This window comes from Gordonia sp. Swx-4, from assembly GCF_030316175.1.
Lineage (GTDB): Bacteria > Actinomycetota > Actinomycetes > Mycobacteriales > Mycobacteriaceae > Gordonia > Gordonia alkanivorans.
In genome coordinates this window covers 4,711,035-4,826,377 of record NZ_CP128197.1, presented here as the reverse complement: position 1 = coordinate 4,826,377, position 115,343 = coordinate 4,711,035, and the positions used below count along the sequence as shown (strand labels likewise).

Genomic DNA, 115,343 nt, shown 5'->3' with positions numbered 1-115,343 from the left:
GAGCCGAGGGCCTTCGCGGTGGTCAGCGACAACGCGAGATCCGTCTGGGGAGTGGTGAACCCGATCCGCATCCACCGGCCGACAGCCCCTTCGAGTCCGCCGCTGACCCAGGCCGTCTGGGGGTTGCCGTCGAAGGCCGCGGCGGGGGAGTTCGCCGGCGAGGTCTGTCCCGGTTGCACCGCGTCCGATGCCGAGCCCGACGTCGTGACCTCGATCTCGCCACTCCGGTTGTCCAGCAGCCATTCCCCGCGGACGAGCGGCTGATCGTCGACCGGGTAGTCGGCGGCCGCGTTCTGCGTGCGCCGCGGGTCGTCGGCCGACCGGATGGCGGAGCTGTGGTCGTCGACCCGTCCGAAGTCGGTTTCGCGGTCGCTCGGGGTGTCGGTGACGATGAGTGGGCCGTCGGCGATCCCGGCGCGTCGGGCATCGGCGTCGAGCAGGACCGGTCCGAGAGGCGGAAGGCCTTGTCGTGCACGTACTTCGGCGAGCGCCGCGATGGCCTCCGGGCCGCCGGCCACGCGCGGGATGCCCCGCTCGTCGACGAGGAGGGGGCCGGTGCCGTCGAATCCCGTCGCCTCGACCGCATAGATCTGGACGGCGGGCATGGTGGGTCGCAAACCGTTGTCGCGCATCACGCCCCGGACGCTCGGCGGTCCGACCTGGGGACCGAACTGTGCCACCCGCGTCAAGCCGGGGGAGGTGTCGAGTGCCTGCTGCGCGAGGAGGGGTCGCGCGGACCGGGAGGTCTCGGGGTCGAGATCTGCGCGCAGCACGACGAAGCCCACGCCCTGCTGGGCGAGGGTCTCGGCCAGGCCGGGTGACCCCCGGCCGGCGGCGATCTCGCGTTGCACGGAGTCGAGTGCGCGGATGGCTCCGGGCGGGGTCAGCGGGATGGCGTCGCGCACGGCCCACGGGGCGTCGGCGAGCGGTTGCAGGGGTTCGTCGCGGGTGAGACCCCACAGCTGATCGGCGAACGGCGCGCCCGGGACGACGAGGGCGCGCGCTGGTGGCGAGTCGTCGGGGCGAGCGCTGTGTTCGGACAACCAGTCCGCGGTCTGCTTCCAGTGGTTCGGGATCGCGGTGTAGGTGCCGGCGGGAGCGAGCTGACCGGTCCAGATGAGCGACCCGGCGCCGATGACCGCCACCAGCAGCACGATGGCCGCGGCCACCGGGCGGGATCGCTGGGGATGTGCGAAGGCCGAGAGTGTCTCCCGAACGGAGACGGTGCCGGGCAACGGGACCCGTGCCAGCAGGTGCGCGACACCGAGTACCAGCGGGATGCGGATGAAGGGTTCGAACTTGTGGATGTTGCGCAGCGGCGCACCCGAACCGTCGAGGAACACCCGGACCTGCTCGGCGATCGGCGACCCGAGACCCCCGGCGAAGCCGACACACATGACCACCAGGCCCACGCCCAGGATCGCCACGAGGCGACCGCGGAACGGCATGTGCCGCATGCACAGACCGGCGAGTCCCGCAGCGGCGATCGTGCCGGTGGCCAGTACCGCGGCCGGTTGGGTGACGAGGACCGCGCCGGCGACACGCTCGGTCGACACGAACGGGGTCCACGAGCTCGCGCCGCGCATGACCTCGGTCAGCGACGTCCACTGCGTCGTGACGCGGGCGGACTCGATGTAATCCAGGAAGGGCGGGCTGACGCGGGACAAGATGAGCAGCGGGACGATCCACCACGCGCACGCCAGGAACAGGCCCAGGGCGGTCCAGGCACCGAAGCGCCACCAGCGGCGGTCTCGTGGCCGGTGCAGAAGCCACCACATGGCCGCGACGCCGAGCGCGGCGGCCGTGGCGACCGCGTTCACCGCACCCATCAGGGCGACGGCAGCCGCTGACCGTGCGGCCTCCCGCCAGAGCGGCCGACCATCGGAGGCAGAGGCGTCGAGCGCCCGGATCACCGGCAGCAGGACCCAGGGCGCCAGCATCATCGGCAGCGTCTCCGACGAGATCGAGCCGAGGGTGGTGAGGACGCGCGGACTCAGGACGAAGACGACGCCCGCGATGATCCGCGACGCGGGTGAGCCCAGTCGCAACGCCTCCGCGACACGCACGATGCCGACGAAGCCGACGGTGAGGAGCAACGCCCACCACAACCGCTGGACGATCCAGGGCGGGACCGACAGCAGATCACCGAGGGCGAAGAAGGCGCCGTGCGGGAAGAAGTATCCGTACGCCTGGTTCTGGACCTGCCCCATCGGGGCATTCGGGGTCCACAGGTGCGCCGCCCGCGCGAGGAACCCGAGCGGGTTCGCCGTCAGGTCGAGCTTGGTGTCGGCGGCGATCTGGCCCGGGGACTGCAGCAGGCAGACGATCAGCGCGATCGCGGCAGCCACACCGATCCCACGTGCCGACAGGACACCTGTGGAAGCGGTGGTCGATGTACTACTCAGTTGCTGCTGCCGTCAGAACGGCCCCGACGCCGAGCATCGGGGGCGGGCGTCAGTTGGTCTCGCCCGCGCCGCCGCGCGATCCGTAGTCGACCGAACCCTGGACGAATCCGCTGTTCGGATTGATGTTGTTCAGGTCCGTCGACGGGCTGTTCTCGGAGGCGAGGAACCCGCCGAGGAACACCGCGCCGAGTCCCACCAGGATGCCGGCCACTCCGGCGACAGCGCCGGCCACAAGGCGGTTGTTGGTCATGGCGAAGAAACTACCATCGCGCGGTGTCTCACCTCGGTGTCACCCGCGCATGTCCGGCGGTTCGGGCACGGGTTTCGACATCAGCGGCGCGAGCGGACCTTCGCCAGCGTGCGATCCCACAGCAGTTGGGTGCTCAGTTTCAGCACCTCTGGCTTGTGGACATCGCGGCTGAGCAGCAGCGTCGACGCCGTGATCGTGCCGGCCGACGCCTTCGACCGGTGGCCGGAGTCCAGATGCGGTTGCGGGTCGTATTCGATGGCGAGCTGGATCGCCTCGGCCTTCTTCGTCCCGGCGATCTCGTCGGCGAGCCACAGCGCGAGGTCGATGCCGGCGGAGACACCGGCCGCGTCACGATGCGTTCGTCGGGGCCGGCGCGCACGATGCGCTCGTCCGGCACCGCGGTCACGCCGTAGAGGGACAGCGCGGCCAACGACGACCAGTGGGTGGTCGCGCGGAGACCGTCCAGCAGCCCGGCGGCAGCCAGGACCACCGAGCCGGTGCAGACCGACGTCGTCCATTGCGCGCCCGGGCTGACAGCACGCAGCCAGTCCAGGAGCTTCTCGTCCTTCGCCGCGCCGAAACACCCCGGGCCGCCGGGGACGAGGATCAGATCGGGTGACGGCGTCTCGTCGAACGAATGCGTCGCACCGATGAGGAGAACACCGGAATCGGCGACGACCGGTCCGGCCTCGTGCGTGACGAACCGGACCTCCGCGTCGGGAAGCATGCGCAGCACCTCGTAGGGGCCGATGAGGTCGAGGGCGGTGAACCGCGGGTAGAGGACGATCGCGATCTGCGTCATGGGTGTGCCTGTCTGTTCGGTGATGGTGGTGCGGTGGTCAGCGAAAGGTCTTGCGATAGTGGTCGGGGGAGACGCCGAGGCGTCGGATGAACGTGCGGCGCAACGACTCCGAGGAGCCGAATCCGCAGCGCGCGGCGATCACCGGCATGGTGTCGGAGGATTCGGTCAATGCACGGCGAGCCGCGTCGGTGCGGACCCGCTCGATGTAGTCGCTGGGCGGTTCGCCGGTCTCCTCGGTGAAGACGCGGGAGAAATGGCGAGGACTCATCGCGGCTTCCCGCGCGAGGTCGTGAAGCCGGTGGGGCAGTCCGGGTTCGGCCTCGATGCGTTGCTGCGCGTCGCGGATCACGTCGCGGCGCGCCCGTGGCATCCACACCGGCGGAGCGAACTGGCTCTGCCCGCCGGGGCGCCGCATGTAGAGGACCAGCCAGCGGGCGACCAGCTGGGCGAGCTCGGTGCCATGGTCCTCTTCGACGACGGCGAGGGCAAGGTCGATGCCCGCGGTGACGCCGGCCGACGTCCAGACGTGATCGGAGCTGCGGACGAACAGCGCCTCGGCGTCGACCTGCACCGTCGGGTATCGCTCGGCGAGGTGCTCGGCCATGGCCCAGTGCGTCGCCGCGCGCCGGCCGTCGAGGAGACCGGCCTCGGCGGCCAGGAAGGCGCCGTTGCAGACGCTGATGACGCGCCGCGCCCGGGTGGCCGCCTCCCGAATCCACTCGATGAGTTCGGCGTCGTCGACGGCCCGGTGGACGCCCATGCCGCCGGGCAGCAGCAGGGTGTCGACGAGTTCGGCGGGGTCTGGCAGTACGTGGGCGACGAACTGCAGTCCGACGCCGGTGTCGATCGGCTGCCCGTGCTGCGACACCAACCGCAGGTCATAGGTGACGGGCGACCCCTGATCACGCAGGGCGATCGACGCGGTCGTGAAGACGTCGGCCGGTCCCGTCACGTCGAGCGACTGCACCCCGGGGAACCCGAGAACCAGCACGGTTCGTGTCATGAGCTCATCCTGGCCGACACGGCTCACGTCGTCCAGGTCATGCATCCCACACTTGAGGACATCGGGACTAGAGCGTCAGCTCTGGTTCCCGCTCGCACTTGGCCGGGACGATGAACACCGGTCGATGGCAGTGTTTGAGGACGCGTTCGGCGACGCTGGACCGCAGCAATGCCTTGAGGCCCGACGCCCCGCGGGTCCCGGTGACGAGCAGATCGACGTCGAGTGCCTCGGCGGCGGCGACGAGAGCGCCCCACACCGTCGACTCGACCTCGACGAGCGTGCCCTTCGTCGACAGGCCGCATTCGCGGGCCAGAGCCACGCCGCGTTCGTTGATCTTCGCGGCCTCGTCCTCGAGGGCGCGGTCGACCCCGGCGTCGAGTTGCGTGTCGACGAACGGCTGCATGCCGCCGGCGAGGGTGGACATCCGGGCGGGTGTCATGCCGCCGGGTTGCCAGGCGGTGACGACGACGGCGGATTCGGCGCGCAGGAAGTGTCCGGCATAACGGATCGCACGATCGGCGTTCGGTGAGCCGTCGTAGGCGATCATCAACGTCTGTCCGGCGCGATTGGCACCGCGACCGCTGGGGGCGGTCGCGGACCCGGCCGAGATGGACCCCACGTCCATTTGCTCAGGTTACATGCCAGACTCGAGCCATGGGCCCAACTCGACGACCTCGCTGGATTCGGAACGCGCTGACGACTGCGACGGTCGCGGCATTGGGTCTCGGTCTCGTCGCCTGTGATTCGTCGACGCCCGAATCCGCGCCGCCCACACCGTCCGCGTACAGCTCGCCCACGGCGTCCCCGTCGTCGGTGGCCGCGACGACCACTCCTGTCGCAAACGCTTGTGGCGCGGAACAGCTCGCGAAGCTCACGCTGCGGCAGAAGCTGGCCCAGCTGATCGTCGTGGGTGTCACGGGCGCCGGCGACGCGCAGCAGATCGTGGAGGACGAGCAGATCGGCGGGATCTTCGTCGGGAGCTGGACCGACAAGGCGATCCTGACGAGTGGTGCGGCATCACGGATCTCGCAGAACTCGTCTATCCCGCTGATGGTCACCGTCGACCAGGAGGGCGGTCGGGTGTCGCGGCTGTCGGCGCTCGGCATCGACCACGCCTCGCCGCGTGAACTGGCGCAGACCAAGACGCCCGCCCAGGTGAAGGAGATCGCCGCCGGCGTCGGTCGCAAACTCAAGAACCTCGGCGTCACCGTCGACTTCGCGCCCGTGGCCGACGTCAGCGACGAATCCGACAACGAGGTGATCGGCGACCGTTCCTTCAGCAACGACCCGGCCGTCGTCACCGAGTACGCGGCCGCCTACGCCGCCGGCCTCGCCGAGGCCGGAATCACGCCGGTGTACAAGCACTTTCCCGGACACGGCCACGGTTCGGGCGATTCGCACCTCGGTGTGGTGACCGTCCCGTCGCTGGCCGAACTGCAGAACAGCGATCTGGTGCCCTTCCGCAATCTGCTGCGTGACCCGGGCATTGCGGGCGCCATGGTCGGTCATCTCATCGTGCCCGGCCTGACCGACGGATTGCCGGCGTCCATCAGCCGGCCGGCCATCCAGATGCTGCGGACGGGCGTGGGCTACAACGGGCCGCGGTACAACGGCGTGATCTTCTCCGACGACCTGTCGGGCATGGCGGCGATCAGTCAGCGCTACCCGATCGAGCAGGCGGTCGAGAAGTTCATCCTCGCGGGTGGCGACGTCGCGCTGTGGCTGTCCACCGACCGCGTCCCGTCGGTCCTCGACAACCTCGAGACCGCGGTGAAACGCGGACGCCTCGCACCCGCGCGCCTCGATGCGAAGGTGACACGCATCCTCCGGTCGAAAGGCGTCATCACCTGCTGAGTAATCTGTCGTGGGCGGCCCGAGCGAACGTTAAACTTACCGATTGGTAAGTTTATTGGGTATGGTCCTTCGGACACGACAGTGAGGATGGAGGCGGCCATGTCGGGCGGAACCAAGCGCCTGCCGCGTGCAGTGCGGGAGCAGCAGATGCTCGACGCCGCCGTGAAGGTGTTCTCGCAGAACGGTTTCCGTGAGACCTCGATGGACGCCATCGCGTCTGAGGCGCAGATCTCCAAGCCGATGCTGTACCTGTACTACGGCTCCAAGGAGGAGCTGTTCAGCGCCTGCATCGCCCGTGAGTCCGGACTGTTCATCGACGCGATGAGCGTCGGTTTCGACCCGTCACTCACCCAGCGCGAGCAGGCCGTCACCGTCATCCGCGAGTTCCTGCGCTTCGTGCACGAGAACCGAGAGTCGTGGCGCGTGCTGTACCGCGTCGCGATCGGGACCGCGAGCTTCGCCGGCATCGTCTCCGACAGTCGCCAGCGGGTGACCGAGATGGTCGCGGCGCTCATCAAGGCCGGCACGACCGTCGAGACCGCCGGCGACATCGACTTCGAACTCACCGCCGTCGCCATCGTCGGCGCCTGCGAGGCGGTCGCCGACCGCATCACCGAGGGCGACGTCGACCTCGACAAGGCCACCAACATGCTCGTCGGCATCGCCTGGCGCGGCCTGAAGGGTGTCGGTACCGACATCTGAGCAGCGAGCTCGCGAGCGTATCGAAGGGTCGCTCACTCGATCCGTTCCCGCTCACGCGATCCGTTCCCGCTCACGCGAATGGTGTGAGCGGGAACGGAAACGGTGAGCGAAAAGCCCTCAGCCCTTCCGCGTCGTCGCGGTGAGGTGCGGGAATCCCTTGCGACGGTCGCGGATCGCGATGTCGAAGTTGCCCTCGCCGTCGATGCGGCGGGTGTAGAGGTTCACCTTGGCGGGCAGCAGGATCGGCTTGCCGAACTTGACGTCGTAGGTGACCGCGCCGGGCAGCTGGGCCTCGACGTTTGCGATTGCCGCTGCGGCGCTCCACATCCCGTGGGCGATCGCCTTGGGGAAGCCGAAGGCCTTGGCGGTCAGGTTCGCCATGTGGATCGGGTTGCGGTCGCCCGATGCGGCGGCGTACTCGCGGATGCGTCCCAGGTCCACGGACAGAACCGAATCCGGCGGCGGCGGGGTCTTCGACTTCGGTTCGGGACCGCGCGGCTCGTCGGACAGGCTGGTCCGCTGCTGCTTGAGGAAAGTCGCGGTCTGTGTGGTCACCAGTTCGGTGCCGACGCTGATCTCGCTGATGACGTCGACGAGGATGCCCTTGCGGTGCTCCCGCAGGTTCTCCGCGTGGGTCTCGATGGACAGCGGCTCGCCGACCTCGATCGGACGCTTCCGCTCGATCTTGTTCGTCATGTGGACCGAACCGATTGCACCGAACGGGAACTCGTCCGACGTCAGCAGCTTCATGACCACCGGGAACTGCAGCACGAACGGGTACGTCACCGGCAGAGTGGCGCCGAAGCGCTGACCGGTTGCATGGCAGTACGCCTGCAGCGCAGCGGGATCGACGCGGACGCCCTCGAGCCGGTAGTGAGTGTCGGGCAGCGGCGCGTCGGCCGGGACGCGGGCCGGCTTGCCGACGCCCGGCAGCATCCCGGTGACGGCCTTGCCGTACAGCTCGCCGGTGCCGGGGGCGCCGGGAAGAGTGATCGTCTTACCCATCACGCACCCAGGAATCCCTGGCCGCAGACGCGGACCACGTTGCCGGTGATGGCGCTGCTCGCCGGGTTGGCGAAGTAGGCGACGGTCTCGGCGACGTCGACGGTCTGGCCGCCCTGCTGCAGCGAGCTCATCAGGCGACCGGCCTCGCGGGTGGCCAGCGGGATCGCCGCGGTCATCTTGGTCTCGATGAAGCCGGGGGCGACGGCGTTGATGGTGATGCCCTTCTCGCCCAGGATCGGCGCGTAGGCGTCGACCAGGCCGATGACACCGGCCTTCGATGCGCCGTAGTTGGTCTGGCCGCGGTTACCGGCGATCCCGGCGATCGACGAGACGTCGATGACCGCGCCGCCCTCATGGAGCGCACCCTTGTCCAGCAGCTTCTCGACGAGGGTCTGCGGAGCGATGAGGTTCACCGCGATGACGGCGTCCCAGCGGGCGTCGTCCATGTTGGCGAGCAGCTTGTCGCGGGTGATGCCGGCGTTGTTGACGATGATGTCGATGCCGCCGTGCCGCTCGAGGGCGTGCTCGGCGAGCTTGTCGCCGGCGTCGGGTGCGGTCACGTCCAGCGGGAAGGCGGTGCCGCCGACCTTGTTGGCCGTCTCCGACAACGCGTCACCGGCCTGCGGGACGTCGGCGGCGATGACGTGGGCGCCGTCGCGCGCGAGCACCTCGGCGATGGTGGCGCCGATGCCGCGGGCGGCACCGGTCACCACGGCGACCTTGCCCTCGAGCGGACGATCCCAGTCCTTCGGCGCGATCGCGTCGGCCGACCCGACGCGGATGACCTGTGCGTCGACGAAAGCGGACTTGGCCGACAGCACGAAGCGTACGGTCGATTCCAGGCCGCTCAGACCGGTCTTGGCGTCGGGCGAGACGTACACGAGCTGGACGGTGGAGCCCTTGAGTAGCTCTTTACCGAGCGAGCGGGTGAAGCCCTCGAGAGCACGCTGTGCGACGCGCTCGGACGGGTCGGTCACCAGCTCCGGCGTGGTGCCGATGACGAGGAAGCGAGCGCACGGCGCGGTCGAGCGCATGGCCGGCTGGAAGAACTCGAACAACTGACGCAACTCGGCCGGGGAGGTGATGCCGGTGGCGTCGAAGACCAGGCCGCCGTACTTGTCGGCGCTGCGGCCGGTCAGGGCGTTCTGGATGAGGTCGTAGTCGTCGCCCGAGAGCATCTCCCGGAGCGGTTCGACGAGGCGTCCCGAACCTCCGAGCAGCACCGGACCCGGCAGCGGCGGCTCCGACGCCTTGTAACGCCGCAGGGGCGGCGGGACGGGGAGCCCGGCCTGCTTGGCGATGAATGCGCCCGGGCCGGAATGGACGAAGCTCGAGTACAGGCCAGTTGTTCCGTTGGCGGCCATGTTGGATCTCCTCTGACTGTCGTTCGACAAGGAACTTACTCTTGAGTAAGAATACGCTATAGATACCGCACACGACCCTGGAGATCGACGTGGCAGAGAACAGCACCACCCCGAAGAAGCCCGAGACCCGCACCGAGCGCCCGGTGGCGATCCTCGGCGGCAACCGCATTCCGTTTGCCCGCCAGGACAAGGCATATGCCAAGGTCAGCAATCAGGAGATGTTCACCGCCGCTCTCGACGGCCTGGTGAGTCGCTTCAACCTGCAGGGTGAGCAGCTCGGCATGGTCGCCGGCGGCGCCGTGCTCAAGCACGCCCGTGACTTCAATCTCATCCGCGAATCGGTGCTGGGCTCGGCCCTGTCGCCCTACACCCCCGCCTTCGACATCCAGCAGGCGTGCGGCACCGGTCTGCAGGCCATCACGACCGTCGCCGACGGCATCGCACGGGGCCGCTACGACGCCGCGATCGGTGGCGGCGTCGACACCACCTCCGACGCCCCGATCGCCGTGGGCGAGGGCCTGCGTCGCCAGCTGCTCGAGGTCAACCGCGCCCGCTCCACCAAGGACCAGATCCTCGGCGCCGCGAAGCTGCTCACCAAGCTCGGGATCGAGATCCCGCAGAACGGCGAGCCGCGCACCGGGATGTCGATGGGCGAGCACGCCGCCATCACCGCCAAGGAATTCGGCATCAAGCGCGCCGACCAGGACGAGCTCGCCGCACGCAGCCACCAGAACATGGCGGCCGCCTACGACGACGGCTTCTTCGACGACCTGATCACCCCGTTCATGGGTCTGACGCGCGACCAGAACCTGCGCGGCGATTCGACCGCGGAGAAGCTCGCCAAGCTCAAGCCCGTCTTCGGTGTCTCCCTCGGCGACGCGACCATGACCGCGGGCAACTCGACCCCGCTCACCGACGGTGCGTCGACCGTGCTGCTGGGCAGCGACGAGTGGGCCGCCGAGCGCGGTCTTCCGGTGCTCGCGTACTTCGTCGACAGCGAGACCGCTGCAGTCGACTACGTGAACGGACCCGACGGCCTGCTCATGGCCCCGACCTACGCCGTGCCGCGCCTGCTGGCCCGCAACGGTCTCACCCTGCAGGACTTCGACTTCTACGAGATCCACGAGGCGTTCGCGTCGGTGGTGCTCGCGACGCTGCAGGCGTGGGAGTCCGAGGAGTACTGCAAGGAGCGACTGGGCCTCGACTCGGCGCTCGGACCCATCGACCGGTCCAAGCTCAACGTCAACGGCTCCTCGCTCGCCGCGGGTCACCCGTTCGCCGCGACCGGCGGCCGCATCGTCGCGCAGGCGGCGAAGCAGATCAAGGAGAACGGCGGCGGTCGCGCGCTGATCTCGATCTGTGCCGCCGGCGGCCAGGGCGTCACCGCGATCATCGAGGGCTGATCCCTCGTCCGGCACGGTCCGGACCGAGCAGAGGGGACGGATCGAGCGACGAATCGCTCGATCCGTCTCCTTTTGGCACCCCGAATGGGGTCCTTCGTCACATGTTTGGACGAAACGTGGCCCCGAACGTGTCATCGGCCGAAAAGTAGCGTAAACATGAAGACAGCTCGGCAGAGCTGTCAGACCCCCGACCCGACAGCTCAGCCGGGGCACCTACATTTCTGGGGTATGAGTTCTGCGGCCACCACCCCGACTGGCCCAGGTAGTCAGCCGTGATGGATGGAGTTGTGACCACGAGCGCCCGGCGAGCACGCCACGCGGTACGCGCTGCGGTCGTCGTCGTCATCATTTTGGCGCTCGCCCTCTCCATCGACTTCGTCGCCACCCGCGATCACTCCGCACGCGGAGCCGTCGTCGGCGGGATCTCGGCGGGCAACCGCCACGCCGCCAAGCTGAACCCCGTCATCGACGAGCTGACCGCCCGCTCCACGCAGCCGGTCGTCCTGCGCACCCCCGAGGGCTCGGCCGAGGTCGCGCCGACCGAACTGGGGCTGACCTTCGACGCGGACGCGACCCGCGCACGTCTTCTCGAACAGCCGCGCAACCCGCTCACGCGCTTCCTGTCGCTCTTCGGTCGTGACCTCGACGTCGAGCCCGTCGTGACGATCGATCCCGCCGCCATGAACAAGGCCCTCGACGCCCACCGCAGGTCGCTGGAGAAGGCCGCGGTCGAGGGTGGAGTCCACTACGACGGCGCCACGCCGGTCGGCGACGAGCCGGCACCGGGTGAGCGCGTCGCCCGCCAGGCCGCCGCCGTCGTGCTCGTCGACCACTGGCTCGACGGCACGCCGATCGACATGCCGATGGAACCGTTCTCGCCGACCGTGACCTCGGAGGTCGTCGCCGCCACCGTGGCCGGCCCCGCCGACCGCGCGACGTCGGGGTCGGTGAAGCTCATCGACCGGCGCAAGCGCACGGTCGAGGTTCCGGCAGGCGACATCGGGGCGATGCTGACCTTCGTGCCCGACGGAAAGGGCGGTCTCACCCCGCACGTCGACGTCAAGAAAGCGCGCGAGTCTCTCGGCCCCGATCTCGATCCGTCCCAACGCCCCGCCGTCAGTGCGACATTCAGCCTCGCCAGTGGCCGCCCGACCGTCGTGCCCGCGATCACCGGTTCGAAGATCAACTGGGACAAGACACTTCAGGCGCTCGCCACGACGGCGACCGCAGCCGGTGGCAACCGTACCGCCGATGTCGTCTACGACGATGTCGACCCCAAGCTCACCACCGACGCCGCCCGCAAACTCGGTGTGCGCGAACTGATCAGCGAGTACACCACCGACGGCTTCTCGAGTGCCTCCGGTGAGAACATCCGCCTCGTCGCGGCCGAGGTCGACGGCGCGTTGGTCCTGCCCGGCAAGGTCTTCTCGCTCAACGGCCACACGGGTCCGCGAGGCACGGCCGAGGGTTACGTCGACTCGACGATCATCAACAACGGCCGCGCCGCGACGGCCGTCGGCGGCGGCATCTCCCAGTTCGCGACCACCCTCTACAACGCCGCGTACTTCGCGGGTCTCGAGGACGTCGACCACACCGAGCACGCGTATTACATCTCGCGCTATCCGGAGGCCCGGGAGGCCACCGTCTTCGAAGGCGCCATCGACCTGAAGTTCCGCAACAACACCCGGCACGGGGTGCTCATCGAGACCGGTTGGTCGCCGTCCGCGGTGACCGTGAGGTTGTGGGGCACCAAGGCATTCGAGGTCGAGTCGATCACCGGCGAGCGGACCGACCCCACCGAACCGGAACGGATCAAGCTCCCCAAGGGCGACGACTGCATTGCGAGCAGCGGCAGCAAGGGCTTCACGACGTCGAACACGCGGATCATCCGCGACGCGAGGACCGGCCGTGAGATCAACCGGTACACCCGCACCGTGCGGTACGCACCCGAGCCGAACGTGAAGTGCGTGTAGACCGATCGGAGTGTTTCGCGCGGGGTCTTTACCGAGCGATAGAACGCTCGATAGGCTCCGAGTCGTGGATATCAATGGAGCTAGTGCAATCGTCACGGGTGGGGCGTCGGGGATCGGCGCAGCTGCGGCTCGCCAGCTGGCGGCCAAGGGTGCGAAGGTCGTCGTCGCCGACCTGAACGCCGACAAGGGGGAGGAGCTTGCCAAGGAGATCGGCGGTGTCTTCGTCAGCGTCGACGTCACCTCGACCGAACAGATCGAAGCCGCCATCAACGCGGCCACCGAACTCGGCCCGCTGCGTGCCCTGGTCAACTCGGCCGGCATCGGCTGGGCACAGCGCACCATCGGCCGCGACGGGGAGTTCGGTTCGGCGCACAACCTGGACGCCTACAAGAAGGTCATCGCGATCAACCTGATCGGCACCTTCGACTTCATCCGTCTCGCCGCCACCGCGATGAGCCGCAACGAGCCGCTCGACGCCCACGGCGAGCGCGGCGCGATCGTCAACATGGCCAGCGTCGCCGCCTTCGACGGCCAGATCGGTCAGGCGTCGTACTCCTCGTCCAAGGGCGGCGTCGTCGGCATGACCCTGCCGGTCGCGCGTGACCTGGCGGCGGTCGGCATCCGCGTCAACACCATCGCCCCCGGCCTGATCGACACCCCGATCTACGGCGAGGGCGAGGCCGCCGAGGCGTTCAAGGCGAAGCTGGGCGAGTCGGTCCTGTTCCCGCACCGTCTGGGTGCTCCCGACGAGCTGGCCTCGATGGTCGTCGAGCTGGTCACCAACAGCTACATGAACGCTGAAGTGATCCGCGTCGACGGCGGCATCCGGATGCCTCCGAAGTAGTCACCAGCACACATCACCACTCGCCGAACCCACTGCCCCGCGGGGTGGTGGGTTCGGCCGTTCGTGGGTTACTCAGGCCTGTAGGACCACCTTGAGTGCCTTGGTCTCCGCGGCCCGGCCGAAGACGTCGTAGGCCTCCATGATGTCGCCGAGGGCGAAACGGTGGCTGATGAACAGGTCGGGGTCGATCCGACGCTGCGCGACCAGCTTGAGCAGGACGCCGAGCGTGTCGGTGTTCACCAGGCCCATCGAGACGTTGATGTTGGAGATCCACAGATCCTGGAGAGCGAACTCCACCGGGGCGCCGTGCACGCCGACGTTGGCGACATGACCCGCGGGCCGGACGACATCCAGACACATCTGGAAGGTCTGCGGGATGCCCACCGCCTCGATCGCGACGTCGACGCCGAGCCCGTCCGTCATCGCGAGGACCTGGTCCTTCCAATCGGCATCCGACGACACGACGCCGTCGGTCGCGCCGAAGGACTTGGCCTGCTCGATGCGGTTGGGGTCGATGTCGATCGCGATCACGCGGCTCGGTCCGTAGAGTCCCGACGTCGCGATCGTCGCGAGACCCACCGGTCCGGCTCCGACGACGGCCACCACGTCACCGGGTTTGACGTTGCCGTAACGGATACCGATCTCATGCCCGGTCGGCAGGATGTCGCTGAGGACGACGCCCTGCTCGGGCGTGACGCCCGACGGCAGTTTGTAGACCGAGGTCTCGGCGTAGGGGACTCGTACGAGCTCGGCCTGGGTGCCGTCGATGAGGTGTCCGAAGATCCAGCCGATACCCGACGCCCCCTCGTCACCGAGGCAGTGTGAGTGCACTCCCTGCTTACAGAAGTCGCACTTGCCGCAGGCCGATATGCACGACAGGATCACCTGGTCGCCGACTGCGAGAGTGGTTACCGCAGGGCCGATCTCGGTGATCGTCCCGACGCCCTCGTGGCCGAGGATTCGCCCCTTCTCGACCGCGGGGACATCACCTTTGAGGATGTGCAGATCGGTGCCGCAGATGGTGGTGGCGTCCATCTTCACGATGACGTCGGTGGGTTGGAGGATCTTGGGATCGGGTACGTCGTCCCAGCTCTTCTTGCCCGGTCCGTGAAAGACGAGTGCCTTCATGGCTCTCCCTCGAGTTGTCCCCGACTGCCTGTGGTTCCCTTCCCGAGGCTAGGAAACATCGACGGGACTCGCCCGGAGCATCTCGTATTGAGATGCGACCGCAACCGGAAACCCACCACAGATCAGTAAACCCACCGCCTCGCAAGGCGGTGGGTTTACCGATCAAGGGTGGGTGTGCTGTCAGAAGGCCGCTTCGTCGAGCTCCATGATGTCGTTGTCGACGTTCTCGACGGTGACACGGACGGCGGTGAGAAGCGGCAGCATGTTCTTGGCGAAGAAGCTCGCCACGGCGACCTTGCCCTCGTAGAAGGCCTTGTCGCTGTCCGATGCGCCGTTGTCGAGTGCGGCGAGGGCGATCTCGGCCTGGCGCAGGAGCAGCCAGCCGATCATCAGGTCGCCGACGGACATCAGGAAGCGGACCGAACCGAGGCCGACCTTGTACAGCTCGGCCGAGTTCTCCTGGGCGGCCATGAGGCTGCCGGTCAGGGAGGCGGCCATTGCCTGCACGTCTTCGAGGGCGGTCTTCAGCAGGGCGCGCTCGGACTTCAGGCGACCGTTGCCGGCCTCGGAGTCGATGAAGCTCTGGATCTGGCCGGCGACGTGTGCCAGCGCCTGGCCCTTGTCGCGGATGATCTTGCGGAAGAAGAAGTCCTGCGCCTGGATGGCAGTGGTGCCCTCGTAGAGCGAGTCGATCTTCGAGTCACGGATGTACTGCTCGATCGGGTAGTCCTGCAGGAAGCCGGAACCACCGAGGGTCTGCAGGGACTCGTGGCCGAGGGTGCCGTAGGCGCGCTCGGAACCGACACCCTTGACGATCGGGAGCAGCAGATCGTTGACGCGAGCGGCCATCTCGGCGTCGGCGCCGGAGACGATCTTCGCGGCGGCGACGTCCTGGTGCGACGCGGTGTAGAGGTAGACCGCACGCAGGCCCTCGGCGTAGGCCTTCTGGGTCATGAGCGAACGACGCACGTCCGGGTGGTGGGTGATCGACACGCGCGGTGCGGCCTTGTCGGTCATCTGGGTCATGTCGGCACCCTGGATGCGCTCCTTGGCGTACTCGAGCGCGTTCAGGTAGCCGGTCGACAGGGTCGAGATGGCCTTGGTGCCCACCATCATTCGAGCGTGCTCGATGACCTCGAACATCTGGGCGATGCCCTTGTGGACCTCGCCGACGAGCCAGCCCTTGGCGGGGATGCCGTGCTGACCGAAGGTGACCTCACAGGTGGCCGACGCCTTGATGCCCATCTTGTGCTCGACGTTGGTGACGAAGACGCCGTTGCGCTCGCCGAGTTCACCGGTCTCGAAGTCGAAGTGGAACTTCGGCACGAAGAACAGCGACAGGCCCTTGGTGCCCGGGCCGGCGCCCTCGGGGCGGGCGAGCACCAGGTGGAAGATGTTCTCGGTCATGTCCTGGTCGGCCGAGGTGATGAAGCGCTTCACACCGTCGATGTGCCAGGAGCCGTCCTCCTGCTGGGTGGCCTTGGTGCGGCCGGCGCCCACGTCCGAACCGGCGTCCGGCTCGGTGAGGACCATGGTGGCGCCCCAGCCGCGCTCGGCGCAGATGGTGGCCCACTTCTTCTGCTCGTCGGTGCCGTTGTTGTAGAAGATCTCGGAGAACCCGGCGCCGGCGGCGTACATGAACACCGGCGGGTTGGCCCCGAGGATCATCTCGCCGATGGCCCAGTACAGCGAACGCGGGGCGGGGAGGCCACCGAGCTCCTCATGGATGCCGATCTTGTCCCAGCCGCCTTCGACGAGGGCGTTGTAGGACTTCTTGAAGCTCTCCGGGATGGTGACACTGTGGGTCTCCGGGTCGAAGACCGGCGGGTTGCGGTCGGCGTCGACGAAGGATTCGGCGATGGGGCCCTCGGCGAGTGCCTTGACCTCGCGGAGCATGTCGACGGCGGTCTCGTGGTCGAGATCGCCGAAGTCGCCCGACTCCAGCACCTTGTCGAGCTCGAACAGCTCGAACAGGTTGAACTGCAGGTCGCGGATGTTGCTCTTGTAATGGCCCATGGTGAATTCCTTCTCTGGTGTGGCCGTATGCGTGATGACGGTGTTGTCTTCCAGGTCCCGGTCCGACCCCAACTCGGTTGAAGTGGGTACCGGCCGGGCGTGGTGTAGCTGTCTCGGTTCGAGCTAAGTTACTCGCCGGTAACCCCCAATATAGACCCATATCGCCAGGGGATCAATCGCCGTTTATGTGATCTCCTCCGGCGGCAGGACGGACTAAGTCCCACGACAATTCCGACAACCGCTGCAGGTGAGGGCCGGATGCGGTCCAATCGGACATGCGCACACGACGCGGGACCAGAATTCGGATCATGACCTTCGTGGCAGCGGTCGTCGCTGTCGGACTGGCACCGATGGTGAGCGCCGCTCCGGCGCACGCCGCCGATCCCGCGTGGAACGGGGTGTACTCGCTCAAGCGGTTCGCGGCGTCGAAGACGGGCACCAGCCTCGCGGCGAGGCAGGCGGAGCCGGACTTCTCCGACGACTACACCTTCACGACCTCATGCGACGGCGGTACGTGCGTGGCGACGGTGATCGACGGGCCGAAACCCGCGAACCCGACGCTCCCGCAACCGCCTCGCTACACCTGGGAGGCGGGATCGTGGGTGCACCGCTACGACTGGCAATGGGATTGCTGGCAGGGCGCGGGTGTGCCCAAGGTGTGGCGACCGGCGACGTCGGTCGCCACGTACGCCCCACAGGGCGACGGCACGCTGAAAGGCGTGTGGCGAACCACGATCGACGGCGGGCCCTGCGACGGGACGGTGGTCATGAACGTCGCCGCGTATCCGGTGACTCCGCCGGCTCCCGGCTGGAACCTGTCGTGACAGACGCCCTACAGCGCTGAGCGCAGGTACTCGAGGTCTTCGGGGATGCCCTCGGCGGGTGTCTCCAGGATCACCGGTGCGTCGGCGGCCTTGGCCACGGCGGCGAGTATCTCGGGGTCGATCTGACCCGACGCCAGGTTGGCGTGACGGTCGCGGCCGGAGTCGAACTCGTCGCGAGAGTTGTTGAGGTGCACCAGGTCGATGCGTCCGGTGATCTCCTTGACGCGCTCGACCAGTCCGACGAGATCCTCCCCGCCGGCCCAGGCGTGGCAGGTGTCGAGACAGAAGCCGGCCTGCTCGAAGTCGCCGACTGCTTCCCACAGCCGGTCGATGGACTCGAGGGTGCGTGCCATCGCGTGGTCGCCGCCGGCGGTGTTCTCGATCAGGATCGGCACCCCGAAGCCGCCCTTGTCGACCTGGCGGTCGAAGAGCTTGCGCCAGTTGGCGAATCCCTCGGCCGACGCCTCGCCGTCACGCAGATGACCACCGTGTACGACGAGGCCGAAGGCGCCGAGTTCGGCGGCCGCGGCGGCCTGCTGTTCGACGGCCTTGCGCGACGGCATGCGCAGCCGGTTGTTCAGGCTCGCGACGTTGATCTGATAGCTGGAGTGCACGACGACGTCGATGTCGGATTCGCGGATCGCGGCCGCATGAGGATTCGGTTGCGGCTTCTTCCAGCTCTGCGGATCGGTGACGAACATCTGGAAGACGTCGATGCCGAGTTCGGCGGCGGTGACCAGTGGGTCGGTGTCCTCGCGAAGGTGTGCTCCGATGCGCATGGGTCAACGATAGTGGCCGCCTCCGGGCGGCACCGCCGATGCCCGGGGTCGGCTCGCTCGGCGCGTCGGGTCACTCGCCAGGCGCCGGCTCCGTCTCGATCGTGATCGGCACACCGGCTGCGATCAGCAGACGGCAGGGGGCCGCGCTGTCGTGATACAGATTCAGCCACTCATGGCCGCGGGTCCCGTCGGAGTACACCGCATCGAGGGTGCGATTCAGTCGAGCCTCCGCCTCCTTGGTGATGATGTAGCGCTGGTCGCCGTAGCGCAGGTAGCGATTGGGCACCGAGACCTCCTCTGGGATGGGGCATTGCAGGTCTTCAGTGTGATCCACGACACGCCCAGTGGACGTGAATCCGTCGAAACGGGTCGTCGGCGCGGGTGATCACGGTGGTCGCGACGACCAGCCCGCACGTGCTGTGCAGCGGTGGCTCACCAATCGGACATGGCCACTACACTGACGGCAGGTTACGAGCGTGGGTGCCCTGAGGGGCGTGACGGGCGGGATTGTGTCGGGTGAGTGTTGACGAGTCGGTGGGCTTCCCGCGGCCGGGTAAGTCCTCGGAGCGCGGTGAGGGCCAGGAGCCTGATGACACGACCTCGGCGGAGGTGACGCTGTCGAAGTCTGACCGGTCGAGCGCAGGATCAGACGTCGACCCGCCCGAGATGGCGCCGGTCTTCGACGACCTGGCCGCTGCCGCCGAGATGGAAGCCCACCCGGAGAACCGTCGCGACCTGACCATGGTCCGGCGCATCGCGGTCACGGCTTGGTTCCTGGTGATGGCAGTGCACATCTACCTCGAGGGTCTGGCGTGGGACCGCACGCGGCTCATCATCCTGCTCTGCCTCGGACTGGCTGCGGCGAGCATCGGGCGCCGCAAGTTCATCACGATCATCCTCGACTGGGCGCCGTTCGCGCTGATCCTGATCCTCTACGACTGGACGCGCAACATCGCCCAGATCGTCGGCATGCCGACTCACTGGCACCTGGCGATCGATTTCGACAAATGGCTCATGGGTGGCGACATCACCCCGACCGCGTGGCTGCAGGAGCAGCTCAAGCAGGCGAGTCCTCCGTGGTGGGAGGTCATCGTCAGCATCGTCTACATGTCGTACTTCATCGTCCCGTACGCGGTGGCGGCCTGGCTGTGGCTCAAGGACCGCACGGCCTGGCGCCGTTACGCGGCCTGCTTCGTGGCGACCACATTTCTCGCGCTGGTCGGCTACACCCTCGTCCCCGGCGCACCGCCGTGGGCGGCGGCGCGGTGCACCGCGGTCGAGGTGCAGGACTACCCCCGCGATCCGATCTGCATGTACTCGACGGAGGCCGACGATCAGGGAGGTCTCCTCGGACCCCTGGACAATGCGTACCCCGACGCCGAGCCGTACGTCGAGCGGATCTCCGCGCGTGGCTGGAACTACCTGAACATCAGCATGGCGTCGCAGCTCGTCACGCTCGGACAGGGCAAGTCCAATCTCGTCGCCGCCATCCCGTCCCTGCATGCCGGTCTCACCATGTTGCTGGCACTCTTCATGTGGCCACGGGTCAAGGCGCTCGGAAAAACGCTCTTCATGGGCTACGCGCTCGCGATGGCCTTCGCCCTCATCTACACCGCCGAGCACTACATCTTCGACATCCTGCTCGGGTGGGGTCTCGCCGCGGGCGTGATCGCGGCGTACCGGATCATCGACCGGAAGTACCTGATCCCGCGGCAGAAGCGTCTGGCCGCCGAGGCGGAAGCCGAAGCCGCCGAGGTCGAATCCGACAGCGAGGACCCGGACGCGGAGAAGGTCTCGACGCCCGCGTCATGACCTCGCTAGCCTGGGAGAGGTGAGCCGGCCTGGGCCCCGGGCCGCCATCTGGTTCCGGGGGCTGATAGTTCCTCTCGCGCTCGCGGTGATGCTCATGCACACCGTGATCGCGGGTCCGGCCACGGCGTCCAGCCATCCCGACGCCCACTTCGACCCTGCCGGTCACCACTCGCCGTCGACGGGTTCGGCGATGACACCAGCCGCAGTGATGGGCGAACACCCGGCGATGTCCGGTGAGGACTGCGGCGACCATGACCACGCGTGTGTGTTCACCCGCGCCGCCGGCATCGACATCCCGCCCGTGGTCCTCGTACTACTGATCTGGGCATTCCTGTCCTTGTCGGTGGCCGGGCTGTACCGTCCGGCTCGCCGGGGCATCGTCGTCCTGGGGCGTCCGCCCCCGTGGGCGATCCGAACCCACCTGCAGTTGCAGGTGGTCCGCTGCTGAGGAGACGTCTGCGGACCTTTCGGGTCCGCCATGTCGTCGTATCCGAAAACCCTCAGCAGCAAGGAAATCCAATGTCTGTACAGCACAATGCCAATATTCGACGCCGCGTTGCGGTCGGAACCGCCGTCGGCGCCGCGCTCGCCCTGGCCCTCGCCGGGTGTTCATCCGACGAGTCGCCTTCCGGAACCACCACCGCAGACCGCCCCGCGACCTCGTCCCCGGCGGACGCGTCTGCGCCGGGCCAGTCGCCCGCCGCGAAGCACAACGACGCGGACGTCGAGTTCACCACCGAGATGATCCCCCACCACCGGCAGGCGGTGATGATGGCCGACCTCGTCGAAGGCCGGACGCAGAACCGCGAACTGATCACTCTCGCCGACACCATCGAGGACGCACAGGACGACGAGATCGACCAGATGACAGCGCGTTTGAAGTCGTGGGGGGTGCCGGTGGCCGGACACATGGACGACGACGGGGACATGGGCCACGGGAACATGGGCCACGGGAACATGGGTCACGGGGACATGCCGGGAATGATGTCCGCCGAGCAGATGGCGGCGCTCCGTCAGGCCAGCGGTGGCGAGTTCGACCGACTGTGGCTCGAGGGCATGATCCGGCACCACGAGGGTGCCATCGCGATGGCCGACGAGGTGCTGGCCAAGGGCACCGACCCGGCGACCAGAGCCCTTGCCACACAGGTCGCGACGACGCAGCAGGCCGAGATCGACCAGATGCGGGCGATGCTGGGCCAGAACTGACGGCATGAAAGCGAGGTGGGGCGGTTCGGAGGAGATCTCCGAACCGCCCCACATCTCTCGAGCGTCATCGCTTGAGCGGCAACCTCATCAGGTAGACCTGGTAGCCGATCGAGATCGAGTACGTGAAGTACAGGGTGCTGCCCTTCGACCACGGGTGGATGTACGGCGCATAGCCGGTGTACGGGTCGGCGGACGGCGCCACGAGCTCACCCGAAGTCCACGGACCCCAGGGCTTGTCGGCGGTCCGGAGGGTCACGCCGATGTCCTGGCTGGCCAGCGAGATGTACTTGCCGAGATAGTCGTTCCAGGCGACCGACATCTCGCCGGTCGGCGCGCCCATCACCGGGGTGGCGGCGCCGGGGTTGTTGCGGACCCAGCGGCCGTAGGAGAAGTAGTCCCACTTGCCGAGGTTCTCGATGTCCTTCTCGTCGACCCGGGCCAGGTACACGCCGCCCCAGCGGCCGTCGGGGGTGCCGTAGTGGTAGACGGTCTTGCCGACCTTCAGGAAGGCGCCCATCTGGAACTTCTTGTTGCCACCGCCGTTGGGGCGGAAGGCGTCGAGCGCACGCCAGTTCTCGCCGTTGTCGTCGGACACCACCAGGCCCGACCAGTTGGTCGTCCAGATGCCCGGCGAATCCCACCGTTTGACCGACATGACGGTCATGTACTGCTTGCCGTTGGCGGCGACACCCGCGGTCGGGATGATGGTGACCTCGCGACGGACGTTCGGCTTCAGTAGCCGCTTGGCGTGCCCGGGACGGCCGGCGTGCGAGGTGAACGTCATGCCGTCGGCCAGGTTGCGGTCGGTGCTGCGCAACAGGACGTTGGACCGCCAGTAGTACAGCTCGCCGTACAGCAGTGACCAGCCGTTGAACGACTGGGTGTCGCCGAAGGCGGTGAGAATCTCGCCACGTCCGTTGTCCCACATGACGCCCAGATCGGTGCCCACGATATTGTGGCGGCCGACGGTGTCGTTCATGGCGAACGGGCCGGTGAGGCGGTTGACGATGGTCGCCGGGCCCGCGGCGTTCGTGGCCTGCGCCGGCGAGGCCAGCGTGGACGTCAGGGCAAGCGCGAGGGTCGAGACGACGAGACCCAGGAGAAGCCGATGAAGGCGTCGTGTCATGGGCGTGACCATATCAAGACCTGAGAGCCCTGTGGGAAGTAATTTGCCTGGTTAAATACAGGTTCTTCCTCATGCTTCGCGGTAGCGCTCGGAGGTGTCCACAGTGGTGAAGTCGATCTGGGCGGCGGCGTTGTTGACCGCCGTGACGAGGGCCGTCCCGAACATGCCGTCGGCGTCGTAGAGACCGGCGTTGCTGACCGAGACCCCGTCGTCCTCGATGTGGATGTCCGCCTCGACACCGATCCGCTCACCGTGGGGCAGGCGGCTCAGCGCAACGGTGAGATCGCAGTTGATGAAGCCGATCCCGGTACTACCCCAGTTCGAGATGAGGCTCGCCGACTCGGCGCTGACCACCGCACGCTGGAACGGCGTCGGCTCCTCGCCCGGCACGATCGGGGCCGCGCGGGTCCAGATCCGCTTGCGGTGACCGTTCTGGTGACCCGACATGTCCCGCTGCCACTCGCCGAGGCCGCCGTCCGGCGCGTCGGAGGCGAATCGCGGTGCGAGGTCATCGCCGGTGGTCGCCGGCGGATGAAAGGTGACCATCTCCGGCGGCCGGTGCCACCGCTCACCCGGAGGGTTGGTCGACGTTCGCAGGAACACCGTCGTCCCGCGTGCCACCACCACCTCGTCGGCGCCGTCGGGATGCTGGACGATTTCCACGTCGACGACGCGGATTCGCCCGCCGGAACGGATGAGCCGCGTCCGGGTCGAGGTGAGAACGTCTCGGGCGGCCTTGAACAGATCGATCGTGCACCGGGCGGGCAGGAACTCTTCCGTGCCGAATTCCACCTCGACCGCCCGAGCGGCGAGCGCGCACACCGCCGGACCGTTGAGGGTTCCCGGGGCCCAGAGACTCGCGGCGAAGGCGGTCGGACGGTACCTGATCTCGCCGGACGGGTCGCCGGCCCTCTCGAAGAACGCGATGGAGGTCATTCGATACTTACTACCGGTACGAGTATCAGTTTGTGCCACGGGCCCTCAAGGACAGCGTGTCACGGCCCTCCGGGCGATAACCTTCGACCATGACTTTCGCGACGGCGTACACGAAGCATTTCCCTGATGAACTGATCGGCGCCGTCCGGACGGCCCTGATCATCACCTCGATCGTCGGCATCGTGCTCGGCATCGTTGCCATCATCTGGCCCGGCCCGACCATCGTCGTGGTCGCGATCCTGTTCGCGATCTCGCTGATCATCGCCGGCATCTTCCGCATCTACCAGGCCTTCGCGGCGTCGTTCCTGAGTACGGGCGTCCGTGCCCTGCTCGGTGTGGTCGGCGTGATCGTGCTGCTCGCGGGCATCATCGCGCTCTTCAGCCCCGGTGACGCGGTCTGGCTGCTCGCGGTCTTCATCGGCATCGGCTGGATCTTCCAGGGCGTCGCCGACCTCTACGGCGCGGTCACCAAGTCCGGCCACAGCCCGACCTGGTTCCTGATCCTCTCCGGCATCATCTCGGTGATCGCCGGCATCGTGATGATCATCCTGCCGGTCTTCTCGCTCCAGGTCCTGGCCTGGGTCGGCGGCATCATGCTTGTCGCACTGTCCATCGCGACGCTGCTGACGCTCCCGAAGAAGGTCGAGGCCCCGGCCGAGCCCGCGGTCTGACCGCAGCGGCGAGACCTATCTCGCCGTCGGCCATGGGGCGATGGGGTTGCCCTGCCAGCGGGTGTGCGCGGGTACGACGTCGCCGCGCATGACCAGCGATGCCGGTCCGACCGTTGCCGATTCGCCCAGCCCCGACGCCGGGAGCGCGACGCAGTGCGGCCCCAACGTCGCGCCGGCGTCGAGGGTGACACGGTCGATGGCCATGACGCGGTCGTGGAACAGATGGGTCTGGACGACGCAGCCGCGCTGGACGGTCGCGCCGTCGCCGAGGCTGACGAGGTCGGCCTCGGGGAGCCAGTAGGTCTCGCACCACACGCCACGTCCGATGCGGGCGCCGAGCAGGCGCAGCCACAGGTTGAGGATCGGTGTCCCGGTGGCGGCGTTGGCGAACCACGGTGCGGCCACGGTCTCGACGAAGGCGTCGGACAGTTCGTTGCGCCAGACGAAGGAGCTCCACAGCGGGTGCTCGCTGACGGTGATGCGGCCGACGACAAGCCATTTCGCGGCGGCCGCGGTGCCACACGCGACGGCGCCGACCCCGAGCAGCAGTAGTCCGCTGACCAGCGCGGTGACGCCGTAGTGCACGTGGACGGCGACGTACTGCAATGCGATCAGCATGCCGACGCCGAGCCCGAAGGACACCATCACCGGGATGAGGCGGAGGGTCTCGATGACCGAACGTGCCACCTTCAGCTTCGTCGGCGGATCGAAGGTGCGGGAGGTGTCGGTCTCGGCGGCGGTGCGGCGCAGGCGGACCGGGGGACTGCCGAGCCAGCTCGACCCCGACTTCGCTCGGTTCGGCGTCGCCGACAGCACGGCGACCAGGCCGTTCTTGGGCACCTTGCGGCCCGGGCCGGTCATCCCCGAATTGCCGAGGAACGAGCGTTTGCCGATCTTCGCCTCGTCGATGTGCAACCAGCCGCCCCCGAGCTCGTACGACGCGACCATCGTGTCGTCGGCGAGGAAGGCGCCGTCGCCGATGGTGGTGAAGCGCGGCAGCACCAGTGCCGTCGAGATCTCGGTGCCCTTGCCGACCTTGGCGCCCAACACGCGGAACCAGACCGGCGTGAGCAGGCTCGCGTAGAGCGGGAACAGGTAGGTGCGGGCGGCGTCGAGGAGGCGTTCGGTCAGCCAGACCTGCCAGCCGACGCGTGACCGCACCGGGTGGTAGCCGGTGCTCAGGCCCAGGGATGCCAGCCGCACCAGCACCGCGGTGATCGCGGCGAAGACGGCCAGACTGGTGAGGGTCGCCGCCGGCAGGAGGATCACGGCGCGGATCGCGACGTCGCGCAACCGGTCGGCGGAGAGGGCCCACAGGCCGATGACGGCGAGTCCCGCGGCCAGTGAGATCAGCGGGATCGCGGCCAGCACCAGCGACGACAACCCGTATATCGGCACCCAGGCGCGGGCGCGTGGCGGCCGATGATCGGGCCATGGGTGCATGGCCTTGCCGACCTTGACCGCGGGTGAACCGGCCCAGTGCTGGCGCGCCTTCACCCGGCCGAACACCGCCGACCCGGGTGCGACGACGGCGTCGCGTCCGACGACGGCCCCCGGCATGAGCGTCGAGCGCGCACCGATCGACGCCCCGCGCTTGATGGCGATCTCCCCGATGTGGACCACATCGCCGTCGATCCACCAGCCGGCGAGGTCGACCTCCGGCTCCACCGACGCGCCCTCACCGACCGTCAGCAGACCGGTGACCGGCGGGATCGTATGCAGGTCGACGTCGCCACCGATCCGCGCCCCGAGTGCCCGGGCGAGGTAGATCATCCACGGCGCACCGGACAGGTTCGCCGCGCCGCTCGCGTCGAGGAGCCGTTCGGCCACCCACAGACGCACATGCACGTTGCCGCCGCGCGGGTACTCACCCGGTGTGACCCCGGCGAGGAGCAGGCGGGAGCCCAACGCCGCGATGCACATCCGGCCGGGCGGGGTGATGAAGAGCAGGAAGGCCGCGAGCAGGACCCACCAGTTCACCTCGACCAGCCACGGGACCGAACGATCCAGCCGGTCGGCCACGACGGCGCCCAGGTTGTTCACCACGCCGAGCCAGGTCGCCCACTGCAGACCGGTCAGGGTAGTCAGCGGAACGGTCAGCGCGAGCTGGGCGAGACCCGTCGCGCGTGGCGTGGGTGCGACATCGCGTTCGACGATGCTGGTCGCCGGTCGGCGCGCGTCGAGCATCTCCGCCATCGATCCCAGTCGCGGATGGTCGTAGAGGTCGGCCACCGAGATGTCGGGGTGGCGCCCACGGATCGCGGTCACCAGCTGCGCGGCCGCGAGCGAACCACCGCCCTCCGCGAAGAAGTCCACGTCGGGATGGGTGATCCGGATGCCGAGCACATCGGTCCACAACTGGGCCAGCCACAGCTCGGTCTCGCCGAGTTCGACGTCGTCATCCACTGGTCTGCTGCTGCCCGGCAGAGGCCAGGGCAGCGCATCACGATCAACCTTTCCCGAAGTGCGCGTGGGCAGTTCGTCGACGACGGCGAGGGTTGGGACCATCGCGGCGGGCAGATGGCGGGTGAGCTCGGCGTGTGCTGCCGAAGCGTCGAAGTCGGGGTCGGTGGAGACCAGATAGCCGACGAGCAGGCTGTTGCCCGCCGCGGACTTGCGGACTGCGGCGGCAGCTCCGCTCACGCCGGGCAGATTCTGCAGGGCGTTGTCGATCTCGCCGAGTTCTATGCGTCGACCGCCGACCTTCACCTGGTCGTCGGCGCGGCCCATGAAGATCAGGCCCGTGGGGTCGAGCCGCACGAGATCTCCGCTGCGATAGGCGCGTTCCCAGCCCAGGGCCGGCATCGGTGCGTACTTCTCGGCGTCCTTGGCCGGGTCGAGGTAGCGGGCCAGGCCGACGCCGCCGATGACCAACTCGCCGACCTCGCCCTCGGCGACGGGGTTGCCGTCCGCGTCGACGACCGCGAGATCCCAACCCTGCAAGGGCAATCCGATGCGCACCGGCCCGGGGCCGCCCAGTGGGGCGGCGCAGGCGACGACCGTCGCCTCGGTGGGGCCGTAGGTGTTCCAGACCTCGCGACCGGGTACGGCGAGGCGGTCGGCGAGTTCCGGCGGGCAGGCCTCGCCGCCGAAGATCAACAGCCGCACGGCTTCCAGGGCCTCCGGTGGCCACAGCGAGGCCAGGGTCGGCACGGTGGAGACGACGGTGATGTCGCGGGCCACCAGCCACGGCCCCAGGTCCATGCCGCTGCGCACCAGCGATCGGGGCGCCGGGACGAGGCAGGCGCCGTTGCGCCAGGCCAGCCACATCTCCTCGCACGAGGCGTCGAAGGCGACCGAGAGCCCGGCCAGGACCCGGTCACCGGGTCCGATCGGCTCGTCGGGGAGGAACATGTGTGCCTCGGCGTCGACGAAGGCTGCCGCATTGCGGTGCGTGACCGCCACGCCCTTCGGCGTTCCCGTGGAGCCCGAGGTGAAGATGATCCACGCGTCGTCGGCAGGGGTCGGCCGTGCCGGGGCCGTGCTCGTCCCGGCGGCGGGTTTCGTCGGGCGAGGGCCGTCGGCGTCGACGATCGCATCGACACCGGCCTCGCCGAAGACGAGTTCGGCGCGCTCATCGGGGTCGTCGGCGTCGACGGGGACGTAGGCGGCGCCGGCGTAGAGGGTGGCCAGGATGGCGACGTAGAGGTCACGCGACCCGGAGGGCATCCGGATGCCGACGCGGCTGCCGTGTCCGACGCCGACCTCGGCGAAACGCGCGACGGTGCGGCGGATCAGGGCCAGCAGCTGGCCGTAGGTGAGGGTGACGTCGCCGTCGTCGATCGCGGGCGCATCGGGGTGCGCACGCGCGGTCGCGGTGAGGACATCGCACAGGGTTCGCGGATCGCCTGCCTGCGCGGACCGCAGGAACTGCGGAAGGATCTGTACCTGCGTCACGGCCACCGTCTTGTCACGAGTTCGAGAATATAGCGGACCCAGGTGGCCGGCAGGCCAAGGCTTGGTGAATGTTTTTGCTCGGCGTTTACCGGTTATACGGAGGCGCCGAGGGTGTAGCTTCGGCTCAGACCAGGAGGAGTCCCATGCCCATCGTTCACCACCGGCGGCCGAGCCTCCTGTCGTATCCCCTCTGGTTCGGCTCCCGCGTGTTCCTGAAGCCGCTGCTCACGCTGTGGCCGATCAACAAGGCGGGCATGGCCGGACTGTTCCTCATCGACCGGGTCGTCGCCGTGGGGCCCAAGCCCCGGGGGGTGGTCCGTGAACAGCTGACCCTCGCCGGGCGCTCGACGGAGCTGGCGATGCCGGCCGGCCCGTCACGCCGCGACAGCGACACGGCGATGCTGTACCTCCACGGTGGTGCCTTCGTCGTCTGCGGTATCGGCACCCATCGCTCGATCGCCGCGCGGCTGGCCCGGGCCTGCGAGGTCCCGGTCTTCTCGCTCGAGTACCGGCAGCTGCCGGAGGCCGGGGTGGGCGCGTCGGTGGCCGACGCCGTCGCCGCCTACGCCGAGCTCATCAACGAACGCCACTATCGACGGGTCATCGTCGCCGGCGACTCGGCCGGCGGGTTCCTGGCGGCGAAGGTCGTGGAGGCCGCCGTCGAACGCGGACTCCCCGCCCCGGCCGCACTCGTCGGCTTTTCCCCGCTGCTCGACGTCGACCTGGGCACCAACCCGGACCGGTCCAGCCGCTCCGACGCCTACATTCCGAAGTCGAAGATGGCGAAGCTGGCACCGCAGTTCGATCGCGGTCCCGTGCCGCTGACCGGGGTGCGCCGTATCGCCGACCTCGACCCGGTCGAGTTCCCGCCGACGGTCATGGTCACCGCAGAGGGGGAGATGCTCGAACCGGACGTCATCGGCCTGATCGAGATTCTCGACGAGGCCGGGGTCGAGGCCCTCGCCCACAGTTACGCTTGGCAGGTACACGCGTTCCCGGTGCTCGCCTCGCATCACCCGGAGACGATCCACGCGATCGAGGCGACCGCGGCCTTCGCGAAAGAGGCGATACGAGAGGGCAAGAGCGCTGACGACCGAGAGGACCAACGGGCCGGCTGACGGAGTGGGCGCCGGACCCGGCGAGGGCGCGACTCCGACCCCCGCGCCACCTGGTGCGATCGACGCGCGCTTCACCCTCGCCGCCGAACGCACACTCCTCGCGTGGGTTCGCACCGCCCTCGGGTTCATGGCCGCCGGGATGGCGATCGTCTACCTGGCCCCGGACATCGACAATCCGGTCCTCGAACTGATCCTGGGGCTCATCCTCGTCGCTCTGGGCTGCTCCCTGGCGGTGATCGGTGCGTGGCGCTGGCGTCGAACGATGCGCGTCCTCCAGCGCGGTGGGCAGATGCCGGGCCCGGCCCAGATCCTGTTCGTCGTCACTGCGATAGTGGTGGTGGCCATCCTGATCGCGGTCGTCGTCGTAATCCAGACGTGATCGGGTCCAGACCTGATCGCCAGCAACCGTTCTATCCAGGAGTTCCCGTGAGTACCGGCCCCGACTTCTCCCGCGGCGCGCAGACGCTGTCGACGACGATGACCAGCATCGGAGCGGCCATCCTCATCGTCTGCATCGGCTGGCTGACCGTCGGCTGGTGGCAGGACGGCCGCTGGTTCTGGGTGGCCGTCGGCATCGCCGTCATCGTGGTCAACATCGTGCTGATCGGCATGCAGCTGCGCCGCCGCCTGAGCGAGCGCGTCAACGATCCCCGGAAACCCCGCCGCCCGCTGATCGACACCTTCGACGACCTCGAAGACGAGCAGTGAGCCCTGCGTCCCCTGTCGCCTGAGGTGCGAGGAGCGCAGCGACGAGCCTCGAAGGCCTAGGCGCTCAGCGTGCCGTCGTCGTCCTCGTCCCCACCGTCGGCGAACTGCGTGCGGTAGAGCTCGGCGTAGCGACCGTTTCGTGCGAGGAGCGTCGGATGATCGCCGCGTTCGACGACGCGTCCCGCTTCGAGCACCACGATCTGATCGGCCGCGCGGATCGTCGAGAGCCGGTGCGCGATCACGATCGAGGTACGACCTTCGAGGGCCTCGCCCAAGGCCTCCTGAACTGCCGCCTCCGAGGTCGAATCCAAGTGTGCGGTCGCCTCGTCGAGGATCACCACCGACGGCTGTGCCAGCAGCAGGCGTGCGATCGTCATCCGCTGACGCTCACCGCCGGAGAGCCGGTAGCCGCGTTCGCCGACGATGGTGTCGAGTCCGTCGGGCAACGATGCCACGAGCTCCTCGAGGCGTGCTCGGCGTAGCGCGTCCCAGATCTCCTCATCGGACGTGTCGGGCCGTGCGAGAACGAGATTGGCGCGGATGGTGTCGTGGAAGAGGTGGCCGTCCTGGGTGACCAGGCCGACCGTACGATGAACCGACGCGATCTGCAGGTCACGGATGTCGACGCCGGCGAGCTGGACCGAGCCCTCGTCGACGTCGTACAGCCTCGTGGCGAGACTCGCGATGGTCGACTTGCCGGCACCCGAACTGCCCACGAGCGCCACCATGCTACCCGCGGGAACATCGAGGTCCACGTGGTGCAGGACGGTCTGTCCGGCCCGGTTGTCCAGCTGCGCAACCTCTTCCAGCGACGCCAGCGAGACCTTGTCGGCCGACGGGTAGGCGAAGGAGACGTCGTCGAAGCGCACCGACACCGGCACCGGCCGGCCGCTCTCGGTGCCGGGCACCGGGCGAGCGTCCGGGGCGTCGACGATCAGCGGTGTCAGGTCGAGGACCTCGAAGACGCGCTCGAAACTCACCAGCGCGCTCATGATCTCGACGCGGGCGTTCGCCAGGGCGGTGAGCGGCGCGTACATCCGGGTCAGCAGCAGTGCGAGGGACACGACCGCGCCCGCCGACAGATGTTCGTGCACGGCGAGCCATCCGCCGAGCCCGTAGACCAGTGCGAGCGCGAGTGCCGACACGAGAGTCAGAGCGGTGAAGAAGTAGGCCTGCAGCATGGCGCGCCGGACGCCGATGTCGCGCACGCGATCTGCGCGGTCGGCGAACTCGCGGGATTCCAGGTCGGGCCGTCCGAACAGCTTGACCAGGGTGGCACCGGGAGCGGAGAACCGCTCGGTCATCTGCGTCGACATGCGCGCGTTGTGCTCGGCTGCTTCACGTGACAGGGCAGCCATCCGGCCTCCCATCCGACGTGCCGGGATCACGAACACCGGGAGCAGCACCAGGGCGAGAATCGTGATCTGCCAACTGATGTAGATCATCACGCCCAGAGTCAGGGTGAGCGTCACGATGTTCGACACGACACCGGAGAGGGTGTCGCTGAAGGCGCGCTGGGCGCCGATCACGTCGTTGTTGAGCCGGCTCACGAGCGCGCCGGTCCGGGTTCGGGTGAAGAAGGCGACCGGCATGCGCTGGACATGGTCGAAGACCGCGCGACGCAGATCGAGGATGAGACCCTCGCCGATGTTCGACGACAGCCACCGCACTCCGATTCCGGCCGCCGCTTCGGCGACGGCGATCAGGGCGATCGCCACCGCGAGCCCGACGATCATCGCCTCGGCCCCGTTGTCGGTGATGAGGTTGACGACGCGTCCGGCGAGGAGCGGGGTCACCACGGTCAGGACCGCGGTGAACACCGACAGCACCAGGAACAGCGCGATCCGCCGTCGGTGGGGGCTCGCGAACCCACCGATCCGACGCAGCGTCGCGCGCCGATCCCCCCGCAGTCGCTTACCGTCCGGCGAGGTCGACGACTTGTACATCATGTCCCAGGCGACCGACTCCATGCTCATGTCGCCCAGGGTAGAACTTAAAGTTGACTTGAGGTCCAATCCGGGGGGTGGGCGCTCGAATCGGACGGGAAGAGTCGCGCTCTCGCCGATGCTCTAGGTTGGTAATCGAGGTCACAACAGCGATCACGATCAGCGGATCGACCAGGGAAAGGTCGGCACGGCCGACGGTTAGGGGCGAGGCTCATGGCAGAACTCAAGCTCGGTTTCAAGGCGTCAGCGGAGCAGTTCGATCCGCGCGAGCTGGTGGAGATCGCGGTCGCGGCCGAAGAGCACGGGCTGGATTCGGTCGCGGTCAGTGACCACTTCCAGCCGTGGCGGCACAACGGCGGCCACGCTCCCTTCTCGCTCGCGTGGATGGCGGCCGTCGGCGAGCGCACCAAGCGCGTCCAGATCGGCACATCGGTCATGACCCCGACCTTCCGTTACAACCCCGCCGTCATCGCCCAGGCCTTCGCGTCGATGGGGTGCATGTACCCGGGCCGCATCATGCTCGGCGTCGGCACCGGCGAGGCACTCAACGAGTACGCCACCGGGTTCCAGGGGGAGTGGCCCGAGTTCAAGGAGCGCTTCGCCCGCCTGCGCGAGTCGATCAAGCTCATGCGCGAACTGTGGACCGGCGAAGAGGTCAACTTCGACGGCGAGTACTACCACACGCAGGGCGCCTACATGTATGACGTTCCGGAACAACCGATCCCGGTGTACGTCGCCGCCGGCGGGCCGGTCGTGGCACGCTATGCGGGACGCGCCGGTGACGGCTTCATCTGCACCTCCGGCAAGGGCGCCGAGCTCTACACCGAGAAGCTGCTGCCCGCGGTGAAGGAAGGCGCGGAGAAGGCCGAACGCGACTTCGACGCCATCGACAAGATGATCGAGATCAAGATCTCCTACGATCCCGATCCCGAACTGGCGCTGGAGAACACGCGCTTCTGGGCACCCCTGTCGCTGACCCCGGAGCAGAAGCACAGCGTCAACAGCTCCACCGAGATGGAACGTCTCGCCGACGAGCTGCCCATCGAGCAGGTCGCCAAGCGCTGGATCGTCGCCTCCGACCCCGACGAGGCCGTCGAGAAGGTCAAGTTCTACACCGACGCCGGACTCAACCACCTCGTCTTCCACGCGCCGGGGCACGATCAGCGTCGCTTCCTGGAGAACTTCCGGCGCGATCTGGAACCGCGCCTGCGCAAGCTGGGCTAGTCGCAGTTTCATAGCTCGAAACCGCGCTCAGCGCGGCTTCGAGCTATGAAATCGCTTGTCCGCGTCGGCGACCGCCGCGGTGATCTATCTCGGCGTCGGGCCCACTGCGATCGCCTTCTCCACGTGGGCCTATGCCCTCGCGCGCACCGATGCCGGCGCAATGGCGGCGACGACGCTCGTGGTTCCGGCGATCGTCATCGTGATGTCCTGGGCGCTTCTCGACGAACTGCCGACCGGCGTCGGGATCGTCGGCGGCGTGCTGTGCATCGGCGGGGTGGCGGTCGCTCGTCGGTTGCTGCCGCTGACCCGCCGGGTCGTGAGCGTCCCGCCGGAGGACGCCGCCGACGATGCGGGGGCCACTGTGGTGCCGGGGCCCGGAGTGCGATAATCGCGGTTCGGACCGACCGTCGAGACCTGGGCGCCGCGGTCTGCCGGCGGTCATCGGGAAGGAACCATGAAGGCGAAGAATGCGCGGTCCGAAGCGACGCGCGCCGCTCTCATGGAAGCGGCCCTGCAGGTGATCACCGAGAGCGGCGTCAAGAGCGTCACCCACCGCAAGGTGTGCAGTGCCGCCGGCCTCGCGTTGGGCACGGTGAACTACCACTACGCGGACCTCGACGAACTGCTTCTCGATGCGTTCGCCTACTACGTCGACCGGAGTTCGGAGAAGTACGAGAGCAGCTTCTCTTACGTCCGCAGCGACGACGACTTGGCCGATGCGGTCGTCGACATGACCCGAAAGCTCTCGGAGGACACGCAATCGGTGGTCCTCATGTGGGAGATGTACGCGCAGGGCGTTCGCGAGAAGGCCTACCGGCAGCTCATCCGAAAGTGGTCCAAGCGTGCCAAATCGGGTGTCGAGATGTACTGCTCCCCTCGGGTGGCGACGATCCTCGAAGCGGTCTGGGACGGTTCCACCGTCCAGCGGAACGTCGGTGATGCATCCCTGTCCGACGCGGATCTGCGCGAGGTCGTGCTCGGGATCATCCGCTCGGACGAGTCCCGGGAGTACCCGCAGGTGAGGGCTCGTACCGCGGGCGCGCGGGCCTCTTCCTGACGCATTCTGTCCGGCGCTGCCGAGTGCTCTGACGTGTTGCGCTCACTGCCCAACAAATGTTCAGTTGTGTCTCAATTTTTCACCCTCGGACGGCCCTCTGTCTGGCTAGAATCCGGCTCCGTTAACACGGACGTAACTGGTCAGTTCTCTTGTTACAGCACGGAAAACTTGGGAACTACCCGTTGACAGCGGGTTCCCAACCGCTTTAGGTTTACGTCCATCAAAGTTTCAACAAATGTTCAGAACTGTTGAAGGGGCGCTAGATGACAACCCGAGCGTTCGACCACTCGGCCTTCAAGAAGGCGGTAGGCCAGTTCCCCAGCGGACTCACCATCGTCACCGGTGTCCGTGATGGACAGCCGCACGGAATGACCCTCCAGTCGTTCATGTCCCTGTCCCTCGATCCTGCGCTGATCGCCATCGCGCCGGCCCGGACGTCGACCACGTGGCCGGTCATCGCCGAGACGGGATCGTTCGCGGTCAACATCCTCTCGGAAGAGCACTCCGAGCTGGCCCGCAAGTTCGCGTCGAGCGGCGGCGATCGTTTCGAATCACTCGACTACACAACCACTTCCACCGGCAACCCGATCCTGGGCGAGACGGTGACCTGGTTCGACTGCCGTATCGCCGACATCCTCGACGGCGGCGACCATGTGATCGTGATCGGTGAGGTCCTCGAACTCGGTCAGTCCGACGAGTCGGTAGTACGCGAGCCGATCATCTTCCATCGCAGCGGATTCCGTCGGCTCGCCGAGCCGGCGCCCGCGTAGGACGTTCCCCGGCCTCGACGACGCGGCTTCCAAACTCCCAGATCCCAAGCAGCAGAACGCAACCGACGGCGCACCGCGCCGGACGGCCATCCCGCCCTACCCGCCGGCATCCGCCGGCCCATCGAGAAAGAGGAAACCAATGAAGTTCGGAATCTTCAGCGCCCCGTACTCGCACGACTACGCTCACGGCAACCGCGCCGCCAAAGAGGTCATCGACTGGGACCTCACGATGGTGAAGTGGGCCGAGGAATACGGTTGGGACGAGGCGTTCTTCGCCGAGCACTACACCCTGGGTGGTGAGCCCTCGCCGGCCCCCGACGCGATGATCGCGGCCGCCTCGCAGGTCACCGAGCGTCTCACCCTGGGTGCCGCCGCCCACCTGCTGCCGTACCACAACCCGATCGCCCTGGCGCACCGCATGATGTGGCTCGACCACATGACCGGCGGCCGCTACGTCGCCGGTGTCGCTCCGGGCGCGTACCCGTCGGACGCCCAGCTGTTCGGCACCGGTAAGAACAACCAGAAGATGATGGTCGAGGCCCTCGACATCATCGAGGCGATCACCGGGCGCGAAGGCCCGTTCAAGATCGAGGGCGAGTACTTCTCCGTCGACATGCCTGCTTACGACGAGGAGATCGCGGGTCCGCACCTCAAGCCTCATGGTGCGAAGCTCCCGCTGATGATCACCGGTATGTCGGAGAACTCTTCCACCATCAAGTTCGCCGGCAGCCGCGGTGCCTACCTGCTCAGCCAGCAGACCCACGAGAAGACCTGGCTGAACCACTGGGAGACCTATTCGACAGCCGCGGCGGAAGCCGGTCACAACCCGAGCAAGGCCGACTGGCGCGTCTGCCGCGACATCTTCGTCGCCGACACCGACGCCGAAGCCATCGACCTGGTCCGCAACGGCGCCATGGGCAAGATGTGGGCCGAGTACAACATCCCCAACTTCGTGCGACTCGGCCTGGGCCCGCTGCTGACCGGCGGTCAGATCTCCGTCGACGAACTCAGCCTCGACTGGATGATCGACAACTTCTTCATCATCGGCTCGCCCGACACCGTCGCCGCCCGCATCGAGGAGCTGTACAACGCCGTCGACGGCTTCGGCACGCTGGTGTCCTTCGTCTACGAGTACACCGATACGCCTGAGGTGTACCGCCGCAGCTTCGAGCTCCTCGGCCAGAAGGTCGCCCCGCAGCTCGCGCACCTCAACGGCTGACACCTCCGCTCCGCAACAACCCCGCCTCTGGGTCGGTCCGCCGGACATCGGCGTCCGGCGGACCGACCCATCCCCCGAAAGGACCCCACGCCTTGGCCAACATCGTCACCTCCCGGCACCTCAACATCAGCGAGGCCGACCTCGACGAGCGGGAGAAGACCGACCCGGAGACCGGGACCATCAGCTCGCGCGTGCTGTGGGCCGACGGCGGTCAGTCGCACGGCCTCTGGCAGATGACGCCCGGCGTGCTGCGCAACGTCCACGGGCCGGAGTCGGTCGCCATCGTGGCCGGCCGGGCCAAGGTCACCGTCCATCCCTCCGACGAGGTCTTCGAGATCGCGGCCGGCGACACCTTCGTCATCGACGCGGGCGAAACGGCCACCTGGGAGGTCCTCGAGACCGTCCGCAAGTTCTACGTCATCAACCGCTAGCAGTTCCCCGTCTGCGCGAGCGGACAGAAGTATCCGTCTGCGAGAGCAGACCACATCTGCCTGGTCAAGACCGGGATGACGCTTTTCACCCGTGAACTCCCAGTGCCGTGAGATTCACGCCTCCCGTCAGGCCGCGTCGGCCACCGCACCCATAAGATTCACGAACGCTTGAAAGGTATTCATCATGAGCAGCACCGCACCTGCCATCACCCGCCTGAAGGGCCGCGTCGCCCTCGTCACCGGTGGCGCCGGCGGCCAGGGACTCGAGCACACCCGCCGCCTCGCGCAGGAAGGTGCCGTCGTCCACTTCGCCGACATCAACGCCGAGGTCGGTGCAGAGGCCGAGCGCACGCTCAAGGCGGAGGGCCTGCAGGTCGTCTTCCATCAGCTGGACGTCAGCAGCATCGATCAGTGGAAGGCACTGGCCGCCGAGCTGGAGACCACCGTCGGCTACCTCGACATCCTGGTCAACAACGCCGGCATCCTCGCCGACATCCACCCGGCCGAGCTCTCCACCGAGGCCGCGTGGGAGAAGACGACCAACGTCAACCAGAAGTCCATCTTCCTGTCGTTCCACACGATGATCCCGCTGCTCAAGAAGAGCAAGCACGCTGCGGTGATCAACACCTCCAGCATCTTCGGTCTCGTCGGTGCGGACGGTTACCTCTCCTACGTCGCCTCCAAGGGTGCGGTGACGCTGATGACGAAGTCCGCCGCCTTCAGCTATGGCAAGTTCGGCATCCGCGTCAACAGCATCCACCCGGGCTACATCGACACCCAGATGCTGCGCGACGAGTTCGCACAGCTCGGTGAGGGTGCCGAAGAGGCCACCCTGGCCACCATCCCGATGGGTCGCCTGGCCGGACCGGAGGAGATCTCTCCGACGGTGGCATTCCTGGCCTCCGATGATGCCTCGTACATCACCGGCGCCGAGGTGCTCATCGACGGCGGCCTGCTCGCGGGTCGCTGAGGCGGCGGGACAAGGGGCCAGCGAAATGTACTCGCAACTGGATTCACGTGAAGGGAGGTCGGCCTGATGGAACTGTTCGGCCAGATCATCATCTACATCATGATGGCGTTCCTGCTCCTCGGGGCCGGCGCCTATATCTTCAAACCGGGTTCACCGCTGGGCGAGGAGTTCCGCGAGGGACTCATGTCGATCGGCCCGATCTTCATCCCGGTCGGCGGCATGATGGCGATCATCCCGTTTCTCGCGGACGCGATCGACAAGTGGATCGCTCCCGCCTACCGATGGATGCACTCCGATGCGTCGATCGCGGTCAGTTCGTTCATCCCGGCGGATCAGGGCGCCTACCAGCTGTCCCTCGAGGTCGCCGGAAGCCACAACGCGTGGATCCTCGCCTTCGCGGTCGCGATGACCGCCGGGTCGACGATCACCTTCAGCGTTCCGGTCGGCCTGGCAATGCTGCCCAAGAAGGACCACAAGTTCATGGCGCTGGGTGTGATGGCCGGCTTGCTCGCCATTCCGTTCACCGCCTTCTTCATGACCCTCATCCTGGCGCAGACGGGTGTGTTGCTCCGTGAGGACGTCTCGGTGGATTCGCCGAGCACCAAGCCCTTCGACCTCCCGGTCGGCGACATCCTGCTGAATCTCATTCCGCTGGTGGTGCTGATGGTCGTGCTGGCCCTGATGCTGAAGTTCTTCCCCCGGCAGGCGATCACCGGATTCATGGCCTTCGGACAGTTGATCCGTGGCGTCACCGCGGCCGCGCTCGCGCTCTCCATCGTCGAGTACTTCACCGGGGTCTTCTCCTGGATGTTCGGCTCGTGGGGTCTTGCGCCCTTCATCGCCGACGAGGAGAACCAGTTCCGGGCGCTGGAAACCGCAGGCTACATCGGCGTCATGCTCGCGGGTGCGTTCCCGATGGTCTATGCCATCCGGACGTGGCTGGAGAAGCCGCTGGCCCTGCTGGGCAAGCGCGTCGGTGTCTCCGAGGCCGGTATGGCCGGCTTCTTCGCCGGTGCCGCGAACGTCCTGGCCCTGTTCCGGGTGGTTCCGCTGATGCCGCCGCGTGACAAGGTGCTGACCATCGCCTTCGCGGTCTGTGCTGCCTTCGCCATCGGCGACTTCATCGCCTTTACGGCGAACTTCCAGCCGAACATGATCGGCGCGATGCTCATCGGCAAGCTCCTCGGTGGGATCGTCGCGATCTTCATCGCACTGTGGCTCGCGGTTCCGCACGCCGAGCGACTGGGCAAGGAAGACGAGGCCGCCGAAGCCCGCGCCCGGGCAGCGGATTCCGTCGAACCCGACGCCGGAGATCTCGCCGAGCGCGTCTGAAAGACCCTGCCTCACGGTAGGTGTTCCACCTGAACCCGGCCGCCGATCGATCGTGATGGGTCCGATCGGTCGGCGGCCGCTCCAATCTTCCTCCGAGAGGACTCGCGATGACCGTGATGCTGGAACGTGCAATCTCTCAGCAGGATTCGACGCACATATCACCTGAGGTGTTCGACGATCTGCGTGCCGGACGTCCCGTCGTCGTGTTCGACGTCGAATCCGGGCGCGTGGTCCTCGCCCTCGCCGCCGAACCCGCGACGACTGAGCAGATGGCCTTCGTCATCCAATTCGGTTCGGGTCTGGTGACGGTGTCGCTCCCCGCCGACCGGTGCCGGGTCCTGGGCCTGCCCCCGATGCTCACGGCAGGTGACGTGACGCCGGGCGCACCAACAGATTTCGCGGTGTCGGTGGATGCGGTTGCCGGTGTCGGCACCGGTATCTCGGCTGCTGACCGCGCCCGTACCGTTCGGGCGCTGGCCGACGATGCGCTGGGCCACGCCGACTTCACCCGGCCGGGTCACGTCCTGGTCGTCGGGGTCACCGACGGCGCCGGGGCGTCGTACGGTTGTGCACGCGAACTGGGCGAACTCGTCCGTCGCGCGGGACTTTCCGGTGTCGTCGCCTTCGCCGACCTGGTGTCGGTGCGCGACGAGACCCAGATGGCCGACGCCGGTGAGGCATTCGAGTTCGCCGCCGAGCACGGGCTCCGCGTCGTGTCGGTGCAGCAGATCCGGGAGTTGTGAATCCCCTTCACAACTCCCACCCGGAACGAAGTCGCGTGCGACATCAATTCGGCCACACGACCTCGATCGAAGTCGTTGAGCCGGATTGATATCGCGCGCGACTTCATTCTGTGTCAGCGGCTGCGTTCGGTCTCCGGCCGGCTGTCGAGGATGAGCAGCGCCGCATGCAGGGACGTCCGGGATTCGGCATCGTCGAGTTCGACGCCGAGGATGCGTTCGATTCGTGCGAGGCGGGCGTAGACCGTCGGGCGGGCGAGGTTCATGGCCTTGGCGAGTTCGGCCTTGTTGCCGCCGACCCCGATGAAGCGACGCAGTGTCTCGAGCAGATTGTCGTCGTGTCGCGCATGGTGTTCGAGGAGCCCTCGCAGCTCCGTCTCGGCGAACGCCTGAACACGCGCGTCGGATCGGATGACCGCGATCAGCCCCCGCAGCCGGACGTCGGTCGTCCGGTGAAACACCTTGTCGCTCTTCGGCAAGGACAACGCCGCCTCGGCGACATGTGCCGATTCCGCGAGTCCGCGCGCGGCATCGACGAGTCGCGTCGAATCCGGTGCGACGCCGATCGTCACGCTCACGACGCCGTCGAGCCGCATGAGCGAAGTCCGGATGGCCGTGCAGACCTCGGTCATCATGTCGGTGTTCCGGGAGGCCGACAGCGACAGGATGAGGTCGATCTGCCCGGATGGGCGCAACGCGGTCAGCGCGGTGCGTCCCACACCCCGTACCGAGTGCCGCACCGCGTCGAGCGCTCGCGTCAACCGTCCCTGTGCCAGTACCTGGTCGGCGCTGACGGATTCCACCACGCGAATCGTCAACGGCGCATAGGTGAGTCCCGGCTGGAGACCCAGCGCGTGCGCGCGGGCGGTGGCCTCGGCCTCGTCGGGGATCCGGCCCAGCCGCAGGTCGTCGACCAGACCGTTCTGGGCACGGATCTCCAGCTCGGTCCAGTTCTGTTCGATCATCCGATGCAGGGCGAGAGCCTGCGCCGCGCGCTCCACGGGCATGCGTGCGCGTTCGCCCAGGTCGCCTGGGTGCGGGACCACGAGCCGGCCCCACTCCTGACGGTGCGCCCCCACCGGCGCGGTCAGCCATCCCTCCGGTCCGGAGGTCGACGTCTCCCGCCCGCCGGGGGTGAGGCGGGAGCGTCTCTCCCAGTCGCGCAACAGATCCTTGGCCGAGGTGCCCCGCGCGGAGAACGCCAGCACCTGCCGGGTCAGATCCTCCAGGACGACCGCCGAGTCGATGAGTTCGGCTGCGGCGTCGACGATCTCCGTGACACCCGCGCGTCGCATGCCGAGCCCGGTGAACACCTCGTGGACATGTCGCGAGAAGACGACCTCCTCGTACTGGTCGGCGACGATGGCGCTGTGGACCTCTTCGGTCACGTCCACGAAGCGGATCGCGCGTTCGAGCACCATGACGGGCAGGTCGAGCCGATCCGCGTTCGCGGCAACGGAATCCGGTATATCGGCGTCGAGGAGCTCGGCGATCACGCCGACCGCGCCCGCAGCCGCCAGCCCCTCGAGATAGCCGGCCGGGTCCGCGAGAAGCGCCGGGCCGGTGGTCAGGACGATCTCGCCTCCCTGAAGCAGATCGGTGAGGTCGGCCAGGTCGCTGACGTGAGCCCACCGGACCTCGCGGTCGAGCCGCCCGCCACCGACCTGCCGCGGTAGTCCGTTCTGCACCACGGGAAGCGAGAGGATGTCGGCAATGGTCGGCTTCACGTAACAAAGTGTAAAGGATCGGGCCTCGAAACTTACACAGTGTCGGTCCCATGGGCGCTCCGGAGGCTGCATTCTGTAATCACCGCAGCGCACCGATTCTCCGCGCGGCTCCGGATTTCCCCTGGTTCCGGATGTCCCCTAGTACCGCCGCCTCGTATCCCACCCAGCAGTGATTCCACCCGGCAGTGCTCCCCACCAGCAAAGGACGCGATTCATGACCGCCACGCTCGCCACCAAGACGATCTCGCACTGGTTCGACAACAAGGAGTTCTCCGGCGCAAGTGACCGTTTCGCGCCGGTGACCAATCCGGCGACCGGTCAGGTCACCGGTCAGGTCGCACTGGCCGACACCGCCGACGCGCAGCGCGTGATCGAGGCCGCCGCAGCGGCTTTCCCGGCCTGGCGCGACACCTCGATCGCCAAGCGCACTTCGATCCTCTTCGCCTTCCGCGAACTGCTCAACGCTCGCAAGGCGGAGCTGGCCGAGATCATCACCTCCGAGCACGGCAAGGTGCTCTCCGACGCCCTCGGTGAGATCTCCCGCGGCCAGGAAGTCGTCGAATTCGCCTGCGGCATCGCGCATCTGCTCAAGGGCGGGATGACCGAGAACGCCTCGACCAAGGTCGACGTCGCCTCCCTCCGCCAGCCGCTCGGCCCGGTGGGCATCATCTCCCCGTTCAACTTCCCCGCGATGGTCCCGATGTGGTTCTTCCCGATCGCCATCGCCACCGGCAACACCGTGATCCTCAAGCCGTCGGAGAAGGTCCCCACCGCCGCCATCTGGATCGCCGAACTGTGGGCCGAGGCAGGCCTGCCCGCCGGCGTCTTCAACGTGTTGCAGGGTGACAAGACCGCCGTCGACGAGCTCCTGACCAACCGCGCCGTGAAGTCCATCTCCTTCGTCGGCTCGACCCCGATCGCGCAGTACGTCTACTCGACCGGCACCGCACACGGTAAGCGCGTGCAGGCCCTCGGCGGCGCCAAGAACCACGCCATCGTCCTCCCCGACGCCGACCTCGACCTCGCCGCCGACGCGATGGTCAACGCCGGCTTCGGCTCGGCCGGTGAACGCTGCATGGCCATCTCGGCGCTGGTCGCCGTCGGTGACATCGCCGACGAGCTGGTCGCGAAGATCTCCGAGCGCACCGTCGGCCTGGTGACCGGCGACGGCACCCGCAACTCCGACATGGGACCGCTGGTCACCAAGGCACACCGCGATCGCGTTGCCTCCTACGTCGACGCCGGTGAGGCTGCCGGCGCGACCATCGTCGTCGACGGTCGTGGCGTCCAGGCCGACGGCGAGGAGAACGGCTTCTGGCTGGGCCCGACCCTGATCGACAACGTCACCACCGACATGAGCGTCTACACCGACGAGATCTTCGGCCCGGTCCTCTCGGTCGTGCGCGTCGAGACCTACGACGAGGCGCTCGAACTGATCAACTCCAACCCGTACGGCAACGGCACCGCGATCTTCACCAACGACGGTGGCGCGGCACGTCGGTTCCAGAACGAGGTCGAGGTCGGCATGGTCGGCATCAACGTCCCGATCCCGGTTCCCACCGCCTACTACAGCTTCGGCGGCTGGAAGAACTCGCTGTTCGGCGATACCCACGCCCACGGCACCGAGGGTGTGCACTTCTTCACCCGCGGCAAGGTCGTCACCAGCCGCTGGCTCGACCCGAGTCACGGTGGCATCAACCTCGGTTTCCCGCAGAACAACTGACCTCGAGAGACCTGAGCAGAAAGGACATCTGACATGACCACCACAGAACATGTCATCCTGCCGACCGGGGAAGACCTCGAGTCCGCACGCGAGCGTGGCGTGCGCGCCCACGCCCTTGACCGCGCCCACGTGTTCCACTCCTGGTCGGCCCAGGAGCAGATCAATCCGATGACGATCCTCGCCGCCGAGGGCTCCTACGTCTGGGACGGCGAGGGAAATCGCCTGCTGGACTTCTCGTCCCAGCTGGTCAACACCAACATCGGGCATCAGCACCCGGCCGTGGTCAAGGCGATCCAGGAGCAGGCCGCGAAGCTGTGCACCATCGCCCCGCAGCACGCCAACGACGCCCGCTCCGAGGCTGCCCGCCTGATCGCCGAGCGCACCCCGGGCGATCTGAACAAGGTCTTCTTCACCAACGGTGGAGCAGACGCCAACGAGCATGCGGTCCGCATGGCGCGCCTGCACACGGGCCGGTACAAGGTGCTCACCCGCTACCGCTCGTACCACGGCGGCACCGACACCGCGATCAACATGACCGGTGACCCGCGTCGGTGGCCCAACGACTACGGCAACAGCGGAGTCGTCCACTTCCACGGACCGTTCCTCTACCGCTCACAGTTCCACGCCCAGGACGAGCAGCAGGAAACCGAGCGCGCCCTGGCCTCGCTCGACCAGCTGATCCGCCTCGAGGGACCCGACTCCATCGCAGCACTCGTGCTGGAGTCGGTCCCGGGCACCGCCGGCATCATGGTCCCGCCGCCCGGCTACATGGCCGGCGTCCGCGAGATCTGTGACCGCTACGGCATCGTATTCATCGCCGACGAGGTGATGGCCGGCTTCGGCCGTACCGGAAAGTGGTTCGCCATCGAGCATTTCGACGGCGTCGTGCCGGACCTGATCACCTTCGCCAAGGGCGTGAACTCGGGCTACGTGCCGCTCGGCGGCGTCGCGATCAGCGGCGAGATCGCCGCGACCTTCGCGCAGCGCCCGTACCCGGGTGGCCTGACCTACTCGGGTCACCCGCTCGCCACCGCCGCGGCCGTCGCGACGATCAACGCGATGACCGACGAGAAGATCGTCGAGAACGCCGCTCGCATCGGCAACGAGGTACTCGGTCCCGGACTGCGTGCGCTCGCCGACAAGCACCCGTCGGTGGGTGAGGTCCGCGGCCTCGGTGTCTTCTGGGCCATCGAGCTCGTCGCCGACCGGGCGACCCGGGAACCCCTGGCCCCGTACGGCGGAAGCAGCCCGGCCATGAACGAGGTGATCGCGTCGCTGAAGTCCAACGGACTGCTGCCGTTCGCAAACTTCAACCGCATCCACGCGGTGCCCCCGTGCACCGCCTCCGACGACGAGGTGCGCGAGGGTCTGGCGATCCTCGACACCGCACTCGACGTCGCGGATGCACACGTGAAGTCCTGATCACTCAGGACTGACAGGACACGCGTCCTGCACTCCCGGCCCACCCATGGCCAACGGTGTCCATGGGTGGGCCGCGTGCATTCCACTGCACGCCAACAGCTCTCCCGAACCACCTCCGATCACCAACCCCGCCACCTGAACCCCCGGAGTCCAGCGATGACCAGCACGTTGCCCCCTCGCCACGATCTCCTGCCGACCGGCTACGTCGAAGAGCAGGCGCACACCGCGGCCCCCGAGGTCGCGATCCTCGAAGCGCTCACGCCCGACACCGTGGAGGTCGGGACGGAGACGACCGCGGACGGTCACCTGCAGGTGACCCTGTACAGCGGCGGCCCCGAGGTGTCCTTCGAGAAGGTCATCCTGTTGCTGCGCAGCCTCGACCTGGAACTCGTGGATCACGCCACCACGGTGGTCCGACGCCCCGACGGATTACGGTGCCGTCTGCACGCTTTCGTCGCGTCCCACGGCCGCGTCGCCGGCCCGGACCCGGACGGTGCGGCGGTGCTCGACGTGTTCAAGGCGATGTGGTCGGGCCGTACCGAACCCGATCGGTTCGGACACCTGGTCCTCACCGCCGGCCTGGGCTGGCGCGAGGTGGTCGTCCTGCGTGCCTACGCCCGCTACCTGCAACAGACGGCACTGCCGTACGGGCAGCGCACGATCGAATCGGTGGTGACCGGCAACCCGGCCGTCGCATCGGCGATCGTGGCGCTCTTCGACGCCCAGTTCGATCCGGGAATCGAATCCGACTCAGCGCGTGATGATCTCGTCGCCGACCGGCTTACCGCGCTCGACGCGCTGATCGACGGGGTCCAGGGGCTCGACGCCGACCGGATCTTCCGCGCCTACCGATCTCTCGTCGTCGCCACGAGCCGCACCAACTTCTACCGACCCGACGCGCTGGGCCCGGAACGCCCGCAGCTGGCCGTCAAACTCCGACCTCGCGACATCGACATCCTCCCGCAGCCGCGACCCCTGCACGAGATCTTCGTGTACTCACCGGATGTCGAGGGTGTCCACCTCCGCTTCGGCGCCGTCGCCCGCGGTGGACTCCGATGGTCGGACCGGCGCGACGACTACCGGACCGAGATCCTCGGACTCGCGAAGGCCCAGACGGTGAAGAACTCGGTGATCGTGCCCGCGGGCGCGAAAGGCGGCTTCGTCGTGAAGAATCCGACGATGTCGGGGGAGGACGGTTACCGCCAGTTCATCTCGGGTCTGCTCGACCTCACCGACAACCGTTCTGCCGACGGACGATCGATACACCCCGACGCGACGGTCTGCCGCGACGGCGAGGACTCATACCTCGTCGTCGCCGCGGACAAGGGGACCGCACGGTTCTCCGATGTGGCCAACGGGATCGCCATCGACCGCGGCTTCTGGCTCGGCGATGCCTTCGCCTCGGGTGGCTCGGTCGGTTACGACCACAAGGCGATGGGGATCACGGCGCGGGGCGCCTGGCTGAGCGTGACCCGGCATCTCGCCGAGCTCGGCATCGACGTCGACCGCGACACCTTCACGGTGGCGGGCATCGGTGACATGAGCGGTGACGTCTTCGGCAACGGCATGCTCTCGACCCCGCGTATCCGGCTGGTTGCGGCCTTCGACCACCGGCACATCTTCATCGACCCGAACCCGGACGCCGAAAGCTCGTTCGAGGAACGCCGACGACTCTTCCGGCTCCCGAGCTCCTCCTGGGCCGACTACCGCCGCGATCTCATCAGCGCCGGCGGCGGGGTCTTCGACCGGACGGCGAAGTCGATCGCGGTGTCGCCCGAGGCGGCCGAGGTGCTCGGACTGGCGCGCGGCACGACCAGCGCCACCCCGCAGGAGCTGATCTCGGCGATCCTGGCTGCGCCGGTCGACCTGCTCTGGAACGGCGGCGTCGGGACATACATCAAGAGCGAGAACGAGACCCACGATCAGGTCGGCGATCGGACCAACGATGTCGTCCGGGTCGACGCCACCCGGGTGCGGGCGCGAGTCGTCGGCGAGGGCGGAAACCTGGGCGTCACCCCGGCCGGCCGGATCGAGTTCGCACGCAACGGCGGACGGATAAACACCGATGCGCTGGACAACTCGGCGGGCGTCGACTGCTCGGATCACGAGGTCAACATCAAGATCTTCCTCGACGCCATGTCGGGAGCCGCGGTGTCGGGGGAGCGGCGCGGTGAGGTCCTCGCCGAGCTGACCGACGAGGTTGCCGACCTCGTGTTGCGGAACAACTGGTCGCAGAACCGGGTTCTCGGCGAGGCGCGCGCTCATGCGGCCCAGATGGTCGACGTGCACGCCCGCATGGTCGAGGATCTGGAGCGGCGCCGGGGGCTGGACCGGGCACTCGAGACCCTGCCCACCGCCGAGGGATTCGCGGCCCTGGCCCGACGTGGCGAGGGATTGTCGTCGCCGGAACTCGCCACCCTCATGGGCCACGCGAAGCTCGATGTGAAGACCGAACTCCGCGTCGCGACAGATGCTTTCGACGATCCGTACTTCTCCGACCGGCTGGCGCAATACTTCCCGCAAGCTCTGACGGAACTGGGTGACGTCGACGGCTTCCCGTTGCGAACCGAGGTCATCGCGACCGAACTCGTCAACGATCTCTTCGCATTCGGCGGCCTGACGTATGCGTTCCGGTTACGGGAGGAGACCGGTGCGCAGGCCGCCGACATCGTGCGGGCATTCGTTGTCGCCGTGGAGGTCCTGGGGTTGGCCGAGCTGCAGGCCGACATCGAGACGGCCGGCCTGCGGCCCGAGGTGGAGTACGAGATCATCGCCGAGGCGCGCCGGCTCCTCGACCGTGCGTCGCGCTGGTTGCTGACCCGCCGTCCGCAGCCGATCCCGGTGACCGAGACGATCAGGCGTTTGCGGATCGTCCGGGATTCCGCGCCGCAGGTCTCGATCTGGCTCCGCGGTGACGAGGCAGCCCGGATCGAGTCGGCGGTGACGGAGTACACCGAGGCCGGCGTTCCGCCCGCGATCGCACGGCGGGTGGCCGAGGGCCTGTATCGCTACAGCGTGCTCGACATCGCGGAGGTGGCCGAGGAGACGGGATGCGACATCGCGACCGTCGGGGCCGTCTACTTCACCCTGTCCGACCACATCGACGTCGACCGCTGGCTGATCCGGCTGTCGGCGCTGCCCCGCGGTGACCGCTGGCATGCGCTGGCGCGCTCCGCTCTGCGGGACGACCTGTACCGCGCACTCCGCGACCTCACCCGCAACGTCGTGGAGACCCTGGCCGACGACCCGGTCCAGGCGGCGGCGGTATCGTACTGGCCGACCGAGGCCATCGAGGCCTGGGAACGGTCCAACCAGACGGCCCTGCAGCGCGTCACGGTCACCCTCGGCGAGATCGAGGCCGCCGAACGCTTCGACCTGGCGACGCTCGCGGTGGCGGCTCAACACATCCGGCTGGTGGCCGATGGGCGGTAGCCTTGGCGGAGGTGCCCGCGCGTGCAGGCACCCCGATTCGATAGATTTTTCGCATGGATCGTGACCGCATGGTGGATGTCGGAGTGGGACTCGTCTCCCGCTTCGGCGCCAAGACGTTGAGTCTTACGTCCGTGGCGCGTCACGCAGGTGTCGCCCGGGCCACCGCTTACCGCATGTTCGGCGGACGGAATGCGCTGGTCGCGGCGATCGTCGACCGCGAGGTGTCACTTCTGCGCGTGAAGCTGCGGGAGTGGTCGGCCTCCGCGCCCGACGCCGCGGGCAAGGTCCGCGCGCAGGTCGTGAACGTGCTGCCCTACATCCGTGAGCACGAGGCGCTGCAGTACGTGCTGCGCAAGGAACCCGAGGAGATCGTGCGGGCGCTCGTCGCGACGAGCGATTCCTCTGGTTCCACCCTCATCCACCAGATCGTCGACCAGACGCTGCCCGATCTCGATCCGCTGATCCAGGACCAGCTCGTCCCGGACCCGCGTGGGGCCGCGGAGTTCCTGGTGCGGACGATCTACTCGCTGATGCTCATCCCGGACAGTTCGCTCACCGACGAGCAGATCGCCGATCTCGTCGTGCGGGCGGTCGTCAAGAACGAGGAGTGATCGCAGGATGACCGGGAAACAGGGGTCCACCGCGGACGAGACCGCGATCCCGGTCGTCGACATGCGCCGGCCGCGTTGGGGCGACCCGGCGCGCGTCACCGAACTGCCCGCCGCCGCGGCCGCGCTGGCCGGCGACGCCACCGAGGATCGCGGTGTCGCTCCCGAGGCGGTCACCCCGCCCGCGCAAACCGTGCCGTCGGCCGTGCGTGCCGATCTCGAAGCCCTCGTCGGCTCCGAGCACGTCGTCGGCTCCGACGACGCACGCGTGCAGCACACCCGGGGCTACTCGACGCCCGATCTGCTGCGGCTGCGCATCGGCGACGCCTCCGACGCTCCGGACCTGGTGGTCTATCCCGCCGATCACGACGAGGTCGTGCGGATCCTGCAGATCTGCGCCGCGGCGAAGGTCGCGGTCGTGCCGTTCACCGGCGGGACCTCGGTCGTGGGCGGGCTCGCCCCCGACCGTGCCGGGTTCGACGGTGTCGTCAGCCTCGACCTCCGCCGCCTCGACCGTCTCGTCGAGATCGACGAGATCTCTCGTGTCGCCACCCTCGAGGCCGGGCTTCGCGGGAGCGCCGCCGAAGCACTTCTGCGTGAGCGGGGATGGACACTCGGACACTTCCCGCAGTCCTACGAGGGCGCCGGGATCGGCGGCTACGCGGCGACCCGGTCGGCGGGGCAGTCGTCGGCCGGCTACGGACGCTTCGACGAGATGGTCGAGGGACTCGTGCTCGCCACCCCGCGTGGCACCGTCGAACTCGGGACTGCACCCCGGTCGGCGGCCGGACCCGACCTCCGCCAGCTGATTCTCGGCTCCGAGGGCGCCTTCGGTGTCATCACCAGCGTCCGCCTCCGCGTCCGTCCGGCCCCGGCCACCCGGCTCTTCGACGGCTGGCGGTTCGACTCCTTCGCCGACGGCGCCACCGCACTGCGTCGCCTCGCCCAGGACGGCCCCCTGCCCACCGTCATCCGCCTGTCCGACGAGGTCGAGACCGCGATCAATCTCGCCGATCCCGCACAGCTCGGCGGTGAGTCGACGGGATGTCTCGTCGTCACCGGATACGAGGGTGAGGAGCGCGAGGTCCTCCGACGCCGCGACGCCGCGTCGGAGGTGCTCGTCGACGCCGGTGGCACGGCGCTCGGGACCGGCCCCGGAGAGTCTTGGCGCACAGGACGTTTCGCCGGGCCCTACCTACGCGATCCGTTGCTCGACGCCGGTGTGCTCGTCGAGACCCTGGAGACCGTCACCTACTGGTCGAAGCTGCACGAGCTGCGGGCCTCGGTCACCGCCGCGATCACTGACACGCTCACCGGCGCCGGAAGCGGAGCGAGCGGGCCGAATGTCACCGCATCGGGCACACCGCCGTTGGTCATGTGTCACATCAGCCACGTCTACTCCTCCGGTGCCTCGCTGTACTTCACCGTGGTCGCGCCGTTCGGCGCCGACCCGATCGCGGAGTGGGCGGCGGCGAAAACCGCGGCGAACGCCGCGATCCGGGCCACCGGCGCGAGCATCACCCACCATCACGCCATCGGCCGCGACCACCGCGACGCCTACCACGACGAGATCGGTCCGCTGGCGCTCGAGGCTCTGCGGGCGGTGAAGGCGACCGTCGATCCCGACGGCGTCTGCAATCCCGGCATCCTGATCTGAACCCCGGGGCGCCACTATGCTGGGGCGCATGGCCACCGACGCTGCCGTTACCGACCCCGCCGCTGGAGATCGAACCGCAAGGGATGGAGGTGCTGCGGGCGAGTCGACGACCAGCATCTATCTCGCGTCGGCGGAGGGGGAGACCGGGAAATCCGTCGTGGCGCTGGGCCTGCTGGCACTGCTCGCGGCGACCGGCGGCCGGGTCGGCGTCTTCCGCCCGATCATCCGTGCCAACGGCGACACGCGGGACCCGTTGCTCGACCTCCTGATCGACTACGACTCGGTGGACGTGCCCTACGAGGACTGCCTGGGCGTGACCTACGAGGAGGTTCACGAGGATCCCGACGCCGCGATCGGCGAGATCGTCGCCCGATTCCATGCGCTGGCAACGCACTGCGACCGCGTCGTGATCGTCGGGTCGGACTACACCGACGTCGGAACCCCGTCGGAGCTGAGCTTCAATGCCCGCATCGCTGCCAACCTGTCGGCCCCGATGGTGATCGCGCTGAAGGCCGACGACCGGTCTCCCGCCGAGATCGCCGATCTCGCCGCGGGGTTGGTGTCCGAGGTCGGCGCGGCCCATGCCACGCCGATTGCGATTGTCGCGAACCGCTGCGACCCGGACCGACTCGACGAGATCCGGACGACGCTGCGCCGCACCGGGGTACCGAGTCTGTGTCTGCCCGAGGAGCCGATCCTGTTCGCGCCCACCATGGCCGAACTCAAAGAGGCGCTCGGCGCCACCATGTACAGCGGTGACGAGGAACTCCTCGACCACGAGGCCTTGCGGGTGATGGTGGGCGGCATGACCGTCGAACACATCCTGGAACGCCTCACCGACGGCACGGTCGTGATCACCCCTGCCGACCGCTCCGACGTCCTCCTGGCCCTCGTGAATGCCAATACGGCGCACGGATTCCCGAGACTGTCGGGCATCATCCTCAACGGTGGACTCAAACCGCACCCGATGATCGAGGCGCTGGTGAGCGGGCTCAAGCCGACGCTGCCGATCATCAGTTGCCCGCACGGCACCTACGACACCGCGCGGACCGCGGCCCACACCCGGGGCCGGCTCAACGCCGGATCGGCCCGCAAGATCGAGGCGGCGCTGTCGCTGATGGAGACCTACGTCGATCCCGACGTCGTCATGCGCAACCTCAACGTCGACGTCCCGTCGGTCGTCACCCCGCAGATGTTCGAGTACCGGCTGATCTCCCGGGCGCGGGCACAGCGCAAGCACATCGTGCTGCCCGAGGGCGGCGACGATCGCATCCTGCGGGCGGCGAGCAGGCTCCTCCGTCGCGGCGTCGCCGACCTGACACTGCTCGGCGACCCGGAAGCCGTGCAGGCGAGGGCGATCGAACTCGGCCTCGACCTCTCGGAGGCCATCGTCATCAACCCGGCCACCTCGGAGTACCTGGACGAGTTCGCCCGGATCTACACCGACCTTCGCAAGCACAAGGGCATGGATCTGGAACGCGCACAGGAGAAGATGCTCGACGTCTCCTACTTCGGCACCATGATGGTGCACACCGGGCGCGCCGACGGGATGGTGTCGGGAGCGGCTCACACGACCGCCCACACCATCCGACCGGCCTTCGAGATCATCAAGACCAAGCCGGGCGTCTCCACGGTGTCGAGCGTGTTCTTCATGTGCCTGGCGGACACCGTGCTCGCCTACGGTGACTGCGCGATCGTCCCCGATCCCACGGACGAACAGCTCGCCGACATCGCCATCTCGTCGGCGGAGACGTCGGCGGCCTTCGGCATCGACCCGCGCGTGGCGCTGCTGTCGTACTCCACCGGGACGTCCGGCTCGGGTGTCGACGTCGAAAAGGTCAAGACCGCAACAGAACTCGTTCGGAAGCGCGCTCCCGAGCTGCTCGTCGAGGGGCCGATCCAATACGACGCGGCGGTCGAACCGTCGGTCGCGGCGACCAAGATGCCCGACTCCCCGGTCGCCGGTCGGGCGACCGTGCTGATCTTCCCGGATCTCAACACCGGCAACAACACCTACAAGGCGGTGCAGCGCAGCGCCGGTGCCGTCGCGATCGGTCCGGTCCTGCAGGGCCTGAACAAGCCGATCAACGACCTGAGCCGTGGCGCGCTGGTGTCCGACATCGTGAACACGGTTGCCATCACCGCGATCCAGGCGCAGCAGGTCGACGCCGACACGGTCGCCGGAGACGCGCGTTGAGCGCCGACACCGCCGGGGCGGTCCTGGTCTTCAACGCCGGCTCCTCGTCGCTGAAATATCAACTGGTACAACCCGACACCGGGGTGGTCATCGCGGACGGAATCGCCGAACGCATCGGTGACGCCGGATCGTCGATGACGCACGAACAGAACGGGGAGACGGTCACCGAGTCGGTGCCGCTGCCCGATCACCTGACGGCGGTTCGGCGGGCCGAACAGTTCTTCGCCGACAACGGCACCGATCTGGTGCACGCCGGGCTCGCCGCGGTCGGGCACCGCGTGGTGCACGGAGGCCGGTCGTTCTACGAGCCGACCCTCGTCGACGACTGGGTCATCTCGGAGATCAAGCGGATCTCCACCCTTGCGCCGCTGCACAATCCGGCCAACCTGGTGGGCATCGAGGCGGCCCGGACCCTGCTCCCCGACGTGCCGTCGGTCGCCGTGTTCGACACGGCCTTCTTCCACGGCCTGCCCCCGGCGGCCGCGACCTACGCGATCGACCGCGCGGTGGCGGCCGAACATGCCATCCGGCGGTACGGATTCCACGGCACCAGCCACGAGTACGTGTCGGGCCGCGTCGCCGAGTTTCTCGGGAAGGACCCCGCCGGCCTGGACCAGATCGTGCTGCACCTCGGCAACGGCGCGTCGGCGTCGGCCATCTCGGGCGGACAACCCGTCGACACCAGTATGGGCATGACCCCGCTGGAGGGGCTGGTCATGGGAACCCGCAGCGGCGACATCGATCCCGGCCTGGTGCTGCATCTCAACCGCGTGGCCCATCTGTCCGTCGACGAGATCGACACCCTGCTCAACCAGCGGTCGGGACTCCGAGGCCTGTGCGGCGAGAACGACTTCCGTTCCATCGCCGCACTGGTCGACGCCGGTGACGAGGACGCTCGGCGCGCCTACGACGTCTATATCCACCGGCTGCGGCACTACCTCGGCGCGTACACCTTCGGGCTCGCCAAGCTCGACGCGATCACCTTCACCGCCGGCGTCGGCGAGAACTCGGCCCGCGTCCGGGCGGATGCGCTCGAGGGGCTGCAGCGTTTCGGGATCGTCCTCGACCCGGACCGCAACGCCGCCGCGGGCCGGTCGGCGCGTCGGATCTCCGCCGACGACAGTGCGGTCGAGGTCCTGGTGGTCCCGACGAACGAGGAGCTCGCCATCGCGCGGCAGTCGGCGGCGCTTGTCGCGGACTCGGCCGGCGGGCAGCCCTAGAACAGCGTGTTCGGCCGCACATAGTTCGCGAGATCGACCAGCATGAACCGATGCTCGCGGTTGTTGCGGGTCTGACGTGCGAGCTGGCGCAGGGATCTCTCGGTGCCGGTGCGGATTCCGTACTCGGTGAAGGGGAAGCCGAGCAGGGTGGAGGGTTCCTTGTCCGAATCCTCCTCCTCGGGGTTGTCGTGGATCCAGCCGAGCGCGGTGCCGAGCACGATCAGCAGCATCCGCGACTTGCGGGGTTCGGTGTCGGGGATCTGTTCGAGTCGTCGTGCGGCCTCGACGATCTGGTTGCGGGTGACCTGCGAGGTGGGCCGGCCGTGTACCAGGGCGATGATCGCCGTCGCCCGGGCGGTGTTGAAATGCCTACTGGTGGCGGGCACTTCGTCGAGGGGGCGGATCGCGCCGTCGTAGTCGCCGGCCGCCACGGCGAGGCGGGCCAGCCCGAAGGCGGCGGTCACGATGCTGTGATCGGTGAGCCACAGGTCGTGATAGTGGTGTTGCGCGACATCGTAGAGCCGGGAGACCTTGTCGGCCGACTTCGACGACCCGTTCTCGTCGGCGAGCCAGCGTCCGATCAGTTCGGCGGTCCCGGCGACCGCGAGTTTCGGCGCCACCTCGCCGGGCATCGCGCCCAGCACCTCGTCGAAGCGTTCGTAGGCCAACTCGGGCTCGTCGTTCATCAGCGCGCAGATGCCCATGTACCACTCCACCCGCCACGAATCACCGTGGTGCTCACGGACATCGCGGAGCAGCGCCAGAGCGGTGTCGACGTCGTCGAGCTGCAGGTGGGCGCGCGCCTCGGCCAGGTCGATCTCCAGCGACGGATGGGCGTTCTTCACCGGCCGGCCGCCGAACAGCGACGCGAACCCTTCGGCGCGTGCGGTGTTGATCGAGTCGAGAGTCTGCCGCGGGTCCGACAGGGCCGCCGACGTCAACAGGCTCGCGGCCGGATCCAGCGGATTCACCAGGGGCAGGGGGAGTGCGGTGGCGATGTCGACCGGATCGTAGAACGCGGCCTGGTCGGGGTCGAAGAAGCCGTCGACCGGGGCGAGCATCAGGTCGGTGCCGAACGTCGACCGCTGCGGGGTGAAGACCGTGGACAGCGAGGGCCGGGGGACGCCGGTGTGTACGGCGACCGTCTCGCGCAGCACGTTGAGCACCTGGGTGCTCATCTCCTCCGCGGAGGCGAACCGGTCGGCCGGATCGGGGGCGGTGGCACGTTGCAGCAGAAGGTAGAACGACGGATTGTCGCGGAAGACGGCAGTCTCGTCGGGGGCCGGCAGACCGTCGACGTAGCGGCCGTTGCGCATCTCCATCGGCACGGTCAGCACCGCGAGGGTGCGTCCGACGCTGTAGATGTCGGTGGCCACCTGGGGCCCGGTCTTGACGATCTCGGGGGCCTGGAAACCCGGTGTGCCGTAGAGATGGCCGTAGCCGTTGATCGGTGAGACCGCCCCGAGGTCGATCAGCTTGACCTCGTCGCTGCCGACCATGATGTTCTCGGGTTTGACGTCGTTGTAGACCAGGCCCACCGAGTGGAGATAGCCGACGGCCAGCAACACCTCGAGGATGTAGGCGAGGCCCTGTTCGACTGACAGCAGCGACTTCTCCGGATCACCCGAGGTGATCTGTTTGAGCGTCTGACCGCCGATGTACTCCATGACGATGTAACCGAAACGCTCACCGTCGTCGCTGATGTGTTCGACGAAGTTGTAGATCTTGACGATGCCCGGATGGTTCACCGACGCCAGGAACTGCCGCTCGGCCACGGCGACGCGTTGGGCCTCCGAATCAGAGGAATTCAGAAGTCCTTTCAGAACGACGGGCCGGTCGCTGACGTTGCGGTCGATGGCCAGGTAGATCCATCCGAGGCCGCCGTGGGCGATGGCGCCGGCGATCTCGTACTGGTCCGCGACCAGTGTCCCCTGGGCGAGTCCCGGCACGAACGAGTACCGCGCACCGCAGTTGGCGCAGTCGCCGGTGGGTGGGCCCTCGCCTTCGCCCTCGAGTCGCCCGACGGGTTTGCCGCAGCGCCAACAGAATCGCTTGCCCTCGGCGATCACCGGATCGTCGATGACCGCGTCCTCGGGTTCGATGTCGGTGATCTTCGGCATCTCGACCAGGCCGCTGCCCAGACGGCGCTCGTGGACCGGCGGGCGACGCCGTGGGACGAGTCGCCGCCCGAGCGGACCCGAATCCGGTTCCGGTGTCGCCCGGGTACGGACGACCCGGTCGGTCCGGCCGTCGAAGCGATCCTGCGGCGCGATGCCGACGGTGAATGCGGGTGCGGCCGCCTGTGTCCCGACATCGGGGTCGGTCACCGCGCGGGGTCTGGTGGTGTCGTCGGCGGTGTTGTCGCCCTCGGCCATGAGTGCGTCGAGATCGACCTTCTGCGTGCCGACTTCGACGACCTGGTCGGTGGTGCCCTCGTCGGGGGAACGGACGTCGGTCGTGTGGTCGTCGGTCGTGTGGTCGTCGGGGGTGTGCCGGTCGGTGTCCGTCGCGTCGTCACCCATCAGGTCGGCGAGCGAGACGCGCTGGGTACCGACCTCCTCCGGGGTGTCGGGGGTGGGTGCGTCCGGACCCTCGGGTCCGTGAGGGTCTGCCTGGGATGGTTCGCCGGCGTAGTCCATGGGCATCAGTCCCGGTAGTACGGCTGCGGAGCGCCGAATCCACTGTCGAGGATGGTGAGCCAGCGATCGCGGATCTGTTGCCAGCGCCCGGTCGCGCGGGCGCGTTCGAGGACCCCGTTGACGAAGCGGACCATGTCGTCCTCGCCCTTCGGGATGCCCACGCCGTAGAACTCCTCACCGAGGCTGGGGCCGACGACCCGGACCCACGGGTCCTGCGCGGCGAGCCCGGCGAGGATGGCGTCGTCGCTGGTGACCGCGTCGACCTGACCCTGCTGCATGAGCACGAGGCAGTCGGCCCAGGTGGTGGTGCTGACGATCCGCACCCGCGGCTGGATGGACTGCATCCGGCCGATCGAGGTGGTGCCGCGTGCGGCGCAGACCCGCTTGTCGGCGAGCTGGGACGGTCCGACGATGTTCGAGTTACGGAACGACAGGATACGTTGCGACGCCACGTAATACGGGGCCGAGAACGAGATGTCGCGGAGGCGGTCGCAGGTGATGCTCATCGTCTTGATGACGACGTCGACGGTCTTGTCCCGCAACGCGTCGATGCGTTGCGCGGAGCTGAGCACCTGGAATTCGACGCGGTTCGGGTCGCCGAAGATCGCACCCGCGATCTCGCGGGCGATGTCGACGTCGAAGCCCTCGATGTCGCCGGAGATGGGGTCCCGGAAGCTGAACAGGTTGGACCCGATGTCGAGTCCGACGATGAGCCGCCCGCGTTCGAAGATGCCGGCCATCGTCGAGTTCGGCGGCATGCGTCCGGGCGCCGGCATCTGGGCGGGTGGGCGCAGGGTGAGGGTCGCGTTGCACGCCTCCGAACTCGGCGGCGGCTCGACCGGCACGTCGGTCTGGACGCCGGGCAACACCAGCGGTCCGGCGGTCGCGGTCGGAGGCGGTGCGTCCGGGGCGGGAAACCGGACACAGCCCGTGGCGACCAGAGCCACGAGCAGGAGGACCGCAACGACCAGCGGTCGCCGCGAGCGGGCGGGGCCGGACAGATGGAATCGGGGGCGGGTCATCGGTACTCCCGTATTCGGGGGACGAGTCCGCCGACGATCGCGACGGCGGCGAGGACCGCGAGCAGGAGTATCCCGGTCCCGGTGAAGCCGAGTACGCGCTGAGCGGTGTTGATGTCGTCGCGGAACGACGTTCGCGCGGTGGTGATCGCGTCGACGAGTGCACTGTCCACGGCTGTATACGCGCGGGCCGAGCTGTTCAGCCCGTCCCCGACGGTGAGTTGCCGGGCGCGGTCGAAGTTGCCGGTCTGGATGTACCGCCGGACGCCGGCATCGGTGCGTCTCCACTCCGCCAGCGCCGAGCTCACCGTGTCGAGCTGCTCCGCCGACACCGATCCGGTCTCCTTGGATGTGCGGACGTCGTCGACGATGCCGCCGATCTTGGCGGTCGTCGCGGCGAAGGTGCGTTCCAGCCCACCCTGATCGCCGCGGCGGATGAGGGACAGGGTCTCGGCCGATCGCGCCTGCTGGGTCAGGATGCGCGCGGCGGTGAGTTCGCGGAGCGGGTCGGCGCCGTCGGTCCGGGCGTTGCTGGTCGCGGCGACCGACATCAGGCCGGACGCGAGCAGCCACACCGTCCCCAGGAAGAGCGCGCCGATCGCGGCGACCAGTCCGATGTTGAATCGGCGGCGGGTCCTGCGTGCCAGGTAGCGGGACGTCAGCACCATGGCCGTGAGCAGCAGCAGCAGGGGGATGTAGACCGTCCACGGCGGGCGGGTCAGCGAATGCTGCGGATCGGCGATCGCCATCGAACGTCGCTCGTAGAGGCGCTGGGCGGCCGGCAGGATCTTGTCCTGCATCAACGACGACGCCTGGCCCAGGTACGCCGACCCGACTGGATTGCCCAACCGGTTGTTGGTACGGGCCGTCTCGATGAGCCCGCTGTAGACCGGGATCGACGTCGACAGGGTGTCGAGGTCCGACGACAGGGCCCGCTCGGTGGCGTCCTCCGTCATCCCCGGTCCCGGTTCGCTCGAGGTTCCGGTCGCGAGAATCAACGACGACGCTGCCGTCGCCAGCGCGTCGGAGTAGCGTTGCCGCAGCTCCGGCGTCTCCAGGCCGCCCGAGATGAACGCGGCGTTCGCGGACGCGTCGGCGATCGACAGGGAGCTGTAGAGAACCTGCGCGGCCTCGGCGAGCGGTTCGGTGCGATCGATCAGGCGCTGCAGGGTCTGGGTGCGGTCTTCGAGCACGGTCGAGGCGTACAGGCCGGTGGTCACGCAGCCGAGGAAGAGGATGACGCAGATGATGATCAGCTTGCCCGGCGTGGTGACCGAGTAATGCCGCAGCGTTTGGAACGGTGACTGCGCACGCTCGCGGGCCGTGGCGACGAGCTCTCGACGATCGGCGAGGACCTGGCGGATCGGCGGCGACGACTGGGCGGGACGGATCATGCGACCGCCACGGGTGAGTGCCGTCCGCACGGAGGACGCATCGCCGGTCACCTAGCTGATCCCCTTCTCGAACGCTGGATCGTCTCCGGTGTGGCCGCTCGGTCGCCGGTCCCCGTTCCGGCTCCCGCGACCTATAAGAAGAAATGACTCATCGGGGTCATCGCTCACCGGGTCGTGCGTGTTTCAGCCTATGCCATCGGGGAGGGTTCCTCCGGGCATCGCCGTCGCCACGCCGACGGGTTCGTGATCGCCCTGGCAGGTCGCGCGTGTCTCACTTACGGTGGAGGAAATCCGGCGATCGGCTCGTCGGGCGGCAAGGAGGCGTGGTGCGCGGAGACGGCGACGGCTGGCTGATCGATCCCGACGGTTCACGGTATTGGGGTGTTCACGGCGCGGCGGGTCTGCTGCTCCGGGCGCCGCTGACCGACGGCGCGACCGGCGTTCTGCTCCAGCATCGCGCCGCGTGGTCGCACCAGGGCGGCACCTGGGCCCTGCCCGGCGGTGCGCGCGACTCCCACGAGGGCGCCATCGACACCGCGATGCGGGAAGCCGAGGAGGAAGCCGGCATCGACAGCGCCGACCTTCGTGTCGTCGCCGCCGTCGTCACCCACGAGTCACCGGGCGGCTGGACCTACACGACGGTCATCGCCGAGACCGATGCGCCGGTCCGCACGGTCGCCAACTTCGAGTCGACGGAACTGCGCTGGGTCGAAGAACAGCACGTCGATCAGCTCCCGCTGCATCCGGCGTTCGGCCGGGCCTGGCCCACCCTGCGCGAGCGGATCGCCGCACTCGACCCGCAGGGTTAGGGGCTGAGCAGCCGGTTGGCGCCGGAGATCAGCGCGGCGATGTTCGCCTCGTCCCCGGTCCTGCCCTCGCCGAAGGCCCACGCCTGCCGACCGTTGTTCTCACACAGCAGGAACGTGGCGATCGCCCCGTCGACCTCGCGCTGGTGCAGCCGCAGGATCTGAACGGGTGCGCCGAGGTCGTACAGGATCGACGTCATCGCGCCGAGCGGTCCGGCGGCGACAGCGCTGCACGACATGAGGCGATCGGCGATCGCGATGGTCGCGCGGCATTCGACGAGGTCCTGCCGCGCCGGTGCGACCGACCACGATCCGAGCCGGATGGCTCCGTTGCCCGCGTACTCGTCGGTGAAGTGTTGCCAGCTCATCCCGATGGCCTCCTCGCGCATACCCGCGGGCAGCGGACGGCCGAAGTGTTCGGTGATGGGATCTCCCGACGGCGCGGTCGTGTGCCCGTGTCGTGAGAAGGATGGGTGAGGCAGATGAAGAAGGTGCATCTCGAAAGCCGATTTCGGTCGAAGAACGGATGACCGACAAGAGCGTGCAACCGACCCGCAGCGGGGGGTCGGTCAGAATCAGACCCCGCTGCGGCGGGTTACGAGCGCGCTCTTGATGCACATCATGATCGGTCCAGGCTAGACCGCGGTGTCCGGATCAGGCAAACGGATTCCGCCTCGGCAGTCCACTCTGACAACCGACCCTGAGGACCACCCCTGGGCTACCACCGGCCGAGGAGGTCGGCGGCCGCGGCAGCGGGATCGGTGGCGGCGGTGATCGCCCGCACCACGACGATCCGGCGGGCACCTGCGGCGGTCACCTCCGGCACCCGCGGGGCGTCGATGCCGCCGATGGCGAACCACGGCTTGCCGGGCGCGGCGCCGGCGGTCGTCGTCACCAGGTCGAGGCCGGCAGCACTGCGACCAGGCTTGGTGGGCGTGGTCCAGCACGGGCCGACGCAGAAGTAGTCGACGTCGGGGTCGGCGGTTGCGGCCGCGGCCTGCTCGCGGTCGTGGGTGGACGCCCCGATGATCGTGTCGGGGCCGACGATCCGGCGCGCCACCTCCGGCGGCAGGTCGCCCTGTCCGACGTGGAGGACGTCGGCGCCCGAGAGAGCGGCGATGTCCGCGCGGTCGTTGACCGCCAGCAACGCGCCATGGGCGTCGACGACGCCCCGCAGCGCGGCGAGGATCTCGAGCTCCTCACGGGCCTCGAGCGTGCCGAACTTCTTCTCGCCCGCCGACCCCTTGTCGCGTAGCTGCACGATGTCGACGCCGCCGGCGAGGGCGGAGCCGACGAAGTCGAGCAGGTCGCCGCGCTCGCGTCGCGCGTCGGTGCACAGATAGAGCCGGGCGGAATCAAGGCGGCGGCGCGATTCGGAAGCAGTCGTCACGGCGACCAGGCTAGCCCTGCGTCGACCGGCCGGGCGTAGGGTGGACCGCGAGAACACACGGGAGCCCGGGCAGGCGGGCTGAGAGTGCGGACCCCTCCGCAGACCGTCGAACCTGATCCGGGTCATTCCGGCGAAGGAAGGTGATCTGGCTTGAGCAACACCCCAGCACGACTCGACCGTGCGCTCACCGTCGTCGGCGGTGGCGTGATCGGTCTGACCTGTGCGCTCGCCGCCGCCGACGCCGGCTGGCAGGTGTTCGTCGTCGACGCCGGTCACGACGAGCGGGCCTCATGGGTTGCGGGCGGGATGCTCGGCTCGCTGGGCGAGGGACATCCGGGGGAGGAGGCCGCGCTCGCGCTGTCGGTCGAATCGGTGCGGCGCTGGCCGACGCTGGTGAAGCGGCTCGCCGACCCCGCGATCGTGACGGCCACCGACTCCCTGTTCGTCGCCGGTTCGGCAGCCGACGCCGAGTACCTGCGCCATCTCGCCGACTTCGTCTGGGCCAATCAGCCGCGCACCGACGCCACGCTCAGCACGGTGACGGGTCGTGAGATCCGTTCCCTGGAGCCGTCGTTGAGTTCGCGGCTCGTCGGCGGCTACCGGGCGGTCGGGGAGTGGTCGATCGACAACCGACGGCTGCTGGCGACCCTGCGCAGCGCCGGGGCCGCGGTCGGGGTGCGGTTCATGGATGCACGGGTGGAGAGCCTCGCCGACGTCCGCGAACAGGCCGGCCCGCGAGATCAGATCCTCCTCGCCGCCGGACTCGCCACGGCGGCACTGCTTCCCGAGGTGCCCCTCCACGCGGCCAAGGGGGAGATCCTCCGCTTGCGTCGGACACGGTGGTCGGTTCCGCCGCCCGGGCACGTGGTCCGGGCCCGGCTCCACGGCCGGGCGGTCTACCTGGTCCCGCGCGAGGACGGGATCGTGGTCGGCGCAACGCAATACGAGGCCGGTGACTTCGGCGACCGCACTCCGCAGGCAGGTGGCGTCGCCGATCTGCTCGCCGACGCGATCGAGGTCATGCCGGGACTGCGCACCTACGAACTGACCGAGGCGGGCGCCGGACTACGGCCGTGCACCGCCGACGGACTGCCGATCGTGGAGCGGATCGACGACCGTACAGTGGTCGCGACCGGCCACGGCCGCAACGGCATCGTTCTCGCACCGGGCACGGCGGACAGGGTGCTCGGGATTCTGGAAGGAGCATCCGCGTGACCATCACCGTGAACGGAGAGAACCTCGACGTGGGCGACGACGAGTCGGTGAAGGATGTCGTCACCCGCCTCGGACTGCCTGACCGCGGGATCGCGGTGGCCGTCGACGGCGCAGTCGTACCGCGAGGACGATGGTCGGAACACACGATGACCTCGGGAGCCGTAGTGGAGATCGTGACGGCGGTGCAAGGTGGCTGAGTCCGGCATCATCGACGGCGCAGACGTTTCCGAGGCAGACCCGCTTCGGATCGCCGGCCGCGAGTTCTCCTCCCGCCTCATCACCGGAACCGGTGGCGCGACGAATCTCGCGTCCCTCGAGCGTGCACTCGTCGCGTCGGGTACCGAACTCACGACCGTCGCCGTGCGTCGCGTCGACGCCGCGTCGGGGACGGGGGTGTTCGACCTGCTGCGCCGCCTGGACATCGCGGTCCTGCCCAACACCGCCGGATGCCACACCACCGCCGAGGCGGTGCTCACCGCGCAGTTGGCCCGCGAGGCGTTCGAGACGAACTGGGTGAAGCTCGAGGTGGTGGCCGATGAACGCACCCTGATGCCGGATGCCGTCGAACTCGTCGACGCCGCAGCCGCATTGGTGGCGGACGGATTCGTCGTGCTCGCCTACACCAACGACGACCCGGTCCTCGCTGCGCGACTCGCCGACCTCGGCGTCGCCGCGGTCATGCCACTCGGCTCACCGATCGGGACCGGACTCGGAATCCTCAACCCGCACAACATCGAGATGATCATCGACCACTGTTCCACGGCCTTCGACGATCCCCTCCCGGTGATCCTCGACGCCGGTATCGGCACCGCCAGCGACGCCGCTTGTGCGATGGAACTCGGTTGCGACGGAGTGCTTCTCGCGACCGCCGTCACCCGTGCGGAGAATCCGGAGCGAATGGCGACCGCGATGCGGCATGCGGTGATCGCCGGACGACTCGCCGCACGGGCGGGTCGCATCCCGAAACGGTTCTGGGCGCGGGCATCGTCGCCGACGCCGGAGCGGGGCTGATCCCACGCAACTGCCTGCTGCCCGACCCGCCCTTTGCTGCCTGAGGTGCGGGGAGCGCAAGCGACGAGCCTCGAGGGCCCGGTGTGTCGCAACCACCCGGCGCACCCCCGGTCGGCGGCTATGGTCGACTCGTGTTGCGGGTAACGAATCTGACGAAGGACTTCGGGAGTCAGCGCGCGGTCGACAACCTCACCTTCGAGGTGGGGCCGGGGCGGGTCACCGGCTTCCTGGGGCCCAACGGTGCTGGTAAGTCGACGACGATGCGCATGATGCTCGGACTCGACCGTCCGACGTCGGGGACCGCGACCATCGACGACGTGCCGTACTGCGATCTCGACCATCCGCTGCGCCAGGTCGGTGCGCTGCTCGACGCACACTGGGTCCACCCCAATCGGAGTGCGCGTTCGCATCTGCGTTGGCTCGCCGCGAGCAATCGGATTCCGAAGTCCCGGGTGGACGAGGTGCTCGAGATCGTCGGCCTGGCGTCGGTGGCCCGGAAGCGTGCCGGTGGGTTCTCGCTCGGTATGTCGCAGCGGCTCGGACTCGCGGGTGCGCTGCTCGGCGACCCGCACACCCTGTTGTTCGACGAACCGGTCAACGGGCTCGATCCCGAGGGCATCGTGTGGATTCGGGGCTTCATGCGGCAGTTGGCCGCCGAAGGCCGCACCGTACTCGTCTCCAGCCATCTGCTGACCGAGATGTCGCTGACGGCAGACCATCTCGTCGTCATCGGTCGTGGGCGTCTCATCGCCGACTGCTCGGTCGGTGAGTTCACCGGCCGGGCCCGGCAATCGGTGCGGGTGCGCGGACCCGAACTCGAGAAGCTGCACACCGCACTGGCGAAGGCCGGCCTCGCGCCGGCGCCCGGTGCACCCGACGCCCACGGGCGGCCGGTGATGCGGGTACCCGACACGACGACCGACCGCGTCGGGGACATCGCCGCCGCGGCCGGCGTGACGCTGCACGAGCTCGCCGCCGAATCGGCCTCGCTGGAGGAGGTGTTCATGTCTATGACCGCCCACGCCGTCGACTATCACGGTGGCGACGGCTTCCGGTCCGTCGAATCCGGTCCGGGCACCCCGGAAGGGAGCCGGCGATGATCGGCCAGGCGCTCGCGGCGGTTGACGCCGAACGCATCAAGCTGTCGAGCACCCGTGCCCCGTACTGGTGCCTCGCGATGGTGGTCCTGTTCGGCATCGGCGTTGCGGTCCTGCTCGGTTGGCTGCTGTCGGGCGGTTACGCCGACTCGGCGTCGGTAGACACCCGGACCATCGACTACCTGGTCGGCGTCAACCAGTTCGGGGCCGCGGTCTTCGCGATCATGGCCGTCCTGGGCGTGACCACCGAATACCGGTTCGGCACCATCCGGCCGACCTTCGCCGCAGTAGCCCGACGGCCCCTCGTGATCCTCGCGAAGACCGTCGTGTTCGGTGGACTCACCTTCGTGGTGGCCGCGATCGTGGGGCTCCTCGGTGTCGTTCTGGGGCAGGCGCTCACCGGTAACGGCATCGCGCTCGGTGGTCCGGACACGATACGACAGCTCTGGGGCACGCCGGTTTTCGCGATGCTGTGCGCACTGATCGGGCTCTCGGTGGGTGCTCTCGTACGGCATTCCGCCGGAGCGGTGGCGATCGTGCTGGGATGGATGTTCGCGCTCGAACGCATCCTGTCGGTGCTCCCGCGTATCGGCGAGAACATCACGCCGTTCCTGCCGTTCCTCAACGGCTGGAACTTCTTGTCCGGCGGCGACCCCACCTTCCACTGGAACGCCTACGGCTCTTTGGCGTACTTCGCGGTGGTCACCGCGATCCTCTTGACGATCGCAATTGTCGTGACCAGTGCCCGGGATGCGTAGTTTGCGGATCTGCTCATACGTCCTGTGACCCGGAACGGCCGCCGAGAGAGGTGCGATTCGGCGGCCGAATGACGATTGACGATCCTTCGCGCAGCCCGCCGAAGGCCGCCGCGGACTAAAATTCAGTGGTATGTCCACAAATTGGCCGATGGTCGAGCGTGAGCGTGAGTTCCGCACGATCCTCGCCGCACTCAGTGGAAAGACGAACGGATGCGGGGTCGTGCTCACCGGCGATTCGGGGGTGGGCAAGACGACCCTCGCCCGGCATGTCACCGCCGAACTGCCGACCGGCGTGCGCTGGGTGGCCGGGACCGAGTCGGCACGATCGATTCCGTTGGGGGTCTTCGCCCACCTGGTCGGTCCGGCGACGTCGAGCGATCCGGTCACTTATCTGGCGGCCGCCCGGGAATCTCTGCTCGCCGACGGTGATGTCGTCATCGGAGTCGACGACGCGCATCTGCTCGACGAGTTGTCGGCCACCCTGCTTCATCAGCTCGCGATCGACCGTGCGGTGCACATCGTGGCGACCGTCCGGAGCGGGGAGGCGGTGCCGGACGCCGTCACCTCCCTGTGGAAGGACAATCACCTCACCCGGATCACGCTGTCGCCGTTCACCAAAGAGCAGAGCGTCGAGCTGATCGAATCCGTCCTCGGTGGGCAGCTCGAAGAGCATTCGGCCTCCCTGATGTGGGAGGCATCGGGTGGAAACGCCCTGTTCCTGCGGCATCTCGTGGACGGCGCCCGCCAAGCGAACACCTTGCGACAGGTCAACGGGGTCTGGCAGTTGCGCGGCCGCGCGGCCATCACCTCCGAACTCGCATCGCTGCTCGAGGGGCGGATCGAACAACTCGATGCGTCGGTCCTCAGCGCGCTCAAGTACCTGAGCCTGTGTGAACCGCTCGACATCGACGTGCTCGCCGAACTCGCCGGCGAGGAGGCCGTGGAGGAGGCCGAGATCGCCGGCCTCGTCCGCATCACGCGCGACGGCCGCCGGTTGAATGTCGCCTTCCACCACCCGCTGTTCGGCGAGGTGATCCGCCGCAGACTCGGGATGGTGTCGTCCCGACGACTCCGCGGCAACCTCGTCGAGGCGCTGCGATCCCGCCCCACCGACACGCCCGCCGAGCGGATCAGGCTCGCCGACCTCGCGATCGAGAGCGACGTCGAGATCGATCTGTCGCTCGTTCGCACCGCGGCGAGCGACGCCCTCAAACTCGCGCAGACCTCACTCGGTGAACGGTTCGCGCGGGCGGCCCTCGTCGAGGGCGCCGGGGTCGACGTCGCCGAACTGCTCGCACGCGCCCGGATGTGGCAGGGCCATCCCGACGAGGCCGAGGAGATCCTGTCGCGGTTCTCCCCGGACGATCTGGACGAGGCGCAACTCCTGCTCTGGGGGAATCTGCGGATCGGCAACGCGTTCTGGGCCCTGGGCGACGCCGACCGTGCCGGTGAGATCCTGCAGATGCTGCGCAAGCGGGACATGCAGCCCGCGCTCGTGCCCATCGTCACCGGCATCGCCTCGGCCTGCGCGCTGTTCGAGAACCGGATCGGTGAGGCGATCACGTTGTCGGACAGTGTCTTCGCCGAGAAGCGCAAACTTCCGTGGGCGATCGAGTGGGCCGTGTTCGGTGGTTCTCTCGCGCGAGCAGTCGCAGGCCGCGGGAACGAGGTGGAGGCCCTGGCCGCGCACTCGCGTGAGGTGGAGGTCGACGGACTCCTCCGGTTCCCGACGGGTTTCGGCGAGATCCTCGCCCTCACGCTGACCGGCCGGCTCGACGACGCGGACACTGCCGCCGGGCGCTTCCTGACGGCCGCCCAGACCGCGCAGTACCTGGGTTGGGCCATGTCGGAGATTCTCGTTGCCGCCGTGGAACTCTCGCGCGGCGCATGCGTCTCGGTGACCCGGCGGATGGAGCAGACCCTCGCCACCCTCGACAGCGGTGAGTTCTCGGAGTCCTGGAACTTCCCGGCCCACATCTTCTTGATCCAGGCACTGAGTGCACTCGGTCAGGTCGACCGTGCCGCCGAGGTGCTGGAGAAGGCGAGGGCCCGGTACGGCAGGCACGTCGCGATCTTCGGTCCGATGCTGGCCATTGCGCAGGCCTGGCAGTCGGCGGCCGCCGGCACCATCACGCCGGCCGTCGCGCTTCTCCGTCGAACCGCCGAAGAGACAAGGGAGACAGAACAACTTGCCATCGAGGCGGAGGCGCTGCACTCGGCGGCCAGGTTCGGTGACGCCACCGTCGCCCAGCGACTCACCGAACTCGCCGGACTCGTCGACGGCCCACTGGCACCGCTGTACGCCCGGCACGCCATCGCGCTCGCTGCCGGTGACGCCGTCGAACTCGACCTGTGCTCAGCCGATTTCGAGTCACTGGGCGTTCGGTTGTCGGCGGCCGACGCCGCCGCGCAGGCGAGTGTGCTGCATGATTCGGCGGGCAGCAGGTCGGCGACCGTTGCCTCGGCGGCGGTGGCCAACCGACTCGCCTCGGAATGCGGCGGTCTGCGCACGCCCGCGCTCATCACCGCCGCACAACCGCTCCCGTTGACCTCACGTGAACGCGAGGTCGCGAATCTCGTTGCGGCAGGCCTGTCCAACAAGGAGATCGCGGAGCGGCTCACCGTTTCGGTGCGCACCGTCGAGGGGCACATCTACCGTGCGTCCACCAAACTCGACGTCACCGACCGTGAGGGCATCGCCAAGCTGTTGCTCAAGGACGGTGATCGCGCTCCAGGCACTCGATCACCTCTTCGTCGTCGATCTGACTGAAGTCGTCGTAGGAGAGTCCGACCGCCTCGAACGGTTCCGGGGTGGTCAGTACGACGACGTCGTCGACGCCCCGATCGATGAGGCGGCCGACCGAATCCGACGGTGCCGTGGGTACGGCCACGATCAACCGTGCGGCACCGGCGGCATCCATCGCGTCGATGGCCACCGCCATCGTCGAGCCGGTGGCGAGACCGTCGTCGACCAACACCACGACCCGGTCCTCGACCTCGACCGGTGGCCGTCCGCCGCGATAGAGCTCCTCGCGGTTGTGCAGGATGCGACGTTCCCGGTCGGCTACCGCGTCGAACTCGGCACGCGAGACGCCCAACCGGCGGGGTATGTCGTCGTTGACCACGAGATGGCCGGCGGTCAGGGCGCCCATCGCGAACTCCTCGTGTCCCGGTGCGCCGATCTTGCGTACGACGAGGGCGTCGAGGTCGCCGCCCGTCGCATCGGCGACCTCACGGGCCACGGGCACCCCGCCGCGCGCCAGGCCGATGACCACCGGCCTGGCCCCGTGGGTGTCCTCCCGGGACCGCAGGACCTCCGCGACCCGGGCGCCGAGGGCACGTCCCGCCGCGATTCGGTCGGGGAAGACGCGGCCGGACATGTCGGGTGTCCTCAGAGGTGCACCGCGGGACCGACCTCGAGCTTGAAGCTCGGCAGATCGGCCAGTCCGATGGTGGCCTCGTAGGTGCGGTCGTAACCGGTGGCGCTGATGCGCCAGCCGTCCTCGGTCCGGCGGTAGGTGTCCTCGTAGAAGGCGGCTCCGATCAGCATGAACGAGAACTCGGCGACGATCACGCGGTCCTGCAGATACCAACGGCCGCGGGCGGTGTCGCCGGAGACCTCGATCTCGGGGTGGTTCACGCGGTGCTCGGTGATGACCGCCGGACCGACGTTGGCCTCCATGTACCCCACGAGCTCGTCCCGGTTGGCGAAGGACAGGCTCGCACCGTAGTTGCCGGTCACATCCTCGGTGAGCGTCGACGCGAACGTCTTCCAGTCCTTGGTGTCGAGTGCCCTCAGGTAGCGGTACTTGAGGTTCTCGATCTCGCGGACGTCTTCGTTGTGATTGCTCACTTGCGCCTCGTTCCGGGCAGGACGCCGGCATCGAGCACGGCCTTCACGATCGGACGGGTCCGTTCGAGCAACTCGGAGTTGCCCGACCACAGCGACTCGCCCGCGGCGTCGGTGGTCGCCTCGATGTCGTCGTACACCGCGGCACCCTGTGCCGTGAGTCGATGGCCGTCCTCGGTCCGTTCGGCCAGGCCCGCCTCCGCCAGTCGGTCGATGCTGTCCTCCCAGTCCTGTTCGGTGTAGCCACGCGTGAGCAGCACGACGCGCTTGCCCATGACCTTGCGTTTGACCGTCGGGCCGGGCAGCTGGGCCTCGTGGAAGACCGCCGCATCGAAGCCGTTGAGTCCGTGCAGGACGAGGGCGGCGATGTGGTTGTCGCCCCGCCACTCCCGCAGTACAGCGGTCGCCTGCCACAACCTCAGGCGCGGTGTCTCCGGGATCGGCGCCGACGCCCACGCCGCAGCGAGGGGACGACCGCCGAGCGGAAGGTCCGCGGCGAGCCGGGTGTACCCGGAGGCGAGTTCGTCGAGGAGGGCGTCGTCGGCGGAATCGCCGAGGATCTGCCGCAGGGAGTCATCCAGCATCGCGTTGCGACGTTCGTGGACTCGGTCGAGGCCTGCGTCGACCGCGGCGTGCCAGGACTTGGCGACCAGGTCGGGGTTGAAGTTGTAGAACGCGGCGGAGACGACCGGGGCGGCGCAGGGGCCGAGGGGAGCTCCGCGTGCGCCCACGTAGAAGGCGTGGCCGTCGAGACCGGTGTCCTCTTGTGCGGGGCCGAGTCCCGGGTTGAAGTACGCGAGAATGTGGAAGGGCTCGAGGGTCTCGTAGGCGAGGCGGGAGAGCGACGTGGTCGCTGTGGGCGTCATCACCCCACCTTCTCCACCGGCGGAACGGGTGTCAACCACTTTCGCGGCGATGGACGCTCGCGATCAGTTGTGCCGCGAGTCCCGGCTGCCGACGGATCGATCGCCGGACGCGGAGCCGTCCGGACGCAACCCTGCGTCGTCGTCGCGCGAGTCGGGATCACCCGGTCCACTTCGGAACTCCGCCTCGAAGGCCTCCGCCTCGAACGCGCCGGGTTCGGACTTCTCTGGGTCGGAATACTCCGGCTCCTCGCGGCCGCGACGCCAGCCGCCCTTCATCGGCGGAGCCTCACCGAGGTGGTCGGGGTCGACCGAGCCGTACCACGCCACCAGCACGGCACCGATGACGGCGCCGACGAAGCCGAGGATCGCAAGCCAGCCGAGTCCGGGCTTGGCCGTGTCCTCGAGGAACACCACACCCACCAGGCTGGGTCCGGCGGTCTCGCCGACCACCAGCACGGCGGTGACGCCGTTGACCGCGCCGAGCTGGAGCGCGACGGTCTGGATGTAGAAGCCGACCGCGCCCGCTGCGGCGATGGTCCACGCCGCCGGGTCGGTCAGGAACGCAACGGGATCGAACGGCTGGACGCCGTCGAGGATGCGGACCGAGATGGCGATGATGCCGAACAACAGACCCGCGGCGGCGCCGCCGACGATGGCGCCGGCGGCCGAACCGAGGTTGTAGACGGCGACGAGCGCGAAGGCGCACAGCGCGACGGTGGCGAGGAACAGACCCCAGTGGAAACCGACCTCTTCGCCGCCGCCGGTGTGATGCGACGAGGAGACACCGAGCAGGCACAGCGACATGACGACGAGCCAGATGGCGACCCATTCGCGGGTGTGCAGGGCGATGTTGAGGATGATCGTGCCGAGGAGTGCGGTGACGACGAGGTTCGCCGACACGATGGTCTGCGACAGGAAGAGCGGGAGGAACCGCGCGGCGAGTGCCCCGCCGGCGAAGCCGAAGACGACCATCGTGGTGCCGAGGATGAAGGCGGGATCGACGAAGGTCGACATCGTCGAGGAGATGGTGGGAGCACCCGTCTCGGTGGTGATGCCCTTACCCTCTTCGGCGGCTGCCGCGGCGACACGACGCGCGCCGAGCGCGCGGAGCACCGTCGACATCCCGTAGGCGACAGCGGCAAGGCATGCGGCGATGACGCCGACCACGAACAGTTGCATGCCTCCTCCAACTCGGTCCGGAACCCCCGGGTTCTCGAGGTCATCCGGTCCGTCGCCCAATCCGACTGCCTGCCACCACAGGCTCGACCGGCACAACAGCCCGGTCGTGCGGAAACTAACAGGACGAACCGACAGATAGATACCGAATATTCCCGTAGTGTCCGATTCCATTCAACAGGCGTAGGGCCGACGCGGCGCGTCAGGGTCCGGAGTACCCCCTAGACTCTGTCGGGTGGACAGCGCCGGACGAGCTCATGTACTGATCACCTCCGGTCGGTCGTTCCTCTCCCTGGAACTCGCACGACTCATGGCTGCGGGTGGCCATCGCGTGACGACCGTCGACTCTATTCCCGTCGCCATCAGCAGATTCTCCAACGCGGTAGGCGAATTCCACCGTGTTCCGCCGCCGAAGTTCGAGCCCCTCGAATACTGTCGTGCCCTCGCCCGGATCGTCGAGGAGAACGACGTCGACATGGTGATCCCGGTGCACGAGGAAACCGACATCATCGCGATGCTCGCCGAACTGTTCCCGCCGACGTGTCGGCTCTTCCTCTCCGACTTCGACATCGAGAACCGGCTGCACCACAAGTACGAATTCCAGGAACTGCTCGTCGAACTCGGAATCCCCACCCGCACATTCGCGTGGGTCGCCGGCCCCGAGGACGCGGGTTCACTCGACTTCGACAAGCCCTTCGCGCTCAAGCGGTGTTACTCGCGCGGTTCGCAGAAGGTGCACAAGGTGCAGCCGGGGGACCCGCTCACCTGGCTCGAGCATGACGAACAGAACCCGTGGGTTGCACAGGAATGGGTCTCGGGCGACAAGTACTGCACCTACTCGGTGTGCCACGAGGGCCGGATCTACGCGCACGCCACCTATCCGGTCGACTACGCCATCGACGGCAGCTCATGCCTGAACTTCCGGTCCGTCGACCACCCGCGCATCCAGGCGTGGGTCGCCGACATCGTCGAGCGCGTCAACTTCACCGGGCAGATCGGCTTCGACTTCATCGAGGACGGACCGGACGAGGACCTGTTCTGCATCGAGTGCAATCCGCGTGCGACGAGCGGCATCATGATGTTCTCTCCGGAGGACGGCGTAGACCGCGCCTTCCTCGGCACCTCCGACCCCGACACCGAGATCATCACTCCCGCACCCGGTGTCGACAAGATGATCGGTGTCGGCATGATGCTCTACGGATGGCGTGCGCCCTCTCGCAACGGCCGGTCGTTCCGTCAGTTCGCACGCGACTTCCGCGGCGCGTCGGATGTGATCACCCGGTCCGGCGACCAGAAGCCGGCGGTCCTGCTCCCGTTCGCCTACGCGGGCATCCTCCGCAGCTGTCTGAAGTACCGGGTCGGGCTCGCCGAGGGGTTCATGCACGACCACGAGTGGGACGGTCTGCGGATCAGCCTCTGAGCCCGGTCCACGGACCGGTTCCACCCGTGTCCCCCAGATGTGCGACACGATCTCCGGCCCTGTCGGCGTAGACTCGAAACCTAGCACCACCTGCGGCGATGGGTCACGTGAGCGGGTTCGGTGCGGGGGAAACGTGCTCGAGGGGGCTCGCTATGTACACATCCAAGATCACTCGTCGTCTGACTGTCGGGATCACGACTGTCGCCGCGGCCGGCGCACTCGCACTCGCCGGTGCGCCCACCGCCGCAGCGGCGCCGGTCGAGGCGCAACCCGTCGTGGGGTCCGTGGCGCTCTGCTTCGGAGTCCCGCTGGGTTCGCTGTCGTTCAACATCTGCATCTGACGGCACGACTCTCCCGTCCCGGGGCCGATGGTCCCCGGGACGTGACAATTCCGTGCCGCTGACGCGCGGAAGTCCTGCTCGGGCAGTGATTCCGCACGTACGATTCACCGATGACGTCGACGACGCCCGAGGGTGACACCGGTACGGCACCGGCACGCGCGCGTGCGATCCTCGTCGCGCTGATCCTCGTCGCGGGCGTGGCCAACATCAACCTCGCGGTGGCCAACGTCGCGCTGCCCGACATCGGCAAGGATCTCGACGCCAGTTCGACGCAGCTGAACCTCATCGCGGTCGGGTACTCGCTGGGTCTCGCGGCGTCGGTGCTGTACTTCGGTGCGCTGGGAGATCGCCACGGCCGCAAGCGGATGCTCGTGTTCGGCATGGCTCTGTCGATCCCGGCGTCGCTCGTGGCCGGCTTCGCGCCGAACGTCGAGGTCTTGTTCGGTGCCCGTCTGGTCGGCGGCATCGCGGCCGGCCTGGCCTTCCCGACGACCCTCGCGGTGATCACCGCGCTGTGGTCGGGTCCCAAACGCACCCGGGCGATCGCCGCCTGGTCGGCGTTCGGCGGAGCGATCTCCGCTCTCGGACCGGTGATGTCGGGTGGTCTGCTGGAGGTGTTCGACTGGCATTCGGTGTTCCTGGTGACCCTGCCGCTGGCGGTCCTCGCGCTGGCGGCGGCATGGAGGCTGGTGCCCGACGACACCGGCGACGAGGCGGCGGTCGTCGACAACCTCGGCGGCATCGTCTCGATCGTGATGGTCGGGGCGCTGGTCCTCGCCATCAATTTCGCCCCCAACAGCGATCAGCGGCTGCAGGTCTACATCCTCGCCGCGATCGCGATCGTCGCCGGTGCCGGATTCGTGTGGCGGCAACTGCGCGTGCGTGTTCCGCTCTTCGACCTCCGCATCGCATCCCGACGCACCTTCTGGGTCGCGGCGCTCGGCGGGCTCATCGTCTTCGGCACGCTCATGGGCGCGATGTTCATCGGCCAGCAGTACATGCAGAACGTGCTCGGCTACTCGACTCTCGCCGCGGGCGCGACGATCCTGCCCGCCGCCGGCGCGATGGTCGTCGTCGCACCGCGGTCGGCCAAACTCGTGCAGAGCATGGGATCACGGTTCACCCTGCTGTCCGGGTACGCCTTCATCGTGCTCGGGCTGGTGTTCGCGATGCTCACCTGGGATCAACACGCCCACTTCTGGCACGTCGGGCTCGTCTACGTCCTCGTCGGCATCGGCGTGGGCCTGGCCGGCACCCCGGCGTCGCAGTCGCTCACCGGATCGGTGCCCGTCCAGCGGGCGGGCATGGCGTCGAGCATGTCGGATCTGCAGCGCGACCTCGGCGGAGCCATCCTGCAGTCGACGCTCGGCGCGATCCTGACGGCCGGTTACGCCAACCAGTTGCGGGAGACGATCGCGAACTCCCCGCAGGCGGATCAGGTCACCGACCAGACCGAGGCGGCGCTCACCAAGTCCTTCTCGAGCGCCGAGGTGCTCGCCGAGCGGTATCCGCAGTACGCCGATCAGATCATCGGCGCCGCCCGGGACGCCTTCGTGCACGGGGACAACCGCGCCTACGGTGCCGCCGCGGCGATCGTGCTGGTGGGCGCCGCCATCGTCTTCTTCTTCTATCCGGATCACGACGGCGAGCGCGCGGCCATGGCCGAGTACGCGGAGCAGCGCAGTCTCTGAGGTCGCTCTCGGCCGGCGCGGGAAAAACGAATGGAAAGTGAGCACGCACGTGTTCTCATTGAGTCATGGAGCGGATACCCACTGATCTGGTGAACGCCGACCTGGCCGTACAGCGATACGGGGAGGCCGGACGAGTCTGGCTCGACCAGATGTGGCTCGCCGATCCCCTCGCCGACGCGGTGGCGGCCGACTCGCATCCGGGCGGGTCCACGACCACCGTGCTCCGGAGAGCGCTCGCCCACGGGATCGGATCGCTCGACGAGTCCACCGAGTCGATGCGGGCGCTGTTCGCTTTTCTCGACGACGAGCCGGACTGGGTCGACCACGATCGGATGGCCCGGGCCGCGGACGCGCTCATCGTCAACACCGCGCCGCTCGGCATCGTGCTGGGCGCGGCTTCGCTGGTGCGCGGCGCGGGAAACACGATCGCCGCCAAACCCCTTGCGATCACCGGACGCTATGTGTCGCAGCCGGCGATGCGGTCGGTGGAGGTGGGGGAGTGGCTGAGTCAGGTCATCACCCCGGGCGGGATGCGACGCGACGGAGACGGTTTCGCCTACACCGTGCGCGTCCGCATGATCCACGCGCACGTCCGGCAGATGCTGTGGAAGCGCGGCGACTGGAACGAAAATGCTTGGGGTGTACCGATTCCGCAGCCGTACATGGCGTTCACGATCGCCGAGTTCGGCCACATCGCGATCGACGCGATGCACACCCTCGGGGTCCGGTTCACCGACCGTGAGCTCGAGGACATCTACCACCTCTGGCGTTACGTCGGCCATGTCGTCGGGATGAGTCCCGAACTCGGCCCGACGTGCGAGGCCGATCATGTCCGCATCGAAGAGCTGTACCGCCTGACGTCACCGGGACCCGGGCCCGACGATCACGACTTCGTGGTCGCGCTCACCGAGGACTACCTCGTCCCTGAGCTCGCCAACGTACTGCCCGGCCCGCGCATCCTGCGAGATCGATTGGCCACCAACCTCATGTACGGGTTGCAGCGGGTGTTCATCGGCGATGACGACGCCGATGCCCTGGGCATGCCGGACGGGAAGATCAAGCACCTTCTCGGCCGGGTCGGTCCGTCCCTCGCGCTGGCCGGCTCGGCACAGCGTCTGGGCGGCTCACGGCGCGCTCGTGCACGGATCGAGAAGGCCTACCGCGTGCGCGATGCCGAGATGGCCCGGATGCGCGACGACTACCGGGTCACCCATGGTCTGGTCGATGCGGCCGCGAACTCCGCATCGTCGGGCCAGCCGCCGGTTGCCGGGCCGACCGCTCAGCCGCCGAATGCGCTTGCGGCGGTGACGTCCTCGGTCAGGCAGTAGCCGATCGAGGTGGGCTGTGTGAAGGTCCACTTCGTCTGGTCATCGGGGCAGCCGATCGATCCGTCGCCGCGGCTGACAGTCTTGGCGATGACCGTGTTGTCCACCGGGGATGCGCCGCATTCGACCTCGCGGTAGTCGGCGAGCTTTCCGCCGTTGAGCGGGATCTGATAGCAGGTGTCGGTCGCGAAGTTCGGTGTCATGCACAGTTTCTGGTCTCCGCCGGAGAAGGTGAGGGTCGAGGTGTAGTCGGCGGTGCATTCCGCGTCGGACGCCACCTTGTCGGCGGCGAAGAAGGTGAGGCCCTCGGTGCCCTCGCAGTCCTCCTTGGTGGCCTCCACCTTGCCCTCGCCGGCCTCGTCACCGATCTGCAGGCACTCGCCGACGTCGATGTCGGAGGCCTCCTCGACGGTCTGGGAGCCGATGCTGAAGCTGCAGGCCGTCAGGGCGGTGAAGCCCAGACAGGCGACGATGACGGTGGCGCGGCGACCGATCTGCCACAGCGGCCGGCGGGGGCCGGAGATGGGGCCGATCTCCGTGTTGTGCAGGGTGTCGATCTGCTCGGTCGCGAGGTGGTCGGTGTCGGGCTGGGTGTTCTGCGGGCGGGACATGGGGTTTCCTCTCCTGGGCGGTCGTCGTCCGGGGTGCCCGGAGGCGGTTCGACCGCGGGGGTTCGTGTGACAGGAGAAAGAATCGCCCGATCCGCTTGTGGGGAACTTGGGGTCGACTTGTCCGGACCTTGGACCGTCTTGGACAGAGTTCTTGAATGGGGTGTCAGCGCTGGTCGAGCGACGCGTCGAGCGCCTGGAGCTGCTCCGGCCGGACGTCGCGGAGCACGGCCATGGTGGCGGTGATCGCGAGGTCGCAGGCCTCGTCGATGCCGGCGCCGTCGACGATGAGCGCACGATGCGCGACGTCGAGACTCATGCCCAGCAGCAGAGACGCGAGCGTGTCCGCGCCCGCGGAGATGTCGGCACCGCGCTCGGCGTAGTTCTTCCGCAACCGCGCGGAGATCCTCGGTTCGAGTGCGGCATACAGGCGCCGGTTGCTACCGCCGCCCCCACTGTGTCCCATGAGCACCCGCAGGCCGGCGGGATGGTTCCGGGCGTAGTCGAACAGGCACTGCACCGAATGGCGGGCCCGCGCCCCGTAGGGCATGTCCTCGCTCTCGTCGTAGACGCGGAACATGAACGAGGTGAAGATGTCGAGCTCGCGGTTGATCACGCGGGCGACGAGCTCATCGCGGGACCCGAAGTGTGCATAGAGCGTCACCCGTGTCGTGCCACCGCGTTCGGCGATCGCGGTCATCGTCGCCCGGTCGGCGCCCACCTCGGCGATCACCTCGCAGGCGGCATCGAGCAGTTGTTCGTCGGTCGGACGATTCCGGGTGCTGCGTGCCGGACGGTCCTGGCCGGTGCGGCGCCGAGCGGACCGGCCGGGCCCTCGCCCGTTGGGATCGTGCCCGTTCGGATCGTGGGTGTTCGGATCTTGGGTGTTCGGATCGTCGACCGTGACCACGGCGTCCCCGGATTCGTCGGTGGTGGCGTTCTTCGGCCGGTCTCAGGAGGCCTGTTCCTCTATGGTGCGACCGAAGTATGCGGCCTCCACCATGTCCCGACGGCTGCGCAGGTCGGCGGCACTCGCCGACAGTGCGACCCGGCCGTGATGGAGGACGATCGCCGAGTCCGCGATCCCGAGGGCGAGGTCGATGTGCTGCTCGACGAGGACGACCGCCATCTGGTGCTCGTCGGCGAAGGCGCGGAGCCGCGGGAGCAGATCCTGCACGGCGACCGGAGACAGGCCGAGACTCATCTCGTCGATGAGCAGAACGCGCGGACGCGCGAGGAGTGCCTTGGCCAGGGCCAGCATCTGCTGTTCGCCGCCGGAGAGATTGCCGCACTGCCGCGAGCGCATGGTCTTCAGTTTCGGGAAGTACCCGAAGACCGTGTCGAGATCGGTTCCGTTCTTGCGCTTCGCGAGTCGCAGATTGTCCGATACCGACAGCTTGTGGAAGAGGCCGCGGGTGTCGGGGACCAGGGTCACGCCGCGGCGGGCGTTGCGTTCGATGTGATGGTCTATCGGTTCGCCCAGCGCGGTCACGCTGCCCGACATCAACGGCAGGGCGCCGACGGTGGCGAGCAGAGTGGTCGTCTTGCCTGCACCGTTGGGGCCGAGCAGGGCCAGGATCTCCCCGGCGCGGACCGAGGCGCTCAGACCGCGCACGGCCGGCACACCGCCATAGCCGACGGTGATGTCGTCGAGTTCGAGGACGGAGGACGCCGAGGAGGCGTCGTTCGGCGTGCTCATCGGTTCTCCTCGGGCGCGGCGGTCGTGGTCGGTTCGGTTCCGGCCGCGAGATCGGTTGGCCCACCGGATGACCCGGCCGCATCGAGCTCGGCCACCGCATCCGGGTCCACCTCCGGGCTTCCCAGGTAAGCGGAGATCACCGCCGGATCGTCCTGGATGGCCGCGGGTGTGCCGCTGGCGATGACCTTCCCGAAGTCGAGCACGTAGAGGCGGTCGCAGACGTCGAGGACCAGCGACATGTCGTGGTCGATGAGGAGGATTCCGATGCCGGTGGCAGCGATGCGCCGCAGCTCGGCACCGAAGTCGCGGCTCTCGTGGGTGTCGAGGCCCGCCGCCGGCTCGTCGAGCAGGACGAGTCGGGTCCCGCCGACCAGGGCCCGGGCGACGCCCACCAACTTCTGTTGTCCCAGCGTGAGTTCGCCGGGACGCTGATCGGCGGCGTCGCGCAGACCGACGAGATCGAGTGCGTGGTCGATGGTCTCGGCGGGTGGCCGCGAACCGTTGAGCACGTCCGACACCATCGCGCGCAGGCCGACGGGCTGCACGGCGACGGCCAGGTTCTGGGAGACGGTGAGGTCGGTGAACAGCTCGCCGGCCTGCCAGGTGCGTGCCATTCCGGCTCTACGCCGACGATGCGGCGAGGCCTTCTCGAGGCGTTCACCGGCCAGCGAGACGGTGCCGGTGGCCTTGGTGAACCCGGTGACGGCGTCGACGAAGGTGGTCTTTCCCGCGCCGTTGGGGCCGATCAGGCCGACGATCTCGCCGGAGCCGACGGTGATGTCGACGTCGGTGTTGGCGCTGACACCGCCGTAGCGGACGGAGAGCCCGCCGGTCTGGAGCAGGGTGGTCCGTTCCAGGACGGTCGACTCAGACATGGACACCTGCCTCCGCGCTCTGCGCCGCACCGGGCGCCTCGGGTTTTGGATCCGGTTCTCGGCGGTGCCGTAGGGCCCGGATCTTGTCGCCGAGTTCGGACGCCGCGCCGGCCACGCCGACGGGGTTCATCACCGCCATCAGCAGAAGGCTGCCCGCGGCGATCAGTTCGTAGTACTCGCCGAAACTCAGTGTCTGGGTGAGGAACACATAACCGACGCCGAGCGGGCCGATGATGCCGGCGATGACGGCGCCGGCGAACGAGGTGATTCCGCCGACGTAGGTCATCGCGAGCAGCGTCAGGCCGATCATCACGGTGAACGAGCCGGCCGAGAGCTGGCCGCGGCTGTAGCCGATCAGGCAGCCACCGATGCCGGCCAGGAAGGCCGACAGGGCGAAGCCGAGGAGTTTGGTTGCGGCGACGTTGATTCCGACCGATGCCGCCGCGCGTTCGTTGGAGCGAACCGCGAGGAAGGCGCGGCCGGTGGAGCCGCCCATGAACCGAAGGACCACGAGGGTGGCGATCGCGACGACGACGAGAACCATCAGCGCGAACCGCAGGGTGACGAGGTTGGTGCCGTCGCGCACACCGAGGTCGATGCCGAAGAGTGTCGGGTCGGCGATCATGTTGCCCTCGAACGCGGTGATGGCCGGGTTGTTGAACACGAAGCTCTGGATCGCCAGTGCCGCGGCCAGGGTCACCACTGCGAGCTGCGCGCCGCGGATACGGAGGGCCGGCACGCCGACCAGCACGCCGAGTCCCGTCGCGATCAGTGCGGCGAACAGCATGCTGAACGGGAACGGCACATTCCAGTTGGTGGTCAGCTTCGACAGGGCGAATCCGGCGGCGCCGGCAAAGGCCATGGACGCCAACGAGATCTGGCCGAGGTAACCGGTCAGCAGGACCAGCGAGAGCGCGATGAGCGAGAGGATCACCGAGGTGACCACGCCGAACCGCCAGGTGCCGGAGGTGAGCAGGATGGCGAGGACGACGGCCGCGACGATCGCCACGGTCGGGATGACCCGGATGCGGGGGATGCGCACCGCAGGCATGCGTACCTCGCCGAGCGAGCCGCGCGACGGGATTCGTCCGCCGAGGAGGAACAACGCGATCACCACGATGACGAAGGGCACGGCGTCGCCGAGACCGGCCTGCGCCCACTCCGGCCACCAGGCCTTGGTGGCGAGCCACGAAATCACCGACTGGAAGGCGCCGAGCACTAGTCCTGCCGCGCAGGCGACCCCGAAGGAGGTGAGCCGTCCGACGAGTGCGACCGCCAGCGCCGGGATGACGAAGAAGGTGTAGCTGGTGACCGTCAGGCCGATGGTGAACGAGGCCAGCACGACGATGAGGCCGGTGGCCGCGCCGGTGATGACCCACACGATGGCGGCGAGGCGGTCGGGGGAGTAGCCGGACAGGCGGGCGGCCAGTTCGTCCTCGGATCCGGCGCGCGTCGCGACCCCGAGCGTGGTGAGACGGAAGTAGGCCCACAGCAGCAGGGACACCGCGATGGCGACACCGGCCAGGATCAGGTCGGAGACGTTGACGACGGCACCGGCGATGTCGACGGTGTCCTCGGGCAGGATCGACTGGGCGAACAGATTTTCCGTGTCGAAACGCAGCTGGACGAGGGCCTGGAGGAAGAGCATTAGGCCGACCGACGCGACGACTTGTGCGAGCACGGGCGCGTGTCGTAGGGGACGGAAGACGAGGACGTGGGCGAGCAGGGCCCAGACCACCGCGCTGACCACGCCGAGGGCCAGAGCGAGTTCCATCGACGTGGGGTTGTCCTCACTGCCGATACTCAGGGTGCCGATGGGCAGGACGAGACTGCCGTCGGTGCGCAGCGCGGCGACGAGATAGACCGAGTAGAGACCGATGGCACCCTGGGCGAAGTTGATGATTCCGGTGGCGGCGTAGATGCCGACCAGAGACGAGGCGAGTACCGAGTAGATGGCACCCGCGGCTAGCCCGAGGAAGGCGAACTGGAGGAACTGGCCCATGTGCGTACTCATTCGTTCGGCGCGTGTGCATCTCACGCGGACGGATTGCGCGGACGGGTGGGTGGGTCACCCGGGAGAACGGTCGGGGAGCGGGTGGTGGGGATGGGCCCCGGGTGCGGGGCCCATCCCCACCGTGTCGTGCTCGGTTACGCGGCGCCCGGGATGAGCGCGAGCGCGGCCGGGAGCGGGGTGATGAATCCCCCGGTGGCGGGCTCGGTCTTCTTGTCGGCGACGACGTTGAACAGCAGCATCTCGGTGGTGCAGTTCGGGCTCGTCGGCTTGCCGCAGTTGAGCTTCGGTCCGATGAAGGACTGGTAGTCCTTGACCGCCTTCAGTGCGCCGAGGATGCTCGGGCCGGTGTAGTCGCTGAGCTCGGCGTTGCCGACGGTGGTCGCGAAGTCGGCGAGGATCGAGAAGGTGCCGTAGGCGTAGAAGCCGGCGGTGCCGCTCTGGTCGTCGATGAACTTCTGGGCGGTCTCCAGGTTGCCCTTGACCTCGGCCGGGGTGGAGTCGAGCGCCGGCGTCTGCCAGAACGGTGAATACGTCTGCGCGCCGACGGCCTGCTGGCCGAGGGTGTCGATGAAGTCGGTGCAGGCGGCCAGGAAGATGGTGCCCTCGAACTTCACCGAGCGCAGCGACTGGGCGAGCTTGGTGCAGACGTTGTCGTTGGGTGCGGTCATGAGACCGGCCGCGTCGGGACTGCCCTCGGCGAGCTGGCTCGCCAGCTGCGTGAAGTTGGGTCCGGCCGGCGGGTAGTACACCGACTTGACCTCGATGCCGAGCTGCGCGCCGAGCGGCTTCATGAGTCCGTCGAAGACCTGATGTGCCTGCGGCAGATCGGCATTCGCGAGCGTGAGTGAGTTCTTGCCGTCGGCCTTCAGCTGCTGCATGAAGCCGACGAGGAACGCGGCCGGCGGCGGTCCGAAGTACACACGGTTGTCCGCCGATGCGCCGGTGATGGTGCTGAACGGGATCTGGCCGACCAGCGGGATCTTCGCGGCGGTCAGGATCGGCACGGCGGCAGCGGATTCGGCGTTGAATCCGTCGATCGCGGCGACCACGCCGGCTTCGACGAACTGGTTGGCGCACGACACCGTCGACTCGGGTGCGGTCTGGTCGATACCGCAGTCGATGATCTCGATGGGGCGGCCGTTGATGCCGCCGATCTGGTTGTTGATGTAGTCCACGGCCGCCTGCTTGCCGGTGGTGACACCGGGCTGGGTGGCCGGGCCCTTGGAGGGGTTGAACAATCCGACCTTGATGGCTTCGCCGGAGGCCTTGGTACCGCTGGAATCCGCGGCGGAGCCATCCGATCCGCCGTCGTCGCTGCTACATGACACGACGGAGAAGATGCACGCCGCGGCCACGGCGACCGCCGCCAGCCGTCCGGCTCCTCGAGAGTTCGACAAACGCATGTTTCGACTGCCTTTCGGCGATGGTCTCCGGGCACGACGAAGCAGCCCGGGAAGCGGGCACGGCGACATCGCCCCGGCGGGGCTTGAAGGTGAGTGAGTTCGTTAACCCAGTCGTCGGACTGGATGCGAGATTCGGCACCGTCCGCCCAGTTCACGGGCGGTGAGTCCACCTCGGGTGTGACGTGGACCACCCGAAAATTCGCCGTATCCTTACTCTGGTGTCAAGCTGTTCGGGCTAACTGGACACACACTGACGCCCACGACACGACGAGATGGCGCGTGCGGGTGAGTTCGCAACGCGCAGTGGGACAAACGATTCAGTAAGGGAAAGCGGAAAGCGCCGTCAGTGAACGGTGACGCCGCCGTTGTCGTCGACGGTCACCCGGGCGGTGTAAGCCCGAACGAGATCGAGGCGCTGCCAGGAGGCGCGTCCCGGTCGCTGGTCGTCGAGCGGGTAGCCGGCGGGATGCGCGGTCGCAACGAGGATCTGGCGACGCTGCGCGTCGGACAGTGACGGGAAGGCGGGTGAGATCATGTCGACGGCCTGCTGTGGCACCACCATTCGATGCGTGGGCGAGGCGACCCGGCCGAAGCCGTACGTGAGGCGGTCGGTGTAGATACGCTTCGCCTCGTCGTCGGTCAGATACGGGGTGTCCTGGTTAATGCAGGTGGACAACGGAGCACCGCAACGCCATTCGAGTTCACGACGGATCTCGGTCGCGGAGGCGCGGAGCAAACGCTTGAATTCCGGGTCGTTCCACCGGTCGGCGGCCGCGGCTTGGCCGACCATGGCGCCGCCGATCACGTCGAGCGGGTAGTGCACGCCGAGTACGACGCGGTGGTAACCGCCCTCGGAAGCACGGGTGAGGAACTGCGGGGCGAACTCGGGAAGCATCAGCGCGAGAAGCGTTCCGCGCCAGAAGAACATGCCCGCGTGTCCGGAGGGGAAGGACGGGTTGGCCCCGAGGGCGTCGTACTCGTTTTCGTCGGTGCGCGTGTACTTCCGGATTCGCTTGGGGGCGACGACGAACGGGCGGTCGTTGCCGAAGACGTACTTCTCGACCAGCGTCGTGTTGGCGATGCCGCCACCGCGGGCCAGGTAGTCGCTGAAGATCGACTTGGTCTTGGGCAGGCGACCGGCAGCCAGTGCGTTCCGGAAGTGGCTTCCGAGTTTCTGTCCGAACGCGTCGGACATCGTCACGAGCGGATCGTCGTGGGCGTCGGTGAGTGCGCGCCGCTGCAGGGCGGGGTCGTCGGCCGCGGCCTGGTTGATGGCCACGACCTTGTCGAGGTTCTGCGCCATGATCTCGGGGTGGTCCCGTCGCAGCGCGCTGAACGTCTCGATGGGCTGCAGGTAGACGCCGCCGGGGAACGACGAGACGTCCGACGGATAGAGCCGGACGAGATCTCCGGTCGGGAACGGCGCCGGTGTGGGCTTCGCGGGGGCGGCCTGTGTGGGGGCGACCAGCGCGACGGTGGCGGCGACTGCGGCCGCGGTCGCGATGACAGGCGCGAACATCCGCGTGAGGGTCCGCCGGCGTGGGCGAGGTGCGGCGGTCCTGCGGGGTCGGGCGACGCTGTCCGAGATCACCCCACGATCCTAGATGTTCCTTCGCCGGACGAACGGCCGTGACCGTCAGTGGTCGGATTCAGCAGGCCGGGCTACCCGGGAACGCCGGCACGCCGAGACCGCAACCGACCGCGGTCACCGCGCGGATTCGGGCCTCGGGATTGCGCCGCTCGAGTGCGGGGATCAGGCCGTTGGTGACCACCGTGGTCTTCGCTGCCGGGCTCGTGGCCGCCGGGTTCAGCACCCCGCGCTCGCGGGCGAAGTTCACCAGCTCGTCGTAGACCATCGAGAGGGCTGCCTCGGTGGTGCGGTCCTCCGCAGCGAGATCGTGGAAGTCCACGCCGGTCTCGTATTCGTGGCGCACCGCATGCGGTCCCTGATTGCAGGCGCGATCGAGCAGGTCGATGTCGAAGGCACGGTGTCGCGGCGTCGGTGGGGTCATCGTGGCCCGGTCGGTGCACGTATGGTGCGAGATCCGGTCGCCGAGGGCGTGGATGTAGATGCCGATACGCGCGTTTGCCGACTGCTTACCGACGTAGGAGTCGAATCGCTCCGAGGTCACCCCGTCGGTGATGACCTGGCGGCCGGTCACGTTCTGGAAGGGGAGCGTGACCGGATAGGCGACGCTGTACTGCCCGGTGATCTGGGCCGGGTTGTTGCGCCCGCCGTAACACGTTGTTCCGGTGGCAAAGTCGCCGCGCGCGGTCCGGTCGGTGAAACCGCCGGTGCACAGGGGTGCGTCGCTGCCGGGGCCTTCCATGGCCCAGCGCCGGATGTGGGTGAGCATCACCTCGTGCCGCGGATCGTTCACGTTGGGTCGCAACCCGTTCGGTACCGGCGATCGCGGACCACGCATCGTCGGCAGCACGTGGAAGAGGAACCCGCCGGTGTTGAAGTGAGTGCGCACGAGACCGCTGATGTCCTTGGTGGTCAACGCGGCTGCGTTCGGGACCTTGTTGCTGCGCATGTCACGGGGCGCGAAGGTACCGAGGTCGGTGGCCTCGCTGTAGGCGGCGATCCAATAGGCGTCCTGCAGCGAGAAGCCCACCTTACGCGCCATGATGTACGTCGAATCGGTGTGCACCAGACTGCGTCCGCCGAGCGGTTGCTGCAGCGTGTAGCCGTAACGGATGGCGCCGCGGATGCCGCACAACGGATCGTCGCCGTTGTTCGGCGGGCAGGCGAACGGCAACGGTGCGCAGTTGTGAGGTGGTGCTCCCGGCGTGTAGCAGATGTCCTCGGCGAAACCCCGGGCCGTCGGCGGTGATGCCACGATCAACGACGTCGCGGCCAAGACCAGTGTCAGCGCGGAGACCGCGAGAGTACGTGGCCAGAGCCTGATCTGGAGGTGTCGGGTGGGGCGCATGCTGATCCCTCCTGCAAGGATCAGCTCATCGTAGGTTGGGTCATGCCCGTGCACTGTGGCTTTCGGGAACTGCATCGGAAGCCGTCACGAAGATGCGCCCCTGACAACGCCCTCGAAATACGCCGTCCACAGTTGGACCGGCGACGTAGTCAGTCGAGCGGAAGCCCCTGTTCGAGAAGATCGATCGCCCGCAGGGTCGTCTCGATCTGCAGATCCGCGGGGTTGTCGTCGCCTTCGGTCGCGAGTCGGAAGGTCACCCCGGCCACCGCGTCGAGGAACACGCCGAGGGCGAAGTCGTCGGCGTCGCGACCGAGGTAGTCGGCGATGAGTTGCCGCATCCCGGTCATCATCCGCTCGGACTCGGCCTGGAAGGTTTTCTGCAGCAGGGGTTCCGACCGGATCAGCTGCATCCGAAGCGGATTGCCGACCCACGGGTCGTCGACCGTGAGGCGGTGGAGTTCGGTGAACAGACGCCGGATGAGGTCGAAGTGGCCGAGTCCGGGCGGCATCGACTCGACGATCGCTCGGGCCTCGGTCTCGAAGTGTTCTCCGCCGATCACCACCTGTTCCTTGGTGGGGAAGTAGCGGAAGAAGGTCGTGTGGGAGACGCCCGCGGCCTCGGCGATCTGCTCGACGGTCGTCTTCGCATAGCCGTGTTCGGAGATGAGGCGAAGCGCCGCTTCGCGAATCGTGTTGCGGGTCCGCGCCTTCTGCTGCTCACGTAACCCGGGCCGACGCCCCGGGCTGTTGCCCGGGGCGTCGGTGGTGGATGGAGCGCTGGACACGGTCAGCTCGCCGGTACCGGCGTCTTCGTCTCGTCGGGATCGGTGAGTCCGCGGTGACGGACCGACTCGCCTTCGATGTCGAAGTTGATGACGAGCTTGTCGAGCCACTTGGGCAGACCCCAGGCGCGGTCGCCGAGCATCGCGATGACGGCCGGGACGACCAGCATGCGGATCACGAAGGCGTCGAACAGGACTGCCGAGGCGAGGGCGAAGCCCATCATCTTGGCCGTCGTCTCCGGCGAGAGCATGAACGCGGCGAAGACGCTGATCATGATGATCGCGGCGGAGGTCACCACACGAGCGCCGTGACGGTAACCCGCGACGATGGCCTCCTTCGCGGTCATGCCGTGGATGTACTCCTCGCGCATTCGGGTCACCAGGAACACCTGGTAGTCCATCGCCAGGCCGAAGACCACTCCGATCAGGAAGATCGGCAGGAACGAGATGATCGGCTGGGTGTTCGTGATGATGCCGAACCAGCCCTCCTGGAAGATCGCGACGGTGATGCCGAAGGTCGCGAGGACCGAGAAGATGAAGCCGACCGTGCCGATCAGCGGCACCCACAGGGAGCGGAAGACGCCGATCATGATCAGGAACGCGAGCCCGACGACGACGATCAGGTAGGGGATCAGCGCGTCGTTGAGCTTCTGCGAGAGGTCCGACATGATCGCGGTCTGTCCACCGACATGCAGTTCGGCGCCCTGCTTGTCGACGACCGGTGAGTACGCACGGATGTTCTCCATCAGCGTGTGCGTCGCCTCGGACGAGGGTGCGCTCTTCGGTGTCACGGTGATGAGTGCGGTGCTGCCGTTCTGCCCGCCCTCGTTGCCGATCCAGGTGAGGGAGCCGGGGTTGACGACGTCCTTCAGCCCGGCGATGTGCTTGACGGCCTCGTTCGCGACGGGCGCGATCGGGGCGTCGTCATCGTGCAGGACGACGAGCAGCGGGCCGTTGATGCCCTCACCGAAACCCTTGCTCAGCAATGCCTGTGCCGGTGCCTCGTCCTCGGTCGACAGCGACAGACCCAGCTCCATCTTGGTGGCGGGGATGGCCGCGGCGGCGAGAGCGAGCAGGCCGATGACGATGAACGGGATCGGGGCCTTGACTACGGTGCGGCCCAGACGGACACCCAGGGTGTCGCCGTCCTCGGTCTGCTCGGCGTGCTTGATCCACGGGATCTTCGGGCGGAAGGCGAAGCGGCCGAACGCGCCGAGGAGAGCGGGGATGAGCGTGAGTGCGGCGGAGACGGCGATGAAGACCGCCACCGCGGCGCCGGCACCCATCTGGGTGATGATCGGGATGCCGATGACCACGAGGGCGACGACCGCGATGATGACCGTGAGACCGGCGAACACGACCGCTGATCCGGCCGTTCCGACCGCGCGGCCGGCGGCATCGGCCGCATCACCACCCCGGTTCAGTTCGGCCCGGTACCGGGACACGATGAACAGCGCGTAGTCGATGGACACCGCGATGCCGAGCATCGTGACGATTGCGGTCGCGGACTGGTTGATCGAGAGCAGCTCCGCCGACAGCGTGAGCAGCATGATGGTGATCGCGACGCCGACGATGGCGGTCACCAGCGGGATGAACGCGGCGATCAGGGCGCCGAAGGCGACGATCATGACCACGAAAGCGATGGCGAAACCGATCAGCTCGGCGGCGCCACCCTGTTCCATCACCTGCATCAGGGCGCCGGTGGCCTCGACCTGCAGGCCGTTGCCGCGGTTCTCGTCGAGGATCTTGACGAGCTCTTCCTTGTTCTCGGTCGTCAGGTCCATGACCGTGATGTTCTGACGGACCTGGATGAGGCCGACGCGACCGTTGTCACCGAGGACCGAGGGCGCGATCGCCGGGTCGACGGCAGCGGCCACGACCGGGTTCACCACGGTTTCCGGCGCGATGACATCGGGCAGCGTGCGCAGATCCTCGGCCAGCTTGTTGATCTGCTCGGTGTGGTTCTGCAGGCCGCCGTCGGCGGCCACGAGGATGCTCGTGGAGGCGCGCTCCTGCTCCTTCATGACCTGCGGGAAGTACTCCTCGACCTGCTCGGTCGCGGTGCCGGAGTCGGTTCCGGGGAGGCTGAAGTCCTGGGCGAACTTCGGCTGTAGGACGCCGACGAGCGAGACGACCGCGATCATCGCGGCCAGCCAGGCCGCGATCACGGCCCATTTGTGCCGGAAGGAGAAACTCCCCAGCCTGAACAGAAGCGACGCCATGGCGTGTGAACCCTTTCGGTTTTCGAGCGCAGGGTCGGCGTCGGCGCCGACCGGTGGTGCGACATGCGACGGTCGCGTCACATGTGTTAGTGACTAACACTAGTTACTGAGTACCACTTTTGCACTGGTCCCGATTCCGGCGCGAGAGACAAGCGTGACCTGCACGCTTCCGTTAGTCACGCGAATTAGCGCGAATTCTGTGACAAAGTTCCGCAAATCGGACACGAAGACGCGATGTCGGTCACACCTGCGTCCCCGATGTGAGGTGCTCTGCGTCTGCGAAGGGTGCCCGGTCAGCGCACCGGTACCGGTGCCGCAGCACCGACCAGGGCGACGATGTGGAGTCCGCCCGGGTTGGTCTGGAGCGGGACCTCTTTCCAGTTGTTGGTGGTCCAGACATTGCCCGCGGGGTCGACGATGATGCCGGTGCTGCGCGCGAGCCCGTCGAAGAAGTAACCGGTCACGTCCGGGGAGATGGCGTCGCCGGTGCTTTTGCCGGGCGGGCAGGTGGCGGCGTTCGCGCCGCAGAACTTCGAGACGCGCTTGCCGGCGAAATTGCCGACCCAGACATTGCCGTCGCCGTCGGTGGTGATGCCCCACGGGATCGTGATGCCACCGCCGCGCAGCGGCCCGACGAGGGTCTTGCCCGTCGGGCCCAGAGCGGACACGGAACCGAACGATCCTGTGCCGGTGGGACGGTCGGGACACGGCAGCGTGATGACCCCGGAGTTCGCGATCCACACGTTGCCGCGGGCATCGGTGGCCAGGCCCAGCGGATTGTCGACGTGGGGTCCGGTGATCGGGGTTCGCAACGGTCGTCCGGAGCGGTCCAGCATCGCGATCGAGCTGCTCTGTAGGCCGCTGACGAAGAGGGCCCGGCCGTTGTCGACGAGATGGAAGGGCTGCTTCACGCCGACCTTGATGTTGCGGGCGCGGCTCGGGTCGCCGTCGGGGAAGACGGTCAGTGAGTTGGTGGCGCAGTTGGTGGTCCACACCGATCCGGTGCGGTCGGTGGTCATGCCCTGCGGCCAGCTGATCGATCCCTGCGTGAAACCGGCGGGCGGAGAGAGAACTTCACCCTGCGCGCTGAACTTCGACAGCGAGTTGTGTGGCGGCTGGCGGTCGGCGGGGCAGCCCGGTTCCGGTGCGGCGAAGCCGTAGTTGCTCACCCAGATGTCGCCGGAGTGGTCCCGGGTGATGCCGTAACCGGCGCCGCTGAGGCCGCCGCCGGTGATCGGGCGTCCGCCGACGAGTTTTCCGTCGGGCCCGAAACGGAACAGGTACTTGCTGCCGCACACCGCAGTTCGCGGGTCGGCGTTGTACTCGTAGTTCGCGTTGACCCAGATGTCGCCGCCCTCGCCGATGACGAAGTTGCCCGGGCCGGCGAGAAGTCCACCGCCACCGTCGAATCGGAGGGCCAGCGTCCAGGCGGCGGGCGGAAGCGGAAGTGCCCCGGCGCGAGCGGGTCTCCGCAGTGCGACCCCGAACAGTCCGGCGGGGTTGTGTTCCGGGCTTCTCGCCATGTTCGCCATCGCCTCGACCATGTTCGACGGCCGGCCGCTCAGCGGGGTCGTCGTCGCGGACCGCAGAGCAGCGCAACCCTCGGGTGACGAGGTGCAGGCGGCGAGCGCATTGGACAGCGAGAGGAACGCGGCCTGGGTCGACGTCTGTGCACCGTTCGGTGCTGAGGCGAGGGTGGAACCGATCCGGCCGCTGGTCGGATCGGCGAGGTTGCCCGCCATCGACGCCGCGTTGCGCACGCCCGGTGCCAGGCCGCTGATGCGAGTGCCGTCGACGAACTGTGCCATCGCGTAACCCGTTGCCACGGTGGTCAGCTCGTTCACGGTCAGGCGGGAGGGCAGGGTCGGGGAGATCGTGGCGAGGGCGGTGAAGGAGTTCGGTTGTCCCGCCGGGGTGGCGGTCACGTAGAAGGCCTCGTCCGTGCCGGGCTGTGCGGTGGGTCGGAGAGTGAAACGACCGGACCGATCCGACCGCGCGACACCGGCGCTGCGCACCGGCGACGAATCCGTCCCGGTGATCCAGGCGCGCACCTCCCACGCCCGTGCCGGACCGTCGGCGACCACGGTTCCGGCCACATCACCGGGTGCAGCTGACGCATCCGAGACGCCGACGATGCACAACGAGGCGATCGCACCCATCGTCGCCAGTAGGGTGACCGGAATTCTTGGAAGTCGCACGGGAACTCCTCGCAGCACGCGCTGACCCGCCGAGGTCGCGAGCCGGGAACGTTCCGGAGCGTACCGAGGATCGGTGGCCCGGCGGTGCGTCGTCGTGCAGGGTTCCCGGACGCCCCAACCATTCGGACTGGTAACGGCCCTCGCGTACTGCGGACGTAGTAGACGATCCATACCGCGTATGTCGCATTTGCCGCGATTGCGGCTAGGGGGACCGTAGGAGACGGAGATGGAGACGGATCGCCGCGGGTGATCAGACCACAGGTGCGTAGCCCTGATCAGCGGTAATCTGCTGCGCGTGGACCTCGACGAACGGTGGGTGCGATTCGCCCGTCGTCGTCCGCTCATCTCGTCGGTGGTCGTCGCCGGGCTGGTCGCCGTCGGCACGGTGCTGGCGTTGCGGGTGGTCCAGCGGGGCGGCCCGGGTGACACGAGTCTCGAGGCGGCGTTGCTGGGCGTCGCGGCGTCGGCGTTCCTGGTGGCGAAGAATCGCGCGCCACTGGTGTCGGTGGCGGGAACGACCGCCGGAGCGGTGATCTACATCGTGGCGACCGGCTCGTTCAACTCGGCGATGAGCCTGCCTCCGGCAATCGCGTTGTACGCCATCGCCTCCCGATATCCGATGCGTCGGGCGATGACCGTGACCGCGGCCGCAGCCGGTGCGCTCCTCGCAGCGTCGTTCATCTGGGGTGACGACTGGTTACCGGTCGAACGGATCGGCGCCGTCGGCTGGCTGTTCCTCGGCATGTGCGTCGGGGCGCTGGGCCGTGCTCGCAACGGGTACCTCGAGGCCATGAAGGCACGCGCGGAGGCGGCCGAGTCACAGCGGGAGGTGGAGGCCGCGCAGGCGGTGCTCGCCGAGCGGATGCGTATCGCCCGCGACATCCACGACGCGGTCGCGCACCATCTGACCGCCATCAACCTGCAGATCGGAACGGCGCGGCGACTCGTGCACGCCCGCCCGGAGGTGGCCGAACAGATGCTCGCGCAGATGCACGACATCGCCGGTGCCGCGCTGAGCGAGGTCAAGGCGACGGTGGGGATGCTCCGTCGGGATTCGCCGACGGTCCCCGAGCCGGGTGCCGGGATGTCGAGCATGCCGGGCATGGTCGAGGTGTACCGCAATGCCGGAGCGTCGGTCGTGGTGACCGTGTCGGGCGAGGAGCGGCCGCTGCCCGACGACGTGGATCAGGTCGCCTACCGGGTGATCCAGGAGTCGCTCACCAACGCGGTCCGCCACGCGCCCGGGACGCCGGTCGCGGTGCGCTGCCGATACGACGACGATGCCGTCGCGATCGTCGTCGAGAATCGGTTGCGCCCCGACGACGCCCGTGCAGGCGAGGGGGGTCGGGACGCCCGTGACCTGCCCGGGCTCGGGATGATCGGCATGCGTGAACGGGTCGTCGCGGTCGGTGGGACGCTCGACGTGCGGTGGGTGGACGACCTGTTCGTCGTCGACGCCGCCCTGCCGGCCGGTGGTGGATCGGCTGATCGCGAGGCCACCGTGAGAGGAGATGTCGATGACCATCCGGATCGTCCTGGCCGACGATCAGGGTCTGTTCCGCAGCACCCTGCGCCTACTCGTTGACACCGAACCCGACCTCGAGGTCGTCGCCGAGGCGACCAACGGCGGCGAGGCCGTTCGTGCGGCCCGACGCTTCCACCCGGATGTCGTGGTCGCCGACATACAGATGCCCGGCATCGACGGCATCGCGGCCACCCGCTCGATCACCTCGGACCCGCTGCTGCGCGGGACCCGGGTGATGGTGCTGACCACCTTCGAATACGACGACAACGCCGCCGCCGCATTACGCGCGGGCGCAAGCGGTTTCATCGGCAAGGACGCCTCACCGCAGGAGCTCCTGGACGGGATACGCGCGGTGGCGCAGGGCGACACGCTGATGTCTCCCACCGCCACCCAGATGCTGGTGAGTCACTTCCTGTCTCGCCCGGCGGCCGGATCGGCCGCGGAGTCCGCGGTCGTCGGGACGTTGACCCCGCGCGAGCGGGAGGTGGTGGTGCTGGTGGCCGAGGGGTTTGGCAACGCGGAGATCGCCGACCGCCTGCAGATCAGCGTGCTGACCGCGAAAACCCATGTGAACAGGGCGATGACGAAGTTAGGCGCGCGGGATCGGGCGCAGTTGGTGGTGGCGGCATACGAATGCGGACTCGTGGTGCCGGGGCGACGCTCGGTGCGATGACCGGGGCGGGAATCCGCCGGTCAGTTGTCGGCGTTCTCGGCTTCCTCGCGGTCCCGGCGACGGTCCTCGTGGAGTGACTTGACGCGTCGTTCCTCGCGGCGGACCTCCACCTGCGTGGCGCGTTCGGCGGCGAGCCACTCGGGCATCTCGGCGAGCAGGTCGTTGATCTGTGCGGTGGTCAGCGCCTCGGCGATCCCGTTGCGGACCAGGGCGGAGTTGGAGACACCGAGCTTGGCCGCGACCAGGTTCTTCGGGTGCGGTCCCTCGGCCCGGAGGGTCTTCAGCCACTCCGGCGGGTCGGCCTGCAGGGCGGCGAGCTCGGCGCGTGTGATGGAACCCTCGCGGAACTCCGCGGGGGTCGCCGGCAGGTACACGTCCAGCTTCTTGGCGGCGGTGGCCGGCTTCATCGACTGCGAACTCATTCCCCCAGGGTATCGGGCGGTAGCCTTTGGTCGTGACCACACCCGACCGGGCAGGCGATTCTGGGGCTTCGACGTTCCGACTGGCATACGTCCCCGGCGTGACCCCCGGCAAGTGGGTCCGCATCTGGGAGGAACGGCAACCCGACGTCCCGCTGGAGCTCGTGGCCCTCGAGGTCGCCGAGTGTGCGGGGGCCATCGCCCAGGGAAGTGTGCAGATGGCGATCACCCGTCTGCCCGACGCTCTGCGGCACGGCGATGCCGGGCCACACCACACGATCGAACTGTATGAGGAGACCACTGTCGTCGTGGTTCCCAAGGATCATGTGCTCACCGCGGGTGACGAACTGACCCTCGCCGACCTCGCCGACGAGCAGATCCTGTGGCCGCTCGACGAGCCGGCGACAGGCTTTGACGATCCAGCCGGCCGTCCCGGCACCGCCGTCGAGCACCGTCCGGAAACGACCGGCGACGCAATCGAACTCGTGGCCGCCGGCATCGGTGCCCTTCTCGTGCCTCAGTCATTGGCGCGGCTACATCACCGCAAAGACCTCGTCTACCGTCCGGTGACCGACGCTCCGACCGGCACCGTCGGCCTGCTGTGGCCGGCCCCGACCACCGAGCTGGCCGAGGAGTTCATCGGGATCGTCCGCGGCCGCAAGGCGACGTCGTCGCGTGGACACTCCGAGCCGGTGCCGAAACGGTCAGCCAAGGAGAAGGCCGCCGCGAAGCGGGCCGCGCGAGAGGCCGCGGGCAAGGTCCCGGGAAAGAGTGGCCGAAAAAAGCCCGGGGTGCGTCCGAAGCGACGGTGACGTCGGCCGGAAGGCTCAGGCGGCGCGCCACTCCGGGGTGCGTTCCGGCGAGGCTTCCTTGAGTGCCGCGAGCGTGTCGTCGACGCCGAAGTCCTTGCCGTACACGGGTGTTCCGGGCTGTTGACGCCACGACTCGGCGAGCGGTCCGGCGTCGACCGGGTCGAAACCGAGCTCGTCGACGATGCTGAACACGATCGTCTTGCCGTCCGCGTCGTCACCGGCGATCGGCAACGCGATCCGACCCTCGGCGCCGTCCGGAAGACCCTTCTTGAGCAGGTGCTTCCAATAGATTCCGTTGAACACCTTGTACACCGGCACACCGAGCTGCTCGGACACCCACACGCTTTCCGGTGTGCCGTTCTCGATGGCCGCGATCTTCCCGTCACGCTGCTGCGGGTAGTAGTTGTTGGTCTCGATCACCGGGGCGCCCGGCTTACGAGCGTCGAGGATGCCCGGGGCCAGGTCAGGCGTGTTCTTCTGCGGGATGGACACGATGACGAGGTCGGCGTCCCGGGCCGCGTCCTTCGCCCATACCGCCGTTGCGCCGGTTTCTTCTGCCAGGTCTGAAAGCGTCTCGGGCGCGCGCGAATTCGACACGCGAACGTCATGTCCCAGTTCGGTGAGTCGACGAGTCAGCGTTCCGCCGATGAATCCTGCTCCGATGATCCCGATCTTCATGCTGTACCTCTTCCGACGATGTCGTTGACTCTTCGCGCAACGGTGGTCGGGGTGGGGGCATTCCCCGGGCCGGGTTTATGTGATCTGGGGATCAGAAAGTGCCTGGGCCGTGCGGCGCGACGGGGCGGCCTTTCGCATCTCTGCGAAAGGCCGCCCGGTCGCGTGGTGGTCACACTGTGGAAGCCACCGGCTGTTCAGCAGTGGTGGGCTCGGTGGCTGTCGCTTCCACCCGTCGACCGTCCCACCAGGATCCGACCACCATCGCGATGATCGCGCACACCAGCGTGGGGACGATGCCGTGGAGTTCGATCACCCCCTGCTTGCGCAGGACCTCGAACACGATCAGCACGATCACGCCGACAACCATCGACGCCACCGCACCGGTCTTCGATGCCCCCTGCCAGAGCAGTCCGATGAACAGCGGCACGAACAGGCCTGCGGCGAGGAGTGAGACCGCGTACGAGGCGAACGTGAGGATCAGCGGTAGCGGGCTGAACGACATGAACGTGGCGGTGGCCACCGCCAGTGCACCGATGACGCCGGTCGAGATTCGCGAGAGCTTCAACGCTGTCGCGTCGTCCGCGGTCTTGCGCAGCGTGCACACGATGTCGCGACCGAAGTACACACCCATCACGTGGAGAAGTGAGTCGGTCGTCGACATCACCGCGGAGATCAGACCTGTCAGCGCAATAGCCGCGATGATGGTGCCGCCGTGGGTGAGCAGGAATGACGGCAGTGCCGAGTCGCCCGTCATGGACGGGTCGATGATCGCGATGCCGATACCGATGACGAGGATGGGTGCGTTCACGAGCCAGAAGGAGATCGCCGATCCCCAGCCGAGCACGAGTCGGGTGGTCCGGACATCCGGGCAGGACAGGATGCGCTGCAGATAGTTCGGCATGCACGCGACGCCGAGTCCCCACGAGAGGCCCCAACCGAAGGCGAGCATCCAGGTCGGCACCGGGCCGCCGAGGAACTGCGACAACCCGGGGCCATCGCTCCAACTCAGGCCGTCGCTTCCGACTTTGGTGATGACCAGGACGAGCGTGATCAGAACCGCCGCCACGAGTACCACGAGTTGGTAGGCGTCGGTGCGGGCGACTGCTTGCATACCACCGGTGAGGGTGTACAGCACGAAGATGGTGCCGACCACCAGGATCACCGCCCACACCTCGAAGCCGATCGTGGTGGAGAGCAGGATGCCGACCGCGAAGAGCTGAGCGATGAGGTAGACGAAGTAGGCGATCACGATGGTGCCTGCGGAAGTGACGCGAACTGAGCTGTCGCCGTAGCGTTTTCCGAGGAGTTCGGGAACGCTCTCCGAGGTGCGGCCGGCCCGGTGAACGCGACTGGACATGAGGACGAGGAACAACAGTCCGCAGCCGAGGCCGAGGAATGTGTACGGGACGAGGGCGAGGCCCATGCCGTTCGCGGAGCCGACCAGACCGATCACCGTCAGGGCCGAAACGTATGTGGCGGTGAAGGTCATCGTGCCCAGTACCGGACCCATGTTGCGTCCGGCGACACTGTAATCCGACGACGTGGTGATCTTCTTGTTGCTGCGGAGCCCCACGATGAGGATCAGAACGAAGTAGATCGCGACCAGAATGGTGAAGGCTGTCTGCAGATTCACTGGTCGACACCCTTCGCCTTGACCCGGTCGCGCCAGTTGAGGATGAGCGCTGCCGCCAGCGGCGCACCGCCGCCGAGCACCATCACGGCGATCGAAGCGGCGACTGCGGGAACGGATACTGAATCCATCCGGAGGCCTTCTTCCTAGATGTTGGGATGATTGTGTACACGTGCAGATTTATGCAAGGGAGGATTCCCAGCTGGCGACTTCGCAATTCAACGCTAAGCCGTACGGGGAAGCCCGGTTTCACGAGGTGTGAGCATAGTTAGCTTATGTAACGGTCATGTGACGCGCAACACTCTGACGAGTTAACCGTAGCGGGTTGTATACATTCCTGCAACGGTTGGAGGCGATTCGCCAAGCGGTCCAACGGTGTTCCAATGAACGGGAACGGCGAGAGATTCAGAACGGCGGCGTGCTGGACTGTTGGACTGCTGGGGTGTTGTGCCGCGTCTAGTGCGCGCGGAGCGGGTCGACGTGATGGCGGAGCCGATGACGGGAATCGAACCCGCGTAATCGGTTTCGGTAGTCGAAACTCAGGCCCAAAGGGCGCCAGTGGGATTCACTGAGAATGCTCCATGACCTGAACCGATAGTGGCTCTTCCTGATTGACGGTGCGTAGAACGGGTTCTACCGGGCACAAGATGTAGGTCGGGTTCGGCGGCGGCGAGCCGGGGATGCGGGCGGGTCCTGTGGTGTGAAGATGAAAGCCCCTACACCTCATCACTCACACCGACAGGACCCTCGTTGCAGCGTAGCGCCATTGCCGACACGATTTGCCGCACGATCGAACTCGGGGTGACGATCACCGATGCCGCTCTCGACGGCGAGGATCGCACACACCTGTTCTGCGAGGTCTTGGCCCCGAAGAGTAGCTGCCCGAGGTGCGAGCGGGCGGGTCGGTTGCGTGATCATGTCGATCGTGAGGTGGCAGATCTACCGATCGTGGGCCATCCGACCCGGTTGCATCTGAGGGTGCCGCGCTACGCCTGCGAGAACGGCGCGTGTGGTCAGGGCATCTTTCGCGCCGACATCTCGGCGATCGTCGCGCCGCGCGCGGCGGTGACGCGCCGCACGATCGCGTGGATTCTTCGGCGGATGATTCTGGACAAGATGAGCGTCTCTGCGGTCGCCGCGTCGGTCGGGTTGGGCTGGAACACCGTGAATGCCCTCGCGTTGCAGGCGGCGCGTACGGTGGCTTCGGCGCCTGGCCGACTCGACGGTGTCAGGGTTCTCGGTGTTGATGAGCACAAGTGGAAACATGTTCGCGGCAATGGTGATTCGAGTTTCGTGACCGTGCTGGTCGACCTCACACCGATTGTGGATGGGACCGGGTCGGCGCGCTTGCTGGATATGGTGGGCGGCCGGTCCAAAGCGGCGTTGAAGGACTGGCTCGATGCCCGCGATGACTCCTTTCGGGACCGGATCCGGGTGGTCACCATGGACGGATTCACCGGGTATCGCACCGCGACCGCCGAGGCATTGGATAAGGCGCGGGCGGTGATGGACCCGTTCCACGTGGTCCATCTGGCCGCCGAGAAGCTCACAGTGTGTCGTCAACGCGTGCAACACGATACGTGTGGGCACCGCGGCCGCACGGGTGATCCGCTCTACGGTATCCGCCGACCACTGCTGACCCGGATCGCGTTGCTGACAGACAAGCAGAAGGCCCGGCTACGTAGCGGGTTGGAGGCTCACGAGGAGCACGTGGCCGTCTCGGTCACCTACGCGATCTACCAAGAGCTGATCAACGCCTACGGCCAGGAGAACAAGCGTGACGGCAAGATCGCGATGTACAAGCTGCTCAAACGGATTCATACCGGCGTTCCGTCCGGGCTGGCAGAGTTGGCCCAACTCGGCCGATCATTATGGGCGCGGCGTGCCGAGATCTTGGCCTACTTCGACACCGGCGCCTCCAACGGACCCGTCGAAGCGATCAACGGCCGCCTGGAACACCTCCGCGGGATCGCGTTGGGCTTCCGCAACCTCAACCACTACATCTTGCGGTCACTCATCCACTCCGGCGGCCTCGCACAACACCTCGACGCACTCTGAATCAGGAAGAGCCCCGATAGTCCGACGAGCGCCAACGGGAAACAGCGGAACTCGGGGGCCGATGTGGCCCGGCAACCGCCGCAATAACTCAGATCACGAAAGAAATGATCGACGCGGAGCTGGCCGGCCTGGACTACAAGCGTTCCGCTGGCGCCGTCACCTCGAGAACGGACTCACTGCGTGGGGAGTGTTCTGCGCAGTGTTCGCGGCGAACCTGGCGACCGGCATCGTGACGTGGCTCGTCTTCGTTCTGGGGAGTTGGTAGGAACCGACTCTCGCCTGCGGTTTCCGTGGAGCCGATGACGGGAATCGAACCCGCGTATTCAGCTTGGGAAGCTGATGTTCTGCCATTGAACTACATCGGCGTGCGAGCGCTGGGCTCGCGATCGAAAGCCTAGCAAACTGCGGTCGGGGTCTCCGCGAGCGGCGCGAAGATTTCTTGCGGATCGGGTTGCGCACCTGCGTAGACGCACGTACACTCGAACATAGTTTCGAGTAAAGCCATGATGACGGGGGTTAAATCATGGCTTTCTGCGAGCCATCTGCATCACAACCACTTCTTCTCGACCAGTACGAGCGTCTGCACGCATTGCTGGACGAGATCAGCGAGACGGCGTCCACGGACTGTTCCGACACCGACCTGCTCAAGGTCGCGATCGAGCACGAGCGCGCCGAGCGTCGCATGCTCACCTCGTTCGCCGACCACATCATCGACATCGACGAACGCTCCGCATACCGGAAAGCCGGCTGCCAGACCGTCACCAACTTCGTCACGAGCGTGCTCAACCGCAGCGGAGAGGCCAACCGGCTCCTGAATCGCGTGTGGGCAATCGGGAAGTTCCCCGACATGCAGGGCGAGGTACTCGAGCCGCGATTCCCGGAGACCGCCAAAGGCGTTGCCGAAGGCGGGATCTCGGGGAGGAATGTCGACGTCATCGTCGAGGTGATGAAAAAGGTCCCGGCCGCCGTCGACCCGGCCGACCGTGAAGCCGCCGAGGCGACGCTTGCGCATTACGCGCGCGACTACGATCCGTCGTCGCTGCGGCAGCTCGGCGCACGCATCCTCGCGCACCTCGACCCCGATGGGAGCCTCACCGACGATCGCGATCGCGCCCGAATGCGCGGCATGCGCCTCGGTCCGCAGGACGCACAGCTGATGTCCAAGCTGACGGCCACCCTCGATCCCAAGACCCGCGCCATGCTCGACGTCGTGCTGGCGGTGTGGGCAGCGCCGGGTATGAACAACCCCGACGACCCGGAGTCACCCGCCGGAGACCCAGGGAGCGCAGATCCCGACGCCCTTGCGGCGGCCGCCGAACGCGACGACCGATCGGCCGAGAAACGCAATCACGACGCCTTCAGTGCTCTACTGCGCCTGGTGCTCGACAGTGGCGCGCTCGGCCGATCCCACCACGGGCTGCCGCCGCAGGTCATCGTCACGATCACCGAATCGGCGCTCCGCGAGCGGGCCGGGGCTCCCGCGCGCACTGCTACAGGCGCGCTACTGCCGATCAAGGATGCCGTCGAACTCGCCGCCGAGTCGCAGCAGTACCTCGAGGTGTTCCGCGACCACACCAGTGAGGTCCTCTACCTCGGACGCGCCAAGCGCCTGGCATCCCGGGCCCAGCGGATCGCCGCGGTGGGCCGCGACGGTGGCTGCACGTGTCCACGCTGCACCCGGTCGTCCTTCGACTCTGAACTCCACCACGTGGCCGAATGGACGGCCGACCACGGTCCCACCGACATCGACAACATGACCACCGCATGCGGACCGCACAACCGTGCCGTCGGCCCCGGCGAGGACCAGTGGGCCACCACGATCGCCACGGAGGGGGTCGACGCAGGTCGCGCTGTCTGGCACCCGCCGACGTCGCACCCGGATCAGACCCCCAGGGTCAATCACGCCAACCGCACCGACGAGGTCCTCAACCGCATGCGCGCCGACGCCCGACGGCGCCGGTCGGGCGGCCACGGGGGAGGTGAATCGTCCGGGCCGTCGGACACCGCCGCAGATCCACCGTGACCATTCGATAACCTCGACACGTGCTGCTCTCCGACCGCGACATCCGCTCCGAGATCGCTGACGGGCGCCTCGCCATCGATCCATTCGATCCTGCGCTCGTCCAGCCCTCCAGCGTCGACGTCCGGCTCGACAGTCTGTTCCGCGTGTTCAACAACACCCGGTACACCCACATCGACCCGGCCCAACGCCAAGACGAACTCACCACCCTTGTCGAACCGACAGAGGGTGAGCCTTTTGTGCTGCACCCGGGTGAGTTCGTGCTGGGCTCCACCCTCGAGGTGTGCAGCCTGCCCGACGACCTCGCCGGACGCCTCGAAGGAAAGTCGTCGCTCGGTCGCCTCGGCCTCCTGACCCACTCGACCGCCGGCTTCATCGACCCCGGCTTCTCCGGCCACATCACCCTGGAACTCTCCAACGTGGCCAACCTGCCGATCACACTGTGGCCAGGCATGAAGATCGGCCAGCTGTGCCTCATCCGCCTCAGCAGCCCGGCCGAGCACCCCTACGGCAGCGAGAAGGTCGGCTCGAAGTACCAGGGACAACGCGGCCCCACCCCGTCCAAGGCGTACCTGAACTTCATCAAGAACGACTGACAGTTCACCCACCCGATCACCACACGCAACGCGACGGTTGGTTGGCGGCACACCTGCCTGGGTAATCGTTGCGACCATGAAGCTCACGGTGATCGGTTGCGGGTACCTCGGCGCGACGCACGCGGCCTGCATGGCCGAACTCGGCCACGACGTCGTCGGTATCGACATCGACCCGCAGAAGGTCGAACGCCTGCAGGCCGGCGACGTCCCGTTCTTCGAACCCGGGCTCTCCGACATCCTCCGCCGCAACCTCGACGCCGGGCGACTGCGCTTCACCACCGACCATTCGGTCGCCGCCGAACACGCCTCGGTCCACTTCATCGGCGTCGGCACCCCGCAGGAGGTGCGAGGACACCGCGCCGACCTGTCCCACGTCCACGCGGCCGTCGATGCGCTCGTGCCCACGCTGCGGGGCATCCACGTTCTGATCGGCAAGTCCACCGTCCCCGTCGGCACGTGCGGGGAACTCTCGCAACGGATCTCGCACCTCTCGGCCCCCGGAGCCGACGTCGAGTTGGCGTGGAGTCCGGAGTTCCTCCGCGAAGGCTTCGCCGTCGAAGACACCCTCGCGCCCGACCGGATGGTCGTCGGCGTCGGACGACTCGTCGACGACCCGCGGGTCCCGCAAGTGGAATCCCTGGCCGGCGAGGTCATCCGGGACATCTATCGCGAAGTCCTCGAAACCGGCATCCCGTTCATCGAGACCGATTGGGCCACCGCTGAACTGGTCAAGGTGTCCGCGAACGCCTTTCTCGCGACGAAGATCTCGTTCATCAACGCGATGAGTGAACTGTGTGAGATCGCCGGCGCCGACGTCGGCACACTCGCTGACGCGATGGGCCACGACGCCCGGATCGGACGGCGATTCCTCAACGCGGGACTGGGATTCGGCGGCGGCTGCCTGCCCAAGGACATCCGGGCGCTGACCGCCCGTGCCGACGAGATGGGCGCACCTCGCGCGGTCGGGTTTCTGCGCGAGGTCGACGCCATCAACATGCGACGACGCGGTGCCGCAGCGGAACTGGTCGCCGAAGCGCTCGGGGGAGAGGTGCTGGGCCGCAACGTCGCCGTCCTCGGAACCGCATTCAAGCCGGAGAGCGACGACGTCCGGGACTCTCCCGCACTCGCCGTCGCGGGCCGTCTCGCACTCGACGGTGCATCGGTCACCGTGTTCGACCCTCAGGCCATGGACAATTCGCGTCGGGTGCAACCGATGCTGAGCTATGCGAGCTCGGCGCGCGCGGCCTGCGATCGAGCGGATGTCGTCGTCGTCGCAACCGAATGGGCGGAGTTCGTGCACATGTCCCCGGACGAGCTCGCACCGGTGGTGCGGCACAAGCGCATCGTCGACGCGAGGCGCTGTCTCGACTCTCAGGCCTGGCGGTCGGCGGGGTGGGACTACCGCGCGCTCGGCGGGCCCGTGCCCGCGCGAAAAACTGAGACAACTACTTCGTTCACGCAGGTGAACGGGTTGCCGTCGAAAGCGATTCCCCGCGTAGACGTGTTAGGTTGAACCCCGCGATTGATCAGGGGGGCACCTTCTCGCCGTGGGGGCGTGCTGGGCGAGGTGCACACAAGTGCAGGAATTAGTCAGATGACCGACACAGTGTTCGATTCGGCTGTGGGGCCGGCCTCTGCGGCAGCAGAGGTCCCGGTGGACCCCACAGTGCTCGACGACGTGCGGTCCAAACTCCGTTCGCGCGGTCTGGACGACGATCCTCAAGTGGTTCTCCTGGGGCTCGACGGGAACGGATGCGTGTCGGTCGGACGTTTCGACACATCCCGCGGCACGGTCGCCGACACGTACGCCGACGCCGCGCTGTCGCTCGGGGCGCTCGACCGTGCCATCGCCGACCACCTGACCCGGATCGGACGGGTCGAATCCCCGACCTCGCCCGAGTGGCAGGACGAACTCTTCGAGCTCATCTCGCGCGGACGTGAACGACTGCAGGATTCCGATGGCACATTTTTGATGGGACGCCGACACATTCGGTTGTTCCGGATGGCGCGGCGAGATGTCGAGGAGGCCGGTGGTGCGCTCATCGCGCGCGGTGAAGAGTTGGCTCGTGCGGCGGTGGCCGGCGCGCAGGCCCATGCAGTCGTCATCGCCGACGGCCTGGGCGTGTGGCCGGGTCTCCGCGACGGGATCGCGAAAGCCGTACCGGTACCGATCGTCGACGCCGCTCCCGGTCCGTTGACCGACGCAGTACCAGCCGGGCCGCTCGGTGTACCCCAAGACAAGCCCGAGGTACGCCAAGACAAGCCCGAGGTACCCCAAGACGAGCCCGAGCCAACAGTGACCGCCGAGAGTGACGCGACCGGTACCGACAGCCCGCCCACGACCGTCGAGGAGCCCGCGGCCGACAGCAACAGCGCTGACTCCGCAGAGGTCGCCGACGCGACCGACAGCTCAGACCCGGCCGAGCCGAAACCCGTGGACGACCGAGACGAGACACCGGCGTCCATGCAGGCGGAGGCGGCCGAGACGTCGGACGGTCGCGAGTCCGACCGTGACGACAGCGAGGCCGACCGTGACGACAGCGAGGCCGAGGTCGAGGACGTCGTCGACTCTGCGCCAGAGGACCTCGTCGACGTGGCGCCCGAGCGTGCTGCCGTCGAGGTGACCGCACCGACCGCTCCGAAGGTGTCCGGGTCCGTCGGGCCTGACGACGCCCCGACCGGCAAACTCTCGCTGCCGTTCGATTCGCCGTCCGGAAGCCCCGGTCGCTCAGGTGATTTCCCGGTCATAGGTGCCGAGCAGATGTTCCAGGCGCCTGTTGCGCGCCCGGTGGACCATGCTCCCGCAACGGCATTCGGCGCCCTGACGGCACATTCCGGACCCCCGCCGGTTCCGGAACCCGTGCCGGTTCAACACCACACGCCGGTCTCACCCGAGGGCAGCTTCCGGACGCCGCGGCCCGATGCCGGCCATCCCGGTGCGGGCCCAGCCCCTGACATGCCACCGCATGCGAACGTCCCTGCACCGGAACCACTTTCATTGGTCAATCGGCCAGGTCCGGCGCCGGTTCGCCCTCGGCGTGAGGTCCCGGCGAAGCGGGTGTTGGCAGGAGTGGCACTGGTGTGCGCGCTCGCCATCATCGGAGTGGCGGTCGCACTGGCCGCGGGGAGCAACGGTTCCTTCCCGGCGCCGGTCGCCGGTCCTACCACGCCGACCACGACGGCGCCGACCACCCAGGAATACGCCGATCCGGCCATCTTCGCGGAGGCACGTCAACCGGCTCAGCGCTACACGCCACCGCCACCGCCCGTGGCGACGAACGAGCCGGCACCTGCACCTCGACCCCGCTCCCGCGCACCGCGACCGCAGCGTGGTGTGACGATCCCGAATCCGATCCCCGGACTGCCGCCGATCGTCCTGCCGTGATCGGGCAGGGGTTCACTCGGCAGGCTGTGCCCGCAGACCCCGCGCGATGAAGTCGAGTACGTTCTCGTAGTTCGTGTCGGCATCGACGTTCGGCGGCAGCGCACCCATGAGTTCCAGACTCACCGCCCCGTGCACCGCCGACCAGGTCTGCATCGCGAGCGTCGTCGGGTCGCCCGTCGCGACCACGCCCGCGACCTGGCCGTAGCGGATGACGTCGACCAGCACCTCGAACGCATGAGCCGCGACCTCGAGGTCCGGTGTGCACCGGGCGGAGAACATCAGTCCGTAGACCACGGGACTCGACGTGGCAAAGCGACGGTAACCGCGCCCCGAGCTCCGCAGGCGCGTGGACGGATCGTCGTCCGTCGCGGCCACCGCACGACCCAGCTCGGCGTAACCGTCGGTGACCAGCGCATCCAGCAGCCCGTCGCGGCCGTCGAAGTGGTTGTAGACGCCCATCGGCGCGACCTTCGCCTCGGCCGCCGCCGCTCGCACGGTCAGTCCCGCCTCGCCGTCGCGCTCGAGGATCGTGCGGCCGGCACGGATGAGGGATGACCGGACTTCGGCGGCTGAGGTTCGCGTGCGCGGCTTCGCGGGAGACATATTGACAAGCTACTAGCACGGTGTTCTTCTTGTATAGAACGGTGTTCTACAACAGTGGTACGGCGTTCCATATCTGAACTCTCGCTCACGGAACAGGAGAATGCCGATGCGTACTGGACGTAAGGGCTCACGCTGGTGGGCGCTCGGCGCCCTCAGCTTTGCCGAACTGCTGGTCATGATCGACAACACGATCGTCAACGTCGCCCTGCCGACGCTGGCCCGCGACCTCGACGCCGGGATCTCCGGCCTGCAATGGATCGTCGACGCGTACACGCTCGTCTTCGCCGGCCTCCTCCTGACCGGCGGCTATCTGGGCGACCGGTTCGGTCACCGGCGGATGCTCCTCACCGGTGTCATCGGCTTCATGGCGGTGTCGGTCCTCGCTGCGTCGTCGCAGAGCCTCGGACAGCTCATCGCTTCCCGCGGCGGCCTCGGACTCTTTGCGGCACTGGTGTTCCCAGCGACGCTGGCGATCATCACGACGATCTTCGCCGACGCCAAGGAGCGGGCGATGGCCGTCGGCATCTGGGCGGCGGTCTCGGGTATCGCCGTCGCCATCGGTCCCGTGACGGGTGGCTGGTTGCTCGAGCACTTCTCGTGGACCTCGGTGTTCTGGGTCAACGTCCCGTTCGGGCTGGCCGCGCTCGCCGTGATCCTCGCGGTCGTGCCCGGTACCCGGCCACTGGCGGTGCCCCGATTCGACGCTGTCGGAGTGAGTCTCTCGGTCGCCGGTCTGGGGTTGCTCACGTACACCCTGATCGAAGCGCCGCACGTCGGTTGGGGTGAGACCCGCACGGTCCTCGGAATCGTCGCTGCTCTTGCGATTCTGGCCGTGTTCGTCGTGACCCAACTGCGTATCGCCCATCCCATCCTCGACGTGCGGCTGTTCGCCAACCGGCACTTCGCCACCGCGGCCGGGATGATCAGCGTGGCGTTCTTCGCGCTCTTCGGGTTCATCTTCCTGATCACCCAGTTCTTCCAGGCGGTCAAGGGTTACGGCCCACTCGCCGCCGGTGTGCGAACCCTGCCGTTCGCCATCGTGATGGCGGTGCTGTCGCCGGTGGCGATGGCTCTCTCACACCGGTTCGGGGCGCGCTACGTCGCGGTGACGGGTGCCTTCCTGATGTCCGGTGGGTTCGCGCTCGTCGAGTTGTCCTCGCGGACATCGGGATACTGGGAGCTCATCGTCTGGGCGATGTTGCTGATGGCCGCCGGCCTGGCGTTCATCTCGGGTCCGTGCACGCAGCTCATCATGGATGCGCTGCGTCCGGAACAGGCTGGTGCGGGCAGTGCGGTCAACGACACCACCCGCGAGATCGGCGGCACGCTCGGCGTCGCGGTACTCGGCTCGATCCTGACCTCGGCCTATGTCGCCGGCATCGGGGATCGGCTGTCGGGCAGTGGGTTACCGCGCGAGGTGGTCGCCACCGCGGAACAGTCGGTGATGGCCGGGGTCGAGGTCGCCGGCCGGGTGCCCGCCGCCATGAGCGACACGGTCCGCGCCGCGGTCCAGGAGGTCTTCATGGACGGCCTGCACAACGCGGTGTGGGCGGCGGTGGCCATCACCGCGGCAGCCGGTGTGGCAGCGGTGTTCCTGCTACGCGGCACGGTTGCCGGGCGTCACGTGCCCTTCGAGACGCATCCTCCGCAAGCTCCTCAGGGAACAGGGGTTGCGCGTGCGCGGGGGGATGTCTCACAGATCGAGCGTGAGGTTCCCGCCGGCACTGCGTGACACGCAGGTCAGCATCGTCCCGGCCTCGCGTTCGGGCTCGGTCAGGATGTTGTCGCGGTGATCGATGTCGCCGGACAACGTCCTGACCTTGCATGTGCCGCAGAAGCCTTGCTGACACGAGTACGGCACCGACGGCATCACCCGCCGGATCGCCGCGAGCGCCGACTCGTCGGCGGCCACCGGGATCTGTGCACCCGTGGACGCCAGCGTCACCGTGAACGGTGAGCCGTTCTCCACCGGAGGCGGACTGAAGCGCTCGTAGTGCAGCTCGATGTCGGCGCGGTCGGCCAGATGGCGGCGGAGGCTCTCCAGCATCGGCACCGGCCCGCAGCAGTACACGGCGAGATCGGCGTCGGAATCGGGGACCGGGCCGACCAGCTCCGACATGGTCGGGAGTCCGTGCTGATCGTCGGTCCGGATGGTGATGCGGTCGCCGAACTTCGCGACCTCGTCGAGGAAGGGGATCGAGTCCGCGGAGCGCCCGGTGTAGATCATCGACCAGTCCAGCCCGAAGCGCTCGGCCACCGCGAGCATCGGCAGGATCGGCGTGATGCCGATCCCGGCGGCGATGAAGCGAATCCGACGTGCGGGGGAGCCGTGGCCGGGAACCGCCAGCGGAAAAGCGTTGCGCGGACCCTTGATCGACACCACATCCCCGACCTCCAGGGCGTCATGGACCTCGATCGAACCCCCGCCGCCGTCGGGGATGCGACGCACCGCGATGCGGTAGTGCTCGTGATCGGCGGTGTCACCGCACAGCGAATATTCTCGCATCCGCCCGGATGGCAGCAGCACGTCGATGTGGGCGCCGGCGTGCCAGGACGGCAACACGCCCCCATCGGCGGCGGCCAGCGTCAGCGCGATCACGTTCTCGTCATATGCGACGACTTCGCGATTCACGATGCGCACCTGAGTGATCCCAGGGTTGGCCGGTGCCGGCCTCAACGGGGACAGTGGACGCCACGCAGGCCACCAGGCCCGCATGAACGCGGTGCCGACCGTGAGGATCGGATCACGGCGCCACCGCCCGTAGAGATGTGGGGGCGGTTGGGTCAGGCTCGTCGAATGTGGATGTGCGCGTTGATTCATCGGAGTCCCTCACGCGGCGTTGCGCGCGGCCGGCGACGAAGCGAGGTAGGCGACGGCCTGGGCGGTGCTGCCGATCTGCTCCGGGCGGAACCCGGGACGGAAGTAACTGAACGTGGAGAAGACGATGCTCCGCAGCGGCGGGAGCACGTCGGCGCGTACGCCGCGGTGGAACTGCCACTTCTTCTGGATGTAGTTGAAGGACACCGACGTGTCCTGCTTCATGATGAAGCGGTATCCGCGCTGCACCAGGAACAGCAGTATCGGGAGGACGGCGAGCATCGCGCGCCCGCGGCGCAGGTAGCTGTCCCCGAAGTACGCGGCGACGTCGTGCGCGACGGCGCGGTGTTCGACTTCCTCGGCGCCGTGCCACATGAACAGGTCGGCCATCGTCGGATGCGCGCCTGCCTCGATCCAGTTGTTGTTCAACGCGAAATCGCCGAGCACTGCGGTGTAGTGCTCGAGCGCCGCGATCAGCCACAGGCGCTCGACGAGGTGCTTGTGGCGGGCCTCGGTGGAGCCGCTCGTCGCCGGACCGAGAACCCGACGGAAGATCCACTCCATCTGCAGCTGGTAGGGGCGGGGATCGATGCCGTGGTGATCGAGGAACTCCCACAGCACGTGGTCGTGGGCCTCGGCGTGCATGGCCTCCTGGCCGATGAAACCTCGCATCCGGGAGGCGAGTTCCTCGTCGGCGACCAGCGGCAGCGCCTCGTTGTAGGTCTGCACGAACCAGCGCTCACCCTCCGGTAGAAGGAGATTCAGCACGCTGATGAAGTTCGAAGCGACGGGGTGACCGGGAATCCAGTGCAGGGGGACGTCGTCCCAGTCGAAGGCCACATTGCGGGCGTGTAGTTCGACGGGTCCGGGATCGGCCTGATCGGTCGGGGACAGATCGGGACGCGGGCGTTCGACGGTGCTCATCCGGTGACGTTCTGTCGGGCGCCGATGCGCGACAACCACGGCGCGAAACGGTAGATGCGATAGCCGACCTTCGCCTCGGGCGTCACCGGGACGACGGCCTTGTTGTGCTCGATGGCCGAGACGATCTCGGTGGCCACCCGATCCGGGGTGAAGCCACGACGCTGATAGAAGCGGTCCAGGCGATCCCGTTGTGACTGTTCGGAAGCGGAGTCGAGACCGGCGATCGGCGTCGACGCCACGATGTTGGTGTCGACGATGCCCGGGCAGATGGCGCTCACGCCGATGCGGTGCTCGGCGAGCTCGGCCCGCAGCGACTCGGAGAACAGCAGGACACCGGCCTTCGACGCCGAGTACAACCCGAGGCTGCGCGAAGGCGTGAACGCCGCGGCCGACGAGACGTTGACGATGTGTCCGCCGACCCCGCGTTCCACCATCTGCCGGCCGAACTCGCGGCTCCCGGTGATGACGCCGCGCAGGTTGACGTCGAGGAGTCGGTCGACCTGCTCGTCGGTAGCGGCGAGAGCTCCACCGGCCAAACCGATTCCGGCGTTGTTGAGCACGACGTCGGGGACGCCGTGCTGCTCGCGGACCGCCGCGGCGAAGGACACGAACGCGTCGGTGTCGGAGACGTCGAGCAGGTAGGCGTGAGCCACCGCCCCGGCGACCTTGCAGGCCTGCTCGGTTTCGGCCGCGGTGTCCAGATTCCGATCGGCGAGCACGAGTTCGCAGCCGCGCTCGGCGAGAAGAAGTGCGGTCTCCCGCCCGATACCGCTACCCGCACCGGTGATCACGACAAGCTTGCCGGCAAGGGGTTTCGGTTCGCCGAACACCCTCGACCGTTCGACGGTCGGCGGGGAGTCGCCGCCGGTCTGGGCGGCCAGAAAGTCCAGGACCGTCTCGGTCAGATAATCCGGGTTGGTGTACGGCAACCAGTGGCCGGTGGGGGTGTCGCGTCGCCACAGCTTCGCCGCAAAGGTCGGGGTGTTCTCGTAGATGGCCGGGCGCAGGGCGATGTCGCGTTCGTTGACCACCTGCAGGACGGGCACCGTTGTCGGGCGCGGCTCCGGACGGAGGAGCTTCTGGCGGATGTTGGCTCGGTACAACGCGAGCCCGGTGATCATGTCGCGGCGTAGGGTTCCGGCGACGACGACGTTCTCCGGTGGCGTGCCCTCGACGGTGTGCAGGAAACGCTTCCACGCCCGCGGATTCCCAAGCGCGGTCAGCAGCGCGTTCGGGAGTACGGGAAGCTGGAACAACCCCGTGTAGGCCGACGAGAGCGATTGCGTCGCAATGGTTCGCACGCGGTGGGGCGTCGGACGGGTCAGCCCGTTGCGGAGGAAGTGGCCGAGGTGATCGAGATTCGGCCCGGAGACCGAGACGAAGGATGCGATGCGGGTGTGCGCCCGCGGCCGGCTCACGGCCTCCCACGCCTGGACCGAACCCCAGTCGTGACCGACGACGTGGACGGGAGCGTCGGGGCTGACGGCTTCGGCGACGGCGAAGAGGTCGTCGGCGAGCTCGGCCAGCCGGTACGCCCCGACCTTGCGCGGGCGATCGCTCTCGCCGAAGCCGCGGCAGTCGTAGGCCACCACGTGGTACTTCTCGGCGAGCCGGGGCGCGATGTGCGTCCAGAGGTGGTGAGTGTCGGGCCAGCCGTGAACCAGCAGGACCGTCGGATTCCCCGGGTCGCCGAGCTCGAAGGTCGCCAGCGTGACGTCGCCGGACACCGTCCCCCGCCGCCAGTCGGGCCGCACCTGCACTGCCTGTTCGGACATCCGTGTCACCTCGCTGTAGACCCCGATTGGAGTTACACGTTACCAACGGTTACATAAATGTCTAGACCCTTGCGCGAACCCGTCTCAGTGCGGATTCCCCGGTTACGCGGACCGAAACCAGACCGGGACGCGAAAAGGCCCGGGTCCACTGAGACCCGGGCCTGCCGCCGCGTGGGAGCTGCCGCCTACTGGCGGTACGAGGAAAGGAAGTTGCCGATCCGCTCGACGGCCTCTTTCAGGTCGCGTGACCACGGCAGCGTGACGATGCGGAAATGGTTGGTGTCATCGAGGTTGAACCCGCTGCCCTGCACGACGAGGATCTTCTCCTGCAGCAGGAGGTCCTGGACGAACAGCTCGTCGTCGTGGATCTCGTGCACCTCGGGATCGAGGCGCGGGAAGGCGTACAGGGCGCCCTTGGGCTTCACGCAGCTGACGCCGGGGATCTCGTTGAGCTTCTCCCAGGTGACGTTGCGCTGCTCGTAGAGCCGGCCGCCGGGGGAGACGAGCGCATCGATGGACTGATAGCCGCCGAGCGCCACCTGAATGGCGTGCTGCCCAGGCACATTCGCGCACAGTCGAGTGGAGGCGAGGATGCCCATGCCCTCGATGAATCCCTTGGCGTGTTCCTTCGGGCCGGTCATCACGACCCAGCCGGCGCGGTACCCGCACACCCGGTACGCCTTCGACAGGCCGTTGAAGGTCAGGCACAGCAGATCGGGAGCCAGCGACGCGACGTTCACGTGCTCGGCCTCGTCGTAGATGATCTTGTCGTAGATCTCGTCGGCCAGGATCAGCAGCGAGTGCTGACGAGCCAGTTCGACGAGCTGCTGCAGGACTTCGCGTGAGTAGACCGCGCCCGTCGGGTTGTTGGGGTTGATGATGACGATCGCCTTGGTGCGGTCGGTGATCTTCGACGCGATGTCGGCGATGTCGGGGTTCCAGCCGTTCGCCTCGTCGCAGCGGTAGTGGACGGGGGTGCCCCCGGACAGCGACGTCATCGCCGTCCAGAGCGGGTAGTCCGGTGCCGGGATCAGGACCTCGTCGCCGTCGTTCAGCAGCGCCTGCATCGTCATCGTGATGAGCTCGGAGACACCGTTGCCCAGGATGACGTCGTCGACGTCGAAGAAGGGGAAGTCGGGGATCAGCTCGTACCGCGTGACCACCGAACGACGAGCGGACAGCACACCGGCGGACTCGGAGTATCCCTGCGAGTACGGGAGCGCGTGGATCATGTCGCGCATGATCACGTCGGGTGCCTCGAATCCGAACAGAGCCGGGTTGCCGATGTTCAGCTTGAGGATGCGGTGGCCCTCCGCCTCGAGCCGCTGCGCGTGCGCGTGTACGGGTCCGCGGATCTCGTAACACACGTTCTGCAGCTTGAGCGACTGCTCGAGCGGCTTGAGGTTCTGGTTCAGATGCGACACATGGGGCCTACTCACGAGTTCAATTGTCGCAGCCGGATGCAAATGGGTTTCCGCCAGTGCTGTCCGACCGTGGTCCAGAGCACGAAAAACGGGCCCCGACCGTGGTGGTCGGAGCCCGTTTCGGTACTGCTGTGACTACTTGTGGCCGGGCCGCTTCTTGCCGGCCGCGATGCCGAAGCCCTTGGCCTTCGACGCCCCGGTCTCGGCGATGGTCCGGGCGTCGCCCGAGCCGTTGCTCGACGGGGCCGGGACCTCGGTCCCGTTCGCCTCGGCCGGCGCCTCGGCTGCCGGGGTCTCCTCGACTTCGGGTGCCTCGGCGGGCTCCTCGGGTTCCGGAGTCGCCTCGGGAGCGGGAGCGGCCTCTGCCGGTGCTGCGGCGGGTGCCGCCGCTTTCGGCGCGGCCTTGCTCGCCCCACCGGGGCGCTTCTTGCCCGCGGCCATGCCGAAGCCCTTGGCCTTGGCCGGCTTCTCCTCGGTCAGCGCCGCAGCCGAACCACCCTGGGGTGCCTCCGCCGCCGGCTCGGCCTCGGCAGCCGGTGCCTCGGTCGCAGGGGCCTCAGCGGCGGGGGCCTCAGCGGCGGGGGCCGCCACCGGAGCGTCCGCAGCCGCGGACGGCTTGGGAGCGGCCTTGCCGATCCCGCCCGGACGCTTCTTGCCCGCGGCCATGCCGAAGCCCTTGGCCTTGCCCGGCACTTCTTCCGTCGCCGCGGTGGCGGTGGCGGTGGCCGATTCGGTGTCGACGGTCGGGGCGGCATCGGGTGCCGACTCGGCCTCGTCGACCTTGTTCTCGGCGGGAGCGGTCACGCCGGCGTCGGCTGCTGCCGCGTTCGGGGTGGACGCCTTCTGGCCGGGACGCTTGCCCGCGGCCATGCCGAAGCCCTTGGCCTTGGCCGGCTTCGCCTCCGCGGTCTTCTCTGCTGCCGGTGCCTCGGCCTTCACGGCCTCCGACGACTCGGCCTCGGCGGGAGCAGGAGCTGCCGAAGCAGCAGGCTTGCTCGCCGCACCCGGACGCTTCGCGCCGCCCTTCATGCCGAAGCCCTTCGAGGCGGGCTTCTTCTCGGCCGGTGCCTCAGCAGGTGCCTCGGCGGGTGCCGACGCAGCGGCCGGTGCTGCCGACGCAGCACCCGGCTTCTTGCCACCCTTCATGCCGAAGCCCTTGGACGCGGGCTTCTTCTCGGCAGGTGCTTCCGCCGGTGCCTCGGTCTTGGCTGCGGCGCCGGGCTTCTTGCCGCCCTTCATGCCCAGGCCGACCTTCGGCTTCGGAGCAGCCTCGGTGGTTGCGGTCGCGGTCGCGGCCGCTGCGGCCGGGACCTTCTCGGGTTCGGGCTCGGCCTCCGGCTCGGGAGCGCTCGGGCGCGGGCCGAGGTAACGGCCGCCGAGCTTGACCTCGGTCTTGCCGCGCTTGACCGAGTCGAGCAGCAGCTGCGCGACGTCGACGACCTCGACCTTGCCTTCGGACTCGGTGCCACTGGTCCGGGCGGTCACACCGTCGGTCAGCATCACGCGACAGAACGGACAGCCGGTCGCGACCTTCTTGACCTCGCCGGTGGTGTCGCCGAGGGTGTCGAGCGCCTCGTCGACCCGGTCGATGTTGATGCGCTTGCCGATCTGCTCTTCCATCCACATGCGGGCACCACCGGCACCACAGCACATGGACCGTTCGCCGTGACGCGGCATCTCGGTGAGAGTCGATCCGGCCGCACCCATCAGTTCACGCGGGGCGTCGTAGACCTTGTTGTGACGGCCCAGGTAGCACGGGTCGTGGTAGGTGACGCCCTCGCCGAGCGGGGCGACCGGCACGAGGCGCTTCTCGCGGACCAGACGGTTCAGCAGCTGCGTGTGGTGGACGACCTCGTACTTGGCGCCCAGCTGCGGGTACTCGTTGCCCAGTGCGTTGAAGCAGTGCGCACAGGTGACGACGACCTTCTTGCGCTGCTCGGGTGCGGTCGAGAAGACCTCGCCCAGCATCTCGATGTTCTGCTGCGCGAGCATCTGGAACAGGAACTCGTTGCCGGCGCGTCGTGCGGAGTCACCGGTACAGGTCTCGCCCTCGCCGAGGACCATGAAGTTGACCGCGGCCATGTCGAGGAGCTCGGCGACGGCCTTGGTGGTCTTCTTCGCGCGGTCTTCGTAGGCGCCGGCGCAGCCGACCCAGAACAGGTACTCGAAGCCCTCGAACGACTCGACGTCCTTGCCGAAGACCGGGATGTCGATGTCCATCTCGTCGATCCAGGCGGTACGCGCGGAGGCGTTCTGGCCCCACGGGTTGCCCTTGTTCTCGAGGTTCTTGAACATGCCGGCCAGTTCGGTCGGGAAGTCCGACTCGATCAGGACCTGGTAGCGGCGCATGTCGAGGATGTGGTCGACGTGCTCGATGTCGACCGGGCACTGCTCGACGCAGGCGCCACAGGTGGTGCAGCTCCACAGGGTCTCGGTGTCGATGACCGCACCCAACGCCTCGGGATCGAATTCACCCTCGGCCGACTCGATGCCCTCGCCGCCGCCGATCTTGCCCTTGGACTCGCCGACCAGCTTGCGGGAAGCCTCGGCGCGAGCGGCCTCGGGGATCGCGTTGAGCTTGGCCTCGTCGACGTTGCCGTCGGCGTCGACCAGGCCGACCTCGTCGCCGCCCATGTCCTTGCGACCACCGGCCAGCAGGTACGGGGCCTTGGCGTTGCCGTGGTCGCGCAGCGACATGATGAGCAGCTTCGGCGACAGCGGCTTACCGGTGTTCCAGGCCGGGCACTGCGACTGGCAGCGGCCACACTCGGTACAGGTGCTGAAGTCGAGCCAGCCCTTCCAGGAGAAGTCCTCGATCTTGCCCGCACCGAACGCGTCGACGTCCGGATCGGCGGTCTCCATGTCGAGGACCTTGCCCTGGCTCATCATCGGCTTGGCCGCACCGAGGGCGACGCCGCCGTCGGCCTCACGCTTGAAGTAGATGTTGAAGAACGCCGAGAAACGGTGCCACGCAACGCCCCAGTCGGTGTTCAGGCCGACGACGGCCAGCCAGACCATGCCGCTCATCAGCTTGATGACCGCGAAGATCGACACCAGCGTCGGCGACGCGGGCAGGATCTTCGCCACGTTCATGGTGAAGAAGTCCGAGTAGGCGTTGGCGTGACCGTAGGTCGCGATCTTCGACGCCTTCACCAGGATCATGCCCAGACCCTCGAGCAGGACGACGGCCTCGACGAAGTAGGCCGCGCCGAAGCGGGATCCGGAGAACCGCGAGATGCGCTCGGGGACGCGCGGGTGGTTGAGCTGGCGGATGACGATCAGCACCATGATGCCGACCACCGTGCCGATGCCCAGGATCTCGTCCCACAGGCGCCACGCGAAGGTGTCACCGAAGACCGGCCAGTGGAACTCCGGGTTGATCGACTGGCCATAGGCCTCGAACCACAGCAGGGCGCCGCCCATGAAGCCGATCATGACCAGCCAGTGGGCCCAGCCCACCGTCCGGAACTTCACCATGCGGGTGTGGGCGATGAACTCCTTGATCATCGTCACCAGTCGCGGGATCACCGGCCAGAATCGGGACCCGTCGACCTTCTGGCCGAGTTTGATGGTGCGGAACATCCGCACCACTCCGCCGAGGAACAGGTACCAACAGAAGAGGCTGATCACCGCTGCTGTGGTGCCGATGGCAATCGTCGTGGCTGTCACGGGCGCGTACCGGCCTTTCGTCTAGGTCGTCCCGCCGCCGGAGGAAGCGCACAGAGTGCGCAGGGCTGTCCCCGCGGAGCGGTGTACTACAGGTAACC

General features: G+C 67.8%; 91 protein-coding genes, 1 tRNA gene, 4 pseudogenes and 1 riboswitch (1 of these 97 only partly in view). Of the genes and pseudogenes, 49 read left to right on the top strand and 47 right to left on the bottom strand.

Annotation, left to right across the window (positions count from 1 at the left end; all coding sequences use genetic code 11):
* The 5 genes and pseudogenes from PWF70_RS21850 to PWF70_RS21830 all read right to left on the bottom strand — a co-directional run.
* Positions 1-2,348, bottom strand: a pseudogene (locus PWF70_RS21850) (DUF3367 domain-containing protein); its annotated part reaches 931 nt to the left of the window's first position; the annotation flags it as partial.
* A gap of 106 nt (positions 2,349-2,454) precedes the next feature.
* Positions 2,455-2,655 carry a DUF2613 domain-containing protein gene (locus PWF70_RS21845; RefSeq protein WP_005196483.1) on the bottom strand — a complete coding sequence of 67 codons (201 nt, stop codon included), beginning with the start codon at positions 2,653-2,655 and terminating at the stop codon, positions 2,455-2,457.
* An 80-nt stretch (positions 2,656-2,735) separates the two neighbouring features.
* A pseudogene (locus PWF70_RS21840) lies at positions 2,736-3,457 on the bottom strand (DJ-1/PfpI family protein).
* 37 nt (positions 3,458-3,494) lie between these two features.
* Positions 3,495-4,460 carry a GlxA family transcriptional regulator gene (locus PWF70_RS21835; protein WP_035753844.1) on the bottom strand — a complete coding sequence of 322 codons (966 nt, stop codon included), beginning with the start codon at positions 4,458-4,460 and terminating at the stop codon, positions 3,495-3,497.
* A gap of 67 nt (positions 4,461-4,527) precedes the next feature.
* Positions 4,528-5,085: a universal stress protein gene (locus PWF70_RS21830; protein WP_006357110.1), complete on the bottom strand. Its 558-nt coding sequence runs from the start codon at positions 5,083-5,085 to the stop codon at positions 4,528-4,530.
* A gap of 29 nt (positions 5,086-5,114) precedes the next feature.
* Between PWF70_RS21830 and PWF70_RS21825 the strand changes: the two genes are divergently transcribed.
* Positions 5,115-6,314: a glycoside hydrolase family 3 N-terminal domain-containing protein gene (locus PWF70_RS21825; protein WP_155225618.1), complete on the top strand. Its 1,200-nt coding sequence runs from the start codon at positions 5,115-5,117 to the stop codon at positions 6,312-6,314.
* Between the two features lie 99 nt (positions 6,315-6,413).
* Positions 6,414-7,016, top strand: a complete 603-nt coding sequence (locus PWF70_RS21820) for a TetR/AcrR family transcriptional regulator (protein ID WP_042375238.1) — start codon at positions 6,414-6,416, stop codon at positions 7,014-7,016.
* A 117-nt stretch (positions 7,017-7,133) separates the two neighbouring features.
* Here PWF70_RS21820 and PWF70_RS21815 read toward each other — a convergent pair whose 3' ends face one another.
* Both PWF70_RS21815 and PWF70_RS21810 read right to left on the bottom strand, forming a co-directional pair.
* The gene (locus tag PWF70_RS21815; protein WP_006357113.1) at positions 7,134-8,021 is read right to left on the bottom strand and encodes a MaoC/PaaZ C-terminal domain-containing protein; all 888 of its coding nucleotides are present in this window, start codon (positions 8,019-8,021) and stop codon (positions 7,134-7,136) included.
* Positions 8,021-9,385: a 3-oxoacyl-ACP reductase gene (locus PWF70_RS21810; RefSeq protein ID WP_075863741.1), complete on the bottom strand. Its 1,365-nt coding sequence runs from the start codon at positions 9,383-9,385 to the stop codon at positions 8,021-8,023. Before PWF70_RS21810 ends, PWF70_RS21815 begins: the two co-directional genes overlap by 1 nt.
* Positions 9,386-9,474: 89 nt before the next feature.
* On the opposite strand from PWF70_RS21810, the gene PWF70_RS21805 reads away from it, so the two are divergent.
* The 3 genes from PWF70_RS21805 to PWF70_RS21795 all read left to right on the top strand — a co-directional run bounded on the left by PWF70_RS21805 (position 9,475) and on the right by PWF70_RS21795 (position 13,605).
* On the top strand, positions 9,475-10,788 hold the full coding sequence (locus tag PWF70_RS21805) for an acetyl-CoA C-acetyltransferase (protein ID WP_006357115.1): 1,314 nt from the start codon (positions 9,475-9,477) through the stop codon (positions 10,786-10,788).
* A gap of 287 nt (positions 10,789-11,075) precedes the next feature.
* On the top strand, positions 11,076-12,761 hold the full coding sequence (locus PWF70_RS21800; RefSeq protein ID WP_050918616.1) for a VanW family protein: 1,686 nt from the start codon (positions 11,076-11,078) through the stop codon (positions 12,759-12,761).
* A 64-nt stretch (positions 12,762-12,825) separates the two neighbouring features.
* On the top strand, positions 12,826-13,605 hold the full coding sequence (locus PWF70_RS21795; RefSeq protein ID WP_006357117.1) for an SDR family NAD(P)-dependent oxidoreductase: 780 nt from the start codon (positions 12,826-12,828) through the stop codon (positions 13,603-13,605).
* 72 nt (positions 13,606-13,677) lie between these two features.
* Here the strand turns inward: PWF70_RS21795 and PWF70_RS21790 are convergent, their stop codons facing one another.
* Positions 13,678-14,733 carry a zinc-dependent alcohol dehydrogenase family protein gene (locus tag PWF70_RS21790; RefSeq protein ID WP_006357118.1) on the bottom strand — a complete coding sequence of 352 codons (1,056 nt, stop codon included), beginning with the start codon at positions 14,731-14,733 and terminating at the stop codon, positions 13,678-13,680.
* 180 nt (positions 14,734-14,913) lie between these two features.
* Positions 14,914-16,749 (bottom strand): acyl-CoA dehydrogenase, encoded by a 1,836-nt coding sequence (locus tag PWF70_RS21785; protein WP_075863772.1) that lies wholly within the window; start codon positions 16,747-16,749, stop codon positions 14,914-14,916.
* A gap of 308 nt (positions 16,750-17,057) precedes the next feature.
* Here PWF70_RS21785 and PWF70_RS21780 point away from each other — a divergent pair, with 308 nt between their 5' ends.
* Positions 17,058-17,573, top strand: coding sequence for an Rv2253 family sensor-like surface protein (locus tag PWF70_RS21780; RefSeq protein ID WP_035753782.1), 516 nt, complete (start codon positions 17,058-17,060; stop codon positions 17,571-17,573).
* Between the two features lie 8 nt (positions 17,574-17,581).
* Here PWF70_RS21780 and PWF70_RS21775 read toward each other — a convergent pair whose 3' ends face one another.
* The gene (locus tag PWF70_RS21775) at positions 17,582-18,352 is read right to left on the bottom strand and encodes a deoxyribonuclease IV (RefSeq protein WP_006357122.1); all 771 of its coding nucleotides are present in this window, start codon (positions 18,350-18,352) and stop codon (positions 17,582-17,584) included.
* A 70-nt stretch (positions 18,353-18,422) separates the two neighbouring features.
* The gene (locus PWF70_RS21770; protein ID WP_005194730.1) at positions 18,423-18,638 is read right to left on the bottom strand and encodes a hypothetical protein; all 216 of its coding nucleotides are present in this window, start codon (positions 18,636-18,638) and stop codon (positions 18,423-18,425) included.
* 248 nt (positions 18,639-18,886) lie between these two features.
* On the opposite strand from PWF70_RS21770, the gene PWF70_RS21765 reads away from it, so the two are divergent.
* From PWF70_RS21765 to PWF70_RS21755, 3 genes are all read left to right on the top strand, one after another.
* Positions 18,887-20,164 (top strand): phosphatase PAP2 family protein, encoded by a 1,278-nt coding sequence (locus PWF70_RS21765; protein WP_006357123.1) that lies wholly within the window; start codon positions 18,887-18,889, stop codon positions 20,162-20,164.
* 88 nt (positions 20,165-20,252) lie between these two features.
* Positions 20,253-20,612, top strand: coding sequence for a hypothetical protein (locus PWF70_RS21760; protein ID WP_006357124.1), 360 nt, complete (start codon positions 20,253-20,255; stop codon positions 20,610-20,612).
* Between the two features lie 71 nt (positions 20,613-20,683).
* Positions 20,684-21,370, top strand: coding sequence for a DUF305 domain-containing protein (locus PWF70_RS21755; protein WP_035753785.1), 687 nt, complete (start codon positions 20,684-20,686; stop codon positions 21,368-21,370).
* A gap of 64 nt (positions 21,371-21,434) precedes the next feature.
* On the opposite strand, the gene PWF70_RS21750 is transcribed toward PWF70_RS21755, so the two are convergent.
* Both PWF70_RS21750 and PWF70_RS21745 read right to left on the bottom strand, forming a co-directional pair.
* Positions 21,435-22,496 (bottom strand): glycoside hydrolase family 183 protein, encoded by a 1,062-nt coding sequence (locus tag PWF70_RS21750; RefSeq protein ID WP_035753787.1) that lies wholly within the window; start codon positions 22,494-22,496, stop codon positions 21,435-21,437.
* Between the two features lie 69 nt (positions 22,497-22,565).
* Positions 22,566-23,432: an acyl-CoA thioesterase domain-containing protein gene (locus PWF70_RS21745; RefSeq protein WP_035753789.1), complete on the bottom strand. Its 867-nt coding sequence runs from the start codon at positions 23,430-23,432 to the stop codon at positions 22,566-22,568.
* Between the two features lie 89 nt (positions 23,433-23,521).
* On the opposite strand from PWF70_RS21745, the gene PWF70_RS21740 reads away from it, so the two are divergent.
* Positions 23,522-24,103 (top strand): HdeD family acid-resistance protein, encoded by a 582-nt coding sequence (locus tag PWF70_RS21740; RefSeq protein WP_035753790.1) that lies wholly within the window; start codon positions 23,522-23,524, stop codon positions 24,101-24,103.
* A 15-nt stretch (positions 24,104-24,118) separates the two neighbouring features.
* Here PWF70_RS21740 and PWF70_RS21735 read toward each other — a convergent pair whose 3' ends face one another.
* Complete coding sequence (locus tag PWF70_RS21735; protein ID WP_286352775.1) at positions 24,119-28,000, bottom strand: Pls/PosA family non-ribosomal peptide synthetase; 3,882 nt, start codon at positions 27,998-28,000, stop codon at positions 24,119-24,121.
* A 143-nt stretch (positions 28,001-28,143) separates the two neighbouring features.
* On the opposite strand from PWF70_RS21735, the gene PWF70_RS21730 reads away from it, so the two are divergent.
* Genes PWF70_RS21730 through PWF70_RS21720 form a run of 3 tightly spaced genes read left to right on the top strand, consistent with a single transcriptional unit; the run spans position 28,144 to position 29,826 of the window.
* Positions 28,144-29,118 (top strand): alpha/beta hydrolase, encoded by a 975-nt coding sequence (locus PWF70_RS21730; RefSeq protein WP_006357131.1) that lies wholly within the window; start codon positions 28,144-28,146, stop codon positions 29,116-29,118.
* 4 nt (positions 29,119-29,122) lie between these two features.
* Positions 29,123-29,497: a YidH family protein gene (locus PWF70_RS21725; protein WP_006357132.1), complete on the top strand. Its 375-nt coding sequence runs from the start codon at positions 29,123-29,125 to the stop codon at positions 29,495-29,497.
* Between the two features lie 47 nt (positions 29,498-29,544).
* The gene (locus PWF70_RS21720) at positions 29,545-29,826 is read left to right on the top strand and encodes a hypothetical protein (protein WP_035753791.1); all 282 of its coding nucleotides are present in this window, start codon (positions 29,545-29,547) and stop codon (positions 29,824-29,826) included.
* Positions 29,827-29,882: 56 nt separating this feature from the next.
* On the opposite strand, the gene PWF70_RS21715 is transcribed toward PWF70_RS21720, so the two are convergent.
* A complete protein-coding gene (locus PWF70_RS21715; RefSeq protein ID WP_075863743.1) occupies positions 29,883-31,802 on the bottom strand; it encodes an ABC transporter ATP-binding protein in 1,920 nt (639 codons plus the stop codon).
* Between the two features lie 183 nt (positions 31,803-31,985).
* Between PWF70_RS21715 and fgd the strand changes: the two genes are divergently transcribed.
* From fgd to PWF70_RS21670, 9 genes and pseudogenes are all read left to right on the top strand, one after another.
* Entirely contained in the window at positions 31,986-32,996 is a 1,011-nt protein-coding gene (gene fgd, locus PWF70_RS21710; RefSeq protein ID WP_075863744.1) for a glucose-6-phosphate dehydrogenase (coenzyme-F420), read from the top strand.
* A 61-nt stretch (positions 32,997-33,057) separates the two neighbouring features.
* Positions 33,058-33,384: pseudogene (locus tag PWF70_RS21705) on the top strand (EamA family transporter); the annotation flags it as partial.
* A 66-nt stretch (positions 33,385-33,450) separates the two neighbouring features.
* On the top strand, positions 33,451-34,053 hold the full coding sequence (locus PWF70_RS21700; RefSeq protein ID WP_075863745.1) for a TetR/AcrR family transcriptional regulator: 603 nt from the start codon (positions 33,451-33,453) through the stop codon (positions 34,051-34,053).
* A gap of 263 nt (positions 34,054-34,316) precedes the next feature.
* The gene (locus PWF70_RS21695; protein ID WP_075863746.1) at positions 34,317-34,823 is read left to right on the top strand and encodes a flavin reductase family protein; all 507 of its coding nucleotides are present in this window, start codon (positions 34,317-34,319) and stop codon (positions 34,821-34,823) included.
* A gap of 139 nt (positions 34,824-34,962) precedes the next feature.
* On the top strand, positions 34,963-36,042 hold the full coding sequence (locus tag PWF70_RS21690) for an LLM class flavin-dependent oxidoreductase (protein ID WP_075863747.1): 1,080 nt from the start codon (positions 34,963-34,965) through the stop codon (positions 36,040-36,042).
* A gap of 92 nt (positions 36,043-36,134) precedes the next feature.
* Entirely contained in the window at positions 36,135-36,473 is a 339-nt protein-coding gene (locus PWF70_RS21685) for a cupin domain-containing protein (RefSeq protein WP_075863748.1), read from the top strand.
* 184 nt (positions 36,474-36,657) lie between these two features.
* Complete coding sequence (locus tag PWF70_RS21680; RefSeq protein WP_084813234.1) at positions 36,658-37,443, top strand: SDR family NAD(P)-dependent oxidoreductase; 786 nt, start codon at positions 36,658-36,660, stop codon at positions 37,441-37,443.
* A gap of 66 nt (positions 37,444-37,509) precedes the next feature.
* Positions 37,510-38,775, top strand: coding sequence for an ethanolamine utilization protein EutH (locus tag PWF70_RS21675; protein ID WP_075863749.1), 1,266 nt, complete (start codon positions 37,510-37,512; stop codon positions 38,773-38,775).
* Between the two features lie 107 nt (positions 38,776-38,882).
* Positions 38,883-39,518 carry a 3,4-dihydroxy-2-butanone-4-phosphate synthase gene (locus PWF70_RS21670; protein ID WP_084813235.1) on the top strand — a complete coding sequence of 212 codons (636 nt, stop codon included), beginning with the start codon at positions 38,883-38,885 and terminating at the stop codon, positions 39,516-39,518.
* A gap of 113 nt (positions 39,519-39,631) precedes the next feature.
* Here PWF70_RS21670 and PWF70_RS21665 read toward each other — a convergent pair whose 3' ends face one another.
* Positions 39,632-41,242, bottom strand: coding sequence for a PucR family transcriptional regulator (locus PWF70_RS21665; RefSeq protein ID WP_075863750.1), 1,611 nt, complete (start codon positions 41,240-41,242; stop codon positions 39,632-39,634).
* Positions 41,243-41,456: 214 nt separating this feature from the next.
* On the opposite strand from PWF70_RS21665, the gene PWF70_RS21660 reads away from it, so the two are divergent.
* The 7 genes from PWF70_RS21660 to PWF70_RS21630 all read left to right on the top strand — a co-directional run bounded on the left by PWF70_RS21660 (position 41,457) and on the right by PWF70_RS21630 (position 53,501).
* On the top strand, positions 41,457-42,965 hold the full coding sequence (locus PWF70_RS21660; protein WP_075863751.1) for a CoA-acylating methylmalonate-semialdehyde dehydrogenase: 1,509 nt from the start codon (positions 41,457-41,459) through the stop codon (positions 42,963-42,965).
* A gap of 33 nt (positions 42,966-42,998) precedes the next feature.
* Positions 42,999-44,387: an aspartate aminotransferase family protein gene (locus tag PWF70_RS21655; RefSeq protein ID WP_075863752.1), complete on the top strand. Its 1,389-nt coding sequence runs from the start codon at positions 42,999-43,001 to the stop codon at positions 44,385-44,387.
* 156 nt (positions 44,388-44,543) lie between these two features.
* Entirely contained in the window at positions 44,544-47,819 is a 3,276-nt protein-coding gene (locus tag PWF70_RS21650) for an NAD-glutamate dehydrogenase domain-containing protein (protein WP_075863753.1), read from the top strand.
* Positions 47,820-47,872: 53 nt separating this feature from the next.
* Positions 47,873-48,430, top strand: coding sequence for a TetR/AcrR family transcriptional regulator (locus PWF70_RS21645; RefSeq protein ID WP_006357138.1), 558 nt, complete (start codon positions 47,873-47,875; stop codon positions 48,428-48,430).
* Positions 48,431-48,437: 7 nt separating this feature from the next.
* Positions 48,438-50,084: an FAD-binding oxidoreductase gene (locus PWF70_RS21640; protein WP_286352774.1), complete on the top strand. Its 1,647-nt coding sequence runs from the start codon at positions 48,438-48,440 to the stop codon at positions 50,082-50,084.
* Positions 50,085-50,100: 16 nt separating this feature from the next.
* The gene (gene pta / locus PWF70_RS21635; RefSeq protein ID WP_035753803.1) at positions 50,101-52,281 is read left to right on the top strand and encodes a phosphate acetyltransferase; all 2,181 of its coding nucleotides are present in this window, start codon (positions 50,101-50,103) and stop codon (positions 52,279-52,281) included.
* Positions 52,278-53,501: an acetate kinase gene (locus PWF70_RS21630; protein WP_035753806.1), complete on the top strand. Its 1,224-nt coding sequence runs from the start codon at positions 52,278-52,280 to the stop codon at positions 53,499-53,501. The genes pta and PWF70_RS21630 overlap by 4 nt, the downstream gene beginning before the upstream one ends.
* Here the strand turns inward: PWF70_RS21630 and PWF70_RS21625 are convergent.
* Genes PWF70_RS21625 through PWF70_RS21615 form a run of 3 tightly spaced genes read right to left on the bottom strand, consistent with a single transcriptional unit; the run spans position 53,498 to position 58,604 of the window.
* Positions 53,498-56,146 (bottom strand): serine/threonine-protein kinase, encoded by a 2,649-nt coding sequence (locus tag PWF70_RS21625; protein ID WP_035753807.1) that lies wholly within the window; start codon positions 56,144-56,146, stop codon positions 53,498-53,500. The genes PWF70_RS21630 and PWF70_RS21625 overlap by 4 nt on opposite strands.
* Positions 56,146-57,162, bottom strand: a complete 1,017-nt coding sequence (locus PWF70_RS21620) for a glutamate ABC transporter substrate-binding protein (protein ID WP_006357143.1) — start codon at positions 57,160-57,162, stop codon at positions 56,146-56,148. The genes PWF70_RS21625 and PWF70_RS21620 overlap by 1 nt, the downstream gene beginning before the upstream one ends.
* A complete protein-coding gene (locus PWF70_RS21615) occupies positions 57,159-58,604 on the bottom strand; it encodes a GlnX family signal transduction membrane protein (RefSeq protein WP_006357144.1) in 1,446 nt (481 codons plus the stop codon). The genes PWF70_RS21620 and PWF70_RS21615 overlap by 4 nt, the downstream gene beginning before the upstream one ends.
* 275 nt (positions 58,605-58,879) lie before the next feature.
* Between PWF70_RS21615 and PWF70_RS21610 the strand changes: the two genes are divergently transcribed.
* The gene (locus PWF70_RS21610; protein ID WP_006357145.1) at positions 58,880-59,362 is read left to right on the top strand and encodes an NUDIX hydrolase; all 483 of its coding nucleotides are present in this window, start codon (positions 58,880-58,882) and stop codon (positions 59,360-59,362) included.
* Here PWF70_RS21610 and PWF70_RS21605 read toward each other — a convergent pair.
* Positions 59,359-59,727 carry a hypothetical protein gene (locus tag PWF70_RS21605; protein ID WP_006357146.1) on the bottom strand — a complete coding sequence of 123 codons (369 nt, stop codon included), beginning with the start codon at positions 59,725-59,727 and terminating at the stop codon, positions 59,359-59,361. The genes PWF70_RS21610 and PWF70_RS21605 overlap by 4 nt on opposite strands.
* A gap of 350 nt (positions 59,728-60,077) precedes the next feature.
* Complete coding sequence (gene thiE / locus PWF70_RS21600) at positions 60,078-60,749, bottom strand: thiamine phosphate synthase (protein ID WP_042375129.1); 672 nt, start codon at positions 60,747-60,749, stop codon at positions 60,078-60,080.
* 47 nt (positions 60,750-60,796) lie between these two features.
* Positions 60,797-60,906: riboswitch (TPP riboswitch) on the top strand.
* On the opposite strand from thiE, the gene thiO reads away from it, so the two are divergent.
* The 6 genes from thiO to PWF70_RS21570 all read left to right on the top strand — a co-directional run bounded on the left by thiO (position 60,900) and on the right by PWF70_RS21570 (position 67,600).
* A complete protein-coding gene (thiO, locus tag PWF70_RS21595; RefSeq protein ID WP_286352773.1) occupies positions 60,900-61,964 on the top strand; it encodes a glycine oxidase ThiO in 1,065 nt (354 codons plus the stop codon). Its footprint overlaps the riboswitch before it by 7 nt.
* A complete protein-coding gene (gene thiS / locus PWF70_RS21590; protein WP_006357149.1) occupies positions 61,961-62,161 on the top strand; it encodes a sulfur carrier protein ThiS in 201 nt (66 codons plus the stop codon). The genes thiO and thiS overlap by 4 nt, the downstream gene beginning before the upstream one ends.
* Positions 62,154-62,975, top strand: coding sequence for a thiazole synthase (locus tag PWF70_RS21585; RefSeq protein ID WP_006357150.1), 822 nt, complete (start codon positions 62,154-62,156; stop codon positions 62,973-62,975). The genes thiS and PWF70_RS21585 overlap by 8 nt, the downstream gene beginning before the upstream one ends.
* Positions 62,976-63,106: 131 nt before the next feature.
* Positions 63,107-64,075, top strand: a complete 969-nt coding sequence (locus PWF70_RS21580) for an ABC transporter ATP-binding protein (RefSeq protein WP_040003940.1) — start codon at positions 63,107-63,109, stop codon at positions 64,073-64,075.
* A complete protein-coding gene (locus PWF70_RS21575) occupies positions 64,072-64,830 on the top strand; it encodes an ABC transporter permease (RefSeq protein ID WP_006357152.1) in 759 nt (252 codons plus the stop codon). Before PWF70_RS21580 ends, PWF70_RS21575 begins: the two co-directional genes overlap by 4 nt.
* Positions 64,831-64,960: 130 nt before the next feature.
* Positions 64,961-67,600: a LuxR C-terminal-related transcriptional regulator gene (locus PWF70_RS21570; protein WP_040003928.1), complete on the top strand. Its 2,640-nt coding sequence runs from the start codon at positions 64,961-64,963 to the stop codon at positions 67,598-67,600.
* Here PWF70_RS21570 and PWF70_RS21565 read toward each other — a convergent pair.
* The 4 genes from PWF70_RS21565 to PWF70_RS21550 form a co-directional block, all read right to left on the bottom strand.
* Positions 67,542-68,210 carry a phosphoribosyltransferase gene (locus tag PWF70_RS21565; RefSeq protein WP_241548566.1) on the bottom strand — a complete coding sequence of 223 codons (669 nt, stop codon included), beginning with the start codon at positions 68,208-68,210 and terminating at the stop codon, positions 67,542-67,544. The genes PWF70_RS21570 and PWF70_RS21565 overlap by 59 nt on opposite strands.
* Positions 68,211-68,221: 11 nt before the next feature.
* Positions 68,222-68,683 (bottom strand): nuclear transport factor 2 family protein, encoded by a 462-nt coding sequence (locus PWF70_RS21560; RefSeq protein ID WP_006357155.1) that lies wholly within the window; start codon positions 68,681-68,683, stop codon positions 68,222-68,224.
* Entirely contained in the window at positions 68,680-69,546 is an 867-nt protein-coding gene (locus PWF70_RS21555) for an SCO6745 family protein (RefSeq protein ID WP_006357156.1), read from the bottom strand. The genes PWF70_RS21560 and PWF70_RS21555 overlap by 4 nt, the downstream gene beginning before the upstream one ends.
* 63 nt (positions 69,547-69,609) lie before the next feature.
* Positions 69,610-70,725, bottom strand: a complete 1,116-nt coding sequence (locus tag PWF70_RS21550) for a DMT family transporter (RefSeq protein ID WP_006357157.1) — start codon at positions 70,723-70,725, stop codon at positions 69,610-69,612.
* A gap of 232 nt (positions 70,726-70,957) precedes the next feature.
* Here PWF70_RS21550 and PWF70_RS21545 point away from each other — a divergent pair, with 232 nt between their 5' ends.
* The 4 genes from PWF70_RS21545 to PWF70_RS21530 all read left to right on the top strand — a co-directional run bounded on the left by PWF70_RS21545 (position 70,958) and on the right by PWF70_RS21530 (position 75,502).
* A complete protein-coding gene (locus PWF70_RS21545) occupies positions 70,958-72,142 on the top strand; it encodes an ATP-grasp domain-containing protein (RefSeq protein ID WP_040003929.1) in 1,185 nt (394 codons plus the stop codon).
* Positions 72,143-72,294: 152 nt separating this feature from the next.
* A complete protein-coding gene (locus PWF70_RS21540) occupies positions 72,295-72,483 on the top strand; it encodes a hypothetical protein (protein ID WP_006357159.1) in 189 nt (62 codons plus the stop codon).
* A gap of 110 nt (positions 72,484-72,593) precedes the next feature.
* Complete coding sequence (locus tag PWF70_RS21535; protein ID WP_006357160.1) at positions 72,594-74,174, top strand: MFS transporter; 1,581 nt, start codon at positions 72,594-72,596, stop codon at positions 74,172-74,174.
* A gap of 65 nt (positions 74,175-74,239) precedes the next feature.
* Positions 74,240-75,502: an oxygenase MpaB family protein gene (locus tag PWF70_RS21530; RefSeq protein ID WP_006357161.1), complete on the top strand. Its 1,263-nt coding sequence runs from the start codon at positions 74,240-74,242 to the stop codon at positions 75,500-75,502.
* Here PWF70_RS21530 and PWF70_RS21525 read toward each other — a convergent pair.
* From PWF70_RS21525 to PWF70_RS21475, 11 genes are all read right to left on the bottom strand, one after another.
* On the bottom strand, positions 75,454-76,110 hold the full coding sequence (locus PWF70_RS21525; protein ID WP_006357162.1) for a hypothetical protein: 657 nt from the start codon (positions 76,108-76,110) through the stop codon (positions 75,454-75,456). The two genes, PWF70_RS21530 and PWF70_RS21525, sit on opposite strands and share 49 nt — an antisense overlap.
* A 163-nt stretch (positions 76,111-76,273) precedes the next feature.
* The gene (locus PWF70_RS21520) at positions 76,274-77,017 is read right to left on the bottom strand and encodes a TetR/AcrR family transcriptional regulator (RefSeq protein WP_006357163.1); all 744 of its coding nucleotides are present in this window, start codon (positions 77,015-77,017) and stop codon (positions 76,274-76,276) included.
* A 42-nt stretch (positions 77,018-77,059) separates the two neighbouring features.
* The gene (locus PWF70_RS21515) at positions 77,060-77,806 is read right to left on the bottom strand and encodes an ABC transporter ATP-binding protein (RefSeq protein WP_006357164.1); all 747 of its coding nucleotides are present in this window, start codon (positions 77,804-77,806) and stop codon (positions 77,060-77,062) included.
* A complete protein-coding gene (locus PWF70_RS21510; protein ID WP_006357165.1) occupies positions 77,803-78,681 on the bottom strand; it encodes an ABC transporter ATP-binding protein in 879 nt (292 codons plus the stop codon). Before PWF70_RS21510 ends, PWF70_RS21515 begins: the two co-directional genes overlap by 4 nt.
* Positions 78,674-80,683, bottom strand: a complete 2,010-nt coding sequence (locus tag PWF70_RS21505; RefSeq protein WP_006357166.1) for an ABC transporter permease — start codon at positions 80,681-80,683, stop codon at positions 78,674-78,676. The genes PWF70_RS21510 and PWF70_RS21505 overlap by 8 nt, the downstream gene beginning before the upstream one ends.
* 146 nt (positions 80,684-80,829) lie before the next feature.
* Positions 80,830-82,098 carry an ABC transporter substrate-binding protein gene (locus PWF70_RS21500; protein WP_006357167.1) on the bottom strand — a complete coding sequence of 423 codons (1,269 nt, stop codon included), beginning with the start codon at positions 82,096-82,098 and terminating at the stop codon, positions 80,830-80,832.
* Positions 82,099-82,441: 343 nt separating this feature from the next.
* On the bottom strand, positions 82,442-83,617 hold the full coding sequence (locus PWF70_RS21495; protein ID WP_279941088.1) for a phosphatase PAP2 family protein: 1,176 nt from the start codon (positions 83,615-83,617) through the stop codon (positions 82,442-82,444).
* 130 nt (positions 83,618-83,747) lie between these two features.
* Entirely contained in the window at positions 83,748-85,034 is a 1,287-nt protein-coding gene (locus tag PWF70_RS21490) for a hypothetical protein (protein WP_006357169.1), read from the bottom strand.
* 149 nt (positions 85,035-85,183) lie between these two features.
* Positions 85,184-85,819, bottom strand: a complete 636-nt coding sequence (locus tag PWF70_RS21485; protein WP_075863755.1) for a TetR family transcriptional regulator — start codon at positions 85,817-85,819, stop codon at positions 85,184-85,186.
* Between the two features lie 2 nt (positions 85,820-85,821).
* The gene (locus tag PWF70_RS21480) at positions 85,822-88,038 is read right to left on the bottom strand and encodes an MMPL family transporter (protein WP_035752960.1); all 2,217 of its coding nucleotides are present in this window, start codon (positions 88,036-88,038) and stop codon (positions 85,822-85,824) included.
* A 293-nt stretch (positions 88,039-88,331) separates the two neighbouring features.
* A complete protein-coding gene (locus PWF70_RS21475) occupies positions 88,332-90,236 on the bottom strand; it encodes a Vgb family protein (protein WP_279941091.1) in 1,905 nt (634 codons plus the stop codon).
* Positions 90,237-90,531: 295 nt separating this feature from the next.
* Between PWF70_RS21475 and PWF70_RS21470 the strand changes: the two genes are divergently transcribed.
* Positions 90,532-91,821, top strand: a complete 1,290-nt coding sequence (locus PWF70_RS21470) for a sensor histidine kinase (protein ID WP_279941093.1) — start codon at positions 90,532-90,534, stop codon at positions 91,819-91,821.
* Positions 91,754-92,434 (top strand): response regulator transcription factor, encoded by a 681-nt coding sequence (locus tag PWF70_RS21465; RefSeq protein ID WP_035752955.1) that lies wholly within the window; start codon positions 91,754-91,756, stop codon positions 92,432-92,434. The genes PWF70_RS21470 and PWF70_RS21465 overlap by 68 nt, the downstream gene beginning before the upstream one ends.
* Before the next feature lie 20 nt (positions 92,435-92,454).
* On the opposite strand, the gene PWF70_RS21460 is transcribed toward PWF70_RS21465, so the two are convergent.
* Entirely contained in the window at positions 92,455-92,841 is a 387-nt protein-coding gene (locus PWF70_RS21460; RefSeq protein WP_006357175.1) for a DUF5997 family protein, read from the bottom strand.
* A gap of 41 nt (positions 92,842-92,882) precedes the next feature.
* Between PWF70_RS21460 and PWF70_RS21455 the strand changes: the two genes are divergently transcribed.
* On the top strand, positions 92,883-93,665 hold the full coding sequence (locus PWF70_RS21455; RefSeq protein WP_035752953.1) for a LysR family substrate-binding domain-containing protein: 783 nt from the start codon (positions 92,883-92,885) through the stop codon (positions 93,663-93,665).
* Positions 93,666-93,680: 15 nt separating this feature from the next.
* Here the strand turns inward: PWF70_RS21455 and PWF70_RS21450 are convergent.
* From PWF70_RS21450 to PWF70_RS21440, 3 genes and pseudogenes are all read right to left on the bottom strand, one after another.
* Positions 93,681-94,364: pseudogene (locus tag PWF70_RS21450) on the bottom strand (NADPH-dependent F420 reductase); the annotation flags it as partial.
* 148 nt (positions 94,365-94,512) lie between these two features.
* The gene (locus tag PWF70_RS21445; protein WP_035752951.1) at positions 94,513-95,976 is read right to left on the bottom strand and encodes a sodium:solute symporter family protein; all 1,464 of its coding nucleotides are present in this window, start codon (positions 95,974-95,976) and stop codon (positions 94,513-94,515) included.
* Complete coding sequence (locus PWF70_RS21440; protein ID WP_006357179.1) at positions 95,973-96,104, bottom strand: hypothetical protein; 132 nt, start codon at positions 96,102-96,104, stop codon at positions 95,973-95,975. The genes PWF70_RS21445 and PWF70_RS21440 overlap by 4 nt, the downstream gene beginning before the upstream one ends.
* Before the next feature lie 619 nt (positions 96,105-96,723).
* Between PWF70_RS21440 and PWF70_RS21435 the strand changes: the two genes are divergently transcribed.
* Positions 96,724-98,031, top strand: coding sequence for an ISL3 family transposase (locus PWF70_RS21435; RefSeq protein WP_006358292.1), 1,308 nt, complete (start codon positions 96,724-96,726; stop codon positions 98,029-98,031).
* A gap of 291 nt (positions 98,032-98,322) precedes the next feature.
* On the opposite strand, the gene PWF70_RS21430 is transcribed toward PWF70_RS21435, so the two are convergent.
* A tRNA-Gly gene (locus PWF70_RS21430) sits at positions 98,323-98,396 on the bottom strand.
* A gap of 158 nt (positions 98,397-98,554) precedes the next feature.
* On the opposite strand from PWF70_RS21430, the gene PWF70_RS21425 reads away from it, so the two are divergent.
* The 4 genes from PWF70_RS21425 (at position 98,555) to PWF70_RS21410 (ending at position 104,032) form a co-directional block, all read left to right on the top strand.
* Positions 98,555-100,054 (top strand): HNH endonuclease, encoded by a 1,500-nt coding sequence (locus PWF70_RS21425; RefSeq protein WP_279941261.1) that lies wholly within the window; start codon positions 98,555-98,557, stop codon positions 100,052-100,054.
* A 20-nt stretch (positions 100,055-100,074) separates the two neighbouring features.
* Positions 100,075-100,647 (top strand): dCTP deaminase, encoded by a 573-nt coding sequence (gene dcd / locus PWF70_RS21420; RefSeq protein WP_006359909.1) that lies wholly within the window; start codon positions 100,075-100,077, stop codon positions 100,645-100,647.
* A gap of 76 nt (positions 100,648-100,723) precedes the next feature.
* Positions 100,724-102,160 carry a UDP-glucose dehydrogenase family protein gene (locus tag PWF70_RS21415; protein ID WP_279941260.1) on the top strand — a complete coding sequence of 479 codons (1,437 nt, stop codon included), beginning with the start codon at positions 100,724-100,726 and terminating at the stop codon, positions 102,158-102,160.
* Between the two features lie 81 nt (positions 102,161-102,241).
* A complete protein-coding gene (locus PWF70_RS21410) occupies positions 102,242-104,032 on the top strand; it encodes a hypothetical protein (RefSeq protein WP_280089078.1) in 1,791 nt (596 codons plus the stop codon).
* Positions 104,033-104,044: 12 nt separating this feature from the next.
* On the opposite strand, the gene PWF70_RS21405 is transcribed toward PWF70_RS21410, so the two are convergent.
* The gene (locus PWF70_RS21405) at positions 104,045-104,635 is read right to left on the bottom strand and encodes a TetR/AcrR family transcriptional regulator (RefSeq protein WP_006359906.1); all 591 of its coding nucleotides are present in this window, start codon (positions 104,633-104,635) and stop codon (positions 104,045-104,047) included.
* Between the two features lie 106 nt (positions 104,636-104,741).
* Between PWF70_RS21405 and PWF70_RS21400 the strand changes: the two genes are divergently transcribed.
* The gene (locus tag PWF70_RS21400; RefSeq protein ID WP_280089077.1) at positions 104,742-106,367 is read left to right on the top strand and encodes a DHA2 family efflux MFS transporter permease subunit; all 1,626 of its coding nucleotides are present in this window, start codon (positions 104,742-104,744) and stop codon (positions 106,365-106,367) included.
* Here PWF70_RS21400 and PWF70_RS21395 read toward each other — a convergent pair.
* From PWF70_RS21395 to PWF70_RS21375, 5 genes are all read right to left on the bottom strand, one after another.
* Positions 106,329-107,456, bottom strand: a complete 1,128-nt coding sequence (locus PWF70_RS21395; protein WP_040004267.1) for a PDR/VanB family oxidoreductase — start codon at positions 107,454-107,456, stop codon at positions 106,329-106,331. The genes PWF70_RS21400 and PWF70_RS21395 overlap by 39 nt on opposite strands.
* A gap of 9 nt (positions 107,457-107,465) precedes the next feature.
* Positions 107,466-108,377 carry a metal-dependent hydrolase gene (locus PWF70_RS21390; protein WP_006359903.1) on the bottom strand — a complete coding sequence of 304 codons (912 nt, stop codon included), beginning with the start codon at positions 108,375-108,377 and terminating at the stop codon, positions 107,466-107,468.
* Entirely contained in the window at positions 108,374-110,152 is a 1,779-nt protein-coding gene (locus PWF70_RS21385; RefSeq protein WP_006359902.1) for an SDR family oxidoreductase, read from the bottom strand. Before PWF70_RS21385 ends, PWF70_RS21390 begins: the two co-directional genes overlap by 4 nt.
* Positions 110,153-110,337: 185 nt before the next feature.
* The gene (locus PWF70_RS21380; RefSeq protein WP_040004266.1) at positions 110,338-111,591 is read right to left on the bottom strand and encodes a pyridoxal phosphate-dependent aminotransferase; all 1,254 of its coding nucleotides are present in this window, start codon (positions 111,589-111,591) and stop codon (positions 110,338-110,340) included.
* A gap of 120 nt (positions 111,592-111,711) precedes the next feature.
* Positions 111,712-115,245: a (Fe-S)-binding protein gene (locus tag PWF70_RS21375; protein WP_279958114.1), complete on the bottom strand. Its 3,534-nt coding sequence runs from the start codon at positions 115,243-115,245 to the stop codon at positions 111,712-111,714.
* Between the last annotated feature and the right edge of the window lie 98 nt (positions 115,246-115,343).

Coding starts and splice junctions, on each gene's coding strand:
- PWF70_RS21400 (WP_280089077.1), top strand. CDS start 104,742: ATGCGTACTGGACGTAAGGGCTCACGCTGGTGGGCGCTCGGCGCCCTC.
- PWF70_RS21515 (WP_006357164.1), bottom strand. CDS start 77,806: ATGAGCACGCCGAACGACGCCTCCTCGGCGTCCTCCGTCCTCGAACTC.
- PWF70_RS21845 (WP_005196483.1), bottom strand. CDS start 2,655: ATGACCAACAACCGCCTTGTGGCCGGCGCTGTCGCCGGAGTGGCCGGC.
- fgd (WP_075863744.1), top strand. CDS start 31,986: ATGGCAGAACTCAAGCTCGGTTTCAAGGCGTCAGCGGAGCAGTTCGAT.
- PWF70_RS21640 (WP_286352774.1), top strand. CDS start 48,438: ATGACCGGGAAACAGGGGTCCACCGCGGACGAGACCGCGATCCCGGTC.
- PWF70_RS21755 (WP_035753785.1), top strand. CDS start 20,684: ATGTCTGTACAGCACAATGCCAATATTCGACGCCGCGTTGCGGTCGGA.
- PWF70_RS21525 (WP_006357162.1), bottom strand. CDS start 76,110: ATGTCCCGCCCGCAGAACACCCAGCCCGACACCGACCACCTCGCGACC.
- PWF70_RS21425 (WP_279941261.1), top strand. CDS start 98,555: ATGGCTTTCTGCGAGCCATCTGCATCACAACCACTTCTTCTCGACCAG.
- PWF70_RS21395 (WP_040004267.1), bottom strand. CDS start 107,456: ATGAATCAACGCGCACATCCACATTCGACGAGCCTGACCCAACCGCCC.
- PWF70_RS21500 (WP_006357167.1), bottom strand. CDS start 82,098: ATGCGTTTGTCGAACTCTCGAGGAGCCGGACGGCTGGCGGCGGTCGCC.
- PWF70_RS21700 (WP_075863745.1), top strand. CDS start 33,451: ATGAAGGCGAAGAATGCGCGGTCCGAAGCGACGCGCGCCGCTCTCATG.
- PWF70_RS21790 (WP_006357118.1), bottom strand. CDS start 14,733: ATGAAGGCACTCGTCTTTCACGGACCGGGCAAGAAGAGCTGGGACGAC.
- PWF70_RS21415 (WP_279941260.1), top strand. CDS start 100,724: ATGAAGCTCACGGTGATCGGTTGCGGGTACCTCGGCGCGACGCACGCG.
- PWF70_RS21655 (WP_075863752.1), top strand. CDS start 42,999: ATGACCACCACAGAACATGTCATCCTGCCGACCGGGGAAGACCTCGAG.
- PWF70_RS21645 (WP_006357138.1), top strand. CDS start 47,873: ATGGATCGTGACCGCATGGTGGATGTCGGAGTGGGACTCGTCTCCCGC.
- PWF70_RS21740 (WP_035753790.1), top strand. CDS start 23,522: ATGACTTTCGCGACGGCGTACACGAAGCATTTCCCTGATGAACTGATC.
- PWF70_RS21460 (WP_006357175.1), bottom strand. CDS start 92,841: ATGAAGCCGGCCACCGCCGCCAAGAAGCTGGACGTGTACCTGCCGGCG.
- PWF70_RS21825 (WP_155225618.1), top strand. CDS start 5,115: ATGGGCCCAACTCGACGACCTCGCTGGATTCGGAACGCGCTGACGACT.
- PWF70_RS21780 (WP_035753782.1), top strand. CDS start 17,058: ATGACCTTCGTGGCAGCGGTCGTCGCTGTCGGACTGGCACCGATGGTG.
- PWF70_RS21550 (WP_006357157.1), bottom strand. CDS start 70,725: ATGCAACTGTTCGTGGTCGGCGTCATCGCCGCATGCCTTGCCGCTGTC.
- PWF70_RS21730 (WP_006357131.1), top strand. CDS start 28,144: ATGCCCATCGTTCACCACCGGCGGCCGAGCCTCCTGTCGTATCCCCTC.
- PWF70_RS21625 (WP_035753807.1), bottom strand. CDS start 56,146: ATGCCCATGGACTACGCCGGCGAACCATCCCAGGCAGACCCTCACGGA.
- PWF70_RS21785 (WP_075863772.1), bottom strand. CDS start 16,749: ATGGGCCATTACAAGAGCAACATCCGCGACCTGCAGTTCAACCTGTTC.
- PWF70_RS21570 (WP_040003928.1), top strand. CDS start 64,961: ATGTCCACAAATTGGCCGATGGTCGAGCGTGAGCGTGAGTTCCGCACG.
- PWF70_RS21820 (WP_042375238.1), top strand. CDS start 6,414: ATGTCGGGCGGAACCAAGCGCCTGCCGCGTGCAGTGCGGGAGCAGCAG.
- PWF70_RS21690 (WP_075863747.1), top strand. CDS start 34,963: ATGAAGTTCGGAATCTTCAGCGCCCCGTACTCGCACGACTACGCTCAC.
- PWF70_RS21675 (WP_075863749.1), top strand. CDS start 37,510: ATGGAACTGTTCGGCCAGATCATCATCTACATCATGATGGCGTTCCTG.
- PWF70_RS21495 (WP_279941088.1), bottom strand. CDS start 83,617: ATGTTCGCGCCTGTCATCGCGACCGCGGCCGCAGTCGCCGCCACCGTC.
- PWF70_RS21390 (WP_006359903.1), bottom strand. CDS start 108,377: ATGAGCACCGTCGAACGCCCGCGTCCCGATCTGTCCCCGACCGATCAG.
- PWF70_RS21480 (WP_035752960.1), bottom strand. CDS start 88,038: ATGGCGTCGCTTCTGTTCAGGCTGGGGAGTTTCTCCTTCCGGCACAAA.
- PWF70_RS21620 (WP_006357143.1), bottom strand. CDS start 57,162: ATGACCCGCCCCCGATTCCATCTGTCCGGCCCCGCCCGCTCGCGGCGA.
- PWF70_RS21555 (WP_006357156.1), bottom strand. CDS start 69,546: ATGACGCCCACAGCGACCACGTCGCTCTCCCGCCTCGCCTACGAGACC.
- PWF70_RS21465 (WP_035752955.1), top strand. CDS start 91,754: ATGACCATCCGGATCGTCCTGGCCGACGATCAGGGTCTGTTCCGCAGC.
- PWF70_RS21810 (WP_075863741.1), bottom strand. CDS start 9,385: ATGGCCGCCAACGGAACAACTGGCCTGTACTCGAGCTTCGTCCATTCC.
- PWF70_RS21715 (WP_075863743.1), bottom strand. CDS start 31,802: ATGAGCATGGAGTCGGTCGCCTGGGACATGATGTACAAGTCGTCGACC.
- PWF70_RS21510 (WP_006357165.1), bottom strand. CDS start 78,681: ATGTCTGAGTCGACCGTCCTGGAACGGACCACCCTGCTCCAGACCGGC.
- PWF70_RS21440 (WP_006357179.1), bottom strand. CDS start 96,104: ATGGATTCAGTATCCGTTCCCGCAGTCGCCGCTTCGATCGCCGTGATG.
- PWF70_RS21815 (WP_006357113.1), bottom strand. CDS start 8,021: ATGGGTAAGACGATCACTCTTCCCGGCGCCCCCGGCACCGGCGAGCTG.
- PWF70_RS21540 (WP_006357159.1), top strand. CDS start 72,295: ATGTACACATCCAAGATCACTCGTCGTCTGACTGTCGGGATCACGACT.
- PWF70_RS21760 (WP_006357124.1), top strand. CDS start 20,253: ATGCTCATGCACACCGTGATCGCGGGTCCGGCCACGGCGTCCAGCCAT.
- PWF70_RS21505 (WP_006357166.1), bottom strand. CDS start 80,683: ATGGGCCAGTTCCTCCAGTTCGCCTTCCTCGGGCTAGCCGCGGGTGCC.
- PWF70_RS21575 (WP_006357152.1), top strand. CDS start 64,072: ATGATCGGCCAGGCGCTCGCGGCGGTTGACGCCGAACGCATCAAGCTG.
- PWF70_RS21745 (WP_035753789.1), bottom strand. CDS start 23,432: ATGACCTCCATCGCGTTCTTCGAGAGGGCCGGCGACCCGTCCGGCGAG.
- PWF70_RS21605 (WP_006357146.1), bottom strand. CDS start 59,727: ATGAGCTGGCAACACTTCACCGACGAGTACGCGGGCAACGGAGCCATC.
- PWF70_RS21530 (WP_006357161.1), top strand. CDS start 74,240: ATGGAGCGGATACCCACTGATCTGGTGAACGCCGACCTGGCCGTACAG.
- PWF70_RS21650 (WP_075863753.1), top strand. CDS start 44,544: ATGACCAGCACGTTGCCCCCTCGCCACGATCTCCTGCCGACCGGCTAC.
- PWF70_RS21775 (WP_006357122.1), bottom strand. CDS start 18,352: ATGCGCATCGGAGCACACCTTCGCGAGGACACCGACCCACTGGTCACC.
- PWF70_RS21490 (WP_006357169.1), bottom strand. CDS start 85,034: ATGCGCCCCACCCGACACCTCCAGATCAGGCTCTGGCCACGTACTCTC.
- PWF70_RS21405 (WP_006359906.1), bottom strand. CDS start 104,635: ATGTCTCCCGCGAAGCCGCGCACGCGAACCTCAGCCGCCGAAGTCCGG.
- PWF70_RS21565 (WP_241548566.1), bottom strand. CDS start 68,210: ATGTCCGGCCGCGTCTTCCCCGACCGAATCGCGGCGGGACGTGCCCTC.
- PWF70_RS21670 (WP_084813235.1), top strand. CDS start 38,883: ATGACCGTGATGCTGGAACGTGCAATCTCTCAGCAGGATTCGACGCAC.
- PWF70_RS21750 (WP_035753787.1), bottom strand. CDS start 22,496: ATGACACGACGCCTTCATCGGCTTCTCCTGGGTCTCGTCGTCTCGACC.
- PWF70_RS21830 (WP_006357110.1), bottom strand. CDS start 5,085: ATGGACGTGGGGTCCATCTCGGCCGGGTCCGCGACCGCCCCCAGCGGT.
- PWF70_RS21410 (WP_280089078.1), top strand. CDS start 102,242: ATGACCGACACAGTGTTCGATTCGGCTGTGGGGCCGGCCTCTGCGGCA.
- pta (WP_035753803.1), top strand. CDS start 50,101: ATGCTGGGGCGCATGGCCACCGACGCTGCCGTTACCGACCCCGCCGCT.
- PWF70_RS21660 (WP_075863751.1), top strand. CDS start 41,457: ATGACCGCCACGCTCGCCACCAAGACGATCTCGCACTGGTTCGACAAC.
- PWF70_RS21680 (WP_084813234.1), top strand. CDS start 36,658: ATGAGCAGCACCGCACCTGCCATCACCCGCCTGAAGGGCCGCGTCGCC.
- PWF70_RS21385 (WP_006359902.1), bottom strand. CDS start 110,152: ATGTCCGAACAGGCAGTGCAGGTGCGGCCCGACTGGCGGCGGGGGACG.
- PWF70_RS21695 (WP_075863746.1), top strand. CDS start 34,317: ATGACAACCCGAGCGTTCGACCACTCGGCCTTCAAGAAGGCGGTAGGC.
- PWF70_RS21535 (WP_006357160.1), top strand. CDS start 72,594: ATGACGTCGACGACGCCCGAGGGTGACACCGGTACGGCACCGGCACGC.
- PWF70_RS21835 (WP_035753844.1), bottom strand. CDS start 4,460: ATGACACGAACCGTGCTGGTTCTCGGGTTCCCCGGGGTGCAGTCGCTC.